The organism is Pseudomonas savastanoi (assembly GCF_020917325.1).
GTDB lineage: Bacteria > Pseudomonadota > Gammaproteobacteria > Pseudomonadales > Pseudomonadaceae > Aquipseudomonas > Aquipseudomonas amygdali.
The window spans coordinates 1,958,004-2,073,346 of record NZ_CP076652.1 but is presented as its reverse complement, the minus strand read 5'-3'; the positions used below and the strand labels follow the sequence as shown (position 1 = coordinate 2,073,346).

The 115,343-nt window shown below is 59.1% G+C and carries 79 protein-coding genes, 1 tRNA gene and 2 pseudogenes (1 of these 82 only partly in view); 39 read left to right on the top strand and 43 right to left on the bottom strand.

Features of this window, described 5'->3' with window-relative positions:
• From KP808_RS09050 to KP808_RS09030, 5 genes are all read right to left on the bottom strand, one after another.
• Positions 1-7,095: the 5' portion of an amino acid adenylation domain-containing protein gene (locus KP808_RS09050; RefSeq protein WP_230018179.1), read on the bottom strand. Its footprint begins 1,530 nt before the window's first position; 7,095 of the gene's 8,625 nt are visible here — the first part of the coding sequence; the start codon lies at positions 7,093-7,095; its stop codon lies beyond the left edge, outside the window.
• 1 nt (position 7,096) lies between these two features.
• A complete protein-coding gene (locus KP808_RS09045; protein WP_230018177.1) occupies positions 7,097-13,552 on the bottom strand; it encodes a non-ribosomal peptide synthetase in 6,456 nt (2,151 codons plus the stop codon).
• A gap of 14 nt (positions 13,553-13,566) precedes the next feature.
• On the bottom strand, positions 13,567-21,507 hold the full coding sequence (locus KP808_RS09040; protein WP_230018175.1) for a non-ribosomal peptide synthetase: 7,941 nt from the start codon (positions 21,505-21,507) through the stop codon (positions 13,567-13,569).
• Positions 21,504-24,914 (bottom strand): non-ribosomal peptide synthetase, encoded by a 3,411-nt coding sequence (locus KP808_RS09035; protein ID WP_230018173.1) that lies wholly within the window; start codon positions 24,912-24,914, stop codon positions 21,504-21,506. The genes KP808_RS09040 and KP808_RS09035 overlap by 4 nt, the downstream gene beginning before the upstream one ends.
• A 311-nt stretch (positions 24,915-25,225) precedes the next feature.
• Positions 25,226-26,203: a TauD/TfdA family dioxygenase gene (locus KP808_RS09030; protein WP_230018171.1), complete on the bottom strand. Its 978-nt coding sequence runs from the start codon at positions 26,201-26,203 to the stop codon at positions 25,226-25,228.
• A 296-nt stretch (positions 26,204-26,499) separates the two neighbouring features.
• Here KP808_RS09030 and KP808_RS09025 point away from each other — a divergent pair, with 296 nt between their 5' ends.
• The 8 genes from KP808_RS09025 to KP808_RS08990 are packed head-to-tail and all read left to right on the top strand — an operon-like array spanning position 26,500 to position 32,703.
• Complete coding sequence (locus KP808_RS09025) at positions 26,500-27,726, top strand: PepSY-associated TM helix domain-containing protein (RefSeq protein ID WP_230018169.1); 1,227 nt, start codon at positions 26,500-26,502, stop codon at positions 27,724-27,726.
• The gene (locus KP808_RS09020) at positions 27,723-28,265 is read left to right on the top strand and encodes a thiamine pyrophosphate-binding protein (protein WP_219171223.1); all 543 of its coding nucleotides are present in this window, start codon (positions 27,723-27,725) and stop codon (positions 28,263-28,265) included. Before KP808_RS09025 ends, KP808_RS09020 begins: the two co-directional genes overlap by 4 nt.
• Positions 28,262-28,594 carry a hypothetical protein gene (locus KP808_RS09015; RefSeq protein ID WP_004664615.1) on the top strand — a complete coding sequence of 111 codons (333 nt, stop codon included), beginning with the start codon at positions 28,262-28,264 and terminating at the stop codon, positions 28,592-28,594. Before KP808_RS09020 ends, KP808_RS09015 begins: the two co-directional genes overlap by 4 nt.
• Positions 28,591-29,157 carry a DUF6162 family protein gene (locus tag KP808_RS09010; RefSeq protein WP_230018167.1) on the top strand — a complete coding sequence of 189 codons (567 nt, stop codon included), beginning with the start codon at positions 28,591-28,593 and terminating at the stop codon, positions 29,155-29,157. The genes KP808_RS09015 and KP808_RS09010 overlap by 4 nt, the downstream gene beginning before the upstream one ends.
• Positions 29,158-29,192: 35 nt before the next feature.
• The gene (locus KP808_RS09005; RefSeq protein WP_230018166.1) at positions 29,193-30,125 is read left to right on the top strand and encodes a metal ABC transporter substrate-binding protein; all 933 of its coding nucleotides are present in this window, start codon (positions 29,193-29,195) and stop codon (positions 30,123-30,125) included.
• On the top strand, positions 30,122-30,886 hold the full coding sequence (locus KP808_RS09000) for a metal ABC transporter ATP-binding protein (RefSeq protein ID WP_230018164.1): 765 nt from the start codon (positions 30,122-30,124) through the stop codon (positions 30,884-30,886). The genes KP808_RS09005 and KP808_RS09000 overlap by 4 nt, the downstream gene beginning before the upstream one ends.
• Positions 30,886-31,785, top strand: coding sequence for a metal ABC transporter permease (locus tag KP808_RS08995; RefSeq protein WP_005746818.1), 900 nt, complete (start codon positions 30,886-30,888; stop codon positions 31,783-31,785). The genes KP808_RS09000 and KP808_RS08995 overlap by 1 nt, the downstream gene beginning before the upstream one ends.
• Positions 31,786-32,703, top strand: a complete 918-nt coding sequence (locus tag KP808_RS08990; RefSeq protein ID WP_230018163.1) for a metal ABC transporter substrate-binding protein — start codon at positions 31,786-31,788, stop codon at positions 32,701-32,703. It begins immediately after the preceding gene.
• 582 nt (positions 32,704-33,285) lie between these two features.
• Here KP808_RS08990 and KP808_RS08985 read toward each other — a convergent pair.
• The 4 genes from KP808_RS08985 to KP808_RS08970 all read right to left on the bottom strand — a co-directional run bounded on the left by KP808_RS08985 (position 33,286) and on the right by KP808_RS08970 (position 49,042).
• Positions 33,286-33,504, bottom strand: coding sequence for an MbtH family protein (locus KP808_RS08985; protein ID WP_003304661.1), 219 nt, complete (start codon positions 33,502-33,504; stop codon positions 33,286-33,288).
• A gap of 81 nt (positions 33,505-33,585) precedes the next feature.
• Positions 33,586-34,998: an aspartate aminotransferase family protein gene (locus KP808_RS08980; protein ID WP_230018162.1), complete on the bottom strand. Its 1,413-nt coding sequence runs from the start codon at positions 34,996-34,998 to the stop codon at positions 33,586-33,588.
• Between the two features lie 163 nt (positions 34,999-35,161).
• Positions 35,162-48,172 (bottom strand): non-ribosomal peptide synthetase, encoded by a 13,011-nt coding sequence (locus tag KP808_RS08975; RefSeq protein WP_326839559.1) that lies wholly within the window; start codon positions 48,170-48,172, stop codon positions 35,162-35,164.
• A 111-nt stretch (positions 48,173-48,283) separates the two neighbouring features.
• On the bottom strand, positions 48,284-49,042 hold the full coding sequence (locus KP808_RS08970) for a thioesterase II family protein (protein WP_058409700.1): 759 nt from the start codon (positions 49,040-49,042) through the stop codon (positions 48,284-48,286).
• A 316-nt stretch (positions 49,043-49,358) separates the two neighbouring features.
• On the opposite strand from KP808_RS08970, the gene KP808_RS08965 reads away from it, so the two are divergent.
• Positions 49,359-49,895, top strand: coding sequence for an RNA polymerase factor sigma-70 (locus tag KP808_RS08965; protein WP_002552913.1), 537 nt, complete (start codon positions 49,359-49,361; stop codon positions 49,893-49,895).
• Positions 49,896-49,967: 72 nt separating this feature from the next.
• Here the strand turns inward: KP808_RS08965 and KP808_RS08960 are convergent, their stop codons facing one another.
• Positions 49,968-50,492 (bottom strand): SgcJ/EcaC family oxidoreductase, encoded by a 525-nt coding sequence (locus tag KP808_RS08960; protein WP_058402047.1) that lies wholly within the window; start codon positions 50,490-50,492, stop codon positions 49,968-49,970.
• A gap of 193 nt (positions 50,493-50,685) precedes the next feature.
• Here KP808_RS08960 and KP808_RS08955 point away from each other — a divergent pair, with 193 nt between their 5' ends.
• The 4 genes and pseudogenes from KP808_RS08955 (at position 50,686) to KP808_RS08940 (ending at position 55,328) form a co-directional block, all read left to right on the top strand.
• A complete protein-coding gene (locus KP808_RS08955; RefSeq protein WP_230018160.1) occupies positions 50,686-51,870 on the top strand; it encodes a sensor histidine kinase in 1,185 nt (394 codons plus the stop codon).
• Positions 51,867-52,535: a response regulator gene (locus tag KP808_RS08950; protein ID WP_002552911.1), complete on the top strand. Its 669-nt coding sequence runs from the start codon at positions 51,867-51,869 to the stop codon at positions 52,533-52,535. Before KP808_RS08955 ends, KP808_RS08950 begins: the two co-directional genes overlap by 4 nt.
• A complete protein-coding gene (locus KP808_RS08945; RefSeq protein WP_230018158.1) occupies positions 52,532-54,868 on the top strand; it encodes an ATP-binding protein in 2,337 nt (778 codons plus the stop codon). The genes KP808_RS08950 and KP808_RS08945 overlap by 4 nt, the downstream gene beginning before the upstream one ends.
• Positions 54,865-55,328, top strand: a pseudogene (locus tag KP808_RS08940) (response regulator). Before KP808_RS08945 ends, KP808_RS08940 begins: the two are co-directional and overlap by 4 nt.
• Positions 55,329-55,335: 7 nt before the next feature.
• Here KP808_RS08940 and KP808_RS08935 read toward each other — a convergent pair.
• A complete protein-coding gene (locus KP808_RS08935) occupies positions 55,336-55,767 on the bottom strand; it encodes a universal stress protein (protein ID WP_005782898.1) in 432 nt (143 codons plus the stop codon).
• Between the two features lie 206 nt (positions 55,768-55,973).
• On the opposite strand from KP808_RS08935, the gene KP808_RS08930 reads away from it, so the two are divergent.
• Positions 55,974-57,485, top strand: a complete 1,512-nt coding sequence (locus KP808_RS08930) for a hypothetical protein (protein ID WP_230018156.1) — start codon at positions 55,974-55,976, stop codon at positions 57,483-57,485.
• A 25-nt stretch (positions 57,486-57,510) separates the two neighbouring features.
• Complete coding sequence (locus tag KP808_RS08925) at positions 57,511-59,013, top strand: glucosyltransferase domain-containing protein (RefSeq protein WP_326839558.1); 1,503 nt, start codon at positions 57,511-57,513, stop codon at positions 59,011-59,013.
• 19 nt (positions 59,014-59,032) lie between these two features.
• On the opposite strand, the gene KP808_RS08920 is transcribed toward KP808_RS08925, so the two are convergent.
• The gene (locus KP808_RS08920) at positions 59,033-60,520 is read right to left on the bottom strand and encodes a glucan biosynthesis protein (protein ID WP_230018831.1); all 1,488 of its coding nucleotides are present in this window, start codon (positions 60,518-60,520) and stop codon (positions 59,033-59,035) included.
• 194 nt (positions 60,521-60,714) lie between these two features.
• Positions 60,715-61,734 (bottom strand): tRNA dihydrouridine(20/20a) synthase DusA, encoded by a 1,020-nt coding sequence (gene dusA / locus KP808_RS08915; RefSeq protein ID WP_230018154.1) that lies wholly within the window; start codon positions 61,732-61,734, stop codon positions 60,715-60,717.
• Between the two features lie 688 nt (positions 61,735-62,422).
• Between dusA and KP808_RS08910 the strand changes: the two genes are divergently transcribed.
• The gene (locus KP808_RS08910) at positions 62,423-62,962 is read left to right on the top strand and encodes a hypothetical protein (protein ID WP_230018152.1); all 540 of its coding nucleotides are present in this window, start codon (positions 62,423-62,425) and stop codon (positions 62,960-62,962) included.
• A 641-nt stretch (positions 62,963-63,603) separates the two neighbouring features.
• Here KP808_RS08910 and KP808_RS08905 read toward each other — a convergent pair.
• The 4 genes from KP808_RS08905 to KP808_RS08890 all read right to left on the bottom strand — a co-directional run bounded on the left by KP808_RS08905 (position 63,604) and on the right by KP808_RS08890 (position 67,006).
• Positions 63,604-64,731: a sensor histidine kinase gene (locus tag KP808_RS08905; RefSeq protein WP_058402039.1), complete on the bottom strand. Its 1,128-nt coding sequence runs from the start codon at positions 64,729-64,731 to the stop codon at positions 63,604-63,606.
• Positions 64,732-64,865: 134 nt separating this feature from the next.
• A complete protein-coding gene (locus KP808_RS08900) occupies positions 64,866-65,105 on the bottom strand; it encodes a hypothetical protein (RefSeq protein ID WP_002552903.1) in 240 nt (79 codons plus the stop codon).
• A gap of 78 nt (positions 65,106-65,183) precedes the next feature.
• Positions 65,184-65,627, bottom strand: coding sequence for a LexA family protein (locus tag KP808_RS08895; protein ID WP_054097963.1), 444 nt, complete (start codon positions 65,625-65,627; stop codon positions 65,184-65,186).
• 134 nt (positions 65,628-65,761) lie between these two features.
• On the bottom strand, positions 65,762-67,006 hold the full coding sequence (locus KP808_RS08890; RefSeq protein WP_230018150.1) for a M20/M25/M40 family metallo-hydrolase: 1,245 nt from the start codon (positions 67,004-67,006) through the stop codon (positions 65,762-65,764).
• Between the two features lie 240 nt (positions 67,007-67,246).
• On the opposite strand from KP808_RS08890, the gene KP808_RS08885 reads away from it, so the two are divergent.
• Positions 67,247-69,616 carry a TonB-dependent siderophore receptor gene (locus tag KP808_RS08885; protein ID WP_230018149.1) on the top strand — a complete coding sequence of 790 codons (2,370 nt, stop codon included), beginning with the start codon at positions 67,247-67,249 and terminating at the stop codon, positions 69,614-69,616.
• Positions 69,617-69,824: 208 nt separating this feature from the next.
• A complete protein-coding gene (gene tal, locus KP808_RS08880; protein ID WP_004659848.1) occupies positions 69,825-70,751 on the top strand; it encodes a transaldolase in 927 nt (308 codons plus the stop codon).
• Between the two features lie 85 nt (positions 70,752-70,836).
• Here tal and rssC read toward each other — a convergent pair whose 3' ends face one another.
• Positions 70,837-71,322 carry an anti-sigma factor antagonist RssC gene (gene rssC / locus KP808_RS08875; protein WP_003315067.1) on the bottom strand — a complete coding sequence of 162 codons (486 nt, stop codon included), beginning with the start codon at positions 71,320-71,322 and terminating at the stop codon, positions 70,837-70,839.
• Complete coding sequence (gene rssB / locus KP808_RS08870; protein ID WP_002552897.1) at positions 71,319-72,503, bottom strand: two-component system response regulator RssB; 1,185 nt, start codon at positions 72,501-72,503, stop codon at positions 71,319-71,321. Before rssB ends, rssC begins: the two co-directional genes overlap by 4 nt.
• Positions 72,504-72,770: 267 nt before the next feature.
• Between rssB and KP808_RS08865 the strand changes: the two genes are divergently transcribed.
• On the top strand, positions 72,771-73,070 hold the full coding sequence (locus KP808_RS08865; RefSeq protein ID WP_002552896.1) for a PilZ domain-containing protein: 300 nt from the start codon (positions 72,771-72,773) through the stop codon (positions 73,068-73,070).
• Positions 73,071-73,158: 88 nt separating this feature from the next.
• Here the strand turns inward: KP808_RS08865 and KP808_RS08860 are convergent, their stop codons facing one another.
• Entirely contained in the window at positions 73,159-73,860 is a 702-nt protein-coding gene (locus KP808_RS08860; RefSeq protein ID WP_004659844.1) for an MlaA family lipoprotein, read from the bottom strand.
• A 198-nt stretch (positions 73,861-74,058) separates the two neighbouring features.
• Between KP808_RS08860 and KP808_RS08855 the strand changes: the two genes are divergently transcribed.
• Both KP808_RS08855 and KP808_RS08850 read left to right on the top strand, forming a co-directional pair.
• Entirely contained in the window at positions 74,059-74,667 is a 609-nt protein-coding gene (locus KP808_RS08855; protein ID WP_230018147.1) for an HAD family phosphatase, read from the top strand.
• Between the two features lie 103 nt (positions 74,668-74,770).
• On the top strand, positions 74,771-75,037 hold the full coding sequence (locus KP808_RS08850) for a DUF4404 family protein (RefSeq protein ID WP_230018145.1): 267 nt from the start codon (positions 74,771-74,773) through the stop codon (positions 75,035-75,037).
• 254 nt (positions 75,038-75,291) lie between these two features.
• On the opposite strand, the gene queF is transcribed toward KP808_RS08850, so the two are convergent.
• The 4 genes from queF to KP808_RS08830 all read right to left on the bottom strand — a co-directional run bounded on the left by queF (position 75,292) and on the right by KP808_RS08830 (position 79,515).
• A complete protein-coding gene (gene queF / locus KP808_RS08845) occupies positions 75,292-76,122 on the bottom strand; it encodes an NADPH-dependent 7-cyano-7-deazaguanine reductase QueF (protein WP_057401587.1) in 831 nt (276 codons plus the stop codon).
• Positions 76,123-76,252: 130 nt separating this feature from the next.
• Positions 76,253-77,497, bottom strand: coding sequence for a lipoprotein-releasing ABC transporter permease subunit (locus tag KP808_RS08840; protein WP_005744382.1), 1,245 nt, complete (start codon positions 77,495-77,497; stop codon positions 76,253-76,255).
• Between the two features lie 76 nt (positions 77,498-77,573).
• Entirely contained in the window at positions 77,574-78,257 is a 684-nt protein-coding gene (lolD, locus tag KP808_RS08835) for a lipoprotein-releasing ABC transporter ATP-binding protein LolD (RefSeq protein WP_011168252.1), read from the bottom strand.
• A 7-nt stretch (positions 78,258-78,264) separates the two neighbouring features.
• The gene (locus KP808_RS08830) at positions 78,265-79,515 is read right to left on the bottom strand and encodes a lipoprotein-releasing ABC transporter permease subunit (RefSeq protein ID WP_230018137.1); all 1,251 of its coding nucleotides are present in this window, start codon (positions 79,513-79,515) and stop codon (positions 78,265-78,267) included.
• Positions 79,516-79,617: 102 nt separating this feature from the next.
• On the opposite strand from KP808_RS08830, the gene KP808_RS08825 reads away from it, so the two are divergent.
• Positions 79,618-80,205, top strand: a complete 588-nt coding sequence (locus KP808_RS08825) for a PilZ domain-containing protein (protein ID WP_002552888.1) — start codon at positions 79,618-79,620, stop codon at positions 80,203-80,205.
• 71 nt (positions 80,206-80,276) lie between these two features.
• The gene (locus KP808_RS08820) at positions 80,277-80,999 is read left to right on the top strand and encodes a glycerophosphodiester phosphodiesterase (protein ID WP_010203821.1); all 723 of its coding nucleotides are present in this window, start codon (positions 80,277-80,279) and stop codon (positions 80,997-80,999) included.
• 42 nt (positions 81,000-81,041) lie between these two features.
• Here the strand turns inward: KP808_RS08820 and sthA are convergent, their stop codons facing one another.
• Both sthA and KP808_RS08810 read right to left on the bottom strand, forming a co-directional pair.
• Complete coding sequence (sthA, locus tag KP808_RS08815; RefSeq protein ID WP_002552886.1) at positions 81,042-82,436, bottom strand: Si-specific NAD(P)(+) transhydrogenase; 1,395 nt, start codon at positions 82,434-82,436, stop codon at positions 81,042-81,044.
• Between the two features lie 166 nt (positions 82,437-82,602).
• Positions 82,603-83,625, bottom strand: a complete 1,023-nt coding sequence (locus KP808_RS08810) for an FAD:protein FMN transferase (RefSeq protein WP_230018136.1) — start codon at positions 83,623-83,625, stop codon at positions 82,603-82,605.
• A gap of 387 nt (positions 83,626-84,012) precedes the next feature.
• Here KP808_RS08810 and tcuC point away from each other — a divergent pair, with 387 nt between their 5' ends.
• Positions 84,013-85,305, top strand: a complete 1,293-nt coding sequence (gene tcuC, locus KP808_RS08805) for an MFS transporter (protein WP_230018134.1) — start codon at positions 84,013-84,015, stop codon at positions 85,303-85,305.
• A gap of 83 nt (positions 85,306-85,388) precedes the next feature.
• Here tcuC and KP808_RS08800 read toward each other — a convergent pair whose 3' ends face one another.
• Both KP808_RS08800 and KP808_RS08795 read right to left on the bottom strand, forming a co-directional pair.
• Positions 85,389-86,651, bottom strand: coding sequence for an MFS transporter (locus tag KP808_RS08800; RefSeq protein ID WP_230018132.1), 1,263 nt, complete (start codon positions 86,649-86,651; stop codon positions 85,389-85,391).
• 146 nt (positions 86,652-86,797) lie between these two features.
• Positions 86,798-88,261, bottom strand: a complete 1,464-nt coding sequence (locus tag KP808_RS08795) for a glyceraldehyde-3-phosphate dehydrogenase (protein WP_219171208.1) — start codon at positions 88,259-88,261, stop codon at positions 86,798-86,800.
• Positions 88,262-88,451: 190 nt separating this feature from the next.
• Here KP808_RS08795 and mfd point away from each other — a divergent pair, with 190 nt between their 5' ends.
• The 3 genes from mfd (at position 88,452) to KP808_RS08780 (ending at position 95,259) form a co-directional block, all read left to right on the top strand.
• Positions 88,452-91,904 (top strand): transcription-repair coupling factor, encoded by a 3,453-nt coding sequence (gene mfd, locus KP808_RS08790; RefSeq protein WP_230018130.1) that lies wholly within the window; start codon positions 88,452-88,454, stop codon positions 91,902-91,904.
• Positions 91,905-91,915: 11 nt separating this feature from the next.
• Positions 91,916-92,440, top strand: a complete 525-nt coding sequence (locus KP808_RS08785) for a CsiV family protein (protein WP_002552880.1) — start codon at positions 91,916-91,918, stop codon at positions 92,438-92,440.
• A gap of 74 nt (positions 92,441-92,514) precedes the next feature.
• Positions 92,515-95,259, top strand: coding sequence for a DEAD/DEAH box helicase (locus tag KP808_RS08780; protein WP_057401581.1), 2,745 nt, complete (start codon positions 92,515-92,517; stop codon positions 95,257-95,259).
• A gap of 12 nt (positions 95,260-95,271) precedes the next feature.
• Here KP808_RS08780 and KP808_RS08775 read toward each other — a convergent pair whose 3' ends face one another.
• Positions 95,272-95,838 carry a cysteine hydrolase family protein gene (locus KP808_RS08775; protein ID WP_219171205.1) on the bottom strand — a complete coding sequence of 189 codons (567 nt, stop codon included), beginning with the start codon at positions 95,836-95,838 and terminating at the stop codon, positions 95,272-95,274.
• A gap of 113 nt (positions 95,839-95,951) precedes the next feature.
• Between KP808_RS08775 and KP808_RS08770 the strand changes: the two genes are divergently transcribed.
• The 3 genes from KP808_RS08770 (at position 95,952) to KP808_RS08760 (ending at position 97,571) form a co-directional block, all read left to right on the top strand.
• Positions 95,952-96,701 carry a 3-oxoacyl-ACP reductase family protein gene (locus tag KP808_RS08770; RefSeq protein ID WP_230018129.1) on the top strand — a complete coding sequence of 250 codons (750 nt, stop codon included), beginning with the start codon at positions 95,952-95,954 and terminating at the stop codon, positions 96,699-96,701.
• Between the two features lie 178 nt (positions 96,702-96,879).
• Positions 96,880-96,969, top strand: a tRNA-Ser gene (locus tag KP808_RS08765).
• Between the two features lie 230 nt (positions 96,970-97,199).
• A complete protein-coding gene (locus tag KP808_RS08760) occupies positions 97,200-97,571 on the top strand; it encodes a hypothetical protein (protein ID WP_122280304.1) in 372 nt (123 codons plus the stop codon).
• 144 nt (positions 97,572-97,715) lie between these two features.
• Here KP808_RS08760 and KP808_RS08755 read toward each other — a convergent pair whose 3' ends face one another.
• From KP808_RS08755 to KP808_RS08735, 5 genes and pseudogenes are all read right to left on the bottom strand, one after another.
• Complete coding sequence (locus tag KP808_RS08755; protein ID WP_004667489.1) at positions 97,716-98,168, bottom strand: hypothetical protein; 453 nt, start codon at positions 98,166-98,168, stop codon at positions 97,716-97,718.
• Entirely contained in the window at positions 98,146-98,541 is a 396-nt protein-coding gene (locus tag KP808_RS08750) for a polymorphic toxin type 44 domain-containing protein (RefSeq protein ID WP_004659794.1), read from the bottom strand. Before KP808_RS08750 ends, KP808_RS08755 begins: the two co-directional genes overlap by 23 nt.
• A 29-nt stretch (positions 98,542-98,570) precedes the next feature.
• Positions 98,571-99,071 (bottom strand): Hcp family type VI secretion system effector, encoded by a 501-nt coding sequence (locus KP808_RS08745; protein WP_230018127.1) that lies wholly within the window; start codon positions 99,069-99,071, stop codon positions 98,571-98,573.
• Between the two features lie 641 nt (positions 99,072-99,712).
• Positions 99,713-99,935: pseudogene (locus KP808_RS08740) on the bottom strand (IS3 family transposase); the annotation flags it as partial.
• A gap of 101 nt (positions 99,936-100,036) precedes the next feature.
• A complete protein-coding gene (locus KP808_RS08735) occupies positions 100,037-100,222 on the bottom strand; it encodes a hypothetical protein (protein ID WP_004664555.1) in 186 nt (61 codons plus the stop codon).
• A gap of 999 nt (positions 100,223-101,221) precedes the next feature.
• Between KP808_RS08735 and rbsK the strand changes: the two genes are divergently transcribed.
• The 3 genes from rbsK to KP808_RS08720 are packed head-to-tail and all read left to right on the top strand — an operon-like array spanning position 101,222 to position 104,573.
• Positions 101,222-102,148 (top strand): ribokinase, encoded by a 927-nt coding sequence (rbsK, locus tag KP808_RS08730; RefSeq protein WP_230018125.1) that lies wholly within the window; start codon positions 101,222-101,224, stop codon positions 102,146-102,148.
• A 29-nt stretch (positions 102,149-102,177) separates the two neighbouring features.
• Positions 102,178-103,509 carry an L-fucose:H+ symporter permease gene (gene fucP, locus KP808_RS08725; RefSeq protein ID WP_230018123.1) on the top strand — a complete coding sequence of 444 codons (1,332 nt, stop codon included), beginning with the start codon at positions 102,178-102,180 and terminating at the stop codon, positions 103,507-103,509.
• Positions 103,506-104,573: an aldose 1-epimerase family protein gene (locus KP808_RS08720; RefSeq protein WP_230018121.1), complete on the top strand. Its 1,068-nt coding sequence runs from the start codon at positions 103,506-103,508 to the stop codon at positions 104,571-104,573. The genes fucP and KP808_RS08720 overlap by 4 nt, the downstream gene beginning before the upstream one ends.
• A 5-nt stretch (positions 104,574-104,578) precedes the next feature.
• Here KP808_RS08720 and deoR read toward each other — a convergent pair whose 3' ends face one another.
• Positions 104,579-105,349 (bottom strand): DNA-binding transcriptional repressor DeoR, encoded by a 771-nt coding sequence (deoR, locus tag KP808_RS08715; RefSeq protein ID WP_230018120.1) that lies wholly within the window; start codon positions 105,347-105,349, stop codon positions 104,579-104,581.
• A gap of 102 nt (positions 105,350-105,451) precedes the next feature.
• Between deoR and deoC the strand changes: the two genes are divergently transcribed.
• Positions 105,452-106,132 carry a deoxyribose-phosphate aldolase gene (gene deoC / locus KP808_RS08710; RefSeq protein WP_230018118.1) on the top strand — a complete coding sequence of 227 codons (681 nt, stop codon included), beginning with the start codon at positions 105,452-105,454 and terminating at the stop codon, positions 106,130-106,132.
• 34 nt (positions 106,133-106,166) lie between these two features.
• Here deoC and KP808_RS08705 read toward each other — a convergent pair whose 3' ends face one another.
• Positions 106,167-106,415 (bottom strand): hypothetical protein, encoded by a 249-nt coding sequence (locus tag KP808_RS08705; RefSeq protein ID WP_230018116.1) that lies wholly within the window; start codon positions 106,413-106,415, stop codon positions 106,167-106,169.
• Between the two features lie 323 nt (positions 106,416-106,738).
• Here KP808_RS08705 and KP808_RS25945 point away from each other — a divergent pair, with 323 nt between their 5' ends.
• Positions 106,739-106,999: a nucleotidyltransferase family protein gene (locus KP808_RS25945; protein WP_326839557.1), complete on the top strand. Its 261-nt coding sequence runs from the start codon at positions 106,739-106,741 to the stop codon at positions 106,997-106,999.
• A 91-nt stretch (positions 107,000-107,090) separates the two neighbouring features.
• Here the strand turns inward: KP808_RS25945 and KP808_RS08700 are convergent, their stop codons facing one another.
• Together KP808_RS08700 and KP808_RS08695 are read right to left on the bottom strand one after the other, a co-directional pair.
• Entirely contained in the window at positions 107,091-107,885 is a 795-nt protein-coding gene (locus KP808_RS08700; RefSeq protein ID WP_016981388.1) for a DUF2971 domain-containing protein, read from the bottom strand.
• Positions 107,886-108,071: 186 nt separating this feature from the next.
• Complete coding sequence (locus KP808_RS08695) at positions 108,072-109,187, bottom strand: hypothetical protein (RefSeq protein WP_230018114.1); 1,116 nt, start codon at positions 109,185-109,187, stop codon at positions 108,072-108,074.
• Between the two features lie 391 nt (positions 109,188-109,578).
• Between KP808_RS08695 and KP808_RS08690 the strand changes: the two genes are divergently transcribed.
• Positions 109,579-109,977 (top strand): hypothetical protein, encoded by a 399-nt coding sequence (locus tag KP808_RS08690; RefSeq protein WP_230018113.1) that lies wholly within the window; start codon positions 109,579-109,581, stop codon positions 109,975-109,977.
• A gap of 217 nt (positions 109,978-110,194) precedes the next feature.
• Positions 110,195-110,608, top strand: coding sequence for a hypothetical protein (locus tag KP808_RS08685; RefSeq protein WP_230018111.1), 414 nt, complete (start codon positions 110,195-110,197; stop codon positions 110,606-110,608).
• 738 nt (positions 110,609-111,346) lie between these two features.
• On the opposite strand, the gene KP808_RS08680 is transcribed toward KP808_RS08685, so the two are convergent.
• The 3 genes from KP808_RS08680 to KP808_RS08670 form a co-directional block, all read right to left on the bottom strand.
• Complete coding sequence (locus KP808_RS08680; RefSeq protein WP_147462589.1) at positions 111,347-111,676, bottom strand: hypothetical protein; 330 nt, start codon at positions 111,674-111,676, stop codon at positions 111,347-111,349.
• A 38-nt stretch (positions 111,677-111,714) separates the two neighbouring features.
• On the bottom strand, positions 111,715-112,152 hold the full coding sequence (locus KP808_RS08675) for a hypothetical protein (RefSeq protein ID WP_016981393.1): 438 nt from the start codon (positions 112,150-112,152) through the stop codon (positions 111,715-111,717).
• A 324-nt stretch (positions 112,153-112,476) separates the two neighbouring features.
• Positions 112,477-112,617: a hypothetical protein gene (locus tag KP808_RS08670; RefSeq protein ID WP_016981394.1), complete on the bottom strand. Its 141-nt coding sequence runs from the start codon at positions 112,615-112,617 to the stop codon at positions 112,477-112,479.
• Between the two features lie 289 nt (positions 112,618-112,906).
• Between KP808_RS08670 and KP808_RS08665 the strand changes: the two genes are divergently transcribed.
• Entirely contained in the window at positions 112,907-113,428 is a 522-nt protein-coding gene (locus KP808_RS08665) for a hypothetical protein (protein WP_230018109.1), read from the top strand.
• 160 nt (positions 113,429-113,588) lie between these two features.
• Positions 113,589-113,999 (top strand): hypothetical protein, encoded by a 411-nt coding sequence (locus KP808_RS08660; protein WP_096101216.1) that lies wholly within the window; start codon positions 113,589-113,591, stop codon positions 113,997-113,999.
• Between the two features lie 156 nt (positions 114,000-114,155).
• Here the strand turns inward: KP808_RS08660 and KP808_RS08655 are convergent, their stop codons facing one another.
• Both KP808_RS08655 and KP808_RS08650 read right to left on the bottom strand, forming a co-directional pair.
• Entirely contained in the window at positions 114,156-114,584 is a 429-nt protein-coding gene (locus KP808_RS08655) for a hypothetical protein (protein ID WP_230018107.1), read from the bottom strand.
• 324 nt (positions 114,585-114,908) lie between these two features.
• Positions 114,909-115,205, bottom strand: coding sequence for a DUF7660 family protein (locus KP808_RS08650; protein ID WP_230018105.1), 297 nt, complete (start codon positions 115,203-115,205; stop codon positions 114,909-114,911).
• Positions 115,206-115,343: the final 138 nt, after the last annotated feature.

Genomic DNA, 115,343 nt, shown 5'->3' with positions numbered 1-115,343 from the left:
CTGCTCGTCGAACGGGTCCGGCACAAAGCGCTCAGCCGTCAGCGCCGCGCGGTTGTGATAACCCCGCGCCAGACCGATACCGCCGAGGTACAGCTCTGCCGCAATGCCCTGCGCGGCAGGCAGCAATCCGTCGTCGAGGATATGGGTTTTCAGATTATCGATAGGTCGACCAATCGGCACGCTGAGCACGTCGTCCGGGGTGCAGGTCCAGTGCGTCACGTCGATAGCCGCTTCGGTCGGGCCGTACAGGTTGAACAAACCCGCCTGCGGCAGACGCGTGAGCACCTGACCGGCCAGTTCGGCAGGCAGTGCTTCGCCACTGCACACCACACGACGCAAGCTGTTACAGCTTTCCACCTGCGGATGGGTGAGAAACGCCTGGAGCATCGACGGGACAAAGTGCAGCGTCGTGACCTGATGTTCGCGGATGGTCTGCACCAGCCGCTCCGGGTCGCGATGATCGCCCGGCAGCGCTACTGCCAGACGTGCGCCGGTCAGCAGCGGCCAGAAGAATTCCCACACCGACACGTCGAAGCTGAACGGGGTTTTCTGCAATACCGTATCGCTGCCATCCAGCGTGTAGGCCTTCTGCATCCAGTGCAAACGGTTGGCCAAGGCGCGATGGCTGTTACCTGCGCCCTTGGGCTTGCCGGTCGAACCCGAGGTGTAAATCACATACGCCAGATTCAGCGGATGGCTGAGGTTTTCCGGGTTGGCGGTGCTGTAACCGGCCAGCCAGTCGCCATCCTGATCCAGGCACAGAAGTTGTAACTGCGCAGGAACCGGCAGGCGTTCCAGCAACAAAGTCTGGGTCAACAACAAACCAATGCCGCTGTCCTGCATCATGTACGCCAGCCGATCCTCGGGGTAATCCGGGTCCAGCGGCACATAAGCGCCACCGGCCTTGATGATTGCCAGCAGGCCGATGACCAGTTCCAGACTGCGCTCGACACAAATCCCCACCAGCACATCCGGGCCAACACCTGCTTCACGCAAGCGATGCGCAAGCTGATTGGCGCGAGCGTTGAGTTGCCCATAGCTGAGTTGTTCGGCGGCGAAAATCAGTGCCGGAGCGTCCGGCGTGGCCTGTACCTGGGCTTCGATCAGGCTGTGCAGGCAATGCTCGCTCGGGAAATCGGCGGCGGTAGCGTTCCAGTCCCCCAACACCTGCTGCTCGGGACCACTCAACAAAGACAGCTCACCAATCGCCGCCTGCGGATCGCGCACCAATGCCTGCAAAACCTGGCGCAGATGCGCCGACAACTGCGCCATGTGCTGCTCGCTGAAATGCTGGCGGGCATAGCTGAAACGCATCGACAGGGTTTCGCCCAGATTGACCACCAGAGTCAGCGGGTAATGAGTCTGCTCCTGGGTGTGCAGGCCGCCGAACACCAGCCCCGGCGGTGCGGACTGTTGCAGCGCTTCGGACACCGGATAGTTTTCGAACACCAGAATGTTGTCGAACAGCGCCTCGCCAGCGCTGCGTGCCCAGCGTTGAATCTCGTACAACGGTGTGTGTTCATGCTCACGCAAGGCGATGTTCTTCGCCTGCACCTGCTGTACCCAGTCCGCCACCCGCTGTTCCGGGCGCGGACTGGCGATCACCGGCAAGGTGTTGATGAACAGCCCCAGTTGCTCCTCAACACCCGGCAGGTCAGCCGGACGCCCGGCCACGGTTGCGCCAAAGGTCACGCTCGACTGCCCGGTGTAGCGTTGCAGCACCAGTAGCCACGCCGATTGCACCAGCGTGTTGAGGGTGACGCGCTGCTCGCGGGCAAACTCGCTCAACTGGCGGGTGCCATCGGCATCGATCAGTTGCAGGTAATCACCATGCCCCTGCTCGCTCCCGGACGCTTTGAAGGCCTGAACCAGCCGGGTCGGCTCGTCCAGTTCGGCAAGCTGGCCGGTCCAGAAACGTTTACTGAGCGCAGCATCCTGGCGTTGCAGCCATTCGATGTAGTCACGATAACGGCTGACTTGCCGTGGCAGCGTCTGGCCGCTGTAGCGTTGCAGCACCTCGCCCAGCAGGCGCGAGCTGCTCCAGCCGTCCATGAGAATGTGATGGCTGGTGTAGATCAGTTGATGCATCTGCTCGCCAGTACGCAATACGGCCAGGCGCAGAAGCGGCCCCCGAGCCAGGTCGAAGCCCTGCTGGCGATCGGCATTCGCCCAAGCGTCGATCCATTCGCCTGATTGCGCACGGGCATCCAGTTCGACGAACGGCATGCTGACATCGCGCAACACCACTTGCAGCGACTGCTCAAGATGGCTGACAAAGCCGCTGCGCAGTACTTCATGGGCATCCAGCGTGGCCTGCCAGGCGGCACGGAAACGCGGCACGTCCAGGCCACTGACCTCGACGCGCATCTGGTTGATGTAATTGCCCGCTTCCTGCTCGAACAGGGTGTGGAACAACATGCCCTGCTGCATCGGTGCCAGCGGGTAGATATCTTCGATCTGCGCCGCAGGGATTGGCAAACTGCTCAACTGCGACTGGCTCAGGCGTGCCAGCGGGAAGTCCGACGGAGTTACCCCAGCCACGCCATCAGTGGTGCAATGCGCAATCAATTGTTGCAGTTCAACGGCATATTCGTCGGCCAGCCGCTGCACGGTGTCACGTTCAAATACCGCACCGCTGAAGGTCCAGCTCAGGCGCAATTCGCCGCCATACACTTGGCCATTGATGCTGAGCGGCGCAGCCAACGGTGCATCGGCGCTCTGCGACGCGCCGCTGCTCTCGGCCGAGGGCGTGAACAACGCGCCTTGTGCGTCGAAGCTGCCGTCGAACTGCCCGAGGTAATTGAACACGATACTGCCCAGCGGCAACGCTTGCAGGGTCTGCCGCGCCGATTCACTGCCCAGATAACGCAGGGCGCCGTAACCAATGCCCTTGTCGGGCACTGCGCGCAGCTGTTCCTTGATGGTCATGAGCGAATCGGCCAACGTGGCCTGCGGCGTGAGCCGGACCGGGTACAGATTGCTGAACCAGCCGACCGTACGGGTGATGTCCAGCGTGTCGAAGAGGTCTTCGCGGCCATGCCCTTCCAGACGAATCAGGGAATGCGGCTGCGCGGTCCAGCGACTGACCACCCGCGCCAGCGCGGTCAGCAGCAGGTCGTTGATCTGCGTGCGATAAGCCGCCGGAGCGTCTTGCAGCAGTTGCCGGGTCTGCTCGCCATTCAGTTGCGTGACCACCGACAGCGCGTGCTTCTGTTGCTGACCGCCGTGCGGGTGATCGCAGGGCAAGGCGTCGCTGACGTCCTGCAACTGCGTCTGCCAATAATCCAGTTCCTGCGTCAACGCAGGGCTTTGCGCGTAGGCCTGCAAGTGCTCGGCCCAGCTTTGCAGCGAGCTGGTTTTCGTCGCCAGCGCCAATGGCCGGCCTGCTGCGATGGCGACATACGCCTGTTGCAGGTCTTCCAGCAGCACCCGCCACGACACGCCATCCACCACCAGGTGATGGATCACCAGCAACAAACGCTGCTCGCCCTGCGGCAAGTCGATCAGCACCGCACGCAGCAACGGGCCGTTTTTCAGGTCCAGACTGCGTTGTGCTTCATCGGCCAGTTCAGGCAAGCGCTCGGCACTGTCCAGTTCGTGGGTCCAGAGCAGGTCGCGAGTGTTCAGCGCACCGAACGTGGCTCGCCATTGGCCGTCTTGCTGAGCAAAACCCAGGCGCAGCGCGTCGTGCTGTTCGATCAGCGCGGTCATTGCAGCTTGAAGGTGGATTGCATCCAGCGTTTGCAGGGGCTTGAGCATCAGCGCCTGATTCCAGTGCTGACGCTCTGGGATATCCTGTTCAAAAAAACGTGCCTGAATCGGCAGCAACGGCAACGAGCCACTAACCTGTTCGACCGCGGCAGTTGGTTTTTTCTGGATCAGTTTTGCCACCGAGGCCAACTGGCTGATGGTCTGTTTTTCGAACAACTGCTTGGGGCTGAGCTTGATGCCCTGGCGCTTGGCGCGAGCGATGATCTGCAGGCTGAGAATCGAGTCGCCGCCCAGTTCGAAGAAGTTGTCAGTGCTGCCGACCTGTTCCAGTTTCAGTACGTCAGCCCACACGGCGGCGAGCTTTTCCTCGATCTCGCCGACTGGCGCGGTGTAGCGCTGTTTGACCACGCCGGGTTTAGGCAAGGCGCGCTTGTCGAGCTTGCCGTTGGCGGTCACGGGCAGCCTGTCCAGCAGCATGATCTGCGCGGGCACCAGGTATTCGGGCAAGCGCGCAGCCAGTTGCTCGCGCAGGCTGTCGACACTGAGGCTCGCACCGGCCGCCGCAACGCAGTACGCCACCAGTTGCAGGCGTGTTTCGTCGCTTTCCAGCGGCTGCGCCAGCACCACGGCTTCGGCGACGTTTTCCAGGGTTTGCAGCAACTGGCCGACTTCCCCCGGCTCGACCCGGTAACCGCGGATTTTCACCTGATCATCCGCGCGCCCCAAGTACTCCAGCACGCCGTCCACCCAGCGCGCGCGGTCACCCGCACGGTACAGGCGCTGACCATCGGCATGCGGGTCCGGCACGAAGCGTTCGGCGGTCATCGCCGCACGGCCCAGATAGCCCTGCGCCAGACCGCGACCGCCCAGATACAGCTCGCCTGCCACACGTTCGGCAACCGGGTTGAGATAGGCGTCCAGCACCCGCGCTTTGCCATTGGCCAGTGGTTGACCGACCGGCACACTGCGGCAAGCGTCAACGCGCTCGGCCAACTCATGGGTGAGGATGCCGACCGTGGTTTCCGTCGGGCCGTAGTGGTTGACGATCCGGCAGCCCGGTTTGAGCGCGCGGATTTGCTCGATCAACGCCCAGGAACTGGCCTCACCGCCCAGAATCAGCAATTGGCCCGGCAGCACGTCGGCCGGGTTGGCGGCTTGCAGCAGCCCCTGCAAATGGCTGGGTACGATTTTCAGCACTTCAACCTGATGCTCAGCCATGTAACGCGCGAAGCCATCAGGGTCGAACGCCTGCTCATGAGACAGCAGATGCAGCGGCCGACCGGACGCCAGCGCACCGAACAGCAGTGTATGGCCCAGATCTGCCGCGACAGTCGACACCATCGCCATGCTCGCCCCGTCATCCAGCGACAGGCGCTCAAGCACGCCCTGCACGTAGTTGGCCAGCGCGCCGTGGCTGATCACCACGCCCTTCGGCTGCCCGGTGGAGCCGGAGGTGTAGATGATGTACGCCGGTTGCCCGGCGATGACACGCACATTCAGCGCACTGCCATCCACTTCGGACCACAGCGCAGCATCGAAGGCCAGTACCGGGCACACACCCAGTTGCGCGGCCTTGTCATCGCCGGACGCGTGAATCAACAACGCCGCGCCGCTGTCACGAACCAGTTGCTGCAAACGCTCGGCAGGTTGTGCGCTGTCCAGCGGCAGGTAAACGGCACCGAGTTTGAGCACTGCCAGCAAGCTGACCACCCATTCCACAGAGCGGTCCAGGCACAGCGCAACGGTCATGCCCGGCTTGATGTCCTGCGCATGCAGGTAGCGGGCGAACTGGTTACTGCGTTGTTCAAGTTCATCAAAGCTCAACACCTGCTGGCCAACGCGCAACGCGGTCTTGCCACGTCCGCTGCGCAGGCCCTGTTGCCACAGGCTGAGGAAGTCATCGCAGGCAAAATCGGCGCTCTGCTCAGCGACCGGCAACGATACTGCTTGCGGCTGATCAGCCAGACGCTGGTCAGTGTCCACGACCAGTGCTTGCATCACAGCACGCAGCGCGTCGGCCATGCGCTCGATGGTCGATGGCTCAAACAGGTCGGTGGCGTAAGTGAAATAACCGCGTATGCCGCGCGGCGTGTCGGTGAAGTCGAAGGCCAGATCAAAGCGTGCATCGCTGCTGCCAATCGGAAACTCATCGATGGTCAGGCCCGACACACGTTGCCCGCTGTCTTCGGCCGCCAGCACGTGCTGATTGATCTTGAACTGGAACAACGGGTTGTGGCCCAGATTACGCTCGGGTGCCAGCGCATCCACCAGATGTTCAAAGGGCAGTTCCTGATGCGACTGGGCACCGGTCACGACCTGTTTCACCTGATCCAGCAACTGCGCAAAGCTCTGCTGCTCATCCACCTGCACACGTAGAACCTGAGTGTTGATGAAGAAGCCGATCAGGCCTTCCAGCTCGCTGCGGGTGCGCCCGGCGTTGGGCGCACCAATGCGAATGTCGGCCTGACCACTGAAACGCGACAGCACCACCGACAGTGCCGCCAGAGTCAGCATGAACAAGGTCTGGCCACTGTTACGCGCCAGGCTTTTCAGTTGCGCGGACAATTGTTCCGGCACATCGACGCGCACCGTCGCGCCACGCTGGCTCGGTTGCAGCGGACGCTGATGATCCAGCGGCAGGCTCAACAGCGGATGCTCAGAGCCCAACTGCTGCTTCCAGTAGTTCAACTGCCGCTCGCCCTCCCCGGCTTCCAGCCATGCGCGCTGCCAGATCGCGTAGTCGGCATATTGAATGGCCAGCGCAGGCAATTGCGCTGGCTGCCCGGAGACCTGAGCCTGATACAACTGCACAAACTCACGAATCAGCACTTCGCCGGACCAGCCATCGGAGACGATGTGATGCATGCACACGGTCAGAACGTGCTCGGCTTCGCCCAATTGAAACAGCCTGACCCGCAGTAATGTACCGCTGAGCAAATCGAAGGGCTTTTGCAGCTCGGCGCGCACCTGGTTTTCGATGTCGGCTGGCGCAACCGAGGCAAACTCAAGGGCAACGGTCGCCTGCTGAAGAATCTCCTGATAGAACGCGCCGTCCTCGGAAACAAACCGGGTGCGCAGGGTTTCGTGACGCTGCACCAGATTGTCCAGCGCTGCGCTCAATGCCTGCCGGTCCAGCGGGCCATTCAGACGCACTGCCATAGGCACGTTGTACGCGGCGTTGCCCGGTTCCATCTGCCAGAGAAACAGCATGCGCTGCTGAGCGTAGGACAGCGGGATACGCGCTACATCATGCCGGGTTACAGCAATGGGCAGCAGTTTGAAGCTCTGCCCGGTCTCGTGCATCTTGTTCAGAATCTGGCGGCGCTGTTCGACGGGCAAACCAACGAAACGCTGGGCGATACGCTCTGCTGCAGACTTGTCCATGTCAGATACCCGCCATTTCATTCATCATTTTTTCAATATCGGACAAGCCGTCGTCGGTCAGCGACAAGCCGCTGCTGGCGAAAGCCTGAATAAATTCGTTCAATTGCGGTTTCTCGAAAATCAGGCGCAGCGGGATGTCGATCCCCAGGCCCGTGTGAATTCTGGAAATCAGTTGCGTGGCCAGCAGCGAATGGCCGCCCAGTTCGAAGAAATCGTCGCTCAGCCCGACGCGCTCGACTTTCAGCACGTCAGCCCAGATCGCAGCCATTTGCTGCTCCTGCTCAGTCGACGGCGCAACGTACTGGCGCTGCAACTGGCTGGCGTCTGGTGCTGGCAGGGCTTTGCGATCCAGCTTGCCGTTGGCGCTCAGCGGCATGCTTGCCAGCCAGACGAAGTGGGTCGGCACCATGTAATCGGGCAGTGTTTCCTTGAGATACGCCTTGAGTGCGTCCCGCAGGTGATCGCCACTGTGCTCAGCCACCAGATAGGCTGCCAGCTGCTTGCCGGACGGGCCGTCAACGTCGACAACTACAGCTTCCTGAACGTTTTCGTGTTCCAGCAGGCTGGCTTCGATCTCGCCCAGTTCAATACGCAGGCCGCGAATCTTCACTTGATGGTCGATACGCCCGGCGTATTCGATAACGCCTTCATCGCGATAACGCGCCAGATCCCCGGTTCGGTAAAGACGCCCGCCCTGCTCGTCGAACGGGTCCGGCACAAAGCGCTCAGCCGTCAGCGCCGCGCGATTGTGATAACCCCGCGCCAGCCCCACACCGCCCAGATACAGTTCTGCCGCAACGCCTTGCGCGGCAGGCAGCAAACCGTCATCCAGAATGTGGGTTTTCAGATTATCAATGGGTCGACCAATCGGCACGCTGAGCACGTCGTCCGTAGTGCAGGTCCAATGCGTCACGTCGATAGCCGCTTCGGTCGGACCGTACAGGTTGTACAAGCCCGCCTGCGGCAGACGCTTGAGCACCTGACCGGCGAGTTCGGCAGGCAGTGCTTCGCCGCTACACACAACACGCCGCAGGCTGTTACAGCTTTCTACCTGCGAATGGGTGAGAAACGCCTGAAGCATCGATGGCACAAAGTGCAGCGTCGTGACCTGATGTTCGCGGATGGTCTGCACCAGCCGCTCCGGGTCGCGATGATCGCCCGGCAACGCCACGGCTAAACGTGCGCCGGTCAGCAGCGGCCAGAAGAATTCCCAGACCGACACGTCGAAGCTGAACGGGGTTTTCTGCAATACCGTATCGCTGCCACTCAGCGTGTAGGCCTTCTGCATCCAGTGCAAACGGTTGACCAGAGCGCGATGGCTGTTACCTGCGCCCTTGGGCTTGCCGGTCGAACCCGAGGTGTAAATCACATACGCCAGATTCAGCGGATGGCTGAGGTTGACCGGGTTGGCAGTGCTGTAACCGTCAAGCCAATCGCCGTCCTGATCCAGACAAAGGCTCTGTACTTGAACCGGCAGGCGCTGTAGCAGTGCACTCTGGGTCAACAGTAAACCAATACCGCTGTCCTGCATCATGTAGGCCAGACGGTCTTCGGGGTAATCCGGGTCCAGCGGCACGTAAGCGCCACCGGCCTTGATGATCGCCAACAGGCCGATGACCAGCTCGACGCTGCGCTCGACACAGATACCCACCAGCACATCGGGGCCGACGCCCGACTCGCGCAAGCGATGAGCAAGCTGGTTGGCGCGGGCATTGAGCTGCGCGTAGCTGAGTTGTTCAGCGGCGAAGACCAGCGCCGGGGCGTCCGGCGTGGCCAGCACCTGCGCCTCGATCAGGCTGTGCAGACTGTGCTCGCCAGGGAAATCGGCAGCCGTGGCGTTCCAGTCGCGAATAATCTGCTGCTGTTCGGCAGCGTCAAGTATTGGCACCTCAGCGATACGCTGACCCGCATTGGCGCAAATGGCTTGCAACAGCGCGAGCCAGTGCCCGGCCATGCGCTCGATGGTGCTGCGTTCGAACAGCGCGGTGGCATAGGTCAGGCCTGCGCTCAAAGCGCCATCGTGTTCGGCGGTATTGAGGGTCAGGTCGAACTGTGCCGGATAGCTCTCGGACGTCAGCGCTTCGACCTGCAAACCGGGCAGTGCGCGCACCTCGGCACTGGCCTGGCTTTGGTGGTTGAACATCACCTGGAACAGCGGGCTGTGACTGAGGCTGCGTTGAGGTTGCAGTGCCTCGACCAGCTGTTCGAACGGCAGTTCCTGATGCGCCTGGGCTTGCAGGGCCGCATGTTTGACCTGTTGCAGCAGCTCGCTGAACGTGGTGTGCAGGTCGAATTCGGCGCGCAGCACCTGGGTGTTGACGAAGAAACCGATCAGGCCTTCGGTTTCCGCGCGGGTGCGATTGGCAATCGGCACGCCGACGCGAATGTCCGGCTGGCCGCTGTGGCGATGCAACAAGGTCTGGAACGACGCCAGCAGCAGCATGAACAGTGTCACGCCCTGTTGCCGCGCGACCTGTTTCAAGTCGTCGATCAACGCTGGCGCCAGCTCGACCGCCAGCCGCGCACCGGCGTGGCTTTGCACGACCGGGCGCGGATGATCGGCGGGCAGTTCCAGAATCGGCGGCTGGTCGCCCAGTTGCTGCTTCCAGTAATCCAGCTGTCGCGCCTGTTCTCCGGCGTCCATCCAGTTGCGTTGCCACAGCGCATAGTCGGCGTATTGCATGTCCAGCGCGGTCAACATCACCTCGCGGCCCTGGCTGTAGCCTTCGTACAGGCGCACCAGTTCATCGACCATGATCGGCATCGACCAGCCATCGGAAACGATGTGGTGCTGGGTCAGGATAAGCACGTGTTCGTCAGCAGCAAGATTCAGCAAGCGGACGCGCAACAGCGGGCCCTGTTCCAGATCGAACGGGCGCTGCATTTCCTGCTCCACGCAGGCTTCAAGGGTTTGGCCGGCAGGCACGGACTCGACCATCAGGGTCAAGGCACGCGGCGCATGGATGATCTGCACAGCCTGTTCGCCCTGCTGGCGGAAGGTGGTGCGCAGGGTTTCGTGGCGGGCAATCAATGCGCTGAAACTGTGCTCCAGCGCGGCAATGTCCAGCGAGCCGCTCAGACGCAGGGCCGCAGGAATAGTGTAAGCAGTGCTTTCTGGATCAAGCTGCCAGAGAAACCACTGGCGCTGCTGTGCGTAAGACAAGCCCAGCGGCTGGCTGCGGTCGGCCTTGATAAAGCGTGGCGCAGCATTGCCCTGCCCGTTGCCCGCCGCCAGCGCAAAGGCTGCCAGATCACGCGTTTCAAACAGGTCGCGCAACGACAGTTCGACGTCCAGTTGCTGACGGATGCGCGAGATCACCTGAGTGGCCAGCAACGAATGCCCGCCCAGCTCAAAAAAGTTGTCGCTACGCCCGACCTGCTCGACTTTCAGCACATCGGCCCAGATCGCCGCCAGTTGCTGCTCAAGCTCGCCTTGCGGAGCAATATAGGCCGCCTGCAACTGGCTGGCATCCGGCGCAGGCAGCGCCTTGCGGTCCAGCTTGCCGTTGGCGGTCAGCGGCATCTTGTCGAGGACGATGAAATGCGTCGGCACCATGTAATCCGGCAGGTGCGCGCGGAGTTCGGTCTTCAGGGTTTCGCGCAGGCTTTGCTGATCGTGATCAGGTTGGGCTGGGACTAGATACGCGGCCAATTGCCCGTCCACGGCCAGCACCATCACTTCGCGCACGGTCGGGTGCGCTTGCAGGCGCGCTTCGATTTCGCCCAGTTCGATGCGGAAGCCGCGAATCTTCACCTGATGGTCGATACGCCCGGCGTATTCGATCACTCCAGCAGCGCGATAACGGGCCAGGTCGCCGGTGCGGTACAGGCGACCGCCGTCGCTGGAAAACGGGTCCGGCACGAAGCGTTCGGCGGTCAGCGCCGCGCGGTTGTGATAACCCCGCGCCAGACCCGCATGGCCGATGTGCAGTTCGCCGCAGCAGCCTTGGGCGACCGGGTTGAAATCAGCGTCCAGCACGTACCACGACAAATCCGGGATCGCCTCGCCAATCGGGCTGGCCGGGTTTTGCGTGTCGGCCTCGGTTATCGGTCGGTAAGTGACATGCACGGTGGTTTCAGTGATGCCGTACATGTTGATCAGTTGCGGTGCATGATCGCCAAAACGGTCGAACCACGGCTTCAGGCTGGCGACGTCCAGCGCTTCGCCGCCGAAGATGACCTTTTCCAGCGACATCGGCACAGGCGAATCACACGCCACACGCATCAACTGCTTGAACGCCGACGGCGTCTGGTTGAGCACTGTGACGCGCTGTTCAACCAGCAGCGCATGGAAGTCTTCCGGCGAACGGGTCACTTCGCGCGGCACGATCACCAGTCGGCCGCCATGCAGCAGCGCGCCGAAAATCTCCCACACCGAGAAGTCGAAGGCGAAGGAATGGAACAGCGTCCACACGTCTTTTTCGCTGAATTTGAACCAGTCATCCGTGGCAGCAAACAGGCGCATCAGGTTGTGATGGGCGAGCAAGGTGCCTTTCGGTTTTCCGGTCGAGCCGGAGGTGTAGATCACGTAGGCCAGGTTGTCTGGCGAGGTCTGGTTGACCGGGTTTTCCGTGCTGTAACCGTCCAGCGAATCAGTCAGATCCAGTGTCTGAACATGTGCAGGAATAGGCAGTTGCCCAAGCAAATGCGCCTGGGTCAGCAACAGTTCGATACCGCTGTCGTACATCAGAAAGCTCAGGCGATCCTGCGGGTAATCCGGGTCCAGCGGCACGTATGCACCACCGGCCTTGAGGATCGCCAGCATTCCCACGATCATCTGCAGACTGCGTTCAGCGGCCAGCCCCACGCGAACATCCGGGCCGACGCCCTGCTTGCGCAGTTTATGAGCCAGCTGGTTGGCGCGGCTGTTGAGCTGTTGATAGCTCAATTGCTCGGCACCGAAGCTCAGAGCGATGGCCAGCGGCGAGCGCTCGGCCTGAGTTTCAATGCGTTGATGGGCGCAATATTCACTTGGATAAACCGCAAGGTCGCGGTTCCAGTCGCGCAGGGTGTCTTGCCACTCATCGACGCTCAACAGCGGCAGCTCGGCGATGCGCTGGTTGACGTCGCGGCACATGCCGCTCAGCAGGTTGCACCAGTGCTCGGCCATGCGTTCGATGGTTGCGGCGTCAAACAGGTCGGTGGCGTAGGTCAACGAAGCGGCCAGGCCGTTCGGGCGTTCGCAGGTGTCCAGGGTCAGGTCGAACTGCGCGGTGTGTTTGTCGGACAGCTGATATTCCAGGCGCAGACCGGCCAGTTCGCGGGCCTCGTTGTGGCCTTCGCTCTGGTGGTTGTAGGCCACCTGAAACAGTGGGCTGCGGCTCAGATCGCGCTGCGGTTGCAGGGCTTCGACCAGTTGTTCGAACGGTAGGTCTTGATGAGCCTGGGCCTGCACAGCCGTGTGTTTGATCTGCTGCAGCAACCCGGCCACGGTGGTTTGCGTATCGAAGTCGGCCTTGAGCACCTGAGTGTTGACGAAGAAGCCGATCAGCCCTTGGGTTTCGCTGCGGGTGCGGTTAGCGACGGGCACACCGACGCGTATATCGGCCTGACCGCTGTAGCGGTGCAACAAGGTCTGCAACGACGCCAGCAACAGCATGAACAGGGTGATGCCCTGCTGCCGCGCCAGAGTCTTGAGGTCGTTCAGCAGCGCGGCATCCAGCTCGACATTCAGTCGCGCTCCGTCGTAGCTGCGCAGCGCCGGGCGCGGTCGATCGGTGGGCAGCTCCAGAATCGGCTGTTGCTCTCCCAGCTGTTGCTTCCAGTACGCAAGCTGGCGTTCCTGCTCGCCCATTTCCAGCCAGTTGCGCTGCCAGAGGGCGTAGTCGGCGTACTGGATCGGCAAGGGTGGCAATTCGGCTTCGCGGCCCAGCGTGGCGGCCTGATAGCACTGCATCAGCTCGTCAACCATGATCGGCATCGACCAGCCATCGGAGACGATGTGGTGCTGGGTCAACACCAGCACGTGCTCCTGCTCGCTCAGTTTGAGCAGCCTGACCCGCAACAGCGGCCCATGTTGCAGATCGAAGGGCTGCTGCACTTCCTGATCGACGTAACGCTCGACCGTTTCGCCAGCCGCCAGTTGGTCGACATGCAATGCAAACGGCGACGCCGGATGCACCACCTGCAACGCGTCGTCGCCCTGCTGTTCAAACGTGGTGCGCAGGGTTTCGTGACGCTCGATCAGGTGTTCGACGCTACGCCGTAATGCCTCGACATCCAGCGCGCCATGCAGGCGCAGCGCCAGCGGAATGTTGTAGGCCGCGCTGTGCGGTTCCAGTTGCCAGATGATCCATTGCCGCTGCTGCGCATAGGAGAGCGCAGACGGGGCCTGCGTCTCCCTTACAGCGATCGGCGTGACCCCGTAGAGATTCACCCCCTGGCGCTTGAGCAGGACCGCCAGCGCCTTGCGTTCACGGGCGGACAGCGATTTAACGGAGTCAAGCAACTGTTGCACTGGGGTCTCTCCTGCTAAGCAATCAAATTATCAATTTCCTCCGCTGATAAACGTTTGAGTGCCTCCAGTGATTTAGTCAATTCGTCCAGCGCATGGTCACTTTCACCATTTTTTTCGTGCAGCGTGGCGCAGAAGTCCGCCAGCACCGGCTGTTCGAACAGGTCCTTGAGGCCGACCTCGCGCTGCAACTGCTCACGTACTCGCACCAGCATCTGTACCGCCAGCAGCGAGTGGCCGCCGAGTTCGAAGAAGTTGTCGCTGCGCCCGACCTGCCCGACCTTGAGCACGTCACTCCAGACCGCCGCCAATTGTTCTTCCAGCTCGCCTTGCGGCGCGACATAGGCCACCTGCAACTGACCGGCATCCGGCGCAGGCAGCGCCTTGCGGTCCAGCTTGCCGTTGGCGGTCAGCGGCATCTTGTCGAGGACGATGAAATGCGTCGGCACCATGTAATCCGGCAGATGTGCACGGAGTTCGGTTTTCAGGGCTTCGCGCAGGCTTTGCTGGTCCTGATCAGGCTCGGCTGACACCAGATACGCGGCCAATTGCCCATCCACGGCCAGCACGATCACTTCGCGCACGGCCGGGTGCGCTTGCAGCCGCGCTTCGATTTCGCCCAGTTCGATGCGGAAGCCGCGAATCTTCACCTGATGGTCGATACGCCCGGCGTACTCGATCACTCCAGCAGCGCGATAACGGGCCAGGTCGCCGGTGCGGTACAGGCGACCGCCGTCGCTGGAGAACGGGTCCGGCACAAAGCGTTCAGCAGTCAGCGCCGCGCGGTTGTGATAACCCCGCGCCAGACCCGCATGGCCGATGTGCAGTTCGCCGCAGCAGCCTTGGGCGACCGGGTTGAAATCAGCGTCCAGCACGTACCACGACAAATCCGGGATCGCCTCGCCAATCGGGCTGGCCGGGTTTTGCGTGTCGGCCTCGGTTATCGGTCGGTAAGTGACATGCACGGTGGTTTCAGTGATGCCGTACATGTTGATCAGTTGCGGTGCATGATCGCCAAAACGGTCGAACCAGAGCTTCAGGCTGGCGACGTCCAGCGCTTCGCCACCAAAGATGACTTTCTCCAGCGACATCGACACAGGCGAATCACACGCCACACGCATCAACTGCTTGAACGCCGACGGCGTCTGGTTGAGCACTGTGACGCGCTGTTCAACCAGCAGCGCATGGAACTCTTCCGGCGAACGGGTCACTTCGCGCGGCACGATCACCAGTCGGCCGCCATGCAGCAGCGCGCCAAAAATCTCCCACACCGAGAAGTCGAAGGCGAAGGAATGGAACAGCGTCCACACGTCCTTTTCGCTGAATTTAAACCAGTCATCTGTAGCGGCAAACAGGCGCATCAGGTTGTGATGGGCGAGCAAGGTGCCTTTAGGTTTTCCGGTCGAGCCGGAGGTGTAGATGACGTAGGCCAGATTGTCTGGCGAGGTCTGGTTGACCGGGTTTTCCGTGCTGTAACCGTCCAGCGAATCAGCCAGATCCAGTGTCTGAACATATGCAGGAATAGGCAGTTGCCCAAGCAAATGCGCCTGGGTCAGCAACAGTTCGATACCGCTGTCGTGCATCAGAAAGCTCAGGCGATCCTGCGGGTAGTCCGGATCCAGCGGCACGTACGCGCCACCGGCCTTGAGGATCGCCAGCATTCCGACGATCATTTCCAGACTGCGTTCAGCGGCCAGCCCCACGCGAACATCCGGGCCGACGCCCTGCTTGCGCAGTTTATGGGCCAACTGGTTGGCGCGGCAGTTGAGCTGTTGATAGCTCAGTTGCTCGCCAGCAAAAGTCAGGGCAATGGCCTGCGGCGTGCGCTCGGCCTGGGTTTCAATGCGTTGATGGGCGCACTGCCCGGTCGGGTAATACTGCACGCTTTGCGTCCAGGCAGTCGGCAGGGTCAGCTCGCCGAGACGCGCCGTTGCGGACGCACTGAGGCTTTGCAGCAAGTGATCGAAATGCGCTGCCAGTTGCAGAATGCCTTCTGCACTGAAGTGTTGCCGGTCGTAACTGAAACGTACCGACAGCACGTCGTTGGCCTCGACCACCAGGGTCAGCGGGTAATGCGCTTGTTCCTGATTGCGCAGGTCGCTGAACGTCAGACCGTCCGGCGCTCGCTGCAAGGCTTCGGACACCGGGTAGTTTTCGAATACCAGTATGTTGTCGAACAGCGGCTCGCCACTTTTACGTGCCCAGCGCTGGATGTCATACAGCGGCGTGTGCTCATGCTCGCGCAGGGCAATGTTCTTCGCCTGCACCTGCTGCACCCAGTCGCCGACGGTCTGTTCCGAACGCGGGCTGGCGATCACCGGCAAGGTGTTGATGAACAGGCCCAGTTGCTCCTCGACGCCCGGCAATTCAGCCGGACGCCCGGCCACCGTCGCACCAAAGGTCACGCTGGACTGGCCGGTATAGCGTTGCAGCAGCAACAGCCAGGCCGATTGCACCAGCGTGTTGAGGGTGACGTGCTGTTCGCGGGCAAACTCGCTCAAGCGGCGGGTGCCGTCGGCATCGATCAGCTGAATGTAATCGCCATAGCCCTGCTCATCGGTTGATGTTTTGAAGGCTTGCAGCAAGCGGGTCGGCTCGTCCAGTTCGGCCAGTTCTGCGGTCCAGAAGCGCTCGCTGACATCAGCGTCCTGATCCTGTAGCCACTGGATGTAATCGCGATAACGTCCCGCCTGTTTCGGCGGCGTCTGACCGCTGTAGCGTTGCAGCACTTCGCCCAGCAGCCGCGAGCTGCTCCAGCCGTCCATCAAAATGTGGTGGCTGGTGTAGACCAGTTGCCACGCGTCGTCGGCAGTGCGCACTACCGCCAGGCGCAACAGCGGACCGTGCGCCAGATCAAAACCCTGCTGACGGTCGGCCTGCGCCCAGTCGTCGAGCCAGTTTTGCGGCTTGCCACGCGCATCCAGCTCGACAAAGGGCAGTGTGACCTGACGTTGCACGACTTGCAGCGACTGTTCGCTCTGGCTGATAAAACAACTGCGCAGCACTTCGTGGTTGTTCACCGCTGATTGCCATGCGTTATGGAAACGCGGCACATCCAGGCCGCTGATGCTCACGCGCATCTGGTTGATGTAGTTGCCCGCGCCCTCATCGAACAACGAGTGGAACAGCATGCCCTGCTGCATCGGCGACAGCGGGTAGATGTCTTCGATCTCGCCCGCAGCAATCGGCAAGCCGTCGAGTTGCGTTTGAGTGAGGCGCGCCAGCGTAAAGTCCGACGGCGTGACGCCCTGATGCCCGGCGGTGCAGTGGTCGATCAGCGTGGTCAGCGCCTGCTCGTAGCGACGCGCCAGGGTGTCGATGGTCGAAGCTTGATACACCTCGCGGCTGAAGCTCCAGTCCAGTTGCAGCTGGCCGTCGAACACCTGACCATTGAGGCTCAGCCAGTTGCCCAGCGGGCCGTCTTCGCACAGCGCAGTGCCAGTTTTGTCGGCACTCGGCATGAACAACGCGCCTTGTTGTTCGTTGAAGCTGCCGTCGAACTGGCCCAGGTAATTGAACGTGACTCGTGCCTGCGGCAAGGCGGCCAATTGTTGCTTAAACGACGGCTCGCCGAGATGACGTAATACGCCGTAACCAATACCTTTGTTCGGCACGGCACGCAGTTGTTCCTTGATCCCGCACAGGCTCGCACCCGGCGCGATTTGCGGCGTGAGGCGAACCGGAAACAGGCTGCTGAACCAGCCGACGGTACGGCTGAGATCGGTGTCGTCAAACAAGTCTTCGCGGCCATGCCCTTCCAGCTGGATCAGCACCGACGGCTGCTGACTCCACTCGCACAACACTTGCGCCAGCGCGGTCAACAGCAGGTCGTTGACTTGCGTGCGGTACGCGGCAGGTGCAACTTTCAGCAGCTTGTGGGTCAGGTCCTTGCTCAACCAGGATGAGGCATGGGCCGCATCGCGATTGCGCATCGAACCTTCGGGCTTGTCGCGTGGCAACGGTTGATCTGTGCCCTGTAAAGCGTGCAGCCAGTAATCGCGCTCGGCGGTCAGCGTTTCGCCGGTCGCATACTGTTGCAATTGCTCGGCCCAATGCTTGAGAGACGTGGTTTTCGCTGCCAACGCCACAGGCTGGCCCTTAGTCAGGGCGACGTAAGCCTGTTGCAAGTCTTCCAGCAGCACCCGCCACGACACGCCGTCGACGGCCAAATGATGAATCACCAGCAACAAACGCTGCTCGCCCTGCGGCAGGTTGACCAACAGCGCCCGCAGCAGCGGACCGTTTTTCAGGTCAAGACTGCGCTGCGCCTCGTCGGCCAGTTCAGGCAAGCGCTCAATGCTGTCCAGCTCATGAACCCACAGCAGGTCGCGAGTGTTCAGTGCGCCGAACGTGGCTTGCCACTGGCCGTCTTGCAGAGCAAAACCCAGACGCAACGCGTCGTGCTGTTCGATCAGTGCAGTGAGCGCAGCCTGGAGATGACTGGCATCCAGCGTTTGCAGGGGCTTGAGCATCAGCGCCTGATTCCAGTGCTGACGCTCGGGGATGTCCAGTTCGAAGAAGCGCGCCTGAATCGGCAGCAACGGCAGCGAGCCACTGACCTGTTCGACCAGCGCAGCAGGCTTTTTCTGGATCAGTTTTGCCACCGAGGCCAACTGGCTGATGGTCTGCTTTTCAAACAACTGCTTGGGGCTGAGCTTGATGCCCTGGCGCTTGGCGCGGGCGATGATCTGCAGGCTGAGGATCGAGTCGCCGCCCAGTTCGAAGAAGTTGTCGGTGCTGCCGACTTGTTCCAGTTTCAGCACGTCCGCCCATACGGCGGCGAGCTTCTCCTCGATCTCGCCGACCGGCGCGGTATAGCGCTGTTTGACCACGCCCGGCTTGGGCAAGGCGCGTTTGTCGAGCTTGCCGTTGGCGGTCAGCGGCAGGCTGTCCAGCAGCATGATCTGAGCGGGCACCATGTAGTCGGGCAAGCGTGCAGCCAACTGCTCGCGCAGGCTGTCGACGGTCAGATCCGCACCGGCTGCCGCGACGCAATAGGCCACCAGTTGCAGACGGGATTCATCTTCATCGACAGGCAATGCCAGCACGCTGGTTTGCGCAACCGAAGGCAGGTTCAGCAGCACCCGCGCCACTTCGGCAGGCTCGACGCGATAACCACGCACTTTGACTTGATCGTCGGCACGGCCGATGAATTCCAGCAGGCCCTGATGATTGCGCCGCATGCGGTCGCCGCTGCGATAGGCGCGTGCGCCATTCTCTGCAAACGGGTCCGGCACGAAACGCTCGGCGGTCAGCGCAGGCTGACCGATGTAGCCCAGCGCGACACTGTCGCCACCGATGTACAGCTCGCCCGCGACCTGAGTGCCAACGGGGTTCAGAACATCATCCAGCACGTAAGCGCTGGCCCCCGGCAACGGCGCACCGACCGGCACCTTAGTGGATAGATATAAACCTTGTGGGAGCGAGCCGGGCGACGCTTCGCTTGCTCGCGAAGAGGCCTTTACAGTCTTGCAAAATGGGGAAGCTGGACTATTGCTTTCGCGAGCAAGCTCGCTCCCACATTGTGATAGTGAAGCAGGCACCTCATGGGTCAGTACGCCGACCGTGGTTTCGCTCGGGCCGTAGTGGTTGATCACCCGGCAATCCGGTTTGAGCTGACGCACCTGCTCGACCAGCGCAGGCGAACAGGCTTCGCCGCCGACGATCAGTGCATGCTGCGGAAACACATCGGCAGGATGGCTGGCCTGTAACAGCGCGGCCAGATGACCGGGCACGATCTTCAGCACGCCAACCTGATGCTCGGCCATGTAAGCCGCGAAGGCATCCGGGTCGAAACCCAGCGCCTCGGTCAGCACATGCAGCGTGCGTCCCGAACACAGCGCGCCGAACAGCACGGTATGACCAAGGTCGGCGGCGATGGTCGAGACCAGCGCCATGCTCGCCTCGGGAGCCAGTTGCAACTGCTCCAGCAGACCACGCACGTAAGAGGCCAGCGCGCCCTGGCTGACCAATACGCCCTTGGGCTGACCGGTGGAACCGGAGGTATGAATAACGTAAGCCGCTGAATCGGCTGACAGCGTGATATCAGGACGACTGACCGGCAAGTCCTGCCACAGCGCAGGCGTCCAGGCCAGGCCCTCACAGCCGGCAACATCCAGTGACGTCTGGCGCACATCGCCTTCGGCACACAGCAGCACTTTGGCCTGGGCGTTGCTCAGCATCTGTTGCAGGCGCGCATCCGGGGCTTTGACGTCCAGCGGCATGTACACACCACCGGCCTTGAAGATCGCCAGCACCGCCGTTAGCCAGTCCAGCGAACGCTCCATCAACACCGCAACCGGCTGGCCTTCGCCAATACCCATCCGGATCAGATGATGGGCCAGTTGATTGGCGGCCTGATCCAGTTCCAGCGTCGTCAGGCTGCGATCCAGACACCGGGCGGCCAGTGCATGCGGCTGGTGTTCAACCTGTTGGCCCCAGAGCTGAAGCATGTGCGGCGCGGGTTCGCGCACTTCGCGTGGTGGCTCGATTGCCAGTGCACCGAGGCTGAACAACGGCGCCTGCGGCGCATCGAGCAGGGTTTTGAACAGCGCAAGCATTTCGGGAATGAACCCTTCGACGGTGGCGCGTCGATAAAGGTCGCTGGCGTAGGCCATCTCGCCATGAATCAGCGTGCCGTCGTCGGTGATATCCAGCGCCAGATCGAAATGCGCGCCCTGCTTGTCGAAGGCGTATTCGCTGACTTCCAGCCCGGCCAGCTTGAGCGCGGTTTTCTGTTTGAGGATTACGTTCTGGTTGAACTTGGCCTGAAACAAAGGGTTGTGGCCCAGGCTGCGCTCTGGCGCCAGTTGATCGACAAGTTGCTCGAACGGTACGTCCTGATGGGCCTGCGCGCCGAACGAGGTGTCACGGATCTGCGCCAGCAGGTCAAGGTAGCTGAGGCGCTCGTCCACCTGGCAGCGCAAAACCTGAGTATTGATGAAGAAACCGATCAGCCCTTCGGTTTCAGCGCGACCGCGGTTGGCGTTAGGCACACCGATGCGGATATCGCGTTGCCCGGCCTTGCGCGACAGAAACAGCGAAAAACCGGCCAGCACCAGCATGAACAGGGTCATGCCCTGCGTGCGCGCAAAGGCGTTGAGCTGGCGCGACAGATCAGCACCGAAATCAAAGCGCAGGTGCTCGCCCTGATAGCTTTGTGTCACCGGGCGTGGGAAATCCTGCGCGGCGTCCAGCAAAGGTTGTTCGTCACCCAACTGGCTGCGCCAGTAATCCAGTTGCCGCGCGCCCTCGCCCGCCTCCAGCCAGCTGCGTTGCCAGATAGCGTAGTCGGCGTATTGCAGCGGCAGCTCCGGCAGCGCAGGTTCGCGACCTTCGCAATACGCCTGATAGCAGTGCACGAACTCCTGAATCATGACGTCCATCGACCAACCGTCGGAGACGATGTGGTGCATGCTCACCACCAGCACATGCTCGTCACTGGCAAGACGGAACAGGTGCGCACGCAGCAACGGGCCTGTGCGCAAATCAAACGGCTGGCTGGTGACGGTGGCAACTCGCAACGCCAGTTCGGCATCGCGCAGTTCGACATCAGCCAGACCGGACAAATCAATGCTGTCCAGCGCCACGGTCTGATCATGCAGCAGCACTTGCTGCGCCTGATCACCGTCGGTATGGAACACAGTACGCAGCACTTCGTGGCGCTCGATCAGATGATCAAAGGCGCGGCGCAATGTCGACTCGTTCAGCGGGCCTTGCAGACGCAGGCCGGTGGTCATCTTGTAGGCGTCGCTCTGCGGGTCGAGCTGCCAGAGGAACAGCAGGCGTTGCTGGGCAAACGACAGCGGAATCGCGCTGAAATCATGACGGCTGACCGGTACCGGCAACAGACTGAAATCCTTGCCTTCCTGGCGCAAGCGGGCGAGGAACTGCTGGCGTTGTTCCAGTGGCAGGCCGACAAAACGTTTCGCGATGCGTGCAGCGGTGGTCCCGGTCATGCGCCAAATTCCTCCAGTGAGTCCATGAACTGGTCCATGTCGCTCCAGTCGTTATCCATTGTGTTGTCGGTCAGCGCGGCCACTTCGAAGGCGAGATCGCTGAGCAGCGGTTTTTCAAACAGGGTGCGCAACGGCAGGCTGATGCCCAGTCGCGTCTTGATCCGGGCGATGACTTGCGCGGCAAGCAACGAATGGCCGCCCAGCTCGAAAAAGTGATCATCCAGACCGACCTGCTGTGCGTGCAGGACTTCTTGCCAAATAGCAGCGAGGCAGATTTCCACATCGTTGTGCGGCGCGCGATAACGCGCCTGCAACTGGCTTGAATCGGGCGCTGGCAGTGCCTTGCGGTCCAGTTTGCCGCTGGGCGTGAGTGGCAACTCCGGGAGCAGCAATAAATGCGTCGGCACCATGTAATCCGGCAGGCTGGATTGCAACTGGCTCTTGATGCCCTGGCGCAGCGCCAGTTGCTCGGCATCGCCGTTCGCCATGACCTGCGGCACCACGTAAGCGACCAGTTGCGTGCTGCCCGCCAGCTCGACAGCCAGTACCACCGCTTCGCGCACGCCTGTGCATTGCTGCAGGCGCGATTCGATTTCGCCCAGTTCAATACGGAAACCGCGGATTTTCACTTGATGGTCGACCCGTCCGATGTACTCGACAGCGCCGTCAGCGCGCAGCCTGGCGCGGTCGCCGGTGCGGTACAGGCGCTCACCGGGCACGAACGGATCAGCCACGAAACGCTCGGCGCTCAGGCCGGGCTGGGCGTGATAACCCCGCGCCAGACCGGGGCCACCGATGTACAGCTCACCCACCGCGCCTTGTGGCAGCAGGTTCAGTTGGTCGTCGAGCACGTACAAACGACGCCCCGCCAGGCCTTTGCCGATCGGCACGCCGCGCCACGACACCTGCTCCGGGGTCAGCGCGCTGCAATCGTGAATGCTCGAGACCACTGTGGCTTCAGTCGGTCCGTAGGTGTTGAGCAGGCGCACCTGCCCGAGCCCGGCCTGCTGCCACAAGCGCAGGCCTTCGACGGCCATCGCTTCGCCGCCGACGTGAATCTGCCGCAGCGCGCCGTAATGCGCAGGCGGGCTTGCGGCGAAATCCTGAACCAGCGTCAGCCAGTAGGCCGCAGGCAGGTCAGCCAGGGTTACGCCATGTTCGACGACAGCCTGATGGAAGGTGGCGCTGTCCCACAAACGCTCGTCACGCAAGACCACGGCCGCGCCGCGACACAGCGGTGGGTAGAACTGCTCGACGAAACCGTCGAAGCTGTGAGTCGCAAATTGCAGGACCCGATCACCCTCGCGCAGATCGCTGTAGTCCGCACCCAGCGTTAAAAATTCGGCCAGCGCGCCATGACTGATCGCCACGCCTTTTGGCCGGCCGGTCGAGCCCGAGGTGTAGATCACGTAGGCCAGATTGGCCGGATCAACGGCAACGTCCGGGTTTTGCGGGCTGGCTGCAGCACTGCTCATCTGATCGATGCACAGGCACTGAATACCTGCCAGATCAGGCAGCATCGTCCTTTGCGGGCTGTGGGTCAGCAGCAGTTTCAGGCCGCTGTCCTGCAGCACATGACGTAGACGCTCGCTCGGCGCGCTCAGGTCCAGCGGCACATAGGCACCGCCTGCCTTGAGCACGGCCAGCAGCGCGACGGGCATGTCCAGCGAACGGCCCAGTGCCACGCCGACCAGAACGTCCGGGCCGACGCCTTGCTCACGCAGTTGCCAGGCCAGACGGTTGCTGCGCTCATTCAGTTCGGTGTATCTCAGGCTGGGTGCCTGGCCTTCACCGGCGAGGATCAATGCCGGGGCGTCCGGTGTGCGCTGCACTTGCGCTTCGAATTGGCGATGCGCGGGGGTTGTGGTGTCGGCCTTGATGGCGCTGTCGACATCCAGCAGGTGCGCACGCTCATCGGTCGAGAGCATCGACAGTTCGCCGATGGTTTGCAGCGGATCGACGCAGACCGAGGCCAAGAGGTTACGCCAGTGATCAGCCAGACGAGTGATGGTCGCCTGATCGAAAATATCGGTGGCGTAGGTGAAAGCGGCGTTCAGTTGCTCGCCCTCGCCGCTGGTGGCAAGCATCAGATCACTGGCTGCGGCGTGCGAACGCTGCGCAAGTGCCTGTTGCTCGGCAGGCAGATTGGCCACACGCAGGCCACCGCTCAATTGTTTGTCCAGCAGGTCGGCAACCACAGGTTGGTGATTGAACATCACTTGAAACAGCGGGTTGTGGCTCTGGCTGCGCTCGGGTTGCAAGGCGTCGATGATCGCGTCGAACGGCAACTCCTGATGCGCCTGAGCACCGGTCGAAGCATTGCGCACGGTCTGCAATAAATCGACAAAGCGTGTTCGCGCCGTTACTTCACTGCGCAGCACTTGGGTGTTGATGAAGCAGCCGATCAGCCCTTCGGTTTCGCTGCGGGTGCGGTTGGCGATCAGGCCGCCGACACGAATGTCGGTCTGCCCGCTGTAGCGATGCAGCAGGCTTTTGAAGGTTGCCAGCAGCACCACGAAAAGGGTCACGCCCTGACGTTGCGCGAGGGTTTTAAGGTTGCGCAGCAGTTCGGGCTCCAGCGCCAGTTCCAGACGCGCGCCCTCGTGGCTGGGCAGCGCCGGGTACGGGCGGTCTGTGGGCAGTTCCAGTACCGGGTGTTCTTCGCCCAGATGACTGCGCCAGTAATCCAGCTGACGCTCTTGTTCGCCCGCCTCCAGCCAGCTGCGTTGCCACAGCGCATAGTCGCGGTACTGCACGAGCAGCGGCTGAAAAGGCAGCGGTTTGCCGCCCAGCAGCGCGTCATAGCCGCGCAGCCATTCGTCGATCAGCACGTTCATCGACCAGCCGTCGGTGATCATGTGGTGCAGGTTGAGCAGCAGTAGGTGTTCCTGTTCGGCGAGGCGCAATACCTGCACGGTAAACAGCGGCCCGCGCTGCAGGTCGAAGGTCTGCGCCGACTGTTCGGCCATCGCCTGCCGCGCACTCGCCCAGCGCTGTTCGTGAGGCTGCTGGCTCAGGTCGATCAGGCGGATGCTGACGGGTGTCGGCGGCGCAACACGCTGAAACGCCCGGTCGCCGTCCTGACCGAAGGTGGTGCGCAGACTTTCATGCCGCTCGACCAGCGCACTGAAGGCTCGCTCCAGCAACGGCAGCTCCAGCGGGCCATTCAGGCACACCGACATCGGCAGGTTGTAGGCTGCGCTGTGCGGGTCCAGTTGCCAGAGAAACCACATGCGTTGCTGGGCATAAGACAGCCCGTCACGCTCGGCCAGCCCTGCGCAGGAAGGGATCGGGAACAGCGAGAAATCCATGTTCTCCTTGCGCATGCCATCGAGAAACAGACGACGTTTTTCAAGGGGCAACTCGACAAAACGACGAGCGAGTTTCTGGGCGTGTTCGGGGTTCATGGGTCGATCCTTGCTGAATGGGGCTGACCGTCGGGCGGGGTCGTATCAACAAGAACGAATTGGCGGGGAAATATTTAGAAAGGTTTCTCGAGGCTGGCGCTCTGCATTGCACCGCACGCTCAAGCGAGGACGCAGAGCGTCCAGAACTGCATGCCTACGCGGAGCGCAGGCACGATAATCAACAGCCGGACAGCTATCGTTCCGCACGCTCAAATTCGACTGCCTGGCGGGAGCGAGCTTGCTCGCGAAGAGGCCAGTGCGCCCGGAACTGCATGCCTACGCGGAGCGCAGGCACGATAACCTACAGGCGGTTACTTATCCGAATGCCCCTGCGCCATCGCCACCACGACTTTGCGTTTGCCGGTGAACGGTGCGCGGGAGTGGGCGGCGAGCATGTTGTCGAGCATCAGTACGTCGTTTTCCAGCCATGGGAAGCTGACGGTGCAGTCGTCGAGCACGCCACGAATCTCGTCCAGCAGGCTTTCTTCGAGGGGTGAACCATCGCCGTAGTAGACATTGCGCGGCAGGTCTTCTTCATCGACGACATCCAGCAGGGTTTCGCGTACTTCCGGTTGCAGGTTGGAGATGTGAAACAGGTGCGCCTGATTGAACCAGACGGTATCGCCGGTCACTGGATGGCGGGACACGGCCTGGCAGATCTGCCGGGTGCGCAGTTCGCCGTCGTCTTTCCATTCGCACTCGATGTTGTGCGCGCGGCAGTAGGCCTCGACCACGCTTTCATTTTCGGTGTTGAACACCTGGCTCCATTCCACATCGAGCCCGTTGCCGTAGTTACGCACGTACATCAGCTTCTTTTCGATGAAGCGGTCACGGATGCGCGCCGGAATGCGCCGGTAGATCTCGCGGCTGTCAGCAATCGGCGTTTCGCCGCCGGTCTGCGCCGCGATCATGCTGTAGAACCAGATCTTCATCGGCCAGTCCAGCGTGTAGGCCTGCTCGTTGTGCAACGGGATGCTCTGATGCGCCGGGTATTCGGTAGAGGTGTACACACCCTTGGTTACATTGCTGCGCGGCGTGGAGCCGAACTCGTAGTTGAGTAGCGGATCGCCGAAACCGGCGGCGAACTCACGAAACGCTTCCGCACCGCCGACCTCGAAGCCGCGAAACAGAATCCCGCCAGCACTGTACAAGTGCCCGGCCACCAATGGCTTGAGTTCACCCAGCGCTTCCATCAAGTCCAGACCGGGCTCGGGCGCCTGTACCAGCATGGGCAAGCTGCCCGCCCCTGCAAGCAGCGGCCGGATATCCAAACTCAACGCGTGACTCATGATGTCTCTCCCTTGATGGCAAAAGCGCCCGAGCCCCTGCGGCCTGGCGCAACACCAATGTCCAGATTGAACGTACTTCGCCACGAGAAAATTAGCCGCCCAGGCTCTTTTCCTGCGCCACGCGGGGGTTTCCGGTAGCTCTGAAACAATTTTTTTCATTTAAACGCAAAATATTCCTACAGGAATCTCGTTCTCATTCGTCTTTAACTGAATGCGAGGCTTTATATCGCCCGCGCGTACAGACAGAAGGGGCCGCCTTGCGGCTGCTTTACATCGTGAATCGAGATTGTTTATCCATGTCGAAGAAGTCCCGTTCAAAAATCTGGTTTCTCGTCCACAGCTGGCTTGCCCTGCCCATCTGGTTCTTTGTGCTGATCGTCTGTGTGACCGGCACGCTGGCGGTCATCAGCAAGGAAATCATGTGGCTGGCCAACCCGGAGATGCGTGACAACCGCCCCTCCGACGACGCCCAACGCATGAGCTTCGAGCAGATTCGCGCAACCATCGAGCGCAACGAGCCGGACCTGATCGTCGGGACGATCATGCAGCCTGACGGCGATTACTTCGCCCTGAGCGTGTTCGTCACCTACCCGGACGGCCGCTCGGTGCCGGCTTACGTCAACCCTTACACCGGTGTGATTCAGGGCCTCACGCCGTCGTTCGACTTCCGCCGCTTCACCCGCGCACTGCACGGCTGGTGGCTGGTGCCGTTCACCAATGGCTATTCGTGGGGCTGGTACCTGGTGTCGATTCTCGGCCTGCCCCTGCTCGCATCGCTGGTGACCGGGCTGGTGGTCTACAAGAAATTCTGGCGTGGTTTTTTCAAGCCGGTACGCTTCAGCCAGGGCTCGCGGATTTTCTGGGGCGACCTGCATCGACTCAGCGGCGTGTGGTCGATCTGGTTCATTGCGGTGATTTCCATCACCGGCACATGGTTTCTGATTCAGGCAATTCTTGGCGATAACCAGATCAGTATCTCGAGCAAATCCCAGGTCGCCTCGATCATTCCACACAGCGCCGTGCCGCTGACCGCCGACGGCCGCCCGGCACCGACCATCAGCCTGGAAAAGGCCGTGGAAATCGCCAAGGAGCGGATTCCAGGTCTTGAAGCCAGCTTCATCACTCCGCCCTTCAATGCCTACAGCAACATGCAGGTTGGCGGGCGCAGCTGGTATCCGCTGATGTTCCAGACCGCCGAAATCAACCCGTACAGTGGCGAAATCGCAGCGTCACACCTGTTGTCGGACCGCAACAAGCTGGAGTTCGTCACCGAATCCATGCGCCCGCTGCACACCGGCGACTTCGGCGGTATCTGGATCAAGCTGATCTGGGCGTTCTTCGGCCTGCTGTTGAGCATGATGGTGCTCAGCGGGCTGCTGATCTGGAGCAAGCGCACCGCGCTGGCGACGCTCAATGCCCTCAAGCGTGAGTCCAGAACCAACCCGGCCACCTTCACCCCGGCCTCGACTCCGGACACCACCCGCTCGCCACTGGCGACCCGCACCCCGGAGAACAGCCTGTGAGCAAGGCCGCTGTCGCACAACCTGCATCGTCGCTGAGCCGCTTCTGGCATAAGTGGCGCTTCCACATCAACGTGCTGCTGGTGCTGATTCCGCTGGGTTTCATGCCCAAGTACTTCTCCGACAACGCGCTGGATCGCGGCGATCAGGGCCTTGGTCAACGCGACGTCGGCGAGATTCAGGTCGGCCCGTGGAGCCTGCGTCTGGCCGAAGACCGTAACGAAGCCCCGCGCCTGTCCGGTCCGTCGGGCTACATGAAAAGCTTCAACGCCGCGTTGTGCAACGCCTGCATCGACCGGGTCAAGGCCACTTACCTGCGCATCGGCAAACCACGCAGCCTGCGCACCGCCGGGGTTATTTTCTTCGGCGGTGGCTACCGCATGAGTGCGTTCATGCAGATTCCCGAAAACACCAGCCCCGACTCAGACCTGTGGATCACCATGGAAGGCTGGGACGGCGCAGTGCATCAGACTTCCATCCCGCTGCAACAGGCTTCGCCCACCACCGTGGCGTGGCTGAAAAAACAAGGAGCCAAACCATGAGTGCCCGCCCTTCCCTGCGCTGGCTGACGGCCAGCGCACTGTGCCTGCTTGGCTTGAGTGGCAACGCACTGGCGCACAACCCGATGTGCGAATGCAAACAGATCGACAACGAGCAGATTCGCTGCACCGGCGGTTTTTCCGACGGCAGTGGTGCGCCGGGCGTGACCCTGGATGTAATCGGCTACGACGAAACCATTCTGGTGCCCGGCAAGCTGGGTGAGGATTCGACCGTGACCTTCAAGCGCCCGGCGTCCGAGTTCTACGTGCTGTTCGATGCCGGCCCCGGCCATGTGGTGGAAATCGACCAGGCGGACATCCCCAGCCCATGAGTGCGCCAACCCGACAAATCGTCCGCCCGGCCGGTGCCGGGCATGAAACCCTGTACGTCCTGCTGCTGTGCCTGCTGATCCTCGGCGTCGCGGCCGGGGTCGTCAGCCTGCACCGTGATACTCAGGAAACACACAGCCTTGCCAGCCATCAACTTGATGCGCGACGTGATCTGACCGCTGCCGAACAAGGCATCTACGCCGACCTGCGCGTGACCCTCGACGAAATTCACCTGCTGGCAACTGAACAGCAAACGCCCGTTACCCCGCAGCAACTGGGTGACGAGGGCTTTGCGCCGTTCGCCCAGGACGCCAGTTCGGTGAGCCGTGGCGGTCATGTCTGGCAGATGGTCGAGCAGTCCTATCTGGGCCTGAGCCAGACGCCGAACGTGGCCGGCTCGTTTCTGATGCGCATCGATTCGGACAACCAGCCTGACATCTGGATCAACCGCAGCGCCTCGATCGCACCTGTCAGCGACCTCGGCGACAAAGCCCTGGTCGACGCGGGCTGGAAACAGGTCGTCGCGCAATTCGATGCTGGCGTAACCCGTCAGCACCCGCACTGAAACTTCGCATTCCTTTGAAAGAAGACCGCTTGCCCATGCCTATTTCATTCAAACGCCGTCCCTTGCTACGCGTCCTGCTGGTAGGGTTGTTTGCCGCCCTGCTGGCACCGTCCAGCTTCGCCGCCGACCCGGCCAAGCGCCTGCGCATCGGCATCACCCTGCACCCGTATTACAGCTACGTGAGCAATATTGTCGGCGACAAGGCCGACGTCGTGCCGCTGATCCCGGCCGGCTTCAACCCGCATGCCTACGAGCCACGCGCCGAGGACATCAAGCGCATCGGTTCGCTGGACGTGATTGTGCTCAATGGCGTCGGCCACGACGATTTCGCCGACCGCATGATTGCCGCCAGTGAAACGCCAAACATCAAGACCATCGAAGCCAACGCTGACGTGCCGTTGCTGGCCGCCACCGGGGTTGCCGCGCGTGGCGCAGGCAAGGTGGTCAACCCGCACACCTTTCTATCGATCAGCGCGTCCATCGCCCAGGTCAACAACATCGCCCGCGAGCTGGGCAAGCTGGACCCGGACAACGCCAAAACCTACACCGCCAACGCCCGCGCCTATGGCAAGCGCCTGCGGCAGATGCGCGCCGACGCCCTCGCCAAACTGACCAAGGCCCCCAACGCCGACCTGCGCGTGGCCACGGTACATGCCGCCTACGACTACCTGCTGCGTGAATTCGGCCTGGAAGTGACAGCAGTGGTGGAACCGGCACATGGCATCGAGCCCAGCCCGAGCCAGTTGAAAAAGACCATCGACCAACTGCGCGAACTGGACGTGAAGGTGATCTTCTCGGAGATGGACTTCCCGTCCACCTACGTCGACACCATCCAGCGTGAATCCGGGGTCAAGCTGTACCCGCTGTCGCACATTTCCTATGGCGAATACACCGCAGACAAGTACGAGAAGGAAATGGCCGGCAACCTCGACACCGTGGTGCGGGCCATTCAGGAGTCCGGCACATGACTGTCGCGCAGAACCTCGACATCGTCAGCCAGGGGCCAGGCATCGAGTTCAACCAGGTGAGCCTGACGTTGGGCCGCACAATGATTCTCGACCGCGTGCATTTCAACGTGCGCGCTGGCAGCGTACACGCGCTGGTCGGGCCGAACGGCGGCGGCAAAAGCTCGCTGATCAAGACCCTGCTCGGGCAGACACCGCATCAAGGCCAATTGAGCCTGCAATGGCCTGCCACGCCGGGTCTGATTGGCTATGTGCCGCAGGCGCTGGAGTTCGACCGTGGCCTGCCGATGACCGTCGACGATTTTATGGCTGCCATGTGCCAGCGACGCCCGGCGTTTCTGGGCTTGTCGAAACACTACGCGGCCGCGATTGGCGATGCGCTGGAGCGGGTCGGCATGCAGGACAAGCGCAAGCGGCGCATGGGCGCGCTGTCCGGTGGCGAACGGCAGCGCGTGCTGCTGGCGCAGGGGCTGATTCCTGCGCCGCAATTGCTGGTGCTGGATGAGCCGATGTCAGCTCTGGATGAAGCTGGCATTCAAGTCTTCGAGCGCCTGCTTGGTGACTGGCGCCGAAGCGGTATCACCGTGCTGTGGATCGAGCACGATCTGGATGCGGTGCGGCGGCTGGCGGATCAGGTGACCGGGCTCAATCGCCGCGTATTGTTCGACGAGCCTGCCGCCACGGCACTGACGCCGGAACGCCTGCTGACGTTGTTTTCTGCTCATCCGCGCACTGCCGATGCCGTTAACGGGAGCGCCGCGTGATGGATTACGAAACGTTTCGTCTGTTCATTCAGGGCCTCGCCTCATCCGGCTATCTGCCCGAAGCGCTGGCCTATGGCTTTGTGGTCAACGCCCTGCTTGCGGGCCTGTTGATCGGCCCAGTGCTGGGCGGTCTGGGCACGCTGGTGGTGGTCAAGCGCTTTGCGTTCTTCTCCGAAGCGGTGGGCCATGCGGCACTGACCGGCGTGGCCATCGGTATTCTGCTCGGTGAGCCGTACACCGGGCCTTATGGCGCGCTGTTCGGCTATTGCCTGCTGTTCGGTATCGTCCTCAACTACCTGCGCAACCGCACCGGACTGGCACCGGACACGCTGATTGGCGTGTTCCTCTCGGTGTCCCTGGCGCTCGGCGCAAGCCTGCTGCTGGTGCTGGCCGGCAAAATCAACGTGCACATTCTGGAAAACGTGCTGTTCGGCTCGGTACTGACTGTCAACGGCAATGACCTGCTGGTGTTGCTGATCGTTGGTTCGCTGGTCATGGGCCTGAGCCTGCCGTTGTACAACCGCATCATGCTGGCCAGCTTCAATCCGCAACTGGCTGCGGTGCGCGGCGTGGCAGTGAAGGCGCTGGATTACCTGTTCGTGATTCTGGTCACACTGATCACCGTTGCCGCCGTGAAAGTCATCGGCGCGATTCTGGTCGGTGCGTTGCTGGTGATTCCAGCGGCGGCGGCACGCCTGTTGAGCCAGTCGCTGAAAGGCTTTTTCTGGATTTCAGTGGCCATCGCAACCGTCAGCACCCTGTGCGGCATTCTGCTGCCTATCGTCTTCGACCTGCCTGTGCCGTCCGGCGCGGCGATCATTCTAGTGGCTGGCATTGCCTTTGCCCTGGCCGCCATCGCCCGCGGCACGCTGCCCGCCCTGAAAGGGAATATTGGATAAATGCCTACTTTACGCACATTGACCCTGGCGCTGGCCATGACCGGCCTGTTCAGCAACAGCCTGTATGCCGCCGACGCCAAAGCCGACAGCGCTCAACCGGTACGGGTGCTGGCCAGCCTGCCGATTACCTACGGGCTGGGGGAAATTCTGCTCAAGGACAGCGGTGTCATGCTGGAACGCGCTGCCGCGGCCAACCTGCCCGGCTCGCGCCAGACTGCTTACTTCACAGGGCGCGGTGCCGATGCATTGCGCGGCTTGGCGAACAACGCCGACGCGGTAATCGGCTTGCGGTCGATCTGGGCCGATGACCCGCTTTACCCGAACGCACGCCGCAGTAATATTCGCATCGTCGAAATTGATGCAGCCCGCCCGGTGGACGGTGGTTTACCGGGGATTGCCGTGCAGCCGGGCCAGGGCACTGACGGGCTGAACAGTCAGCCGTGGCTGGCGAGCAACAACATGGGGCGCATGGCCGATGTGCTGGCGGCGGACCTGGTGCGCCTGGCACCGAGTGCGAAGCCGAAGATCGAGGCCAATCTGGCGGCGTTCAAGCAGCAACTGCTCAAGCTGAGTGCCAGCAGCGAAGCGGCACTGGCCGGTGCCGACAATTTAAGTGTGGTGAGTTTGTCAGACCGCTTCGGCTACCTGATCAGCGGGCTGAATCTGGAGCTGATCGACAGTCAGGTGCTGACCGACGAACAGTGGACGCCCGAGGCATTGAGCAAACTGAGCGCGACTCTGAAAGACAACGATGTGGCACTGGTGCTTGATCATCGTCAGCCGCCCGAGCCGGTGAAGGCTGCAATTGAAGCGGCAGGCAGCACGTTGCTGGTATTGGGGATTGATGGTGCTGATCCGCTGGCGGAGTTGCAGGGGGATATTCAGGGGATTGTTGGTGTGTTGGCTGGCAAGGGGTGAGGTTATCGTTGCGCACGTTCCGGCGTGGGGAGTGCAAGTCGCGACGCTCTGGGTCGCACGATAGCCGCGCGGAGCATCGGCACGATAGTTGAGATTATCGTTCCGCACGCTCCAGCGTGGGAATGCAGGTCTCGACGCTCTGCGTCGCGAGAGGACGCGGAGCGTCCAGAACGGCATGACGACGCGGAGCGTCGCACGATAGTCTGGTTATCGTTCCGCACGCTCCAGCGTGAGAATGCAGGTCTCGACGCTCTGGGTCGCGAGAGGACGCGGAGCGTCCAGAACGGCATGACGACGCGGAGCGTCGCACGATAGTCTGGTTATCGTTCCGCACGCTCCAGCGTGAGAATGCAGGTCTCGACGCTCTGCGTCGCAAGAGGACGCGGAGCGTCCAGAACGGCATGACGACGCGGAGCGTCGCACGATAGTCAGTTATCGTTGCGCACGCTCCAGCGTGGGAATGCAGGTCGCGACGCTCTGCGTCGCACGATAGTCAGTTGCGCAGCGTCGCACGGTGATCAAGGCTGTACCGGCCTCTTCGCGAGCAAGCTCGCTCCCACAGGACTTGTGTATAACGCTCAATCAGGCCGTCTGGGCTTCCATTTTCTGGCGCAGGCTCAGGGGGCGCATGTCGGTCCAGACCTCTTCGATGTAGGCCAGGCACTCTTTCTTGAAGCCGCTTTTGCCAACGGTGCGCCAGCCGTTGGGGATGGCTTTGTAGTCGGGCCAGATCGAATACTGTTCTTCGTGGTTGACCACAACTTGAAAGACGATGTCTTCCCGATCGAATACTGAAGTCATTGCTGCTCTCCGTGTTGGTTCAGTGCTGCTGTGCCAATTCATAGCAGCTATAGGGATTGAACGTATCGCTACGTCGAAAAATTAAAGCTGTGCGACAGCGGCGTTGAGTGCGCGACCAAAGATTTCGGCCACTTCGTCGACCTGCTCGGCGGTGATCACCAGCGGTGGCAGGAAGCGCACCACGCTGCCGTGTCGACCACCCAGTTCCAGAATCAGCCCGCGCTTGAGGCATTCGCGCTGGACCAGCGGGGCCAGACGGGCAAATACCGGCGGATGACCCTGCGCATCGCGCACACCGGCCGGATCAACCAGCTCAACACCCAGCATCAGCCCGCGCCCGCGAATATCGCCCAGTTGCGGGAAGTCACGCTGCAAGGCACGCAAGTGCCCGGACAGACGCGCGCCCATCGCCGTCGCGTGCTCGCAAATGTTGTGTTCCTGAAGATAGCGCATTACCGCCGAACCGGTAGCCATGGCCATCTGGTTGCCACGGAAAGTTCCTGCGTGGGCGCCCGGCAGCCAGGTGTCGAGCCATGAACGGTAGACCACCACCGCCAGCGGCAGGCTGCCACCAATGGCTTTGGACATGACCACGACGTCCGGGATGATCCCGGCGTGTTCGAAGGCGAACATCTTGCCGGTGCGGGCAAAACCGCTCTGGATTTCATCGACGATCAGCGCCACACCAGCCTTTTCAGTAATACGCCGCACGCCGCGCAACCAGTCCAGGTCAGCAGGAATGACCCCGCCCTCGCCCTGCACCACTTCAAGAATGACCGCTGCAGGCAACTGCACACCGGCTTCCGGGTCGTTGAGCAGGTTCTCCAGATAATGCAGGTTGGCGCGCACGCCCTGTTCGCCGCCGAGCCCGAACGGGCAGCGGTAATCATAGGGGTACGGCAGAAACTGCACGCCTGTGCCGAGCAACGCGCCGAGCGGCTTTTTCGGCCCCAGGCTGCCCATCAGGCTCAACGCGCCCTGGCTCATGCCGTGATAACCGCCCTGAAACGACAGCACCGTGCTGCGTCCAGTGGCAGTGCGTACCAGTTTCAGCGCGGCTTCCACCGCATCGGTGCCGGTCGGGCCACAGAACTGGATCTTCGCGTCGTTGGCCAGTTGTTGCGGCAGCAGGCCGAACAGGTCCTGAACGAACTGGTCTTTGACCGGCGTGGTCAGGTCCAGGGTGTGCAGCGGCAATTCATCGCTGATCACCTGCTGAATCGCTTCGATGATCACCGGATGGTTATGCCCCAACGCCAGTGTGCCCGCGCCTGCCAGGCAATCGATGAAGCGCCGCCCTTCGACGTCCTCGACGTGAATGCCCTTGGCCCGCTTGAGCGCCAGCGGGATGCGCCGCGGGTAACTGCGCGCATTGGATTCCTGGCGATTTTGCCGGGCCAGCAATGGCGACTCTTCGAATTGGTAGAGCGTTTCAGCCGCTGCCGGGGCAACCCGTGTCAACTGATCATCGATAAGCCTGGTAGCGACTGACATCTGTGCAACCCTCAATACGCTGGTTGAATGACCTGATGCATGACGCTTGGTCATGCGGGTTCAGGCGTTTATTCCTTCCCTTGAAAACGCGCCAGCGAGCTGCGGATTTACACCCGGTAACGAGTTTTTTATCCGCAACGCCAGCGCGCCGACGAGAGGCCGATCAGAGCCCTTCCAGCTCCGCCATCAAGTCCGCCAGACGGTCGAATTTCTGCTCGTCAACCTGCGCTCCGCCAAGGCTTTGCAGATGCTCGGCCAACGCCTGAACGGTGTTGAATTCGAACATCGCTCGTAATGGCACGTTGCGCTGCAGCAGCTTCTGCGCACGGGTGACGACCTGGGTAGCGAGCAGCGAATGCCCTCCCAACTCGAAGAAGTTGTCGGTAATGCCTACCCGCTCGACCTTGAGCACATCGGCCCAGATGGTCGCCAGTTGCTGCTCCATCTCGGTCTGCGGCGCGAGGTATTCCTGCTGTGCCTGACTGACGTCCGGCGCAGGCAGGGCCTTGCGGTCGAGCTTGCCGTTCGGCGTCAGTGGCATGGCTTCCAGCAGCACCAGATGCGCAGGCACCATGTAGTCCGGCAGGCTGGCCTTGAGGTGGTTTTTCACCTCGTCTCGCAGCGCATCGTGATCCGGCGTGGCAGCGCTTGGCACCAGATAGGCCGCCAGCACTTTGCCCAACGGACCGTCGACGTCCAGCACCACCGTCTCGCGGATCGCCGAATGCTCCAGCAAGCGGGTTTCGATTTCGCCCAGCTCGATGCGATAACCGCGAATCTTCACCTGATGGTCGACCCGGCCGACGTATTCCAGCACGCCGTCCTTGCGCCGCCGCGCCAAGTCACCGGTGCGGTATAGACGCTCGCCCGGTGCACCGAACGGATGCGGCACGAACACCGGCACGCTGCGCGAGGGATCAGCGACGTAACCACGGCCGACTCCGGCCCCGGCCACGCACAGCTCACCCACTGCGCCCAGCGGCACGAGGTCCAGCGCTTCGTCGAGCAGGTACAGGCGGTTGTTGTCGGTCGGCGAACCGATCGGCAGATAAGCGCTGCGTGTGGACGCTGCATCAACGCGGAAGAACGCCACGTCGTCGGAACACTCAGCCGGGCCATAGGCATTTACCAGCCCAATCTGCGGGTAGCGTTGCAGCCACTGGCTGGCCAGCTCGGGCGGCATGGCTTCGCCGGTAGGCAGCATCCAGCGCAGGCTGTCGAGCGTTGCCTGCTGCTCGGCGAGAAGGCCGGTTATCAGCGACGGCACGCTTTCCAGCACGCTGATGCGCTGGGCCTGCACATGCGCCAACAGGGCTTGCGGATCGCGGGCGATGTCGTTCGGCACAATGTCCACCCGCGCGCCAAACAGCGGCGCAGCGAGGAACTGCCAGACCGAGATGTCGAAACTTTGCGAAGCGGTCTGGGCGATCACATCGCTGTCGCTCAGGTTCAGGTATGGCACCTTGCTCAACTGGTTGTTGAGCATGCCGCGCTGCTCGACCATCACGCCCTTCGGCAGCCCGGTGGAGCCGGAGGTGAAAATCACGTAAGCGAGGTTTTCCGGTGCGCTGTAGCGGCCGGGGTTGTGCTGCGCTGATTCGCTCTGCTGCACAGTTTCCCAGACCAGCAACTGCGGACGAGCGGACTCGGGCAGCGCTTCAAGTAGCGCCCTGCCCTGTTCCAGATATTGCGCGCTGCACACCAGCAGCGGCGTGCCGCTCTGGCCAATGATGCCGCTCAGTCGCGAATCGGGCAGCGCCGGGTCCAGCGGCAGGTAACCGCCACCGGCCTTGAAGCTGCCGATTATCATGCCCAGCAGTTCAACGCCACGCTCGGCGAGCAAGGCAACCGGCTGATCGAAACTGACACCGGCCTCGATCAGGGCATGGCCCAGACGGTTGCTGGCAATATTCAACTCGGCATAGCTAAGCTGGCGCTCCAGGCAACTGACCGCAATACGCTGCGGATGCGCCGCGACCTGTGCTTCGAACAGTTCGACGTAGCTTTTATCCAGCGGGTACGCGTGCTCGCTCTGGTTGCAGCCCTCAATCAGGAACGAGCGTTCCTGCTCGCTGAGCAGTGCCAGTTCGCTCATGTCGCCGTGGAAGCCTTCGATCAGCGCCAGCAGCAGGCGCTTGAACTCGCCGAGCATGTTCTGCACGGTGGATTCGTCGAAATAACGCTGGTCGTAAGACAGGTGCAGGCCCAGGTCATCACCCGGATAGCAGACGGCCGTCAGCGGATAGTTGGTGTGGGTGCGGCCGGAATCCGACGTGGCGTTGAGGCTTTGCGCACGGTCGAGCACCGAAACTTCCACCGGTGCGTTCTCGAACACGAACAGGCTGTCGAACAGCGGCTGGCCTTTGGGCAGTTCGCTGTTTTCCTGGATGGTCACCAGCGGCAGGTATTCGTACTCGCGCAGTTGCATGTTGCTGTCCAGCAACTGACTCAGCCACTGGCGCACGCTGCAACGCTGATCGTCGCCGGGCATGCCGACGCGCAGCGCGATGGTGTTGATGAACAGCCCGACGGTGCGCTGCATTTGTGGCAGCTCCACCGGACGACCGGCCACCGTGACGCCGAACACCACGTCGCGATCACCGCTCATGCGCCGCAGGGTCAAGGCCCACGCTGCCTGGGCGAAGGTGTTGACGGTCAGTTGATGCTGCTGCGCCAGCTCGCGCAGTTGTGCGCCGTCGCGTTCATCAAGGCGGGTATAGCAATCGCCCACGACCATGCCGCCGCTGTCGCCCGCATGTTCACGCAGGAACGGCCGGTCGCTGGGGATCGGCGTCGGTCGTTCGAAGCCGCGCAGGTTGTCTTGCCACCAATCCCGCGCCTGCGCCAGGCCACGACGTTGCAGCCAGCCGATGTAGTCGCGATAACGCGGTGCAGGGGTCAGTTGCGCATCGCGGCCTTCGCCCAGCGCAGTGTAGATATCGAAGAAGTCGTTCATCAGCAGCGAACGGCACCAGGCATCGATGAGGATGTGGTGGTTGCTCATCATGAACCAGTAGCGTGCCTCGTCGACGCGAATCAGGCGCAGGTGGAACGGCGGCTGATCGAGCAGATTGAAACCTGCCTCGCGCTCGGACTTGAGCAAGGTCTGCAAACGCGGCTCCTGCTGGTCCTCCGGTACATCACGCCAGTCCAGATAATCAATCGGCGTGCTGCCCGGCTTGTGGATGACCTGCAGCATGGTTTCGCCGATGTCCCAGCAGAACGAGGCGCGCAGCGCTTCATGACGGGCGATCACCGCCTGCCAGGCCTGGGCAAAACGCTCCGGGTCGAGCGCGCTGTTGATGCGGTAGCGGTCCTGCATGTAATACAGGCCGGTGCCCGGTTCCAGCAGGGTGTGCAGCAACATGCCCTCCTGCATTGGTGTCAGCGGGTAGACGTCCTCGATGTGCGTCGCAGCGACCGGCAGTGCGTCGAGTTGCGCCTGATCCAGATCGGCCAGCGGGAAGTCCGAAGGCGTCAGGCCGCCGCTTCCATCGCTCAGGCAATGGGCGATCAGCGCCTGCAAACGGGTCAGGTAGTCCTGCGCCAGCGCTTCGATAGCCGCAGGTTGATAACGCTCGGCACTGAAGGTCCAGCGCAGCAGCAGTTCGCCGCCATACACCTGGCTGTCGATGCTCAGCTCGTTGGGCAGCGGCGCATGCGGATCGTGGGCCGCGCCCGCTGACTCTTCCAGCGGACGGAACAACGCATCGCTGGCGAAGCTCTGGTCGAACTGACCGAGGTAGTTGAAGGTGATCGGTGCCACCGGCAGCGCCTGCATGGCGGCTTTGCTGGCACTGTCGGCCAGATAACGCAGCACGCCATAGCCCAGGCCTTTGTGCGGCACCTGACGCAGTTGCTCCTTGATCGCCTTGATCGACTCGCCCGGCGCTGCATCGCCAGCCACCGCTGGCGTGAGGCGCAGCGGATAAGCGCTGGTGAACCAGCCGACCGTGCGGGTCAGGTCGATGTCGTCAAACAGGGTTTCGCGGCCGTGTCCTTCCAGTTGGACCAGCGTCGATGGTTGCCCGCTCCAGCGGCAGACCACTTGCGCCAGCGCCGTCAGCAGCAGGTCGTTGACCTGAGTGCGGTAAGCGCTGGGTGCCTGTTGCAGCAGTTGTCGGGTACGTTCGGCATCCAGCCGCACGCTGACGGTTTGCGCATGACGATTCTGCTGGCCGCCCTGCGGGTTGTGGCACGGCAACTGCGCCGCTGGACCGCCAAGCTGACGCTGCCACACGTGCAGCTCTTCACGTAACGATTCGTTACCCGCGTAGGCCTGCAAACGTGCGGCCCAGTCACGGAACGCACTGGTCTTGGCGGCAAAGCGCACTGGCGTTGCTTCGCTCAACTGTCGATAGGCCGTTTGCAAATCGTCGAGCAGCACCCGCCACGAAACGCCATCGACCACCAAGTGGTGAATGACCAGCAGCAGACGTTGCTGACCCTGCGGACCATCGACCAGCAAGGCGCGCAACAGCGGGCCGTTTTGCAGATCGAGACTGCGCTGGGTGTCGGCGTACAGCGCCGCACACTCGGCCATGTCCGCAACCCGTGCCTGAATCAGCAAGGTTTCTGCCGTCACTGCACGGTGTTCAGCCTGCCATTTGCCGTTTTGCCCGGTGAAGCTCAGGCGCAATGCGTCATGCTGTTCGAGCAGTGCACGCAACGCCTGCTCCAGCAGACGCGGGTCGAGTGCATTGAGCGGCTCCAGCACCAGCGACTGGTTCCAGTGCTGACGCTCGGGGATCGGCGTGTCGAAGAACCAGTGCTGAATCGGCGTCAGGGCCGACGCGCCTTGCAGCAGGCCCTGTTCAGCCTGAATCAGTTCGCTGGCGGTCGCCACGGCAGCCAGGGTCTGCACGGTCTGGTGCTGGAACAGATCACGCGGGCTGAAATGAATACCCACCTGACGCGCCCGGCTGACCACCTGAATCGACAGGATCGAATCGCCGCCCAGTTCGAAGAAGTTGTCGTTGAGGCCGACTTTCTCCACATTCAGCACCGCACACCAGATCGCCGCCAGCTGTTGCTCCAGTTCACTGGCCGGGGCTACGTAGTGCTGACGATTGAGTTCCGGGTCCGGTGCAGGCAATGCCCGTCGATCAAGTTTGCCGTTGGCGGTCAGCGGCATGCTGTCGAGCAGAATCAGGTGGGTTGGCACCATGTAATCCGGCAACTGCGCCTTGAGGTGCGACTTGAGCGATTCACGCAATTGCGCCTGCTGCTCGTCGCCCTGCCCGGCCACATCACTGACCAGATAACCCGCCAGTTGCTTGCCCGACGGCGTGTCCAGCGCCAGCACTACGGCTTCGCGGATGGCCTCGTGTTCCAGCAAACGGGTTTCGATTTCCCCCAGTTCGATACGGAAGCCGCGGATCTTCACCTGATGGTCGATACGCCCCACGTACTCCACCAGCCCGTCGGCGCGCTGGCGCACCAGGTCACCGGTGCGATACAGACGCCCGCCGTTGCTGGCAAACGGGTCGGCCACGAAGCGCTCGGCGCTCATGCCGGGGCGCTGATGGTAGCCCTGCGCCAGACCGGCACCGCCGATGTAAAGTTCGCCGCTCGCGCCCTGCGGCACCAGGGCCAGATCGGCGTCGAGAATATAGGCAACCCGCGCGCCGACCACACGACCGATCGGTACGCTGGCTTCGCCCTCTTCCAGTTGCTGCGGGGCCAGGCTGGCCAACGGCATGACCACGGTTTCGGTCGGGCCATAGGCGTTGAACAACAGTTCCGGCTGGAACACTGCGCGAATGCGCTGCAAGTGTTCACCGGTCAGCGCTTCACCGCCAGTGATGCACATACGCACCGGCAAGGTCTGGCCTTGAGTGGCCAGCCACTGCGCCAACTGGCTGCCATAGCTGGGGGTGAAGCCGAGAATATTGACCTGCTGCTGGCGAATCAGCGTGCAGATTTCTTCGGCGTCCCACTGACCTTGAGCGCGCAATACCACGCGCGCGCCGCTGAGCAACGGCACCAACAGACGCTCGGTGGCGGCATCGAAGTTGATCGAATAGAAATGCAGTTCGCAGTCATCGGGCTGCATGTCGAAGCGACGAATCACCGCCTGACAATGCATGGCGATTTCACCGTGGGACACCACCACACCCTTGGGCTTGCCGGTCGAGCCGGAGGTGTAAATCAGGTACGCCTGATGCTGCGGCAGGCTGATAAACGGCAGTTCATCGGACGAAAAAGACTCCAGCAGCAGCTGATCGTCTTCCAGGCACCAGCGGGCAACACCGGCAGGCAACTCGCCCAGCGCGGCAAGCAATGCACGGTCGCTCAACAGCAGGCCGACGCCGCTGTCTTCGATCATGTAGTGCAGGCGTTCCAGCGGATATTCCGGATCCAGTGGCACATACGCACCACCGGCCTTGAGGATCGCCAGCAGGCCGACGACCATGTCCAGCGAGCGCGGCAGCGCCAGACCGACGCGAACCTGCGGGCCGACGCCGCGCTCGCGCAGCATCCACGCCAGTTGGTTGGCGCGGGCGTCCAGCTCGGTGTAGCTCAGGGTTTCACCGGCAAAGGTCAGCGCCGGCGCCTCTGCGCGCAGCAGCGCCTGTTCGGCGAACAGGCTGTGAATGCACTGATCAAGCCGTTGTTCGCCGGCTTCGACGCCGAGGCTGTCGAGCAACTGCTGACGCTCGGCGTCCAGCAACAGCGGCAGTTCACTCAGGCGCTGTTGCGGGTCGGCGAGCAGTGCTTGCAGCAGGTTCAGCCAGTGCTCGGCCATCTGCGCGATGCGCGGCTCGTCAAACAGATCGGTGCTGTAGGTCAGGCAGCAACCCAGGCGGTGATCCAGTTCGGTGACCTCCAGGTTGAGGTCGAATTTGGTGGCACGCGCATCGTTGACCAGATAGTCGACGGTCATGCCCGCCAGCTCGCGACTTTGCTGGAATTCCCAGCGCTGCACGTTGCACATCACCTGAAACAGCGGGTTGTAGGCCGCGCTGCGTGGCGGTTGCAGGGCTTCGACCAGATGATCGAACGGCAGGTCCTGATGCGACTGGCCTTCAATGACGGTGTGACGAACCTGTTCAAACAGCTGCGCAACGCTCATTTGCCCGTCAAGCTGCACGCGCAGCACCTGGGTGTTGAGAAACGCGCCGATCAGCCCTTCGCTTTCCGGACGGATGCGGTTGGCCACCGGCGCACCGATGCGCAGGTCATTCTGGCCGCTGTAACGGTAGAGCAGCACTGCCAGTGTGGCGGTCATGGTCATGAACAGGGTCAAGCCATTGCGCGCGTTGAACGCGCGGACTTTAGCGGCCAGTTCGGGATTCAGGTCGAAACGGTACAGTTCGCCCTGATGACTTTGTACCGGCGGGCGCGGCCGGTCGCTGGGCAATTCCAGCAACGGATGTTCGTTGCCCAGTTGCGCGGTCCAGTAATCCAGCTGGCGCTGGCGCTCACCCGCCTCCATCCACTGACGCTGCCAGACACTGTAATCAAGGTATTGCACCGCCAGCGGCTCCAGCGGCGACGGCTTGCCGTCAAGAAACGCCTCGTAGAGCAGGCCCAGTTCGCGAGCGAAAATATCCATCGCCCAGCCTTCGGTGACGATGTGGTGCAGGGTCAGAACGAAGTAATGCTCAAGATCAGCCGCCTTGACCAGACAGGCACGCAGCAGCGGACCGGTCTCCAGATCAAAAGGCTGATGCGCCTCGCTGTCGGCCAGTGCCTGAAGGCGCTGCTGACGAAGCTCGGCAGGCAGCGCCGAGTAATCCTGCCACTGCACGCGCAGGCCGGTCTGTTCGCTGACCTTCTGGCAGGCTACGCCGTTGACGCTCGGGAAGGTGGTGCGCAGGGTTTCGTGGCGCAGGATCAAGGCTTGCAGCGCGGCTTCGAAACGTTCGATATCGAGCACGCCGTTCAGTCGAGCCATGCCGCCGACGTTGTACGCCGGGCTGTCCGGTTCCATCTGCCAGAGGAACCACATGCGCTGTTGCGAATAGGACAGCGGCACCGCTTGACTGCGGTCAACGCGGGCAATCGGCTGCAGGCTGCTGCGTTCGCCGGACAGTTGAATGGTTTGAACCTGTTCGACAAACGCGCCCAGCTCGCTGGCTTCGAACAGCGCACGCAACGGCAAATCGATATCGCAGGCCTGACGCACGCGGGAAATAATCTGCGTGGCCAGCAACGAGTGCCCGCCCAGCTCGAAAAAGTCGTCGCGCAGGCCGACGCGCGGCACGCCCAGCACTTGGCGCCAGACGGCGGCGACCTGCTTTTGCAGGTCGGTTTGCGGCTCGACATGCTCGCGAGTCTGCCATTGCGGCTCGGGCAAGGCGCGTCGGTCCAGCTTGCCACTCGGGCTCAGCGGCATACTGTCGAGGCGCACCAGTTGCGCCGGGACCATGTAATCCGGCAGTTCCAGCGCCAGCGCCGACTTGATGCGCTCGGCCTGAACGTCCTGCCCGATTTCGGCCGTGTAATAACCGATCAGTTGCCGGCCAGCGGCGGTTTCGCGCACCAGCACGGCAGCATGACCGACGCCCGGCTGGGCCAGCAGCCGGGCTTCGATCTCCTGCGGTTCGACGCGGAAGCCACGCAGTTTGACCTGCTGATCCAGACGCCCAAGGTATTCCAGCGCACCGTCAGCGGCCCAGCGCACCAGGTCGCCGGTGCGGTACAAGCGCTCACCTGGCTGGCCCAGCGGATCGGCGATAAAGCGTTCGGCGGTGAGCCCTGGACGGTTCAGATAACCGCGTGCCAGGCCAATGCCACCGATGCACAGTTCCCCGGCAACCCCGCGCGGCAGCGGGTTGAGCTCGCTGTCCAGCACCCGGCACAGCACGTTACCCAGCGGACGGCCAATCGGCGAACGCAAGCCGTCGCTAACCTGGCATTGCCAATGGGTGACGTTGATCGCGGTTTCGGTCGGGCCATAACGGTTGTGCAGTTGTACGCCCGGAAGTTGCTCCAGCACCCGGTTGCGCAGTTCGCTCGGCAACGCTTCGCCGCCAGAGAACAGGCGACGCAGGCTGGTGCATTGCTGCGCCAGCGGCTCGTCGACAAACAGCTGCAACAGGGGCGGCACAAAGTGCAGCGTGGTCACACCGTGCTCGTTGACCAGTTGCGCGATGCGGTGCGGGTCGCGGTGTTCGCCGGGGCCTGCCAGCAGCAGGCGGCAACCGGTAATCAGCGGCCAGAAACATTCCCAGACCGACACGTCAAAGCTGATCGGCGCCTTCTGCATCAGCACGTCGCTTTCACTCAACCCATAAGTGTCCTGCATCCATTGCAGGCGCTCGGCCAGTGCACCGTGGGTGTTGCCGACGCCTTTGGGCTGACCAGTGGAGCCGGAGGTGTAAATCACGTACGCGAGATTGTCGCCGCTCAAATGCAGGCCCGGCGCGCTGACCGGCCAGCTGTCCAGGTGCAGCATGTCCATCGCAACCGTGCAGACCCCGTCTGCGCCCGGCAGGTCGCCGAGCAGATGGCTCTGGGTCAACAGCAGCTCGACGCCGCTGTCTTGCAGCATGTAGGCCAGTCGTTCAATCGGGTAATCCGGGTCCAGCGGCACGTAGGCGCCCCCGGCCTTGAGGATTGCCAGCAGACCGATCAACAGTTGCGGCGAACGCTCGGCGGCAATTGCCACTTTGATATCCGGGCCGACGCCCTTGTCGCGCAGGTAATGTGCCAGACGGTTGGCCTGGGCATGCAGGCTGGCGAAATCGAGGCTGCCGCCCTCCCAGACCAGCGCAATGCGCTCGGGAGTCTGTAGTGCCTGACGCTCCAGCATTTCAGGCAGCCAGACGTGTGCAGGCGTGCAGGCGGCAGCGCTCCACTGCGTCTGCTCGGCCAGCTCGTCAGCGCCGAGCAATTGCACGTCGCCCAACGCAACCTGCGCCTGCTGGCTGACCTGGGTCAGCAACTGAACGTAGTGCCGCGCCAGACGCACAATGGTGTCGCGTTCGAACAGCTCGTCGGCGTAATCGAAGGACAGGTTGAGACGACCGTTACGGTCTTCCTCGCTGTGCAATTGCAGGTCGAACTTGGCCTCGCGGCTGTGCCACGGCAGTTCTTCGGCGAGCAACCCCGGCAGGCGACGCAGTGCGCCGAGGTCGCGTTGCTGGTGGTTGAACATGACTTGAAACAGCCCGTGTTCGCGGGCCTGCGGAAACGCTTCGACCAGTTGTTCGAACGGCACGTCCTGATGCGCCTGAGCTTCCAGCGCGGCCTGGCGGGTCTGGGCCAGCAGTGTGGAAAACGGCAGGCGCGGGTCAAGTTGCGCACGCAGCACCAGGGTGTTGATGAAGAAGCCGATCAGGCCCTGGGTTTCATGGCGCGGACGGTTGGCACCGGGCACGCCGATGCGAATGTCGGTCTGCCCGCTGTAGCGATGCAACAAGGCCTGGAAGCCCGCCAGCAAGAGCATGAACGACGTTGATTGCCAGGCTTGCGCGGTGTTGCGTACGGCGGCGCTCAGCTCGGCACTCAGGCGCACGCTATAACGCGAAGCGCTGTGCTGCTGACGTGCCGAGCGCGGACGATCAGTGCTCAATTCCAGGGTCGGCTGCTCATCGCCCAGTTGCTGCTTCCAGTAGTCGAGCTGGCGCTCGGCCTCGCCGTTTGCCAGCCATTCGCGCTGCCATTGGCCATAGTCGGCGTAACGCAGTGGCAGAGGTGCCAGTTCCAGTGGCTGCCCCTGAACTGCCGACGCGTAGAGGCGCGAGAATTCGTCGATCAGCACATTCAGCGACCAGCCATCGGCAATGATGTGGTGCAGCGTGACCAGCAACTGATGCTCTTCTTCGTCGAGTTGCAGCAGCGTAACGCGCAGCAGCGGACCGTTTTGCAGATCGAACGGCAGACGCGCCTGCTCTTCACGGATCGCCAGCGCACGGGTCTGGCGTTCTTCGCTCGGCAGATCGCTGATATCCACGGTATCGAAATGGAACTCACCGGGCGCGTCGATGCGCTGTAGGGCGACACCGTCATGCTCATAGAAGCGCGTACGCAGCGATTCATGGCGCTCGATCAGGCGCTGGAAGCTGGTACGCAACGCCGTAGTGTCCAGTTCGCCACGCAGGTACAGGCCACCGGGAATGTTGTAGGCGCTGCTTTGCGGGTCGAGTTGCCAAAGGAACCACAGGCGATTCTGTGCCAGCGATTGCGGCAGCTGTTCGTTGCCGGGCAGCCGGGCGATAGCGTTCTGCGTCTGGCTGTCGCCTTGCGATGCGGCGATTTGAAGCGCTTCGATCTGCGCCGCAAAGGCGGCCAACGTCGGCGCTTCGAACAGCAGGCGCAGGTTCAGGTCGATGCCCAGTGTTTCACGTAACCGGGCCACTACCTGGGTGGCGACGATGGAGTTGCCGCCCAGCAGGAAGAAATGATCGTCGGCGCTGACCTGCTCACACTGCAAATGCTCGCACCAGACACTGGCGATCTGCGCTTGCAGGTCCGATCCTGTGCTCAGGGTCCGGTTTTGATGCGTTGCATCGTTCGCGGGAAACACCGCGTAGCTGTCCAGGCTGCCGTCGGCCAGACGCGTGCGGCAGGCCGAACGTTGCAACTTGCCGCTGGAAGTTTTGGGCAGAGCACCCGGATTGAGCAGCACCACAACGCTCGGCGCTTCTTGAAACGCCTCGGCAACGGCCTGGCGAATGATCTTGATCAGCGCCTCGGCGGACAGCATTTTCTGCACGCTGCGGCTCACTTCGGCAGCGATCCCAATGCCTTCGCTACCGTCCTGATTGACCGCAAATGCCGCAATACGGCCTTTGCGCACCACATCGACCTCGCGCTCGACGACTTTCTCGATGTCCTGTGGGTACAGGTTGTGGCCACGGACGATCAGCATGTCTTTCAAACGGCCGGTGATGTACAACTCGCCGTGCCGCTGAAAGCCCAGATCGCCGGTGCGCAGCCAGGTCTGGCCGTCATGCTGGACGAACGCCTTGGCGGTGGCTTCAGGGTTGCGCCAGTAACCGTGGGCGATGCTCGGCCCGCTGGCCCACACTTCGCCGATACGGTTTTCGTCCAGCACTTGCAGGGTGGCGGGGTCGGCGATCAATACGCCATGCCCCGGCTGGCCGGTGCCGCAGCTCATGACTGGCTGACCGTCGCCCAACTCTGCCACATTGCGCGCCAGCGCCTGAGTATTCAAACGCAGTGAAGGAATGCCTTTGCCGCGCTTGCCACCTGCCACGTAAAGCGTGGCTTCGGCCAGCCCGTAGGAGGCCATGAAGCTGTCCGGCGTGAAGCCGCAACTGGCGAACTTCTCGGCAAACGCATTCAGGCTGTCTTCGCGGATAGGCTCGGAGCCGGAATACGCCACGCGCCAGCGACTCAGGTCGAGCCGCTCCAGCGCAGAATCACTGACCCGCGCGCTGCACAACTGGTAGGCAAAGTCGGGCCCGCCGCTGATGGTGCCGCCGTATTCGCTGATAGCTTCCAGCCAGCGCAATGGCCGCGTGAGGAAGTAAGCGGGGGCCATCAGGATGCACGGAACGCCACTGAAAATCGGCTGCAACAAGCCGCCGATCAGGCCCATGTCGTGATACAGCGGCAGCCAGCTGACGATCACGTCGTCCGGATTGACGTCGATGCCGAAGCCATGACGAATCAACAGTTCGTTGGCAACCAGGTTGCCATGGCTGACCTGCACGCCCTTGGGCAAGGCGGTTGAGCCCGAGGTGTATTGCAGGAACGCGATGTCGTCGGCCTGCAATTGTGGCCCCTGCCAATTGTCGGCAGACGCACTGTCCAGCGTATCGACGCAGAGCAGTTGTGGGGCATCGGCAGCAGCCAGCTCATCCATCTGCAGCAAGGCGGGCTGCAGGTCGGAACCGGTCAGTACCAGCCGTGGCTCGGCATCGGCGATGATCGACAGCAGCCGCTCCTGATGATGACGACGGTTGGATTCCGGCGGGTAAGCCGGCACCGCAATGACCCCGGCGTACAGGCAGCCGAAAAACGCAGCGACATAGTCTGGCCCACTGTGAAACAGCAGAATCGCCCGATCCCCCGGCACGGCCTGACGTTGCAGCGCAGCGGCGATGGTCCGCGCGCGCAGGTCCAGGTCACGGTAGGTCAACACCAGTCCCTGGTCTTTCTCGTCGGTGAGGAACCGCAGCGCCAGCCGATCCGGCGTGTGCAAGGCGCGACGCTGAAGAGCCTGGGCCAGAGTGTCGGGGAGTTCAAACGCATCCATGATGGAGTTCCTGCTAGATTCGGCGTGCCAGATAAGATCTGAATTTCAAAAAGGCGCGCGCCCTGAGTTGGGCCGTGCGTGAGACAAAAAAGCCAAAAGAGGCAAAAGCGGTCAGCCGGCTGCCCGGTTCAATTGCCGTGACGCACTGTTGCGCCAACGCGCCAGATGCAGTTCGCAATAGCGCCGCAGGTGCCGGAGCAGTTGCACTTGCTCATCGACCAGATAGAAGTGATGCCCCTCGAACATGTCCAGCGAGAAACCGGTACAGGTCTCCTCCTGCCAGTCGAGCAGCTGCTCGACGCTGACACTGTCCTGCTTGCCACCAAAAACATGGATCGGCAGGTTCAGCGGCTCGCGCTTGCCATACACGAAACTGCCGCAGAGCAGGAAATCGGCGCGCAGGATCGGCAGCATCAATTGCATCAGCTCGTCATTGGCGATGACGTTTTCGCTGGTGCCCTTGAGCGTGCGCAGTCGGTCGATCAGTTGCTCATCGGTCTTGGCCAGAGCGTATTCGCTGACATCGCGGCGCACTGGACCGGCGGTAGCCGATGCAAAAAGCGCCAGCGGCTCAGGCAGACCCCGTTCACGCAACGCATGCGCCAGTTCGAAGGCCAGCAGACCACCAAGGCTGTGGCCGAACAGCGCATAGGGCGTATTCAGGTCAGCACTGATTTCGTCGGCCAGACGGTTGGCCAACTGCACGATATCGGTCTGCAACGCCTCATCCATGCGCATGCCGCGACCGGGAAGCTCCAAAGGCCGTACGTTCAGCCACTCCGGCAATTTGCGCCGCCAGGGGCTGTAGAACATCGCGCTGGCACCGGAAAAAGGCAGGCAGAACAGCGTCAGGCTCACGGGTGTGCTCATATCTGAACCGTCCCTCTGTTGGCGCGGATGTAAAAGCGGCGTTGCGCGTGATCGAAGCGCATGGGGTTCTCCTGAGGTATTCCCTGGCCGCAACCGTGGTCGGGCCTGTCACCAATGAGAACGGATGGCGTCTGCAAATAATTAGTGGAGATGCGCGTCGCGAGAGCGCGCCTGACAAGGCCGCACTTTTAAAGTGCGCTGATTGGCTTTCGCATTTGACAATAATTATCATTAAGGCTAATTTATCGCCCCATGTGACGGCGCCGCTCCTCCTGTGGCCCTCCCCCTCCATTGTTCAGGCAGCAAGGTGAATTCCATGACGGAACACGTAATCACAAGTAAGTGCGACTCACCATTACTCCAGGCATTCGTCGACAACTACTTGCTGCTGGTCAAAATCGCGGCGCGCATCGTGGGTTGCCGGTCCCGGGCCGAGGACGTAGTGCAGGACGCCTTCTTCAGACTGCGCTCGGCACCTCAAGCCACGCTGACTTTCAAGGCCCAGCTCAGTTACCTGTTTCAGATCGTGCGCAATCTGGCCATCGATCATTACCGCAAACAGGCGCTGGAACAGAAATACACCGGCCCCGAGGCCGAGGGTCTGAATGTGGTCATTCAGGGGGCATCGCCGGAAACCTCGCATATCAACTTCTCCAGCCTGGAGAAAATTGCCGACGCCCTGACCGAGCTGCCACCCCGCACCCGCTACGCGTTCGAGATGTATCGTCTGCACGGCGTGCCACAAAAGGACATCGCCAAGGAACTGGGCGTATCACCGACGCTGGTCAACTTCATGATCCGCGATGCGCTTGTTCATTGCCGCAAGGTCAACGGTGCCAACGCTGAAGCGTGATAATTCAGAAAGGCAAAAAAATCCGGAGCACTGGCTCCGGATTTTTTGTTTCAGCCTTGAGTAGACGGTCGATCAGCGGCTGACCTGGTACTCAGGCTGTACTTCCGGCATGGCCGAAGAGTGGTGGTTGAGAATCTTCCACTCGTTGCCGATGCGGTGGTAAAGGAACGAATAACGCGCCTGTACCTTGGTTTTCTTGCCGTCTGCAGCCGTCAGAGTGAAGGTGTAGACACCGTTGTCCGCGGCGGCATCAGGCCCCAGACGACGAATCTCACGGTAGTTGATCTCGCCAACCGGCTTAAGCGCCAGGAAGTGATCGAAGTAGTCTGTGATCTCTGCCGGAGTAGCACGTACCTTGTTGGAGACCGTAGGCTGCAAGACTGCGTCCGGCGCATACAACGAGGCGACTGTCTTCGAATTACCGGTCTGCAGAGCCTTGTTCCAGCGGTCAAACAGACCGGCGATTTCCTTGTCATTCACATTGCTTGGCGTCTCGGCCACCATGCGGTAAGTGTAGCCGGACGGCTCGGCAGCAGCCTGAACCATCGGTGCACTCACAGCCAGCAACAGGGCCAGGGCGGTCAATTTAGTTTTCATCGCTACTCTCCTACGGGGGATCTGTTCAGGGATTCAGTGAGTGCCACTTTGCCCTCCCCGCCACCGCGCGCCATCGGCCAACCGGGGTTAACTGTGTATGCCAATCGGCAGATAGGCTTTACCTCCTGATAAAGTTCTAATAGCGTCACTTTCGTTATGCCCGCGCGGGCATCCACCCTCGCTGGAGCTCCCCATGCAAAGCCCCCCCCATGACCCGGCAAGCGCGCTGGCCATCCGCAACCAGTATCGCCAGTCGCAAAGCCGCGCAGCTCGCCTGCGCCTGTTAGTGGATACCGGTCAGGAGCTGACCCAATTACCTCCCGAGGCCATGCGCCAGCGAGTGCTGCAGCGCGCCTGCGCATTCGTCGCCATGGACCATGGCCTGCTGCTGGAATGGGGCACCGACAACAACGTGCACACCACCGCCAGTCATGGCAATGCCGACCGCCTGAGTACCCTTGAAACAGTCGCCGACCCGCTGGCCATCGGCCCGCAATGGCTGGAGCGCAGCGGTCCCGACTTGCCTTGTGTGCTGTTATTGCCGTTGCGTGGTGCCGACGAAGGCTGTTTCGGTACCTTGCTGCTGGCCAACAGCGTAGGCATCAATGCCCCGGACAATGAGGACATCGAGTCCCTGCAACTGCTGGCAACGTTGCTGGCCGCACATCTGGAAAACAATCGGCTGCTTGAAGCACTGGTCGTCAGAGAACGCACCATGTCCGAACTGGTCCGCCAGTTGTTCACCGCTCAAGAAGACGAACGCAAACGCATGGCCTACGACCTGCACGACGGGCTGGCCCAGACACTCGCCGGTCTGCACCAGCGGCTGCAGGGTTTTGCCGGTCGCTGTCCGCAACTGCCTGAACCGCTGGACGCCGACCTGCAAGCCATTCTCAAGCTGGCGCAGCACTGCGTCGGTGAAGGACGGCAGTTGATCAGCGGTCTGCGACCCAGCGTGCTGGATGATTTCGGGCTGTTGCAGGCAGTCGACAAGGAAGCCGACCGCCTGCGTGAAGCGGGCATCGCCGTGCAGTGGACGTCGCGTTCCCAGGCACGCTTGCCCAGCCACCTGGAAATTGCGTTATTCCGCATCGCTCAGGAAGGCATCAACAATGTCTTCAAACACGCAGGTGCCAGCCGCGTAGAATTGGCGCTGGAACTGAGTAACGACAATGTTTCACTAGGCCTGGAAGACAACGGCCGTGGTTTCATCACCGAAAAGCCGCGTAACGGCAGTAGCGTTCAGAAACTGGGCCTGGTGGCCATGCAGGAACGCGCCAGCCTTCTGGGCGGCCGCCTGACCTGCGTCAGCCGCCTTGAGCGCGGCACCCGGCTGCGCGCCATCGTCCCTTTTACCGCAGACAAGGCAATAACATGACTGACACTGTGCGACTGGTTTTGGCGGACGATCATGAAGTGACCCGCACCGGGTTCGTCTCGCTGCTGGCGGGACATCCGGAATTCGAAGTGGTCGGCCAGGCCGCAGACGGCCAGCAAGCCATCGACCTGTGCCAGGAACTGCAGCCGGACATCGCGATTCTCGACATTCGCATGCCAGTGCTCAATGGGCTGGGCGCTGCGCGAATTCTCCAGCAGCGCATGCCGGACCTTAAAGTGGTGATTTTCACCATGGACGACAGCACTGATCATCTGGAAGCCGCGATCAGCGCGGGGGCGGTGGGCTATCTGCTCAAGGACGCCAGCCGCGACGAAGTAATAGCCGGCTTGCAACGTGTGGCCCGTGGCGAAGAAGCCTTGAACAGCACCGTCAGTGCGCGCCTGCTACGGCGCATGACCGAGCGCAACACCAGTGGCGCAGCCCTGCCGGAATCCCTCACACCTCGCGAACGTCAGGTACTGGGACTGGTGGCGGGCGGCTTCAGCAATCGTGAAATCGGCGAAAAACTCGGCATTACTACCGGCACCGCCAAGGCACACGTGGAAAAGGTCATCGGCAAACTGGGTGCCTCGGACCGTACTCAGGCCGCCGTGCGTGGCGTGGCGCTGGGCCTGGTGAGCCAGTCGACGAGCGAGTGGCGATGACGACAGCCGGAAGCAGTCGCTGGGAAGACCTTCCGTTACGCGGCAAGGCGCTGGTGGCCATTTCTTTGCCGCTGGCGATTCTCATGTTCTCGCTGGTGCTCATCTATATCGCTGAACGCCAGACCGCTCAGGCAGAGGAAGATGTACGTCGGGTGCTGCTGGTGCAAGGCGACATCCAGACACTGCATACCCAGATCGCAGAAGGTGCGGCCAGTGTGCGTGGCTACCTGCTGACTCATCAGGAAGACTTCCTGCCCGGCTACATCAATGCACAGCCGCTGATCGGGGCGGCGTTGGCGCGACTCAACGACAATGTGCGCGATGGGCAGATGCGCGAACACCTCAAAGCCATTGAGCCGCTGATCAACACCAAGGTCGACGGCCTGGAAAAGCTGCGCTCGATGAGCATGGAAGATCAACAAACCGTTGCCCGCATTCTGGTCGAAAACAAATACGTGCTCGACCAGTTGCGCGAGCGGATCGGCATCATGCGCGAGCGCGAAGACGCCTTGCTCGCCGAACGTACCGAAGCGGCGGCCGCTACCCGCGAACGCCTGCTGCTCTCGACCCTGCTGGCAGCCGCCTGCGGAATATTCGGAGCCATTCTTGCCGTGCTGATGCTGTCCAAAGGCATCGTGGCCAGGGTGCATCAGGTGCAACGCAATGCTCAGCGGCTGGCGCTCGGGCACCCGTTGCTGCCCCAACCCCCGGAAAAGGACGAAATCGGCCAGCTCGGCACCCGACTGGTCGAAGCCGGTCAATTGCTGGCTGAACGCGAACGCGCGCTGCGCGACAATGAAGAACGTTTGCGGCTGATCATCGAAGGCGTGAAGGACTACGGCATCTTTGCGCTGGACCGCAACGGCTATGTCACCACCTGGAACGCAGGTGCCGAGCGCATCAAGGGCTACACAGAACAAGAGATCATCGGTAAGCACTTCTCTGTTTTTTACCTGCCGGAGGAGTGTCCGCAACACCCTGATATGGCCCTGCGTGAAGCCACGGTCAACGGCCGCTATACCGAAGAAAGCTGGCGCAGACGCAAGGACGGCAGCCGTTTCTGGGCCAGCGTGGTGATTACCGCCCAATACGATGGCAATGACGAACTGCGTGGCTTTTCCAAGATCACCCGTGACATCAGTGATCGTCGTGTCGCCGAAATTGCCTTGGGCACTGCCCGCGAGGAAGCCGAGCGGGCCAGCCGGGCGAAAAGTGAGTTTCTCTCACGCATGAGCCACGAGTTGCGCACGCCCCTGAACTCGATTCTGGGCTTTGCCCAGTTGCTGGACATGGACTCGCCTGCAAGCCAGCGACCGCAAATCGGCCATATTCTGCGAGCCGGTCAGCACCTGCTGAAACTGATCAATGAAGTGCTCGACATCGCCAGAATCGAAGCCGGGCATGTGTCCCTGAGCCTGGAACCGGTATCACTGTCGAGCGTGCTTGAAGAAGCGCTGGTGCTGGTCTCGCCGATGGCGGCTGATGCCAACATCGAATTGAAGGCGTTGCCTCAATTGTCTGACAAGCTTGGCGTGGTCGCGGATCGCCAGCGCTTGATTCAGGTGTTGCTCAACCTGCTGTCCAACGCCATCAAATACAACCGTCCCGAGGGTCAGGTGCGGATTGAAGTCGAGCAGTCAGACGAGCGAGTTACCGTGAGCGTAATCGATACCGGCTACGGAATTGCGCCAGAGCGTATCGGGCAGTTGTTCAAACCGTTCGAACGACTGGATGCCAACCCGAGCGTCGAGGGCACCGGGCTGGGGCTGGCGCTGAGCAAAAGTATGCTGGAAATGATGCACGGCACCCTGTCAGTGCAGAACACACCGGCTGAAGGCTGCCGCTTCATACTGGAGCTGCCGCTTGTTCTGGTGCACGCCCCCACGGCTCCGCAGCCACAGACTGGCATGCCCGCTGACGCCGCCCTTGCCGCCCGCCTGCCTGCTCGCCCCGCTTATCATGGCAAGCTGCTGTGCATCGAAGACAACCTGTCGAGCATGGCCTTGATCGAGACACTGATGCAGCGCAGGCCCGGTATCCAGTTGCTGTCGAGCATGCAGGGTCAGCTGGGGCTGGATCTGGCCCGCCAGCATGCGCCGCAACTGATTCTGCTGGACCTGAACCTGCCGGACATCAAAGGCCTTGAGGTGCTGCAACGCCTGCGGCGCATGCCGGCTACGGCCAATACCCCCGTCCTGATGATTACAGCCGACACCAGTGATAAAGCCAGTTGCGAACTGAAACAGGCCGGTGCAACGGCCATTCTGACCAAACCTATTCAGGTGCCGGTGTTTCTCGCCCTCCTGGACCAGTATTTACCGGAGCCAACATGACCGGAGATTTCCGCATTCTGATCATTGACGACCAGCGGCCCAACCTTGATCTGATGGAGCAACTGCTTGCCCGCGAGGGCCTGACCAATGTGCTGAGCAGCACTGAGCCGCTGCGCACGCTGGACCTGTTCAACAGCTTTGAGCCGGACCTGGTGGTGCTTGATCTGCACATGCCCGAATTCGATGGTTTTGCGGTTCTGGAACAGCTCAACCGGCGCATCCCGGCCAATGACTATCTACCAATCATGGTCCTGACCGCCGACGCGACACGCGATACCCGCCTACGCGCTCTGGCGCTGGGCGACGGGATTTCATCAGCAAACCGCTGGATGCGCTGGAGACCATGCTGCGTATCTGGAACCTGCTGGAAACTCGCGCCCTGTATAAATCGCTGCGCAAGCTGGTGCCGCCGGAAAACATCGAGCTGTTGCGCCAGCCACGGACACTGGCGCAGCAGTGAGGCGTCTTTATTTGATGAGCGTCACCGGCACCGACACTTCATGGATCACCCGCGTGGCTACCGAGCCCAGCAGCAGGCCGCCAAAGTTGCCAAGCCCGCGGGTGCCCATGACCACAGCATCACAACCCAATCGCTGAACCTCGGCTTCTACCTGTTCGGCGACGTTGCCCAGCTCGACATGGGCCTGGAACGGCACGCCCGCGGCGGTCAGCAGTGCAATCGCGTCATCAAGCACGCGCTTGCCTTCATTGGTCAGCCCGGCCTTTACGCCCTCAATCATGTCGGGGGCCAGATAAAGGCTGTAATCAATGGGGCTGGCCTGCACATTGAGGATATGCACCTCAAGCGATTTGGTGAGGTCGCCAGACAATTCGATGACATAGCCCAAGGCACGCATGGCGTGCTCGGAGCCGTCGAAGGGAACCAAAACTTTGTGCATGTGCGCTTTCCTTGAGGGGGTATGCGATCAATATAATCCGTTGGCTGGTGGGCAACCACTGCTGAACGGCAGCTTGTTGATTCAGGACAATGTGTGCTGGCCTACACCTCTGCGACCGCAACACACGATGGGCTGGAAGATGATTTGATTTGACGAAGGCATTTATTCTTCTAGAGTGAGTGCAGTAGTGCCAGCAACGACCGGCAGTGGCGGTATCGGTCTCATGGAACGATCAGTCAATGACTGCCCATTGGAACAAACGCCTCTCGAAACAGGCCACGCTGCTATTCATCCTGGCTGCCAACGTTTTCTATATTGTGCCGTTACTGCTCGCCAATGCGCCCTCTGCCGAAGATGACCGGATCTCAAGCAATGCTCAGGGGCAATGGGCAGAGCAAGGATATCCACTTGCCACCCTCGCCTATCGCGCGCTGACCTTTACAACCGGCGCACCCGAACTCTTCCCACTGCCACTGTTAATCGCTACAGCGCTGATTTCGTGGGCCATGTTCAAGTGGGTGCGTGACTGCTTTGCGACGCCCACAGTGATTGACTGTCTGGTGGTACTGCCGCTTTGGTACAACCCGTTCCTCCTGCAGAGCCTTTCTAGCCACTACGATGGCCCGATCATTGCGCTGGGCATCGCTTTGATCGTTTTCGCAATTGTTTATGACTCCCCCGCAATGATCAGAAAACTGGCCATTCCAGGCCTGATGATCGCCTGCGCACTGGCGTCCAGTACAACAAGCCTCAATGTTTTCCTCGGCCTCTGTTGCGTTGAATGCATGAGAGCGCTGATACAGCAGCGCATTCCGGGTTTCATTGGCAGGCTGCTGATGATCAGGCTGACGCAGTTGTTGTGCGGATTGTGCCTTTACGTGACGGTCGGCGCATACGACTTGCTGACAATGGACAGTCACTGGCTTGCGGAAATAATCAGGCGGCTGGCCCTGCTCCACCAGAACGTGGGATTTTTGTTCAACACAGGCACCACCTGGCTGGCTATCGCGCTTTTACTGGTTGCGCTACCTGGTTACGTCAGCCAAGTACTCAGCGCACTCAGGCGACCGAACGGCGTTGCCCGCAAGGCAGTCGCTGTCCTCTTTTACCTGAGCCTGCCTGTTGCACTCTTGCTGCTGATTCCCGGAACAGCCTTGTTAGCGAATGATTTCGCCGGCCGGGCCGGAACATTGACGGGATTCTCGACACTGCTGATCGCGCTTTTTTTCCTGATCAACACGCATGCCTGGAAACAGCATGATGCAGTGCGTCTGGTGCTGATCCTGCCGGTCGTTTGCATGCTGTCCTTTTCCTATGCCTACGCCAGAGTGCTGATCCTGCAGAAAGAGCTCGGCACTTATGTACTTTTCAGCCTTGCCTACGACATCGACACCCTGCCTGATCTGCAAAATATAGACACTTTTCACTTCGACAGTCAGCCACTTCAAAACTGGCTGCCAGCGGCCAGCGGAACCTTCGAAAAACTTCCTGCGATCAAATACATCATGAATGTCGACGAGCGCGCGACACCTGCAAGACTGCAACGCGTTGGTATCACTCGCGGTGAATGGCTGACATCGCCATGCACCGCGCAGGACCTGACGTCCAGTGCACCGATAGTTGATCGCACGTTCTACAGCATTAAGGTTCATCAGCAGACCGGCTGCATCGTCATGAAAAAAATTACAACCCCCGATACTTATATCTGGGAACCGTAACCCACTTTCCGCAGCGACACTTCCCATGCCCCCTATCAGATGGCTGAGTCAAGCACTTTCCTGGCAACACTCATATTGGCTACTGCTCGGGGCAAGCCTGCTGTACATAGTTCCGTTTCTCATGGCAGACCAGACTTACGCCGATGACTACTGGAGGTCGCAACTTGCACAGGGTCGCTGGACAGAACAAGGCCGCCCCGGCGTAGACCTGCTTTATATGGTGCTCGGTTTTTCGTCAGGCGCGATCAATCTGTTCCCGCTGCCGTTATTGCTGACCACTGGCCTGCTGGCGGTATCCCTGACCCGCTTGGCGCATCATTACTTTAGCCGCCCTACCGCGCTGAACTGCCTGATTGTGTTGCCTGTTCTGTACAACCCCTTCTTCCTGCAGAACCTGTCTTACCAATACGACGGTCCAGGGATGGTACTGAGCCTGTGCCTGGCGGTGGAGGCACTGCTGCATTCGACCTGCAAGCCGTTGAAAAGCAGCTGGAAAGCGGCCTTATGGGTGGCTGCAGCGCTTGCACTCTATCAGCCAGCACTCAATGTTTTAGTGGGCCTGTACTGTATTGAGTTTATTCGCAGCGTCGAGGTGAGAAAGACGTTCAACGCCTTGTTCTCTTCACTACTGAGCCAACTGATCATCCTGGCAATGGGGCTTCTGATTTATGCGTGCCTGGCGATACCGTTCATCAAAGGCAGCCGCACGCATCTGCTGAATATAAATCAGGGCGCGTTACAGGAGTTAGATGACCGTATACAGTTTCTGGCTCAGCAAATAGCACTGCTCGTTCACAGTGAGTTACTTGAAATGACCGCCACGATTATCACCCTTGTTGCCACTGTGAAACTCATTTCCATCGCGACAGCCCTGCTGCAATATTCCGAGCCCCTCTGGCGCAGAGTGGGCGTGTTTTTCATATTTCTGGTCACCGCCCCACTGCTGATATTTCTTGTATCGGGTACAACCCTGATGCTCAAAGACTTCATCCCGGAGGCCCGAACCCTGACCGGTTTTTCGATACTGATTGTCGCAGCGCTCTATCTTTACGAACGTTCCTGCCCGCCGGAAACGCTGTTACCCAGACTGTTTATCGTCCTGCCACTGGCGGGCATGCTCTCGCTTTCGTTTGTCTACGGGAATGTTCTGAGCGCGCAAAAAGAGCTGGGCCAGCATGTTGCACGAAGCATTGCCTACGACATCGACGCGCTATCACAGTCGAGAACGCTGGAGCGTATACATTTGCGAGGGTTCTATTTGCAAAACTGGTTGCCCGCGGCGCAGTCGGCCTCAAACGTCTTACCGGTACTGGGTTACCTACTGAATACTCATTACCTGACGCTGCCGGAAGCACTGCCGAGAACCGGCATCATCAATGTCCATAAATATACCGAACCGCCAGTCGGTGAACATCTTCAGCCCCCGGTGCTGATCAGGCCGCTTTATCGCGTTCACCTGTCTGAAAATACGGGTTATCTGGTGCTCAAAAAAATCACCGAGCCGCAGGACTATCATCCAGAGCACTGACCGCATCGGGCCTCATCCGTCAGAATGGATGGTATTGGTACAGCCAGCTCTCGGTTAACGTCAGCTCACCCAGTCGCAGATACAGACGCATGTCTACCGGTTCTGCACCTTCTACCGTCAGGTCGAATTGCGCCCGCCAATGCCCCGCCATACCGTCAGGCACCGCTTCAGTGAAAATATTGGAGAAAGTCCCTCTTGAGCTGGACAACACCGCTTCCGGAAACGTATTGAACGGCACGTTTTCCAGAGTGCGGCCCTGAAATTCGACGACAAATTTTCGCACGCCTTGCGGTCGCGTCTGTCCGGGCCGGCCACCATTACCGAAGCGCGTCGCCACGCAATGAGCCAACTCACCGGGGTACGGCTCATCCGCCAGCCAGTGCAGACGATAACGCAGCCGGTAATCTGTTCCGGGGCCTGCCGGTTTTTCAGGCACCCACATGGCGACGATATTGTCGTGGATCTCATCGTCAGTGGGAATTTCAACCAACTGTACGGCGCCTTTCCCCCAATCGCCCAAGGGCTCGATCCACAGGCTCGGCCGCCGTTCATAATGCACGCCATCCAGGTAATGGCTGAATTCGCGATCCCGCTGCAGCAGACCGAAACCTCGCGGGTTATTGTCACTGAACGCAGATGCCATGGTTCTCGGCGGGTTGTTCAACGGTCGCCATATTCGCTCGCCTGCACCGGTCCAGATCGCCAGTCCGTCGGAGTCATGCACCTCGGGCCGCCAGTCAGCAGCTGTTTTCTTGGCCTGTTCGCTGAACCAGTACATCGAACTGATCGGCGCGATGCCAAACCTTTGCACTTCGCCGCGCATGAACAGTGCGGCCTCGACCTCCATCACCACCCCTTTGCCCCGCTGTATGGCAAAGCGATACGCCCCACAGATACTCGGCCCGTAAAGCAGTGCATAGACAACGACCGAGTCGGATGTATTGCTGTCCGGCGATTCAAACCAGAAGTGAGTGAAGTCGGGAAATTCTTCCGCACGCTCGGGCTGGGCGACATCCAGCGCAATACCCCGTGCGGAAAGTCCATATTGATACAGCTCGCCAATGGCACGAAAGTACGCAGCGCCGAGAAAAGCCGTCCAATCGTTATTACGCCAATCCAGTTTTTTCTGATCGCCTGTTCGACTTTCCTGAAAGCGAAACCCGGCAAAGCCAACACCCTGAGTCAACTGACGCGCAGGGCTGTCTTCGGGCATGTCGAAATACGCCTGATCGTAGAGAATTTCCCTGGCAGCACCCTTATCGACAACATAGAGCCGCACCGGCTTGGGGAAAAACTTCCCCGGGTGGAAAAAAGTGATCGGAAACTGGCCCGGTCCCTCCGCGAACAATGCGTACTCCGGCTTGAAACGAATCTTGCCGTGAGCGTCGTAGTCCAGTTTCGCCAGTACCTCCGCCGAAAGAGTTGACGGCACAATATACGGCTGTGAGGCGGCCTCTTTTGCGCGCTGCACTAAAAGATCAAACGAAAAGGGCTCGCTATCGCCCATTTTCAGCGGCTCGTCAGCCTGTGAGGAAGAAGGGATACCTGATACGAACAACAGAGCAGATATCGAAGAAAACTCGAGAAAGTTTCGTCGATTCAACATGGTGGGAAGTGACCTGGTGGGGGTAGATCTGGTGGGCGGTAGACCTGAGCATAGATCAGTCCGCCAAATCCACCCGTTCAGCTCGTCCGATTAACTCAATGCCCCTCAAGGAACGCCGCTGCCTGATCCAGCAACAGCATGGGATTTTCGGCCTTGTGTATATCAACCGACAGCAACTGACGGAAACGCCGTGCGCCGGGGAAACCCAAACCAAGCCCGAGCATGTGCCGAGTGACATGGTGCATGTTGCCACCGCTGGCAATATGCGCCGCAATGTACGGCCGCATCGACTCCAACGCATCGTAACGACTGATAACCGGCGCAGAGCTGTCGAACAACTGCTGATCAACATGCGCCAACAGATACGGATTGTGATAAGCCTCACGGCCCAGCATGACGCCGTCGAAGGTCTGCAAATGTTCGCTGCACTGCTCCAGCGTCTTGATGCCGCCGTTGAGTACAATTTCCAGATCGGGGAAATCAGACTTCAACTGCGCGACCACGTCATAACGCAGCGGCGGAATATCGCGGTTTTCCTTGGGAGACAGTCCTTCGAGAATCGCGATGCGCGCGTGAACCGTAAAACTCTCGCAACCGGCCTCATGAACCTTGCCGACGAAATCAGACAACTCGGCGTAGCTGTCACGGCCGTTGATGCCGATCCGGTGCTTGACCGTGACCGGGATGCCGACCGCATCGCGCATGGCCTTCACACAATCAGCCACCAACTGCGGATGCGCCATCAAGCATGCGCCGATCATGTTGTTCTGCACCCGGTCGCTTGGGCAACCGACGTTCAGATTGACCTCGTCGTAGCCCGCCTCCTCAGCCAACCGGGAACAGGCAGCCAAGTCCGCCGCCGTGCTGCCGCCCAGCTGCAACGCCAACGGGTGCTCGGTCTCGTCATGACGCAAGAACCGCTCACGGTCGCCGTGCAGCAAGGCACCGGTGGTGACCATTTCGGTGTAGAGCAAGGCATGCTTTGAAAGCTTGCGCATGAAGTATCGGCAATGGTGGTCGGTCCAATCCATCATGGGGGCGACGGAGAAGCGACGGGACAGCGTGGTGGCTGATTGGCCAATGATTGCAGGGGTTTCGTGGTTTTCAGTTGTCATGTGAATTGATCTTTTATGCAGCCGCTCCTACCCGGGTTGCTACATTTTCAGCAAGCGGTTGCCACAATGTAGCAACCGACGCTGGAAATGTAGCAATGTGAGATGGGTACGATCACAGCACGTAAACGCGAAGGTAAAACCACTGGTCTCACGGCGCAGATACGGATTGTCAGGAATGCGCGGCAGTTTAACAGGAAGGCAGGCTGTGGAGTGCAGTAGGTGGCTCAGGTCAAGGCCCAGTGGGGATAGAAGTCAAACTCTGCTCGATATCTCAAACGGTAACCGCTGGCCTTCGTGCTGATGCAGATCGGCGACCGGGCTACATTTTGACAGGCCGACACGCGCTACAGGTGTAGCCTATGACAGCTGTAAGCCTATCGGTAGTTCAAATGGTGCCGCGTCAGATCAGTGGCAGGAAATGCACGAAACCAACGTATTGACCTGATTGGATCTGACGCCGGAGGTGTATGAGCGGCGTTACGTATTTTTTAGCCAAAGGGCCAAAGCAAGCCCTCACAGGATACGAACGAGGCGCTGAGCTCCACTTAGAGCACAGAGCAGAGGCGATGGTTGGACTTGCAAGAGTAAGCTGAGAGGACAGTGGATTGGTCAAACGCTGCGGCAGCCGTCTCAGCACCTTTTCAGCCATTACAAACATTTGAGGCTGACAAGCCCATTCAGGAGAGTCATGAAAAAAAAAACCAACAATTTAAAAACCGAAAGTATTGCCTACGCAAAAAAGCTCCCAACAGAGCTCATCGTGGGTTTTCTGCTTGGAACCATTCCCTTTCTGGAGTATTCAAGCACGGAAAAAGAAATTGAAGATGCCTTCTCTATGCTCTTGGCGCCCGAAGTATTGATAAAGCATTATTTCATACTTTTAATCCCCTACTTTTTGGTGTGCGCTTTAAAATTCGTGCTGCGTTTTAGGTCAGACGCCGCGGTGGAAAGATTCCGATTCATCTACAAGGTTTTTGCAGAGGTTGGCGCAAGCTTTTTGACAATGCTAAGGACAGGACTGGGCGCACTCATGGGCTTTTACGCAGTCGTTTTGTTTAAAAACACCGTTCAACTTTTGCCTAACCAGCACGTCGAGGTTATTGGTTATATCATCATGACGTTAATGTTTAGCGGTGCGCTTTCCATAGTTCATGATTTTTTGGCAGCTGCGGGAAAAAATATCGACAATAAAAACCCGATCACATTGGGCAGTCGTTTGAAATACTGAGTCATGCTTGCCACGAAAGCTTCAGTGGCGAGACGAATAGGCATCTGAAAGACGCTCATTGAAAGACGACGAATAAAAAATGGCGCGTTTGCATCACCGTAGCGTGGGTCCATACGAGGGCCTTCACGCACAGACGCGCCGCTGGAGTAGTAAGCAATTGGAAGGCAGCTACCATTAAGGCAGTGGCACAGGAAGCAAAAAAAAGTCGGCAGAAATCATTCTTCTCATCAGCCGACGCACGTACGACAAAGTGAATAAAAGCATTTCATATGCGCTACCTTTTGCCTGCTCAACCTTTGTAATTCCCTTAAACTTTTTAATCCTGCCCATTGTGAAATGGTACTCACATTGCGCTCTCAGGGAGTCGCCATGAACACTACTCAAGCATTCAGAAAACCATATGAACGCGATGAGTTATTCGTCATGCCCAATGCGTGGTGTGAGGGAAGCGTGCTGCCAGTTAGGCAGTCCATGCGCCTAATGCCTATTTTATCGTCACAGCCAGGACAGACTATCTGCTTGAAGCGCATGAGTATTCGTTGAGTGAGGTTGTTACACTTATTTGGCTTGGAGAACACTTGGATTGGCAAAACTGCACAGTTGGTAACTAACACGGTAAACGCACTCCATCTGTCGGGGGCTCACTCCGCATGCAACGGAATAAACACCGCAAACGTAGTCCCAAGGTCCGCTTTTGACGTCACTTCAATACGCCCGCCGTGGGCATCGACGATCTTGGCGACGATGAACAAGCCAAGCCCAAGGCTTGAGTAGGGACCGTTGTCAGTCATTTTCTCGGGCGAGTAGCGATCCATCGGGTTGAAGATGAAAGGAAGCACGTCTTCGGGAATTGGACTGCCTGTGTTATGCACGGTGAACTGAAGCGTGCCGTCAGAAGCTGCCAGCGTTACCTCGACAGGATCGCGGCTGTTGCCGTGCTGTATCGCATTGCCAATGAGGTTCGAGAAGACCTGTTCCAGGCGATCACCATCAAAATTGCCAATGACCGGATCGTTGGAAGTCAGGTGAATATCCGCCTCTGGATTGACCGTACGCGATTCGTCAACGATGCGAGCACAGATGGGCTGAATGTCTGTATGGGTCTTTTTCAACGGAATGCCGGGACCGATCTGTGACCGTGTGAAGTCGAGCAGATCGCCAACGATCTGATTGGCTCGTTTCACGCTTGAGTAGATCCTTGATGCCACCTTGGTCGGCCGCGCGCCCAGGTCATTGGTACGCAACAGCACGTCTGCACCCAGCAATATGGCACTTAACGGTGTGCGCAAGTCGTGCCCGAGGATACCCAGAAAGATATTGCGCGAGGCCTGAACCGCACCGGTATAGCTGGAGATGGATTCCGCGAGAGCCTGATCTATTGCTTCGTTGAAGCGGATCATGTCATCCATCTGCTGCTGGGTGTCCGAGGTCGGGCGCATCATCCACTGTTTTATCACGCTCGCGCGTAACGCTCGAAACTCCGAGACCACCTGATCGATGGTGAAGCCTGACATCAAACGAGTGATCGCATGGCTTTTCGCAGCGGTGTCTTCTTGCGATACGACCTGACCCTGAGATTTTTCGACCTGTTGCTGCGACGACTGATCCGTCCTCAGATCAGTGGCAATGGCTCGAAGCATCTGCTCGGCGTGATCCCTGAGCTCCTTGGTATCCAGAGGCTCACCGAGCGTGGAAATGGTACGCGCAAAGTCGGTCCAGTCCCGCACAATAGGCTCGATGTTCTCAAGGATGAAGCCCGATAACCGCATAGCAATAAAAACCTGAAAGTGAACCCCGCGAATTGCAGATTCGTGGGGCGAGTTAAACACCAATCCCGATCAACGAGACGGATACATTTGTTAAATGAATTTCACGCAGGCCGCGAAAATATCGAGGCCCGGATCTAATCGGAAAGCGCTTGCAGACGAGCCTGAACAGCGTCGTCAAAAATGATGTAAAGCGCCTCGGCATCGGCGGGACGCAGCTTTCTGCTTGTCTCAAGACCGTGAATGTATTCGATCTGCAACGCCCCTTCGGCCTCCACGTCAGCGCGGGTGCTGGTTGCCTCGAGCGCTCTTACCAGATCACTGATAGCCCCCTGGACAGCCTTGGGGAGCCGTAACTGGTCAAGTTGTTCCTGCATTCGCTCAATTTCCGGGTTAAAACCATAGGGTCGGCAGCAGATCACGGTGAAGCGTGCAATGCAAGGCCATGAGCCCGATCATCGATGAGCTGAAGAGGCGGTGCGCCCTTCAAGAAGGTTTTTCAGGCTGTAGGTCACCACACCCAGAATGATCAGGTCGTCGTGGTCAGTGACATGCAGTGGTGGATAGTCCGGGTGTTCGGACTTGAGGATCACGACGTCGCCACGCATGTGCAAACGCCGACACATCTGCCTTGCGTTGAGTGAGGCGACGACGATGTCACCATGCTCGGCGTACTGACTGCGGTCGACAACCAGCATGTCACCGGTGCGCATGCCGCCTCCCTGCATGCCTTCATCCTCGACCCTGGCCAGATAAACGTGCGGCTCACGGACCTCACAAAGCTCTGCGATAGAGACATGCTTCTCGACCACTGGCGACCTGGGGCCGACGGATGACAAGGATAGCAAAGGTAGCTTGATGCCCCCTGCCGACAGGGGGCCAAGGAATGTGACACTCATGGGACGAGCCTTTTATGATTAACTGTATACATATACAGTTAATCGTTTATCAGGCGTCAGGTCAATCTCCACTAGCTGACCCATCGACAAATGGCGTGGCCTCAACCCGACGCGAGGTTAACGTTCACGGACTGTCAGGGCGCCTCACCTTGCGACAAACGGGTAATCAGCGCCACCGTCAGGTAAAGCCTGGGCGCGATGCTCGACAGTTCGATGTACTCATCGTCCGCATGCAAGCCGGCCCCGACAACACCCATGGTTTCCAGCACGGCAGGCTTTGCGCTGCCCGGTACGTAGGCGTAGCCAGCATCGGTACCGAAGCGCATGGCGATCGGCTCGACACTGCGACCGATTTTTTCATAGAGCGTCTGCGCGGTTTTCGCCAGTTGCTCGGAACCCGGATTCCAGGCCAGTGGCGGACGGCCTTTTTCCATGCGCAAGGTCACTTCGGTGCCTTCAACGAGGGTTTTCTTCACAATCCGCTGACCGTCAGCGAGCACCCTGTCGCTCTCGCTTGGATCGGAGTAGCGCATGTCCGCCTCGGCCGAAGCGCTGGACGGGATGATGTTGCGCTTCTCACCGCCTTTGACAAGCGTCCAGTTGACGGTCGTACCCTTGCCAGGATCGCCAAGGTCCTTGAGTTGCAGCAGTTGGTGCGCCAGCTCGATCGCCGCATTGCGCCCGGCTTCAGGGGCCGAACCTGCGTGTGACGACTTGCCTTTGACGTCGAGGAGCAAGCCATTGATGCCATTGGTAGCGACAGTCACGGCGTCTTTGTCAGGCGGCTCATACGAAAACACGTAGTCATGCTGACGAGCGAGCTCGGCTATGACTTTTTTCGACCCGCTGGAGCCGGTCTCCTCGTCCGGGTTGAAAAGCACGGTGAGCGTGCCGAAATCCTTGAAATTCTGGTCCTGCAGCAGTTGCAGCGAATGCAGAATCATCGCAACACCGCCCTTCGCATCTGCCACACCGGGGCCATAGGCGCGTTCGCCGTCGAGCCTGAACGGGCGTTTCGCGGCAGTGCCCGGCCCGAAGACTGTGTCGTAGTGGACCATCAACAGAAAGGACCGGCTGCCATTACCTTTGAACCTGCCGACGATGTTGTCACCCGCAGAAGGGTCTGCCGGCGTGGTGGAAACTTCGGCACCCAATGCCTTGAGACGCTCCACCAGCATCGCGCTGACGGTTTTCAGTCCGGGTGCCTGGCCGGTACCCGTATCGATATCCACGAGTTGCCGGACGGTTTCGAGGTAGGACTGTTGTTCAGCCTGAGCTTTTTTCAGTAACAGATCAGATGGCTGCTCAGCGGCGATGACGCCCATGGAAAACAATGAAAAGCCGATTGCGGCCGTGATGGGGAAACGTCGTGAATGCATGCTGGTTCCTTCAGATCATCGCGAGTTGAACAGCATCTTTACCCCAATGCACTGCTGGACGCTACAAGCGAGTCTCATCAGACAAATATGTATGAGAATGTAACTGATAGTGATTAGCATTTAATAACATGTGAAAAATTTGTTAGTCTCGCCCTCCGCTGCCGTCTGTCACGACCTGCCAGCCAGCACGCCGTCACCCAGGTTTCCCGCCACGTCCCAGTCCCTGCAGGAATTACCCCAATGCTTCGTCCGTTTCTACCTTCGTTGGCCAGCCTCGTGGCTCTCGGTCTGTCGGCCGCCGCTCTGGCCAGTCCCGTTCAACTCGATCTGCCTGCACAGGCGCTTTCCAGGTCGCTCGCACAACTGAGTCAGGCGAGCGGCATGCAGATATCGGTGGATGACCAATTGCTTGCAAGCAAGCAGGCTCCAGCCATCAGAGGCAGCCTGGAACCGGCTCAGGCATTGAATCAGCTACTGCTGGGCAGCGGCCTTGATGCGCAGGTGCAGGGCAATGCTGCGAGGGTATTCCAGCCATCGAGCGGTGGCTCGCTGACGCTGGGCAATGTGGACATCAGCGCTCAGGCGGGCATTGCAGGAATGGCCACCACAGAAGGCAGCGGTTCTTACACCACGGGCTCGATGAGCAGCGCGACCGGGCTGCCCCTTTCGATTCGCGAGACGCCGCAGTCGGTAAGCGTGATCACCCGCCAGCGAATTGAAGATCAGGGCATGAACGATCTCAATGATGTCGTCAAATATGCACCCGGCGTGACGCTGCGCAAATTCGGCTCGGACCGTCAGCAGTTTCTGGCGCGCGGCTTTACCATCGATAACCTGATGTATGACGGTCTGCCGACCATCGTCAGCACCTTTACACTGGACACCATCTCCGGCGCTGACCTGGCCTTGTACGACCGCGTTGAAGTGGTACGCGGCGCTACGGGGCTGATGACCGGTGCAGGCAGTCCGTCGGCGACACTGAATCTGATCCGCAAGCGCCCTACTGCTACCCCGCAAGTCAGCGTGACCACCAGCGCCGGGAGCTGGGACCGCTACCGTACCGAGGTGGACGCGTCGAACAGGCTCAACGATTCCGGTACGTTACGTGGCCGGGTGGTGGCAGCCTATGAAACGGGCAACAGTTTTGTCGATGAACGCGATAAGGAGCGCCAGACGTTCTATGGCGTTCTGGAAGCCGACCTCAACGAATCGACCACCTGGACCATCGGAGCCTCGAAACAGCGCGATGACGCAACTTCGGACTGGGGCAGCCTGCCATCAGGCCCTAATGGTGAAAACCTTCACCTGCCGCGCTCTACCTTCCTCAGTAACGACTGGGCGTATTGGGACAGGGAGAACATCAGCGTTTTCACTGACCTGACCCATCGCTTCGACAACGGCTGGAGCAGCAAACTGGCGGCGACCAGAATCTGGGCCGAATCCGACATGTACTCCAACTACCTGACCGCCAGTGGCACGGGTTACGGCCAGGCGGCCGGCGAATACGACACCACAGACGTGCAGACCAGTCTGGATGGTTCGCTGTCCGGGCCATTCCAGCTGTTTGGCCGACAGCACGAGCTGATGCTCGGCGTCAGTCGGCGCGAAGAAAAGTTTGACCAGAAAGGCGGCTTTTACGGCTCAACACCGGTCGATATCTACACCTTCAACCCCAATCTCATTGCAAAACCGGACCCTGCCACGCGTACCGCCTATGTCAATCAGAACACCGCCACCGAGGAAGGCGTCTACGCCGCCGCACGTTTCAACCCGATTGATCCGTTGCACGTTATCGTCGGCAGCCGGGTGAGCTGGTACGACTATCAGAATCGGTCGGCCAGCAATGGTGACTACAAAGTCATCCGAGAGGTCACGCCTTATGCCGGCATCGTCTATGACCTGAACGATACCTACTCGGCCTACGCAAGCTATACCGAGATCTTCAAGCCGCAGAACCAGCTGGATGTGGGAGGCGGCGTATTGGACCCGATGACGGGCGAAAGTTACGAAATCGGCCTGAAAGGCGAATACTTCGACGGTGGTCTGAACGCATCGCTGGCAGTCTTCGACATGACCCAGGAAAACCGCGCGTACGCCATCGTCAATCCGCCAGTCACTTGCCAGCAGCAGAATCGCGTCTGCTACGAAGCAGCCGGTGAAGTGCGCAGCCGAGGGATCGACGCAGAAATCAGCGGCCAGCTGACACCTGACTGGCAAGCCTCCGCGTCCTACACACTGGTGTTGAGCCAGTACGTCAAGGACCGCACCAATGACAAGGGCGACCTGTTTGCGCCCAATCAGCCGAAGCACCTGTTCAAGGCAGCAACGTCCTATCACCTGCCCGGCAACCTGAACAAATGGCGCGTGGGTGCCGACGTTCTGGCGCAAAGCGAGACGTACAACCGGGTCGGCACCGGTCACTCCGAGCAGGAGGCCTATGCGATTGTTGGACTGATGGCAGGCTACCGCTTCGACGAGCATTGGGACGCGCGGGTCAACCTCAACAACGTATTCGACGAAAAATACTGGCAGGGCATTCCCCTGGCGACCGGCAGCGGCGTTTACGGCGACCCGCGCAACCTGATGGTCTCGTTGAAATGGTCACTCTGAATCTCTCAGACTGCTGGCTGCTTGATAGCCGTTAAATTCACATCAAGGGAACAAGCAGTGCGTGCGAGGCTCAAAAACAGTCTCGACAAAGGTATTCACGACAATGCCGTCCCTCAGGGCCTATCATCGGCAGCAGGAAACGCTGCGGCCTTGAGTGGTCGGCAGCGCTCGGGTAATGTCATCCAACCGCACAGGACAGAGCACGCTCATGACTTCCAAGCTGGATCAACTCAAGAAATTCACTACCGTTGTTGCTGACACAGGCGACTTCGGCGCAATCAAAAGCCTCGAACCAGAGGACGCCACCACCAACCCTTCGCTGTTGCTCAAGGCCGCATCCGACGTCAACAACGCTCAGATGCTCGCCGACGCATTCAGCGGTGCCAAGGGTGACATCGGCCTGGCCTGCGACCGCTTTGCAGTCGCCATCGGTCAGGAAATTCTCAAGGTGGTTCCGGGCCGCGTATCCACTGAAGTGGACGCACGCCTATCGTTCGACACCAATGCCCTGATCGAGCGCAGCGAGCGCTTGATCGGCCTTTACGATGCCGCCGGCATCAAACGTGATCGGGTGCTGATCAAGCTGGCAGCCACGTGGGAAGGTATCCGTGCCGCTGAGAAGCTAGAGAAGGACGGTATTCAGACCAACCTGACGTTGCTGTTCTCATTCGCCCAGGCAATCGCCTGTGCCGAGGCAGGCGTGTTCCTGATTTCGCCGTTCGTGGGCCGTATCTACGACTGGTACAAGAAATCTTCAGGCACCGACTATGTAGGCGCAGAGGATCCGGGTGTGCAGTCCGTGACGCGCATCTACAACTACTACAAGGCCAACGACTTCAAAACCGTGGTCATGGGGGCAAGCTTCCGCAATCTGAACCAGATCGAACAGCTGGCGGGCTGTGATCGCCTGACCATCAGCACCGACCTGCTCAAGAAACTGGCTGAAGATACCGGTACGCTGGAACGCAAGCTTGCACCGGGCAATGCCGGTGAGGCTCGCCAGAGCCTGACCGAGAGCCAGTTCCGCTGGGCCTCCAATGAAGATGCCATGGCCACTGAAAAACTGGCTGAAGGCATTCGTCAGTTCGCTCGCGATCAGGAAAAGCTGGAAGCGTTGCTCTCCGCAAAAGCCTGATAACGAAAAAGGGCGACACCTTCACGGGTGTCGCCCTTTTTGCTGCCTGTCGTTCGGTGATCAGAAGGACAGACGCCAATGGTGCCTAGCGCTGACCTTCCAGTGCATTGACCAGATCGTGGAAGGCTTCACGATTCGAGTCGTTAAGGCCCATGAGGATCTTGTGCGCCTCAAGTACCTTGGCCTTGACCACTTCCTCACACTGATCCTGCGACGGCAGGTCAGTCAGGCACTCAGGCCGCGGCAGAGGCCGGTCAACAATGTTGAACACCTGATCGAAGCCCATCGACTGCAACAGCCGCGTGATGTCCTCGTGAGTGGTCACGAGAGTCGGCAACAGCCCGACCTTCTGACGCGACAGGATCGAAAGTTTGGCCAGCAAGCCAAGCGTGGTGCTGTCAATGCTGCGCGTCTCGGTAAGGTCGATGACCACCGCCGAAAAATTCAACGCAGTGAAGATACGCTCGATAGTCGCATCCAGGGCCGAACACAGCGTCAACCGCACTTCACCCACGAACTTGAGAACGAAGGTGCCTTCCTGCTCGGCGAACTGGATTCTACCGGTACTCATTCAAGATTCCTGCTTAACACTAACAAGGCGATATCATCCGGCATCTCCCCTAGCGTTGCCAATTCAAAAACCCGCTGCAAGCCATCCAGGCTGCCGCCCGCCGTCTTGACCAACTCGGGAAGGACGGCTTCTTTCTCTTTGAGTGTATCACCGGGCAACAGATCCAGTATGCCATCAGACAGCATGGTCAGACTGAAGGATGCTGGCAGGTCGATTTCGTGATCCTGATAGGTCGCTTCGTTGAACAAACCGACCGGAAGCCCACGGCCTTCCAGATAACGCGCCTGCCCTTCGGAATACAACACCGGCAGCGGCAGATGACCACCCACGGCGTATGTCAGTTTACCTGACTCTTCATCAATGACACCGCCGACCATCGTAACGTGCTTGCCCAGTTTGCAACTGATAAGCCCGCGGTTGATATGCCCCAGCACATCCGACGGCTTGAATTCCGGCAGCGTTCCGCCGCGCCTGGACTCAAACAGCAGCCGCGTGGTCATGAACTTCAGCAGCACCGTGATGAATGCCGATGAAGCACCGTGGCCTGAAACATCTGCCAGGTAGAAGGCAACACGCCGTTCGTCGACCCTGAAGTAATCGACAAAATCGCCGGACAGATACAACGACGGAATGATCTGATGGGCAAACTTGAATTCGTCAATCGACCACGGGGTGATCGGCAACATGTTCATCTGCACCTGCCGGCCGGCATCCTGGTCTTCCTGCAACAGGTGAAGACTGGCTTCGAGTTCGCGATTGGCCTTTTCCAGCTTTTCGCGGTAGACCTGGTTTTCAGTGAGCAGACGAGCCCTGTCCAGCGCCCGACGCACTGAATGCTCCAGCACGGCAAGATCTTCAAGGGGCTTGATCAGATAATCGGCAGCGCCGAGGCGCAAGGCCTCTACCGCATCGCTCATCACGCCCGCACCGGATACAACGATGACAGGCGTCTGCGGAGCAATGGCGGTGACCTGACGGATCAGCTCAAGCCCGCCCATCTGAGGCATGCGCAGATCGCAGACCACCAGATCGGGGTTCTCTTGCTCGAACATCTGAATTCCCTGCAAGCCATTACTCGCTTGCAGAACGCTGAAGCCACTGTCTTCAAGGTAGGCGGCAAGGCTCGCGCGCACTACGTCGTCGTCATCGATAATCAGCAGCTTGGCACTGGTTTTTGGCATGGGGGCAAACGGCGCCAGATCAGGTTGGCGTAGGCGGCCCGGTGTTTCCGGAACCAGCTTACTGGATTCGCTTCTAGCCTCTCCGTAATAACACGCGACAACTGGATGTGCATGGCGTGTTTCAGAGGTGCCCTTCAAGGCGCAGACGGTACTCCCATCCGACGGGTGTTTCAAGCATGCTCCTATCCTCACTTTGCGCTCTTTACATCGCAAATCACCCGGAGTTATAAGAACTCACAAATCAGCAACTAAAACGAAGGACTGTACATGAGTGGAAATGATCGCAACTACGAGGAAAAGCGGGATTACATCCGCATGCGCGTCGAAGCAGACGTCAACCTGATCCACGCGGGCCAGGTGATTCCCGCCGTATGCATTGACCTTTCCAGCTCAGGCATGCAGGTCCAGGCACCACGCTCATTCCAGGTCGGGGACAAGCTTAGCGTGAGCATCGACTCTGATCATCCTGCGCTCAAGGGACTTGAGGCCGAAACCGAGGTGGTGTGGGTGAATGACGAAGAAGGCGGCGGACAGAAACTGGGGCTTTCCATCGTCTCGATGCGCTGACTGCAGGCGGAATTACTTCACACTTTCAAAAAATAATAAAGGCGACCCAGGGTCGCCTTTATTGATTCATGCAGATGCAAAGTGTCGATTAAAAATCGTCTTCGACCTTTCCGTCCTTGACCTTGAACTCGCGGTTCTGCAGGTAAGCGTTACGGATGAACGTGTAGCGATCACCGCTGACCATACGCTCGGCAGACAGCAGGCTGGCACGCGTATCGATCAGGTTGACGCCCAGCGCCGTGTTACGGGTCGGCACATGATCGATGTAGCGGTACGGAGACGTGTAGGTGTCCGGGTATTTGGCGAAGGCATCACGCACGGTGCTTGGACCCAGCAGCGGAATCACCACGAACGGGCCGCTCGGCACACCCCAGTAGCCCAGTGTCTGGCCAAAATCTTCATCGTTGCGTTGCAGGCCCATGCGGGTACCCACGTCAATGAAACCCAGCAGCCCGAACGTGGTGTTGACGATCAGACGCGCAGTGTCGACACCGGCCGCTTCAGGCTTGGCTTGCAGCACGTTGTTCGCCAGGTTGCCGACATCGCCGATGTTGTTGAAGAAGTTATGGATACCGTCTTCGACAAATTGCGGCGCGATGTACTGATACCCCTTGGCCAGCGGCTTGAGCGTGTAAGCGTCGAGGGTATCGTTGAAGCTGAAAATGGAGCGGTTGATGCCTTCCCATGGGTCATCTTCGGCGGCCTGAACAGCTACCGGAACCAGCGCAATGCCGGCACAGAGGGACAATTGCAGCAAACGCTTGATAAAGCCTGCACCGGTCACGGGCATAGCTGACACTCCTGATCGAGATATCGAAATAATGACGCGGGTGCTACGCCCCACACGCTAGGACAGGGAGTATAAAGCCTTCTGTCATGAATAAGGCAGGTCTGTCAGCAAAGGGTTCCGGATAAACCCCGTCATCGCACATTCATCGAAGTGTCACAAAATACCGGTAGCGTTCTTGGATATTTCAGAGAGTTCCTCATGCTTGCGCCGGTCCTCACGCCCCTGCCAACCTTCCCCGCCTTGCTGTTCGGCCTTAGCGGCTGCCTGGTGGACTTCGGTGCACAGGCCGCGACCTCGCCTGCACCAGGCCATGAGCACACGCAGCTCACACCTGGCGCAAAGGATATTCTGCGCACTCTGCGTGATCAGGGAATGCCTTGCGCCTGGCTTGACGAGCTGCCTGAAACCGTCAGCGCTACGCTGGCTGAGCCAGTGAGTGACTGGATGATTCCCGCCCCTCGCCCAACCGCCAAATGGCCCGCCCCGGATGCTTGCTGGATGGCGCTGATGGCCCTGAAGGTCAGCCAGCTGGATGGCTGCGTGCTGATCAGCGGCGACCCACGCTTGCTACAGTCCGGGCTCAATGCCGGGCTGTGGACCATTGGCCTGGCGTCTTGCGGGCCACTGTGCGGACTTTCGCCTTCGCAGTGGCAAACACTGAGTGACGCCGAACGCGAGCAGCGACGCGCGCAAGCCACGCTCAAACTCTATTCGCTGGGGGTGCACTCGGTTATTGATCACCTTGGCGACCTGGAGTCCTGCCTGGCCGATATCGCACTGCGCCGCAGCAAAGGCGAAAAACCCTGATACACATGCAGCCAGGCACTGACTGGATTAGTCTTGAGTGATCATGGACCTTTAGCTCTTCGGCGAAGTCCATGAGACAGACTTATCAATCAAGGAGCACGTCATGCCCGCCCGCGAACTGCAAGAACAACTCAACACCCTGCGCGAGCAACTGGAGCATAACCCCCCGCTTTCGGAGTCTGAGCGGGAAAACCTTCACGAACTCATGCAACAAATCGAAACTGAAATTCAGCTGGAAAACGCCACCCATGAAGACAGCAGTTTGGCTGACGGCGTGAACCTGGCCGTCGAGCGTTTCGAGCTGGAGCATCCGACCATCGCTGGCACCTTGCGCAACATCGTGCAGACGCTGGGCAATATCGGAGTCTGATGGGGAATGCCGCTCTGCTGGCTCTGCGTAAGGCCGCTGATGCATGGTGAGGCGTAGAGTTGTGACGCAGAGCGTCACCCAACGCATGCCGACGCGGAGCGTCGGCACGATAATCCTGAACCTGGAAATATCAGCCAGTGGGTAACGACGCGCTGCATCGTCACTGATGGACACAGACAATTTTCGTTCCACACGCTCCGCGTGGGAATGCCGTTGCGGACGCTCTGCGTCCACGCCCTGAGCCCCAGACGATACTACTGCCGCGCCAGCCTGCGATTATTCACGTCCAGCGTTTCTGTGCTGCGATACGGGTTGATATCCAGACCACCGCGGCGTACGTAGCGTGCATAAACCGTCAGTTTTTCCGGTTTGAGCAAACGCTGCAGGTCGAGGAAGATTCTTTCCACACACTGCTCGTGAAAGTCCGAATGCTGGCGGAAGCTGACGATATACGCCAACAGGCTGCTGTGATCCAGCGCCGCACCGCGATACTCGACCACTACACTGCCCCAGTCGGGCTGACTGGTGACCGGGCAGTTGGATTTGAGCAAATGACTGTGCACGCTCTCTTCGATAATTCGCGACTCATCGCAGCGCAGCAGCTCAGGCTGAGGGCGATCGTAGCTACTGACCGTGATATCCAGATCGTCGATGCAGACGCCCGGCAAAGTCGCCACACCCTCCCCCTCAATGTCGCTCAGGCTGCGAATGCGCACGCCAACCGGCTTGCCGGCCGCAGCTGACAGATCCTGCTCAAGGGTTGCCTGCACCTGCTCAACGGCAGCGAAGGCGGTCTGATTCAACGAGTTGAGGTACAGCTTGAAGGACTTCGATTCGATGATGTTCGGCGAATCGGCCGGAATGCTGAACTCGGCAATGGCCACCACTGGTTTGCCGGACGGCAGCAGCCAGGACAACTCGTAACAATTCCAGAAATCGACACCCTGATAAGGCAGCGTCTGAGCCGTCAGCCCAAGCTCCGCCCACTTTGCAGCACGGGGGATCGGGAACAGCAAAGATGGCGTATAGGTGGCGATGTACTCACTGGACTTGCCCAGCGGCGAGTGTTCGGCTGCGGGATGCATGGCGATACCTGGATCATGAATTAACGCGGCGAGTTTATAGCGTTTGCGCAGGGCTTTCAGCGAAAATCCGCTTCAGCCCGCAGCCGTCGCGGGCCGCAATGCGGCCTCGACGAGGGCAACCCGGCTCTGATCACTCATAACGCAATGCATGCGCAGGCTGGATCTGCGCGGCGCGCCAGGCAGGATAGATCGTGGCCAGAAAGCTCAGGATAAAACCGGCACTGCAGATCAGCAGCACATCGCCGCCCTGCAATTGGGAAGGCAGGTTGCTGATGAAGTACACGTCGGAACTGAAGATGTGCTGGCCACTGACCCGCTCGACCCAACCCACCAGACTGCTGACGTTCAGCGCGGCAATAATGCCCAGCACGCCGCCGATCAGGGTGCCGACAATACCGATCACCGTGCCCTGGACCATGAAGATCGCCATGATTTGCCGCGGCGTGGCGCCGATGGTACGCAGAATGGCGATGTCCGCGCCCTTGTCATTGACCACCATGATCAGCGTGGCAATGATGTTGAACGCCGCAACCGCAACGATCATCAGCAGCAAAAGGCCGATCATGGTCTTTTCCATTTTCATGGCGCTGAACAGGCTGCCCTGAGTGTGGGTCCAGTCATCGGCGTGATACCCGGCACCCAGACCGGCAGCAATGGCTGTGGACACCTGAGGCGCCTTGTACAGGTCCTTGAGCGCCAGTCGCACGCCTTGAACCTGATTGGGTTGCCAGCGTTGCATCTGCGCGGCGTCGGCAATGTTGATCAAGCCCATCGAGCCGTCCAGCTCGGCACCGACCTTGAAAATACCCACGACGGTCAGACGTTGCAGGCGCGGCGTGATGCCGCCCGGCGCACTGCTGACTTCCGGTACGATCAGGGTCAGTTTGTCGCCGATGCTCAAGCGAAAGCGGCGCGCGGTTATATCGCCAAGTACCACACCAAATTCGCCCGGCTTGAGGTCTTCAAGACTTCCACGCGTAATGTGCTGAGTGACAATCGACACTTCATGCTCCAGCGCCGGGTCAACGCCGCTGATCTGGATAGGCTGCATCGAGCCCTTGTAGGACAGCATGCCTTCCATGTCGGTAAACGGTACAGCAGCGGTGACTTCAGGATTTTTCAACGCAGCGTCGGCCAGCGGTTTCCAGTCATCCACCGGTGTGGCACCTGCGATAACCGCATGCGGCACCATGCCCAGGATCCGCGAACTCATTTCCCGCTGGAAACCGTTCATGACCGACAGCACCACGATCATCGCTAGCACACCGAGTGCCAGCCCGATCATCGAAGTCATCGAAATGAACGAGATGAAGCTTTTGCGGCGTTTGGCGCGGGTATAGCGCATGCCGATGAAGATGGGTAACGGTCTGAACATTCGCGAAGCACCGTGGGAAAAAACACCGTGTAAAAACGTAGAGCCCGGCGCGATGAGTTGCGCCGGGCCGGGTCAATCAGGCCTCGACGAGGCGGCCGTCTTCCAGACGCAGAACGCGGTCCATTTGTCTGGCGAGGCTCATGTCGTGGGTCACGATCAGAAACGCCGTGCGCGATGACGTGCTCAACTCACGCATCAGGTCCTGAATGCCCTGCGCGGTGTGGTGATCGAGGTTGCCGGTCGGCTCGTCAAGCATCACCAGACCTGGCTGATTGATCAAGGCACGAGCAATGGCCACACGCTGCCGCTCGCCACCGGAAAGCTCCGAAGGCTTGTGCGCCAGACGATGGCCGAGGCCGACACGTTCGAGCAACGCGGTGGAGCGTTTACGGGCCTCGGGTATCGCCGTACGGCCGATCAGCAAGGGCATGCAGACGTTTTCCAGCGCCGTGAATTCGGGCAGCAAATGGTGGAACTGGTAGACAAAACCCAACGCGCGGTTACGCAGCAGGCCACGCGCCTTTTCGCCCAGTGCCGACAATTCTTCGCCCGCCAGCCAGACACTGCCTTCGGACGGTGTGTCCAGACCGCCAAGAAGATTGAGCAAAGTACTTTTGCCCGACCCCGAACTGCCGACAATCGCGACCCGCTCACCGGGATGCAGCTCCAGTTGCAGACCGGACAACACCACGACCGACTCCGGGCCTTCCTCGTAGGATTTACCCAGGTTGCGGCAACTCAATACTGCTTTATCAGACATGCCCGACTCACTCATAACGTAACGCCTCCGCCGGCTGGGTGCGCGCAGCACGCCAGGCGGGATACAGGGTGGCGAGGAAACTCAGGACCAACGCCGCACCGCAGACCTGGAACACGTCCTGGGCCATCAGTTGCGAAGGCAGGTAATCGATGAAATAGACGTCGGCGTTGAGAAACTTGTGGCCGATCAGCCCTTCCAGCGCAGCGATGGCAGCACTGACGTTAAGCGCTGCAAGGATGCCCAGCGCCGCGCCGATCAGCGTGCCGACCACCCCGATCACCGTGCCCTGCACCATGAAGATCGCCATGATCTGCCGTGGTGTCGCGCCCAGTGTGCGCAAAATGGCGATATCGCCCTTCTTGTCATTGACCACCATCACCAGCGTGGAAATGATGTTGAATGCCGCAACGGCCACAATCAGCAGCAGCAACAGGCCAATCATGGCTTTTTCCATGCGGATGGCCTGATAGAGGTTGCCGTGAGTGCGTGTCCAGTCACGGGAATAGAAATTGTTTTCGCCCAGCTTCTGGGCGATTTCCCACGAGGTGCGCGGCGCTGCAAACAGATCATCGAACTTGAGCCGCAGGCCCTGCACCTGATTGGGCTTCCAGCGGTGCAGACGGGCCAGGTCATCGAGGTTGGTCAACCCCAGAAAGCCGTCGATTTCGCCAGCGCCGACATGAAAGATACCGGTCACTTCGAAACGCTTCATGCGCGGGAACATGCCGGCAGGCGTGACAGTTACCTCAGGCGCGACAAAGGTCAGCTTGTCGCCGACCACGACGCCCAGTTTGGCAGCCGCCTTGTCGCCGATCATGATGCCGAAACTGCCGGGAGACAGGCTGTCGAGCTGGCCCTGCTGGATGAAGTGGTCAATGATCGAGACCTTGCGCTCCTCGGCCGGGTCGATGCCATTGAGCAGCACCTTCTGAACCTTGCCGTCGTGGGTCAGCAAACCCTGCATCTGAGTGAATGGCGCAACGGCCAGCACCTGCGGGTTTTCCTGAACCTTCGCGGCCAGGCCACGCCAGTCGGTGATCGGGTCAGCCGACTCGATGGTCGCGTGTGGCACCATGCCGAGCACGCGGGTACGCATTTCGTGATCGAAGCCATTCATCACCGATAACACGACTATCATCACTACCACGCCGAGGGCGAGGCCGATCATGGACGTCAGGGAGATGAACGAAACAAAATGGTTGCGTCGCTTGGCACGTGTGTAGCGCGTGCCGATAAATACAAAAAGAGGTCTGAACATGTAGGAATTTGTTCGCAGGAATGAGGACGTCCATGTGGCGGGCCTTGACGTGCAGCTTTACACTCGAAACTCTCAGACCACCGCCGCTAGCTTGGGTTCGCCATGTCGACATTAGATGAAGCAGGACGCCGCGAATACTACCGTATCGACGACAGCGTCGCACTGGAAATTAACCCCCTGTCTGGTGCCGACCAGGCAAGTCAGGACGCCATGCAGGACACCTCGACACTGTTCGACCTGCTCAGCGAGCTACACGTCAGCGAGTTCGAATCACAGCATTTGATGCGCCAACTCGACGAGCGCGACCGGGTGCTGAACAGTTTTCTCAAGTCGTTGAGCAAGCGCATCGACCTGCTGGGCGAAGTGGTTGCACATACGGCACTGGGCAAACTGGGCGCTCCGCAACCGGTAAAGCTGTCCGAGGGCGGCATTCAATTCAATTCGCAACAAGGCTTTGCCGTGGGCGAACAGTTGTCGATCAAGATGGTGCTGATGCCCCAGGCTGCAGGTCTGATGCTGCGCGCCAGGGTCAGCCAGTGCGATGCACGGGCAGATGGCGGTTTTGACATCAGCACCGACTTCGTCAACCTGCCGGACGCTCAACGCCAATTGCTTGCACGGCACGTGTTGCAGCGCCAGGCTCAGCATCGACGTCAGGCCCTTGAACAGGGTCAGCCATCCGGCAATTGAGTTTCCGGGATGCTTGGTTTCACCTCATCATTTCATATCAGCAGTGGGTGCCTTAACGGCCAGGAGTAAACGTGACCCTTATCTACGGCCACCGCGGCGCCAAGGGCGAAGCACCGGAAAACACCCTGGTCAGCTTCCAGGAATGCATCAAGCACGGCGTGCGCCGCTGTGAACTGGACCTGCATCTGTCACTGGACGGAGAGTTGATGGTCATTCACGACCCGACCCTCAAGCGCACCACCGACCGACGCGGCAAGGTCAATGAGCATCTGGCCGCCGACCTGGTGACCTATGACGCACGCAAAGGTGGCCCCGGCTGGGTCTCGCCCTGCCCGATTCCGCGCCTAGAAGAGCTGTTCGAGCAATGCGATTTCGAGCACTGGCAACTGGAAGTCAAAAGCGCCTCACGCACCCGCGCCGCCAACACCGTGTTGGCCATTCGTGAAATGGCTCAGCGTCATGGCTTGCTCGACAAGGTCACCATCACCTCCAGCTCTCGTGAAGTGCTGCGCGCCGCCCTCGACCTGACGCCGGACATTTCGCGCGGGCTGGTGGCCGAGTACGCCTGGCTCGACCCGTTGAAGGTCGCACAAAGCTACGGCTGTGAGATTCTGGCATTGAACTGGACACTGTGTACCCCGGAGCGCCTGCAGAAAGCACAGCGTCAGGGCCTGCATGTGTCTGTGTGGACAGTCAACGAGCCTGCACTGATGCGCAGGCTCGCTGATTTCGGCGTCGACAGCCTGATTACAGACTTTCCCGGTTTGGCCACCGCCACGCTCGGGAGTCGCTGAAATCGGTCTCCCCGGCCGGCTCAGGCCACCGGCCGGAGTCGCTTAAAAAAGCCGGTTGAGACCGTCGTATGCCGCTACCCGATAGGCTTCGGCCATGGTCGGGTAGTTGAACGTGGTGTTGACGAAGTACTTCATGGTGTTCGCTTCGCCCGGCTGGCTCATGATCGCCTGACCGATGTGCACGATCTCGGACGCCTGGTCACCGAAGCAATGCACGCCCAGCACTTCCAGCGTTTCGCGGTGGAACAGGATCTTCAGCATCCCGACCCGCTCACCGGAAATCTGCGCACGGGCCATACCCTTGAAGAACGCCTTGCCCACTTCGTACGGCACCTTGGCCTGGGTCAGCTCGTGCTCGTTCTTGCCGATCGAACTGATCTCCGGAATGGTATAGATCCCGGTCGGTACGTCGTTGACATAGCGCCAGCTGCCGTTGTCGACCATGCTGCCAGCCGCCGAGCGGCCCTGATCGTAGGCAGCGCTTGCCAGACTTGGCCAGCCGATAACGTCGCCTGCGCCATAGACATTGGAAACGCTGGTGCGATAGTTCTCGTCCACCTCGATCTGGCCACGACCATTGGCCTTGAGACCAATGTTTTCCAGCCCCAGCTTGTCGGTGTTGCCGGTACGGCCATTGCACCACAGCAAGGCATCTGCCTTGATTTTCTTGCCGGACTTAAGGTGCAGGACAACGCCGTTATCCAGACCTTCGACCTTCTCGTATTCTTCGTTATGGCGAACCATCACGTTGTTGTTGCTGAAGTGATAACTCAATGCCTGAGAGATTTCCGAATCCAGGAAGCTCAGCAACTGGTCACGGTTATCCACCAGCTCGACCAGAACACCCAGACCACTGAAGATCGAGGCGTACTCACAGCCGATCACGCCCGCGCCATAAATGATCAGCTTACGCGGGGTGTGCCCCAGGCTGAGGATGGTGTCGCTGTCGTAGATGCGCTTGTGACTGAAATCGATGTCGGCCGGACGATAGGGGCGCGAACCGGTGGCGATGATGATCTGGTTGGCCACCAGCTTTTCCACCACACCGTTGGTGCAGACCACGTTGATGCTGGTCTCGTCGGCAAAACTGCCGGTGCCGAAGAACACATCGACACGGTTGCGGGCGTAGTAACTGGTGCGCGAGGCCACCTGTTTGGAAATGACCATTTCGGCGTTTTTCAACACATCCGGAAACGAAAACCAGCGCGGCTCGCCAATGGCCCGGAACATCGGATTGGTGTTGAACTGAATGATCTGCTTGACCGAGTGACGCAGAGCCTTGGACGGAATGGTGCCCAAATGGGTGCAGTTACCGCCCACTTGCCGACGGCTGTCGACCATGGCGACCTTGCGCCCCGCCTTGGCGGCGTTCATTGCCGCGCCTTCTCCGGCAGGGCCGGAACCCAGTACCACTACGTCGTAGTTGTAGACAGCCATGCGTACTCCTTTAAACAGACCGAGGCGCCACTCTGGCATCTCTGGCTAAATCACGCGGCGCAGTCTAGCGCTGCACCGGGGCGGCGAACATTAACCCTTGGTCGCGTCGAAGGCCAATTTTTGTCTGTGCAGGGTGGCAATTGACCGGAAGTTCCAGCCTCTTGACTTACCGCGGCTGCTCCACCGCCAGACGATCAAACGACGCGTTGCTGCGGATGATAAAGCGCTTATCGGCACGAATCACAAAAAAAGCAGGGATTTTATGTTCTTGCGCATAATTCCAGCCGCGCCGCGGGCCGAGAATCAACAGCAGTGAGGAGAGTCCGTCAGCCATCAGCGCCGAGGGATGAATGACCGTCACCGACGCCAGGCTGTGGCTGATCGGCTTACCGGTCAAGGCATCGAGCGTATCGGAAATGCGCCACCCGCCATGGTCGGCGTAACGACTATAGTCGCCCGACGTAGATACGGCGTAGCCCTTCAGCGGAAATACTTTTTGCGTGACATTGCCATCGTCGAGCGGCGCGTCCAGCGTCACCCTCCAGGGCGAACCGTCGGGCTTGAGCCCGCTGACTTTCAGTTCACCCGTGGCTTGCACCAGATAATCGTGCAACCCCAGCTTTTCCATGCGCTCGCTGATGCGATCTACCGCATAACCGGCGGCAATACTGTTGAGGTCCACTTGCACAGCGGCGCTTTTGCACAACTGCTGCCCGACGACACGCAGACCGCGATAGCCCACCGTCGCCCGAGTGCGGGCCAACTGGCGCACCAGCGGCATTTGCTCAAACAGTGCATGAGCGCCCAGCCCCCACAGGTCCATCAGCGGCTTCACCGTCAGGTCGAACGCACCATCACTGTCCCGTGACAGCTGCTCGCCAACACCGATCAGTTTCAAAACCGGTTCGGGCATGGTCTGGCAGCTATTGGCAGGCAATGCATTGAAAAGCTCGATATCCGAGTCACTGCGCCAAAGTGACATCTGTTGATCGACTTCGGCCAGAATCGATTCGATCTGCGGGCGCACGACCTCAGGTTCAGGCTGCCCGGAACCGCGCACGTATACCACTGAATAGTGACTGCCCATGGCCGGCCCGCCAAAGCTCTCCAGCTTGCGTTCCTGACCGCAACCAGCGCACGCCAGCAGCACCAGGCACCCTGCAACCCTGCAAAACCCACGCAAACTCATGCCCCGCACTAAAAAAACCATTCAGAGTGACTTGCCTTCATTGGCAAACAAGACAGAAAACCGTCCATAGCGGCCCACTCGGACCGGGACCGGGCTTCACCCATACGAGGTCGACCAAAGTATTGAGTGGTCAGTGTCGGGCTTATGGTTCCCATACAGCATGTCTGTTCATCCGGTTTCATCTGGTTGATACGCCGTGCACGCATCGACCGGTCATACCTGTCAAGCGTCTGTTAAGTGATAGCAAATCGCCGAAACGGTTGTTTTTGAGCCCTGTTACACATACTGTTACAAATGTGCATCGCCAGTCGCACACACGTAATGGCGATGTAAACGGGATAACAACGACAACGGACTCCAAGCCGACGAGCCTGAGCGAGTAACTAAATGGCCTCCACAACAAGTAAGGGCAAAGCGATCTTTCGCGTTGTCAGCGGTAACTTCCTCGAGATGTTCGATTTCATGGTCTACGGCTTTTACGCCACGGCCATTGCCAAGACATTTTTCCCCTCCGACAGCGCATTCGCTTCGTTGATGCTGTCGCTGGCGACCTTCGGCGCGGGCTTCCTGATGCGACCCTTGGGCGCGATCTTTCTCGGTGCCTATATCGACCGTCACGGACGTCGCAAGGGCCTGATTATCACCCTCGCGATGATGGCAATGGGCACTTTGCTGATTGCCTGTGTGCCGGGCTACGCCACTCTGGGCGTTGTTGCGCCGCTGCTGGTGCTGCTCGGTCGCCTGCTGCAAGGCTTCTCGGCTGGCGTCGAGCTGGGTGGTGTTTCGGTGTACCTCGCTGAAATCTCGACACCGGGTCGCAAAGGTTTCTTCGTCAGCTGGCAGTCCGCCAGTCAACAGGCTGCCGTGGTATTCGCCGGCTTGCTGGGCGTGGGTCTGAACCACTGGCTGAGCCCAGAGCAAATGGGCGAATGGGGCTGGCGCGTGCCGTTCCTGATCGGCTGCCTGATTGTGCCGGCGATCTTCATCATCCGCCGTTCGCTGGAAGAGTCACCGGAGTTCGAAGCCCGCACGCACCGCCCGACGCTGCGTGAAGTGGTGCGCTCCATCAGCCAGAACTTTGGCCTGGTGCTGGGCGGCATGGCTCTGGTAGTGATGACCACGGTGTCGTTCTACCTGATTACCGCCTATACCCCGACCTTCGGCAAGAACGAACTGAACCTGACCGACCTGGAAAGCTTGCTGGTGACCGTCTGCGTCGGCGTGTCCAACTTCATCTGGCTGCCGATCATGGGTTCTTTCTCGGATCGCATCGGCCGCAAGCCGCTGTTGATTGCAGCGACCGTGCTGGCCATCGCCACCGCCTACCCTGCCCTGTCGTGGCTGGTCGCACACCCAAGCTTCGGCAATCTGCTGATGGTCGAGTTGTGGTTCTCGTTCCTGTACGGCTCCTACAACGGCGCGATGGTCGTTGCGCTGACCGAGATCATGCCGGTCGAAGTCCGCACCACGGGTTTCTCGCTGGCCTACAGCCTGGCGACCGCGACCTTCGGCGGCTTCACCCCGGCGGCCTGTACTTACCTGATTCACGAATTGGGCAACAAGGCAGCGCCAGGCATCTGGCTGACCGGCGCAGCAGTGCTGGGCTTGATAGCCACGCTGGTGCTGTTCCGCAAAGGCGGACAGAAGCTTGAAGCGCCTGGAGCACCTGCAACCGCTTGATTCATCGCTTGATCAATCAGATGGCTGTAACGGCTAAAAGCAAAACCCCGGTACGAGTTGATCTCGGCCGGGGTTTTGCTTTTTCAGACAGCGCGCCTCCAGGGCCGAAAGCCGAGCCAGAGCAGCACCCCAGGCAATTGCAACGCAATCATTAAACCCAGCGACCACTGATAGGCCTCAAGCGGATGACCGGCACCCTGCACAACCGGCCACAGGTTGAGTACCACACCCATCAGCCACTGGAGGAAAAACGCGAGCACAAACACCACCAGATTGAAGGAAGAGCTGACCCTGCCCGCCAGCTCCGGTGCAACCGATTGCGCCACAATGGCGTAATTCATGGTGATCGACGTGCCGAAGAAGCTGAAGCCCATCGCAACAATATAAGGTGACACCGGTAGACCACTGGCCATCAGCATCTGGAAGCCGATGAAGATCACCATGCCAGCGCCACAGACCATGATCGGCTGTACGCCGAACCTGCGCAGATAATCGGTGATCGTGCCGAACGTCAGGGACCCTGCAACCATCGCGATGGCGCCGAACAACAGTACATTGGCCATGCCTGAATCGCTCAGCCCGGCCATGTCACGCAACCACGGCCCCATCCATAGCGACAGTACCGACATGTAGATGGCGTGCGAAAACACTGAATACAACGCCAGACGCCAGAACGTCCAGGAAGAGTAAAGTTTGCCGACTGCGGCAAACATATCGCTGTAGCGGGTGTTTCTGGTCTCGTAGGCTTTGGGAACACTGAGGTGTATGACCACGGCCACACAAAAGGTCAGCAGCGCCAGCACCAGAAACGCTTCTCGCCAGGTCAGCCAGCTCAGCAACGCATGCAAAGGCGTGGTCGACGCCATCGCGCCCAGCCCGCCAATTGACAGCAAGCAGGCGGTACTCAGCGGCAAACGTTCGACCGGCAACCAGATGGCACACGCCTTGATGGCACTCATCAGCGAACCCGCTACCCCCAGACCGATCAGCCCTCGCCCGATCAACAACCCTGTTTCGCTGCTGGAAATACTGAAGATGACCGAACCGGCGACCGCAAACAACAGCATCGGCGCCTGCACGCTGCGCGGGCCGTAACGATCAAGCATGACGCCGAGGGGAATCTGTGCGGCAGCGAAGGTCAGAAAATACACGCCGGTCAACAACCCCAGGCTGCTCGCGGGCAAACTCAGGTCGGCCTGCAGATCGACATAGATCACCGCATTGACGGTACGAAACAGGTACGAAACGAAATGCCCAAGACCAAAGGGGACGAAAATCGTCAGAAACAGAAAAAAGAAGCTGCTTTTGAGGTGTTGCTGCGATCCGTCCATGGCCGAACTGCTCATCCTTGGCTACTCCTTCATCCACAAGGGCTGTGCCTGACAGGTTCTCATGACACGCAACAAAACAAAACGGGCCGAAGCCTGCATGCGCAGGGTTCGGCCCGTTTATTTGCTGCCCGGTCAGACCGGGCAGTTCAAGCGTTCAACATTTACTGCGGAAAGGCAGGCGGATTGACGTCTGCCATGTCTTCCATCACGCGAACAACCTGGTGGCTGTAGCCAAACTCGTTGTCGTACCAGACGTACAGCACAACGCGGTTATCGTTGACGATGGTGGCTTCGGCATCCACAACACCGGCGTGACGCGAGCCGACGAAGTCGGTGGACACCACTTCCTGTGAGTTCACAAAGTCGATCTGCTTGTGCAGGTCCGAGTGCAGCGCCATGTAGCGCAGGTACTCGTTCATTTCTTCGCGAGTGGTCGGCTTCTCGAGGTTGAGGTTGAGAATGGCCATGGACACGTTCGGCGTTGGAACGCGGATCGCGTTACCGGTCAGCTTTCCGGCCAGCTCAGGCAGCGCCTTCGCCGCAGCGGTGGCTGCGCCGGTTTCGGTGATGACCATGTTCAACGCGGCGCTGCGGCCACGGCGATCGCCCTTGTGGAAGTTGTCGATCAGGTTCTGGTCGTTGGTGTACGAGTGAACGGTTTCAACGTGACCATTGGTGATGCCGAACTTGTCGTTGACAGCCTTGAGCACCGGCACGATGGCGTTGGTGGTGCAGGATGCCGCCGAGACGATTTTGTCATCCGCGGTGATTTCACCGTGGTTGATACCGTGCACGATGTTCTTCAGCTTGCCTTTGCCCGGCGCGGTCAATACCACGCGGTCGATGCCAGGGCAGGCCAGGTGCTGACCCAGACCGTCGGCATCACGCCATACACCAGTGTTGTCCACCAGCAGAGCGTCCTTGATACCGTATTGGGTGTAATCCACCTCGGACGGGTTCTTGGCGTAGATCACCTGAATCAGGTTGCCGTTGGCGGTGATGGTGCTGTTGGCTTCATCAATGGTGATGGTGCCATCGAACGGACCATGTACCGAGTCACGACGCAGCAGGCTGGCACGCTTGACCAGATCGTTTTCCGCGCCTTTGCGGACCACGATGGCACGCAGACGCAGACCGTCGCCACCACCGGTCTTCTCGATCAGGATCCGCGCCAGCAGGCGACCGATACGACCGAAACCGTAAAGCACGACATCAGTGCCCTTGCGCGGGCTGGTGCCCTGCTGACCCACTACACCGGCCAGTTCTTCACGTACGAACTGCTCGGGCGTGCGGCCGTTGCCTTCAGTCTTGAACTTCACGGCCAGCTTGCCCAGGTCCACCGAAGCGGCACCCAGTTTGAGCTCGCTCATCGCTTTTACAAGCGGGAACGTCTCGTGTACGGACAACTCAACCGCATCGGACTGACGATGACGCGCAAAGCGGTGAGCTTTGAGAATCGCGATGACTGAACGGTTGATCAGGCTGCGGCCATAGATCGAACTCACCACATTATTATTGCGGTAGAGCTGACCGATGAGCGGGATCATCGCTTCGGCGAGAGCTTCACGATCGATCCATTCACCAAGACACTGGTCGGGCTTCTGAGTCACGGGAACCTTCCACATGTAGGGGCTGAAAAAAGGGGCTACATTATGACCGCGCCTTTGTTTATGAGCAATGCGCGACTGTCATATCAGTGGGCACTACATAATTTTCGCCCGTAAATACGCGGTAACACTCCGGAAAACTGACAGCCACCACCTTCCCCCGTTACAATCGCCGCCCCTGTTGCAACGCCTGGAGCCCGACCTTCCCGTGCCAGTTCTGCGTCTACCGCATCTTTCTGCCGCTGCAGGCAAACAACACTGGGGCAATCTTCCCGGTGCCGCACTGAGCCTGGCCATTGCCGAGGCCGCCAGCGCAGCCAAGCGCTTTACCCTGCTACTGACCGCCGACAGCCAGAGCGCCGAGCGGCTGGAGCAAGAGCTGAAGTTTTTCGCGCCCACGCTGCCGGTTCTGCACTTCCCGGACTGGGAAACCCTGCCCTACGACCTGTTTTCGCCGCACCAGGACATCATTTCCCAGCGCATCGCCAGCCTTTATCGCCTGCCGGAGCTGGAGCATGGCGTTTTGGTAGTACCGATCACGACCGCCCTACACAGACTCGCGCCGACCAAATTCCTGCTCGGCAGCAGCCTGGTGCTGGATGTCGGCCAGAAGCTTGATGTGGAAGCCATGCGCACGCGCCTGGAAGCCAGCGGCTATCGCTACGTGGACACGGTTTACGAGCACGGCGAGTTCACCGTGCGCGGCGCACTGATCGACCTGTTCCCGATGGGCAGCAAGCTGCCGTTCCGTATCGACCTGTTCGACGATGAAATCGAAACCCTGCGCACCTTCGATCCGGACACGCAACGCTCCATCGACAAGGTCGAGTCGGTGCGCTTGTTGCCTGCCCGCGAATTCCCGCTACAGAAAGAAGAAGTCACGCGCTTCAAGGCGCGTTTTCGCGAGCGCTTCGACGTGGACTTCCGGCGCAGCCCGATTTTCCAGGACTTGAGCAGCGGCATCACGCCCGCCGGTATCGAGTACTACATTCCGTTGTTCTTCGAGGAAACCTCGACGCTGTTCGATTATCTGCCGCAGGACACTCAGGTGTTTTCCCTGCCGGGTATCGAGCAGGCCGCAGAGAACTTCTGGAACGACGTGCGCAACCGCTATGAAGAACGTCGCGTCGACCCTGCACGGCCACTGCTGCCACCGGCCGAGCTGTTCCTGCCGGTGGAAGATTGCTTTGCACGCTTGAAAAACTGGCCGCGCGTGGTGGCCAGCCAGCAGGATGTCGATGCCGGAGCCGGGCGCGAACGCTTCCCGGCCCAGACCCTGCCGGACCTGTCCATTGAAGCCAAGGCCAGCCAGCCATTGGCGGCATTGTCGACATTTCTTGATGACTTCCCCGGTCGCGTGCTGTTTACCGCCGAGTCCGCCGGTCGCCGTGAAGTGCTGCTGGAACTGCTTGAACGCCTGAAGCTGCGGCCAAAAACGGTCGACAGCTGGCAGGACTTCGTCGAGGGCAAGGACAGGCTGGCAATCACCATCGCCCCGCTGGACGACGGCCTGCTGCTGGAGCAACCGGCACTGGCGCTGGTCGCTGAAAGCCCGCTGTTCGGCCAGCGGGTCATGCAGCGCCGCCGCCGCGAAAAGCGCGCCGATGGCGGCAATAACGACGCCGTCATCAAGAACCTGACCGAACTGCGCGAAGGCGCGCCGGTGGTGCACATCGACCATGGCGTTGGCCGCTATCTGGGGCTGGCGACGCTGGAAGTCGAAAACCAGGTCGCCGAATTCCTGATGCTGGCCTACGCCGAGGACGCCAAGCTGTACGTCCCGGTCGCCAACCTGCACCTGATTGCCCGCTACACCGGCAGCGACGACGAGAGCGCGCCACTGCACCGACTGGGCTCGGAAACCTGGCAGAAAGCCAAGCGCAAGGCGGCCGAGCAGGTTCGCGACGTGGCTGCCGAGCTGCTGGATATCTACGCACGCCGGGCTGCTCGCGAGGGTTATGCCTTCGCCGACCCGAAAGCCGACTACGCCACCTTCAGTGCGGGCTTCCCGTTCGAAGAAACGCCGGATCAGCAGACCACCATCGAGGCCGTGCGCGCCGACATGCTGGCCCCCAAACCCATGGATCGCCTGGTGTGTGGCGACGTGGGCTTCGGCAAGACCGAAGTGGCCATGCGCGCCGCCTTCATTGCCGTGCACGGCGGGCGTCAGGTGGCCATTCTGGTGCCGACCACCCTGCTCGCCCAGCAGCACTACAACAGTTTCCGCGACCGTTTCGCAGACTGGCCGGTGACGGTCGAAGTGATGAGCCGCTTCAAGTCGGCCAAGGAAGTCAGCGCCGCCGTTGCCGATCTGGCCGAGGGCAAGATTGACATCGTCATCGGTACGCACAAGCTGTTGCAGGATGACGTCAAGATCAAGAATCTCGGTCTGGTGATCATCGACGAAGAACACCGCTTCGGTGTCCGCCAGAAAGAACAGCTAAAGGCACTGCGCAGCGAGGTAGACATTCTGACCCTCACCGCAACGCCGATTCCGCGCACCCTGAACATGGCCGTGTCGGGCATGCGTGATCTGTCGATCATCGCCACGCCACCGGCGCGCAGGCTGTCGGTACGCACCTTCGTCATGGAGCAGAACAAGCCGACCATCAAGGAAGCCCTGCTGCGCGAGTTGCTGCGCGGCGGCCAGGTCTACTACCTGCACAACGACGTCAAGACCATCGAGAAATGCGCGGCGGACCTGGCCGAACTGGTGCCGGAAGCCCGTATCGGCATCGGCCACGGCCAGATGCGCGAGCGCGAACTCGAACAGGTGATGAGCGATTTCTACCACAAGCGCTTCAATGTGCTGATCGCCTCGACCATCATCGAGACCGGCATCGACGTACCAAGCGCCAACACCATCATCATCGAGCGTGCCGACAAGTTCGGCCTGGCCCAGTTGCACCAGCTGCGCGGCCGCGTCGGACGCAGTCACCACCAGGCCTATGCCTACCTGCTGACCCCGCCGCGCAAGCAAATCACCCCCGACGCCGAAAAGCGTCTGGAAGCGATTGCCAATACCCAGGACCTTGGCGCGGGCTTCGTGCTCGCGACCAATGACCTGGAGATCCGAGGCGCAGGCGAACTGCTCGGCGACGGCCAGAGCGGTCAGATCCAGGCCGTGGGTTTTACCCTGTACATGGAAATGCTCGAGCGCGCGGTCAAGTCGATTCGCAAGGGCGAACAGCCCAATCTCGATCAGCCGCTGGGCGGCGGACCGGAAATCAACCTGCGCGTACCGGCACTCATTCCGGAAGCCTACCTGCCGGATGTGCACACCCGCCTGATTCTCTACAAGCGCATCGCCAACGCAGCAGACGAAGAGGCGTTGAAAGACTTGCAGGTAGAAATGATCGACCGCTTCGGCCTGTTGCCGGAGCCGACCAAGAACCTGGTGCGCATCACGCTGCTCAAACTGCACGCCGAACAGCTGGGTATCAAGAAAATCGACGGCGGCCCGCAAGGTGGCCGCATCGAATTCGCGACCGAGACTCCGGTTGAGCCGCTGACCCTGATCAAGCTGATCCAGAGCCAGCCCAACCGTTACAAGTTCGAAGGTGCCACGCTGTTCAAATTCCTGGTCCCCATGGAGCGCCCGGAAGAGCGTTTCAACACCATCGAAGCGCTGCTTGAGCGCCTGACCCCGAAAACTGCTTGAAGGATTCACGCATGCGTCTGTTTCGTTCATTGATCCTGCTGCTGACGCTGATCGCGCCGACCGCGTTCGCCGACGGCTTGTATCAGGTCGAGATTTTACTGTTCCGGCAGAACGGCGAACCCGCCTCGACCCGTCAGCTTGTCCCGGAAAACTGGGACAAGGACGCGCAGAAGATCGCCGCGAACGATGAACGAAGCCCAGCCCTCAATGATCTGGCCAGCAAACTGCAGGGCAGCGGCAACTACCAGGTGCTGATGCAGCGCGCCTGGCAGCAGAGCATCGGCACCGAGCCGGGCAAGGTTGCCGTCACCAGTGGTGACGAGCGGCTTGGGCACTTCCCGATCGAGGGCACCGTGAGTCTGGCGATGGCACGCTTTACCGATATTGATGCACAATTCTGGGTCAACCAGCTGGACCCGCATGGCGTGGTCATCAGCAGTGAACGATTGAAGCAGACCGCCAGGGTAAAAAACGGTGAGCTGACCTATCTGGACAATGGCAACCTCGCGTTGCTGATCAAAGTTTCTCCTCTTTGATCTTTACGTACGCAAGGGACGCCAAGGCGCCCCCTTTCTTTTGAGCATCGCTGCGGCGTAGGGCCTTTTAAAACTTGTCGTCCATTCTCGAAAAAGTCCTGGCTTCGGCCTGGACAGACTTATTCAACGATCGAACGCTTGAGCGAGGGCTTGACTACGCCCGGCAAAAACGCATCGTGCTGGAAGACTCCAGCCCGCAGATCATCCGTACCGCATGCCGCGGCTCGGGTCTGGAAATCTACACCCAGACCCTGCTGTTCAAGGACCCGGATCGCTACAAGAACTACCTGACCTGCAAATGTACCTGCCCGGTCCGCAACGATTGCAAGCACTGTGTGGCCGCGCTGCATTTTCTCCAGGACCCGCAGAACCGGCCGCTGCTGCAAGCCGCGCTGGCTTCGCACCAGCAGGAAATGGAAAAGCATGTCGAGCAAAAGCCGAAGCTGCCGGAACGCCTGATCGATAACCTGCAACCGCGGCCAAGACTGATTCTGGCAAGCATCGAGTTCAGCGCCTACGAGCCACGCAACGGACGCATGCAGCGGCATATTCAGCACCGTGCTGCATTGGCCTTTGCCTACGGTAAGCATTACGCGGTCGGCACCACCAACGTCAGTATTCTGGTCAGTTCGCTGGGCAGCGACCTGGTGAATCAGAAAAGCGACATCATCGAGCACACCGACACCGAAACCCTGCGCATCCGTCGTCAGGGCGAACGGGAGCGGCAGTTGCGTCAGGAACTGGCCGACCTGGGCTTCAAGGTCGCCACCCGGCAGAGCAAGGCCCTGCCCGACAGTGCTGGCGACATGTACGAACTGCCCAACGACAAGGCCTGGCTGCATTTCGTCCTCGACGACCTGCCACGGCTGCGCGAGCAAGGCTGGGAAATCGACATTCAGGACGAGTTCGGCTTCGACGTTACCCCCGTGGAAGACTGGTATGCCGTCATTGATGAAGAGAACGAGCGCGACTGGTTCGACCTGGAACTGGGCATCATCGTCAACGGCGAACGCCTGAGCCTGCTGCCGATCCTGATCAACCTGATCCGCAGCCATCCCGAACTGATGAGCCCCTCGGCCGTGGCCAAGCGGGGCGACGAAGAACAACTGCTGGTGCAGCTCAACCACTTCACCCAGAGCGGCGGCAGCCCGGTGCAGATCGCCCTGCCCTACGGCAGGCTCAAGCCGGTACTGGCGACGCTGGGCGATTTCTACTGGCGGCAGGAGGGCAACAACGCGCTGCGCATGAGCAAGGCCGATGCAGCACGCCTGACCCAGCTTGAAGACCTGCCGCTGACCTGGCAGGGTGGCGACCGTCTGCGCCACTTCGCCGAACGCCTGATCAACATCAAGGACGCGCCGGTCAGCCTGCCCGATGGCCTTAATGCCACACTGCGCCCTTATCAGCTGGAAGGCCTGAGCTGGATGCAGTCGTTGCGCGAGCTGGAAGTCGGCGGCGTGCTGGCCGACGACATGGGACTGGGCAAAACGCTGCAGACCCTGGCTCACCTGTTGATGGAAAAACAGGCCGGACGCCTCGACCGCCCCGCACTGGCCGTCATGCCCACCAGCCTGATTCCCAACTGGCTGGACGAGTCCGAGCACTTCACTCCGGACCTAAAGGTACTGGCACTGTATGGCGCCAATCGTCATCAGGACGCTGGCAACCTGCAGGATTACGACCTGATCCTGACCACTTACGCATTGCTGCCACGGGACCTGGAACTGCTCGAAAAACAGCCCTTCCACGTGCTGATTCTCGATGAAGCGCAGTACATCAAGAACCCCAACAGCAAGGCCGCCCAGGCCGCACGCAACCTCAACGCACGTCAGCGCCTGTGCTTAAGCGGTACGCCACTGGAAAACCACCTGGGCGAGCTGTGGTCACTGTTCCACTTCCTGATGCCCGGCTGGCTGGGCAACAGCAAGGAATTCAACAGCAATTACCGCACCGCCATCGAAAAGCATGGCAACCAGGATCGCCTGCACCACCTCAATGCGCGTATCAAGCCGTTTCTGCTGCGCCGCACCAAGGAGCAAGTGGCCACCGAGCTGCCACCCAAGACCGAGATCATCCACTGGGTCGACCTTAACGATGCCCAGCGCGACGTGTACGAAACCGTACGCCTGGCGATGGACAAGAAGGTCAGGGACGAAATCACCCGCAAGGGCGTGGCGCGTAGCCAGATCATCATTCTTGAAGCGCTGCTCAAGCTGCGTCAGGTGTGCTGCGACCTGCGGCTGGTCAATCAGGACATGCCGGTCAACAGCAAACAAGGCACTTCAGGCAAGCTCAACAGCCTGATGGAGATGTTCGAAGAACTGCTGGCTGAAGGCCGCAAGATTCTGTTGTTCTCGCAGTTCACGTCGATGCTGAGCCTGATCGAAGAAGAGCTCAAGCAACGCGGCATCGCTTACGCGCTGCTGACCGGATCGACCCGCGATCGACGCACGCCGATTCATGACTTCCAGAGCGGCAAGCTACCGATCTTCCTGATCAGCCTGAAAGCTGGCGGCACCGGCCTCAACCTGACTGCCGCCGATACCGTGATCCACTATGACCCGTGGTGGAACCCGGCAGCCGAAAACCAGGCGACCGACCGTGCTTATCGTATCGGTCAGGACAAGCCGGTATTCGTCTACAAGATGATCGCGCGCGGCACTGTGGAAGAGAAAATCCAGCGCCTGCAACGGGAAAAGTCAGCGCTGGCAGCCGGTGTGCTTGATGGCCGTACAACCGGCGACTGGAAACTGCGCGACGAAGACCTGCAGGCCCTGTTCGCCCCGCTTCCCGCAGCCCCGAAGAAAACCCGCAAGTAAACCCGTCCGGCGCTATTCGACAGCAACATGCTGAAGGATCTGCGCCGTGGACAGGACCGTCGCGTATTCACCGTGCAGGTTGGCCAGCGACATCGCGTGCACGTCTTCGGCACTGCGCGGCGTGCCGAAGAAGTCTGCTTGATCAAAGGTAAAGCAGGCGTCATGCGCCACCAGCACGTCAAAGCCAAGATTGCCGCCACTGCGCGCGGTGGACTCGACGGAATTGTTGGTGATCACGCCGACAATCACCACCTGCCCGATCCCGTCCGAGCGTAACCACATCTCCAGAAACGACCCGCAAAACGCGTCAGGCACCTGCTTGCTCAACTCCCGCTCATCGGCGTGCGGCAAGAACGCTGGCTGGTACTCGACCCCCGACTGCTCCGGCCAGAACACTGATTGCGGCGACGTCGAGAAATGCCGGACGTGGATCACCGGACGCCCGGATTGTCGCCAGACACCCAGCAGCGCGCCGATATTCGCCTCGGCTTGCGGATTGTTACGCCGCCCCAGCTTGGGGTGATTGATGCCCTGCTGCATGTCGATCAGGATCAGCGCGCTGTTGCCTTGAATATCCATGATGAATCAGTCCGAACTTTTGGTTCAGCAAGACTATCGCAATCAAGGTCTATTCTGGTCGCAATCGTCAACAGGCTCAGGCCTGTCCGAGACCTGCCCCCAAGGAGAACATCATGATCGAACACCTTAAACTCGCCGGCAAAGTAGCGCTCGTGCAGGGCGGCTCACGTGGTATCGGCGCAGCCATTGTCCAGCGACTGGCCAAAGAAGGCGCCGCCGTGGCGTTTACCTATGTCAGCTCCGAGGTCAACGCTCTGGAGATTCAAGACAGCATCGTCGCCAATGGCGGTCGGGCACTGGCCATTCGCGCAGACAGCGCCGATGAGAAAGCCATTCGCCAGGCCGTGCAGACCACCGCCGAAACCCTTGGCAGGCTGGACATTCTGGTCAACAACGCCGGCATTCTGGCGATTGCACCACTTAACGACTTAAAAATGCAGGACTTCGACAAAACTCTGGCGATTAACGTGCGTAGCGTGTTCATCGCCAGCCAGGAAGCCGCCCGGTATATGGAAGAAGGCAGTCGCATCATCAACATTGGCAGCACCAACGCCGACCGCATGCCATTTGCTGGCGGAGCAACCTACGCCATGAGCAAATCGGCGCTGATCGGCCTCACCAAAGGCATGGCCCGCGACCTCGGCCCGCAGGGCATCACCGTCAACAACGTCCAGCCCGGCCCGGTGGATACCGACATGAACCCGGCACACGGTGAATTCGCCGAAACCCTGAAAGCACTCATGGCCTTGCCCCGCTACGGCACAAGCGAAGAAATTGCCAGCTTCGTTGCCTACCTGGCAGGCCCGGAAGCAGGCTACATAACCGGCGCCAGCCTGACCATCGACGGCGGCTTCAGCGCCTGAACTTCACGAGACGAGCGGCGCTGCGCCTCAGCGCCGCACCGCCTTCTCGGGCTTTTCAGTGGCGCATAAGCGTTTATTTGCTTAACCGCATGAAAAATCTGAAAAAAAGTTTTGCGTTAGGAAAAGGTTTCGACTACATTAGCGCGCCTCGACAGACACAACGTTGTCGTCGAGATACGGTGAGGTGTCCGAGTGGCTTAAGGAGCACGCCTGGAAAGTGTGTATACAAGAAATTGTATCGAGGGTTCGAATCCCTCCTTCACCGCCATATTAAGAAAACCCTGTGAATTCAGTTACTTAGAGTTCACGGGGTTTTTTGTTTGTACTACTCACAGTGCTGCAAGTTCTCGCCGATCAGCGCTTCCCCTCCCCCGATGGCTGGGGATGTGCATACATTCTCGACGCCCGCACACCCTTCTCCAAGCCCGCCAGCTTCTCAGCCTGACTACTCGCCAGCCCGTCGCACTTTCTGCACAGGACAAGATTCTGTGGGTGCTCATGAAAGATCGGCACGACTACTTCACCGGCGAAGGCAAGCTGTGGTTCGACAATCAGAACCACATCGCCAGCGCGTGTGCTTGCAGCCTTACTGTTGCAAAGGCGTTCATCAAGAAATTGCGTGAGCATGGATACCTGACCATCGAGAAGTGCCGTATTCATGGCTGCGCATATTCCAACTCGATGACAATCACTCGCGACCTTATTCTGGCGTCCATGTCGCCGCTGGAGGCCATCCCTAAGCCTGTAGCGGTCACGCCAAACCCAAGAGGCGAACGTGTGCCTGAGTACACCCCTGCTCCCTTGCCAAAAGCGGCGCAGATTGCACCGGCGCCCAGCGTTATCGCGTACGACGAACACTTCGAAGATTAGCCGGAATGGATGAGAGACGTAGCCTAAATTCGATCTCGCCATGGTCGGAAATCGTCTATCCGGCGTAGACGGAATTCGACCGGTAGTAAGACCGATATTCAATAAGGCAGATGTAGAAAGACAAAAGCATTAGAGGGTTTGCACTCAGCGTCGCTCATCTTGCTGATTCAAGCTGACGCGGTAACTTTTAAACTTTTCGCCGTCGGTGTACTGCTTGCTGTAATAATTGTAAACAGCGCCTTTTACATCAATACCCACTCCATTCTGAGTATCGCGAATTACGACATCTTGCACACTACTGTCCGTAATCATAAAAGAAGACTGCTTGTTTAGCTGCTTTAAAATCTCCTGATCTGTTCCTTGGATCTGATTGTCGATATAGAATCTCAGAGTATCCAAATCAGTAGCAGGTGCACCGTAGCGAGTTACGTATACCCACGCCCCGCCCTTAACCTCCTGCTTAATAACAAGCTCATCAGCATCTGCAATGCCACCGACCACCGAATCAAGAATGTAATCAATAACTAAAAGACCTAACAGGCACCAGAACAGAATCTTGTACACATTACGCGACTTAGTATCCTTTTGACTTTGCATATTCAATACCTTGTTCTATCCAATATTGGTCAGTTGGATCATCGCCATACGGCGCACGCCAGTACCACTTCCCCCAATCCACCTTGGTGCTCTGTGTGCCTGAACGCTTCTGAGCAAACCCCGCAGCCCTCAGCAGAATCTGATCAGGCAACTGACCAGCTCTGCCCACGGCGCCGTAGTGAAAATTGCCGAAATCTTCCCACGCATGATTCTGCTGCTTATAGTCCCATGGACCATGATTACGTACTTTGTAATAAAACCAACTCATGAATGCACCGACAGCGGGGTCCTTCTTCCACTGATCGTTCGCAAGCTTCATGTGCACATCGACACTAACGCCGGGAGGTATCGCTTCTGGCATTTCATAGTTCATGGCTTGCTCTCTTCCAAACGCGCACAGGATCAGGCGTAAATTTTATTGCTGATGGCATCCCAGCCACCCGCAATTTGCCCTGCGCTTTGCCCAGTCCTCCGACTTTGTTTGGAGTAGATTAATTTGATGCGGCCATAATTTAACGCAATCAGCTCACTCGGAAACGCATTAGACTGATCGCCATTGCCCGTTAAAGCGAAAGAGCTAATTATAACTTCCTCAAGCACTATCTCAAGGTATTTAACTTTCGGATCGCCAGCCCTAAATATATGAACCGACACCTGCTTAAAATGTTTTCCACTACAGCAAGCCTCATGAAGTTTGGGGGTAGCGTTATCTACAGGTTTGCGGACAAGCAAATCACTTAAGTAAGCGCGACCAGAAGTTGCACCGCCAGCGGACGTAGCTGTAGCGGACGCTGTCTGACTGGCCGAGAGGTCGAAATCCTGTAGCTCAATCCAGTTTTCGTAACCTTCGGAGAGCGTTTCTCCGGGAATACCTTCGATTTGTAGGTAGGCTTCAAATGACATACTTAATTCCTTTTAAGGTTTTCGCAAGGGCTAGCATGATACTAAGATTCCCGCGCTGACGGAACAGGGAGGTCGTTTTCCCTGTTTTCCAATTCCCATGCTGCATGCTCGCGCTACATTCGACGGCGATTGACTGTGCTGACTGGAAATATCGTTGGGGTCGGGTCAGCTTCAGCGCTGCTAAACAGAGCGCACGGGGGGGGCAGTCGAGCACAGCTTAATGATAGTGCGGTGCTTCCGATCCCGATTCAGATTCAGATTGTTCAGCGTACGAACTGGCAGTCTTCAGAAATAGGCGTCTTGGCAATGTCGCCCCTGCCGGTGCAGGCCAGAGTAATGCGACTACCCTTTTGCAACTGAGCTATAGTAGGGTCTGTTGCATCTTCAAATGAAAACTGGGGTTCCATGAATTGATTGACTCCACCTTGCAGCGTTACGTAAGGACGACCCCGGAAATCTGTTGGGACAGAGCAGAAATTAAGGGTGGCAATGCCAAGGACGTAGGCTACGGCTCTCCAGCCGGTGGCATTTAGCCTCCCAAGGAGAGTTCGATGGGCGTTTTTTAATCGGTTATGACTTGATATCTCCAGAAAATGACTACTCGGCAATTATTTCTAATATTAAGAGATCCACAACGACAGCCATTTCCCTTGAGCCCAGATGTAGGTGATGTCACCAGACCCGATTCGGCACCGGCACATCAAACTCTCGACTCAAGATGTTCGGAATATAAGACCGCTCAACCGTCGCTGGTTTGTAGGCGTGTGATTCAGGCTGTTCGCTGACCAACTCCAGTTCCCGCATCAGGCCTCGCACCTTGAACCGTCCAATTTGCTCGCCGTCTTCCAGCATCATCGACACGATGATGCGGCGTGAAGATGCGGTCGTGTGACCGCATCTTCACCGGCATGTAAGGCTTGAAGCACATGTTATTTTTACCGCATATAGCGTGTATCGTAAAAAACTCAACCTTCGCCGCCACCGCCGCACGAAATCAGTTCAATAAGTCCCATTTGATACCATTTATTCTGGCAACTCCACCCGTGTTCAAATGTAAACGCACTTGCAGTGCCGCTGAATGCAACGCCCAATGCGAGCGCCAAGGCGATTCCAATATTTCGCGAACGCACTTTCTTCATGTTGTCTTTCATAAATGCTCCATAGTTTTAGCAGGTAATGCGAGCCTGTAAAGGCCGCATGAACGTCACAATACCCCACCGACTTTAGCGCTTTATTGTCGGCACTCAAGGTACACTGCCGCGGCCCTAAACCGTGACCAGGCAAACAGCGACCCTAAGTCAGCTGCATGATTTTTGATTTAGAGATGCGCTTCTCTATGGCACATTTGAGTACTGAAACCTAATACGATCAATAGCACAAATGGGCTAATAGCCTCATGCCACAAGGTCAGGCAGCACACGCGTCCACAAGCTTTTCTAATTGTCAGATCCTGTTCCTGCCGTCCTGGCTGCACCGCTTGCGGATCTGGAAGATGACGTACTACGGCCCCGATGGATCGTTTATTTGCAGGGAGTATGCCCAATTTCGTAGCCCCTTGTTCTGGCTCACTTTGCACTTCGGTGAATCAGACCAAGGATCAATGCTGACAGCTGCTTGGGCAGCCGATAACGGATCGGACAGAACGTGCGTGGTCGCTGGCTGGTGGGATCAATAATCGGTTCGCCGGCAGGATGTTTCTCCGCGCTGTATTTGCGCGAAAAGCAGTGATATGAAAACGTGACGTGCACCGCCAAAGTTTCCTGGCCAGCCTACTGACGATTTCGAAGAAAAACGACATGTTCAGAAGAGTCGACCAAAAGCTGTCGGTCAGATGTATCCAAGAAATTGTTGACGACTTAAAAAGCGCTCAGGTGCATCCGACTAAAACGTCCAAGATTGCACTAATTTAGACAACCTTTTCCTTCCGAGTCCTATATCGGACAGGTTCGAACCCCTGCTTCACCGCCATACTTGAAACACACCCCCCCCTTTCTCCGATCCGGAACGACCACCGAAACGCCCTGCAGGCGTTTTGATAGCGCACGCTCACATCAAAAAATAAAGATTGAATACTCACAGAAAATGTTATTTAAATAACATAAATAGAAGCCGCCGAAGCTTCCGTCGGCGCTGGTGAGGTCAAAATAACAATGAGCAAGATTGCAGTCATCGGCAGCAACATGGTCGACCTGATTACTTACATCGAACGCATGCCCGCCCAGGGCGAAACGCTCGAAGCACCGCGTTTTGCCATGGGCTGCGGCGGCAAGGGTGCCAATCAGGCCGCTGCTGCGGCGCTGCTGGGCGCCGACGTGCTGATGCTCAGCAAGGTCGGCGACGATGCTTTTGCCGATACCACCCTGGCCAATTTTCAACGGCTGGGCATTGATACACGCTTCGTCGAACGGGTGCCGGGCGTCTCGAGCGGCGTCGCGCCGATCTTCGTCCAGGAGAACTCCCACAACAGCATCCTCATCGTCAAAGGTGCCAATGCCCACCTGAGCCCGGCCGATATCGACCGCGCCGAGGCGCAACTGCGCGATTGCGCTTTGATTGTGCTGCAACTGGAAGTCGAGCTGGCGACCGTTTACCACGCCATCGCCTTCGCTCACCGGCATGCCATCCCGGTGCTGCTCAACCCCGCCCCGGCCTTGGCCGGCCTGAGCCGCGAGCACTTGGCGCAGCTGGATTTCCTGATCCCCAACGAGAGCGAACTGGCACTGATCAGCGGCCAGCCGGTCACGTGCGCCGAGGAAGCGGCTCAGGCTGCACGCCAATTGGTCGCGCAGGGCGTACGCCACGTCATCGTCACCCTGGGCGAACAAGGGGCGCTGTACGTCGGTGCCGAAGGCGAATGGCAGGTGCCAGGGGTCAAGGTTCAGGCGCGTGACACCACCGGTGCCGGTGACGCCTTCATTGGCTGCTTCGCCCGACACTGGAGCCAGAGCGGTGATATTCGCCAGGCCATGCAGCAGGCGGTGGCCTACTCCGCCTGCTCGGTCACCGGCCTCGGCACGCAATCTTCGTATCCCGATGCGTCCACGTTTGCGCGATTCCTCGATGCATCGGCCAACTGACACTCACCAGCATCTCGCGGAGAACAATAATGAATAAGCCTGCGCTGCAACAAACCCCGGACGGGTTCTACCTGAACCGCACGCCGTGGTTCGCCTTCCTCCTGCTCTGCAGCATCTTCGCCCTTTGGGCGGCGGCCGCGAGCATGAACGACGTGCTGATCGCGCACTTCAAGAAAGCCTTCATGCTCAGCGATTTCCAGACCGCTTTCGTCCAGTCGGCGTTCTACCTGGGCTACTTTTTCGTCGCCATTCCGGCGGCACTGGTGGTGCGCCGCTTCAGCTACAAGACCACCATCCTCATCGGCCTGATGCTGTACCTGTTCGGCTGCGCCCTGTTCTTTCCGGCGGCGTCGAGCGCCAAGTACGGCATGTTCCTGATGGCGCTGTTCGTCATCGCCGCCGGTCTGTCGTTTCTCGAGACCGCGTGCAACACCTATTCGACGCTAATGGGGCCGCGGGAAACCGGCACACGGCGCCTGAACATCTCGCAGACCTTCCACCCGTTCGGTGCCATGACCGGGGTGTACGTCGGCAGCTTCGTGATGTTCAAGGACACCGACGCCACCAGCGAACAGCTGGCCCAGATGAGCGCCAGTGAGGCTGCGGCGCAGCAATTGCAAATGATCCAGTCGACCCTGCTGCCGTACAAATGGATGATCGCGGTACTCATATTGATGTTCATTCTGATCGCCATCACCCGCTTCCCCGCGTGCAAGGGCAACGGCACCGTCAGCGAACCGCGTACGAGCATCGGTCAGAGCCTCGGCCGCCTGCGGCGCAATCCGCGCTTCTGCTTCGGTGTACTGGCGCAGTTCCTCTACGTCGGCGCGCAGGTCGGGGTGTGGAGCTTCACTATTCGCCTGGCCATGCAAATGGGCGGCATGAACGAGCGCAGTGCCTCGTGGTTCCTGCTGACCACCTTTGCCGCCTATTTTATCGGCAAGATGATTGCCAACCTGCTGATGCGCAAAATGCACCCGGCCAAAGTCCTCGCGGTGTATGGCGTGCTGTGCATCGTGCTGCTGGCCTACACCATTCTGGTGCCGAACATCACCGCGGTGTATGCCGCCGTGGGGGTCAGCGTGTTTCTCGGGCCTTGCTGGCCGACCATCTATGGTCTGACCATTGATGGGCTTGGCGAGGACACCGGTGTCGGCGGCTCGTTGCTGGTGATGAGCATCGTCGGCGGTGGCGTGATGCCGATCTTCCAGGGTCTGCTCAGCGATGCCAATGGCGGCAACATGCAGATTGCCTATAGCGTGCCGCTGCTGTGCTTCGTGGTCATCGTGATGTACGCGGTGCACTGCATGCGTCAGCCGCAACCGGTGCTGGGTGGCTCGGCCACGGCGGTGGTGCAATGAGTAGCGAAACGTTGCGCCTGCCGCTCTACCCACAGCTCTGGGACCAGACCAGCAGGCTGCTGCTCGAATCAGCGAATTTCAGCGTGCGTGCCTGGACCTACCCCAGCGGCGTCAAGGCGCTGTCACTGGAAAACAGCCGCGGCAAACTGGTGATCCTGCCCTGGCAAGGGCAAATGATCTGGTCGGCCGAATTCGACGGCGTTGATTTGACCATGCTCAATATGTTCACCCAGCCGCGGCCCAGTGCCAGCGTGATCGGCACCTACGGCTGCTTCATGTTTCACAGCGGCCTGTTGCGCAACGGTTGCCCGGGGCCCGAGGATGATCACGCGCTGCACGGCGAAATGCCCTGCGCACCGATGGACGATGCCTGGCTGCAAACAGGCGAAGACGAGCACGGCGCTTATCTGCGCCTCGGCGGCACCTGTGAATACGTCCAGGGCTTCGGCGACCATTACCGGGCCAGCCCGAGCGTGACCCTGCGCCCGGCCAGCGGGCTGTTCGAGATCGGCATGCAGGTGGTCAATCTGGCCGGCAAGGCCATGGACCTGATGTACATGGCGCACATGAACTACGCCTACGTCGACGACGCCCTCCTCACCCAGCCGCTGGGCTGCGAGCGCACAAGGGTGCGCGCCAGCGTGCCGGCCCATGTGCGGCCGACGCCGGCCTGGAGCGCCTACATCGCCGAACTCAGCCAGGACCCGACTCGCCTTAAGGTGCTCGACTCGCCTGCGCTGTATGACCCGGAGATCGTCTGCTTCTTCGACGATGTGCGCAGCGACGCCCAGGGACAGGCGCACTTCTTCCTTGATCATCCCGACGGCGCGGCGTTCTACACCCGCTACAGCCCCCGGCAATTTGAACATGCCGCGCGCTGGATCCTGCATAACACCGATCAGCAGGTGGCGGCCTTCGTCTTGCCCGCCACTTGCGAACCGGAGGGCTACCGCGCTGAACTCGCCAAAGGCAACGTGCGCAGCCTCGCGCCCGGTGCCAGCGCCGAGTTCAGCGTGACCACCGGTTACCTGAACACAGCCGAACGCCGGGCGCTGCAACCGTGATGCCTCTAGATTACAAGCTGCGCCCCGCCAGCCTCGATGGCCTCGCGGTAGCTACGCGGGATTTTCTTGTCGCTGACCACGCAATGGAAGTCGCTCAAGGCACCGAAGTGCGCGGTGCGTACGGCGTCGAATTTGGAATGATCAGCCAGCAGCAGACTTTGCCGGGCCTGGCGCATGACCTTCTGCTTGACCTCCACCTCGTGAAAATTGAAGCAGGTGACGCCGCAGTCCAGGCTGACCCCGGCCGCCGAGACAAAGGCCCAGGTCAGGCGCACGCCATCAAGGATGCTGGTTTCGGCATGGCTCTCGAACACCTGATTCTTGCGGTGGAATACACCGCCGCACAGGACGATGCTGCAGTTGGGTTTCTGCTGCAGCTTGAGCAGCACGTTGAGCGAGTTGCACACCGCGGTGAACTCCAGCTCGTCTGGGATGAAGTCGACCACGAAAGGGATCGTCGTGCCACAGTCGAAAAAAACCGTGTCGCCAGGACTGATGAAAGCAGCGGCCAGCTTGCCGATGCGGCGCTTCTCCTCGACATGGCGGGTGTCCTGCTCGCTGACCCGGTAATCCCCCGGCTCAGGATCATCGTGGGCGCGGGTGATGTAGCCGCCCAGCAGCCTTAACTGCCTAGGATGCCGGCTGAGGTCGCGACGCAAGGTCATTTCGGACACCTCGAGCAGCGCCGCCATCTCCCGCAGATGGATGGCTTTCTGATCCTGGAGGGCCTGTTGGATCTGTTTGATGCGGTCGGTTTTCTTGACGTCCACGGGCATCCCGGCAATCCGTTGTTGGTGTCGCTAGAGTAACACCAAGTGTTAATTTTATAACTTACGGGTATCCACCCAAGTGTTTTTAATGATGACAGGAATCCTTTGATGAATTCACTCGAACCCGCTGCACTGGCCCAGGCCATCGATCACACCTTGCTGGCCGCGGATGCCAGCCGAGAGCAGATTGCCACACTTTGCGCCGAAGCCCGGGAACACGGCTTCTACTCGGTGTGCGTGAACTCCAGCCAGGTGCCTTTTGCCGCTCGACAACTGGCCGGGTCTGCCGTGAAGGTCTGCGCGGTGGTGGGCTTTCCGCTGGGCGCCGGGTTGAGTGCCAGCAAGGCGTCGGAAGCAGCCCTGACGATCGCCGCCGGAGCGCAGGAAATCGACATGGTACTGAACATCGGCTGGCTCAAGGACGGCCTGTTCGATGAGGTCCGCGACGATATCGCCGCGGTGTTGCAGGCCTGTGGCAAGGTGCCGCTCAAAGTGATCCTGGAAACCTGCCTGCTCGATGAGGCGCAGAAGATCCGCGCCTGCGAGATCTGCCGCGAGCTGGGCGTGGCATTCGTTAAAACCTCCACAGGCTTCAGCCGCAGTGGCGCAACGCTTGAGGATGTGGCACTGATGCGCCGCGTAGTAGGCCCCGACATCGGCGTCAAGGCGTCTGGCGGCGTGCGCGACGTGGCCACGGCCAGAGCGATGATCGAAGCCGGCGCAACACGCCTGGGCACCAGTTCCGGGATTGCGATCGTGACAGGCGCAGGTACGGGGGCAGGCTATTGAGTCTGCGGGCTTTGAACATCAAAGCCCGCTGCACTTAGCTCAGATCGATCACGCCGGTCATAGCCGTGAAATGGCTTTGCTTGTGCTTAACCTTGTCGAGAACCTGCGCAGGGGTCGACTCACGGAATACCACCATGTGCCCGACGTCCTCACCGCCCTCGGTCACTCGCTCGATATCGTTGATCATCCAAGTGGTCAGCTCTTCGGCAGTAATGCCCAGTTCGGACGCCACTCGCTGGTGAAGGCGCTCGGCGTCGTGTTGATTGAGTTGATCGCTGTTCATGGGGCTGGCTCCTTAAAGGGGTGTTAAGTTCAGTCCCCGTGAGGGCTTCACAGTTCAATCAACAGCACGGACTCGCGGGCAAATGGATAAGCTTCATCAACTGCGGACCACCTTGGGTACAGACCCGGCCCGTGTCCGCATGCTCCGGCTGATCAGGGATCTGTGCCTGCCAGATTGCTGGGTTGGTGCAGGTTTTATCCGTAGCGCATATGGGTTCTGCAGCACAGTCGACCTTATTCGCCACTTCCAGCTGACATTGACTTCATATGGTTTGATGAAGCGCTCCTGGATCCTGCTATCGACAATCTCATAGGGGTCAATATATGCCGATTACCCCCATTGAATTGGTCCGTGAAAACCAAGCGCGCATACATGTACGCAATGACGACCAGCCTTATAGCTCGGCTACAAACGCCATGGAGGCATGGCCTGAGACAGCCGAGGTATTCGGCGCGCTTTCACACGGCCCGGGTCGACTCCGGCCTGCCGTCACTGGCAGAAATCGACCCGAAGCTGCCCATCGCGAAAGGCAGCAATCGGCCAGAAGCAGTCGCGTTCATCAATGTTCGTTAACATACCTATGATTTTCCTGTATCCTAAAATGAAGTTTTTATATGTTTTTTGAGTTAATATATTGATTTTTAAAAATCGTTGGGAAAGACGAGCCAGCCAAATTTAAGTGGTGCCTTCTATTCCTGAATAAAGTGGCATTAGATCAGAAAGTAATGTTGACTGCCTAACCCTATCTCCAACGCCAAATTGTGTAGCAATCGCTTTAGTCGCCTTGACATACGACCCACCACAGAATGGTGAGACAACAATTTCATCGATCAAAGAAGAGCAATCTATTGGGGCTAAATACGATTTATAGGTCTCGGGCTTGTTTATTTTAGCATCTTTGATTTGCAAATAAGCTCTGACTTCTTTTTCATGTGCGTAGGAATGCCTCTTGTAAATGGGGTCAAGTAAACCATTTTGAGCATGGGCGCCCATTACGGCTTTGTAGTCCTCATGTGTAAATTTAGTATAATTTACGTATAGCACTTTTGCTATTTTTCCATCGAACTCGTTACCAAGTGCGTTTGCGAGTTTGCCGACAGTTGTGCGGATTGCTATCGCTTTTCCGGCATCACCATATATCTTCCACATTGCTTCTGATTCTTCATCACCTTGAAACCAGCACGACACTACTCGCGAGTGAAAAAGTCTTTCAGCAAACAATTTGAAGTTATTTAGATCTTGCGATTTGCTGGTATCATGGGAAAAATACATGGAGGGTGGGCAATGATCCTTGACTTGCTTGAGTACGACGGGCGGGGGATACCCCTCATATGGATCACTTTTACTGTAAGCACCCAAGCCAGTCATAAATAGCGCGTTATCATCCAATATATTAATAAGCCTATCCAAAGTCATGTAGCGCCAGATGGTCTCTTCATCCGACAAATCGCCCACTATAGTCGCTGGCATTTTACCTCCTAAAAGTGCAGTTGATTTATCTAATAGATCAAGCTAAGGGGGTTTATGCAAGCCCCCTTCCTACAGTTGCCTGCCACTGATTTCTTATACGAACTCAAGTGGCAGCGATTGACCGATAGCTGCCCGTCAAGAAAGGTAGAAATCGGCCAGAAGCGGACATTTGTCGACGGCCTGTCATCAGGGCAGTCCTATGAACTGATACGTCGCATCCTTCTTCTGATAAGTGACGATTTTGACGCCCACCGATCTAGATACTGCCCTGCTATGGCTAGCCTTTGGCTTCTCTGGCAGTACGAGGTAGCGTTTCACCGGGAGCCCCAGTACGTCGTAGAGACACTCACCGTGAATAACCAACTGGCCAACCCCCGTGTACACGTCCGTCGTTCGGGCAGTTGTTTTAACTTCAAAAAGGTCTACGTTAGAAGCCGTGACAACAGCAAGGTCGATTGCCTGCGCCTTCTGGCTGCTTCCTTGCTTTTGCAGCGCAAGCTCCAATGCCCGAACGACTGCACCGTGCTCAACTGTGCGTTTGCCACCCCCATGCCCTTTTACTCGCCCCTCTCCAGAATACTCGTCAAAATAATCACGAAGTTTCAACAATGCCTCAGCCGGTACAAAAGCCCGATGGGCACCTTCATCAACCTCTATTTCCCCGCCAAATTCCTCGGAATCACGACTGCCCGCCCTATCTGAAAGGGACGTCCTGGTGCGCTCGCTTTTTCCATCTCCATGTAGTTCTTCACCCAGCCGAGTCGCGACCTCCCGAGCTTCCTCAGCGAATGCCCACAAACGGTTGGCAATTTCAGGATCCGTTAATCCGCCAATCAGGATCACTCTTGAAGTCTTTTCGTTATCACTAGCTTCGACAGTGCGGGCTGCGAACTCACGGAATACCTTATCTTTCGGAAGCCCCGCATTGCCCTTCGTCAGCTTGCCTCGATGGGCCACAAAGACGTCCCCGCTGCCGTCTTTGACAAAAGCGCCGGCCATACGTCGATTGTAGGTTCCCGCGGGAAAATTCAATTGGACGACTATCTCGATCCACTTCGTACTTCTGGGATCCGCTGATAGCACATAGTTTAGAAGCCTATCTGGCGCAATGTGCGGTGACCAGGCTCGAACGCCGACCCCTGACCGAGCTTCGAAGTAGACCGTCCCGGTATGATGCCCGGCGGGGTAGGTAATCTCGCGGCTTTCTTTGTGTGGGAGCGTCGAGCGCAGTTGCTTTGCAAGTTGCTTGTTCAATCGCAAGATTTCAGCGACGTCCGTGACCACCTCAAAATCCTCAAGCACTCGTGTTTCCCCAATGTTTTCGCTGAGTAAACAGCCATATTGCCCTAGGCGAGTTTTTGATCCTACAAGAGATCGAGACTGTGGGGGGGCGCTATCGGCCGATTCTGTTGAAAACAGTCCGGCTTTGGTCCCATGGCAAAAAGTACGCGTCTGAGATTGGAATCCTTAACTTTAGCAGAGGCTTCCGGACTCGGATTTACGTAGCAACCCGCAAAGAAGGTGTTTTCCCCCATCACTATCCGAGCAGTTTGGAAAACCGACTTTTTCAACACAATCGGCCAGAAGCTGACGTCACCCAAGCAGCTTCCCCCAACTCGGATGGTCAGCCCGGGTGGCCGCGCTAAAAAATGGATATATTATCTGCCTACTAAATGGAAGCCGGTTCACGCCTATGCTTCTTCAGCAACCACCTGTATGCAAAGAGTACGGCACGATGATAAATGATTCAGATTTGGCCGAAATGATTCCTTCCGTGCTAACAGGTGTAACTGTCGGGATCGGTTCGCAGATTCTGCTTTTTGGCGATATGGCTAGCGTGTTAATTCAGTGCCCATTCGCTTGTGATATCAATAGGGTATGCAAGTGGGGGCATGGTGAAGATGCTGCCACAAGCCCTTTACTTTTCGACTTTCTAAACCTCGATGTAGAAGCTTTTTCAATCGATAGTTTTGGGGTTTTCACCATCACCTTCAGCACGCAAATGATCTTGAAAATCCATCCTGAGAAAAATGGATTGGAGTCTTATGTCGTGAGTACGCGGCGCGATATATTTCCCATCTTGGTGTGGTAGCCAAGAACGCGATGGCTACAAGACGTGAGCCCCGGCCTCCGCTCTGACTCTGGTTGCTGACACCTGTGGATCGACAGTCGTCTTACGCTCACTCCATGGAGACCTCGCTACGCCCTGCTCAGTTTGAGCAGTAGCGTGCAGGTGGGAAACGTCTGAGTTGTTGCGCGTTTGATAGGTCATCGCCGTCCTGGGATCGACGATTTCAGAGGAGATTGAAGTGGACATTGACCGCCTGACAACAAAGCGGCAACTGAACGTGCAAGAGCAAAATGCTCTTGTGGCCCACAGACTCATGATAACCGCCCAAGCTTGGCTGGCCACAGGGTTCCCCCCCCCCGCTTTAAAAAACTATGGCGAGTCAAAAGGCATTAGATGGCCAGAAACCGTCGTGCTCGACCTTGAAGTCGACTTTCCCGGAATGCCACGCCTGTATGGTCTACTGCTCAATCAGGAAGAACAGTTCATTGCGTTCGAAATTGATACTGATAGCACTCATAGCTACGTGGAATCGGTGAGTCAATGGGCGGATGTTTTTACTCCTCAGGACTACACACTCCGCAAGCTTGGCAGTGGCAAGGGCTTCGCAGCGATTGCTCTTCAGGCGAGACGCGAACTTCTTCGCGACTTGTAGGTGCGGATGTCATAGAAGCAGACAGGTGGATACGAAACCGCTTTTGGCCGGCGGCTTCCAGTTACGGCTGTCCGCTTTGGGTTGTGGCGGTCTGATGTGGTGGGGAACACTCGGCCATTTGCGGCCTGTTGCAAAGGTGGGCTACCGATCTATAGCTGCATACTTTCGTTATCAGAATCAGGTCGAAGGCTCACACCGACAAGCTAAAGCTTTTCGTACACCACCTCGAATTCTTCACCCAATTCCTGTTGGATGAATTTCAGTAACTTAACGGCGGCCTCGTCAAATCTTGCGTAATCGTCTGCACTCCAAGGGCGGGATCAGGTGGATAATCCCAGTTCAGCGAGGTGTCATGCCACTGTGAAAGCTCGTTAAGCATTGCCTGGACTTCGTTACTGAGTGGTAGCCTCTCTTCAATAGGCCCTACAGAAAATTTATCCCGGGCGATATTGTTTCCACACCAAAGGCAACCGCCGCCCCATTCGAACATTAAGCGAACTCGATAGCGTTCTGCCCTCATCATTGGGCTCCATTTTTTTTGGGTACATGTTGCGCACAATAGGCTGGCAAAGATATCCACGCTAGGCCAGCAACTGTTACGACAGGCAGCAATGGGTCGATTCTGTTGAAAAAGTCCGTTTGCCCAAAGCACAGACTTCAATCTCAGGCACGAACTTGCCGTGAAAACTGAAGCCGACTTTTTCAACAGACTCGGTCGATAACAGCCAGACATAGAATTCAGCCCCATAATTTTTTTCGACCGACAAGCCTGCGTGCTCTATGACGGCAAGACTGAGACAACGTTTTGTCCTCGGCGCAATGAGCCAAGAGCGCGGTCAGCGGAATGTCTACAGGAAAGCCATCCTCCAGCCATTTAAGCGCCAGTCCTGACCAATATTCGGAATGCGACATCAAAGCTGTGATCACAAGCCGCCGCAACGCTATGTCGGCAGGTAGAGTATATTTTTTGCTAAGGGCTCTTACCGCATCAGGCAAATCGAGTGCAGCTGTTTCGAAAGTTTTCTCAAGCAGCGGCAATAGCCAGACATAGCTGAATTCTTCGTTCATCTTCTCCCCCTAGGCTGCTATCGACGCCAAGGCGTTCATCAAATTGAGGTAACGAAGCGGGTTTCGAGGCCAACGCTGACTGGCGGTAGCGCATTAATCAATACGACGGCATCGTCGCCCAGGTTAAGGTAGATTAATGAGTCACCGGTCTCGAACGTAACCCTGAATCCAGCCAGCCAAGATTCTTGCCCGTTGAAAGAGTCAAGAACTCCCTCAACTGCACAAATTTTTGTGTTCTCGAGGTGGGCTGCTGATAAACCTACAAGTAGGTTTTCCCTCTTCCAGGAGCAGGTTACGTTCGGCTCTATCTTGAAGGACACCGGCGTATCAGAGGGCAACAAGTCTGCGCCTACTCTTTCGCCATCACTCAAGAGATACATCGATAGAGTTTCTCGCTCGCCAAACCGCCATTCTAGAGAACCTATGTCTCCCAGATATTTCTCGTCGTTGAAATAGTATTGGTCGTGCAGCAGCACGCTCAATCGCTTTCCCAAAAGCGAACGGGCGTTTTGCAGGTCTTGGCCAGATCTTGCTGGGGACGAGGAGTGGCGACCAGACATCGAGTACCTCGTATACTTGGGAATAGAGGCAGATACTACACAATCGCCATTACGTCCGCTCTTGGCTGAGAGCTGGCTCTCTGTTGGGAATCATCGCTTGGGATGCCTCTGCCGCCATACGGCATAGGATGCACTCAGGTCAGACTGGAGATCGCGTGCCAATGCATTGCCCTTACTGCAATTCGAATCTTGTCGATGCCGACGATGGTGAGATGCTGTGCTCTTCGTCAGGAGCCTTGCTCAGCGAATCTGTGAGCAAAGTTTTTCGCCTTCGTTACAGCCACTGCCAGACCATTGCCGGGGGCCATGCGGTGCGGCAACCTGCTGATCTTTTTTGCCCTGGCTGTGGCATCCCAATGACGGCAACAGGATGTCGATCATGCGGGCAATCCTTTGAACCGGCGCTTCTGCGACGCCTCATAGAACTCAATCCACATCCCGGATAACCGTCAGTATATCAACCGCGGTTTTCGGCCCATGCTGTCCAGTCAAGCCTTTATCCCGAAACCGTTGCCGTACGGCAGGGGCTGCGGCGGTTAGCTTAGCGGGGTCGCAGAAACTCAGCTCCTGGCCGATTGCTGCTTTTCGCGACAGGCGGCTATCGGCCAAAAGCAGACGTGATGGCGTTTGTATAGTATCTGCCACTCTTCCCACCTGTATAAGATACACGATGTCTAGCCGCTACTCTCCGTCCCCATCAAGGGCTGTACAAGACCTTCAAAACGCACGCTCGCTTTTGGGAAAGCGCCTGAGCGAGCTGCTGCACGACCAGTATTATTTCAACGACGAGAAAGAACTGGGAGACATAGGTTCTCTAGAGTGGCATTTTGGCGAGCGAGAAGTTTTATCAATGTATCTCTTGAATGACGGCGAGAGAGTAGGCGCGGACTGGTTGCCGTCCGATACGCCAACGGCTTTCGAGATAGAGCCGAACGCGACCTGCTCTTGGAAAAGGGAGAACCTGCTCGCAGGTTTATCAGCAACGCACCTTGGGAACACAAAAATTTGCGCAGTCGAGGGAATTCTTGACTCTTTCAGCGGACACGAGCCTTGGTTGGCCGGATTCAGAGTCACGTTCGAGACTGGTGACTTCTTGATTTACCTTAACCAAGGCGACGATGCCGTCGTGTTGATTAATGCCCTACCGCCAGTAAACGTGGGCCTCGAAACGCGCTTCGTTACCTCAATTTGATGAAAGCTTTGGGTCGAAAGGCGTCTTTCGGTAACGACATTGGGACCTCGCTACGCCGCGCGCGGACTGGGTAGCAGCGTGGGGATGGGATTCGCCTGAGTCGTTGCGCGTTTGGCAGGTCATCGCCATTCTGGAAGCGACCATTTTAGGGTAGATTGAAGTGGACATTGACCGTCTGTTAAAAAAGCGCCAACTGAACGTGCAAGAGCAAAATGCTCTTGTGGCCCACAGGCTCATGCTAACCGCCAAAGTTTGGTTGGCCAGAGGTATTCCCCTCGCCTTAAAAAACTATGGCGAGTCAAAAGGCATTATATGGTCAGAGACCGTCGTACTCGACCTTGAAGTCGACTTTCCCGGAATGCCAAGCCTTTATGGTCTTTTGCTCACTCACACAGAGCGGTTCATAGAGTTTGAAATTGAAACCGATAGCTCTCATAGGTACGTGGAATCGGTGATTCAGTGGGAGGATGTTTCTGCTAATCAAGACTACGCGCCCCGCAAGCGTGGCACTGGAAAGGGCTTCGCAGCAATTGCTCTCCAGATGAGACGCGAAATTCTATGCGGCTTGTAGGTGTGAATCGCAGAAGCTGAAATCCCATTGTTGATCTGAAGCCGCTTTGGGCCGACTGCTTCCAGCAACTGGTGTCCGCTTTGGGTCATTAGCAGCCGGTCGCGGCCGACCGCTATCGACCCATAGCGGACCCAGCGGTGATTCTTTCTTCTTTCGTCATGTTTGACTGTGTTTGCTCGCCTTTCGTGACGTGATGAGCGTCTGGCACATAGCGGCCACTTCTGGGATAGCCGCAGCCAGCGTGGACAACACCTGATACATCTCCTGGGCATCTGGAAATGGATATACATCCAGGCTAATGGCAATCCTAAGCTTGCGCGGATCGTGCTGTTCTCTGAGCCACGTCTCGACCTCACGCGTCATTGCCGCGCCGTTATCGTTTGTTTGCCAAGCCAATAAATTGAACAGTTCGACAACCAGCTCTTCGGGCACCGTTCGAGGTATCTCCGCGAACAGGCGATTGGCTAGGTCAAGCTCGCCAAATACGCTTACCACTTCGTTCACCGCGTCAAACGCCTGGGTGTATTCGGCGGCGTTGCGCTCGATATTAATGATGTCGAGTGCTTGTTTTAACGATGGGTGCATTTGGTCATTCCATGGTGTTGCAGGGGGGTATGCAAATCAGCATTGAACCCAACGCATCGTCGGCGCGTTGAGCCACGGTGCGGCAACATCTCACAGCTTAGAAGCGAGCGTTCACAACGAAAAGAAATATCTTTTCACCTATTGCAAACGTCCGCTTTTGGCCGATTGCAGCCCTTCGCGAGAGGCAGCAATCGTCCCAGGCTGTGTGAAAACACCGCCGAGCAGTTCAAGACCTGCGGTTTAAAACAGTATGAGTCGATAATGGACTTTTCACTACCGCCAGCCTTCGTTCGGTCGTGGTCCTTCGAACAGCAATAGCTGGGCTCATTCATAAAATTTACCAGCCAGCAAAATTGCCGCACAGCGTTGCCATACATTTGATCTACTGGGACTCAGAGGAGAACTGCGTGAGCTGGCAGTCCCCCACGCTGCGGCAGCATCAAGAAAGGTATCAATAGAGCCGTTTTCCCACCCCAGCGCCCCCGGTCCATAGGGAGACGGCGGAGAGATCTCCCGCAGCAAACGCTCCTCGGCAAAATCCATACCTAGAGCTTCAATGAAGCCGATGAATGATTGTTCGTCGTCTACGGTTTTCAGTAGCTCATCAAGATTTATGGACATGGTTGCCTTGGAGGCGCGTGATAGATGATAGCGAATGAGTAAATTCTCACTATGCTGCTATGCCACGCGATGAGGGGCAAGCTTACGCCCTCTTTGGGGCTAGGCTGTGAGAAAGGGCCAGTAATCGTCTAACCTTTT

What these genes read in the sequence shown, in the direction of transcription:
- KP808_RS09040 (WP_230018175.1), bottom strand. Translation starts at nt 21,507, where the DNA reads ATGACCGGGACCACCGCTGCACGCATCGCGAAACGTTTTGTCGGCCTG.
- KP808_RS09035 (WP_230018173.1), bottom strand. Translation starts at nt 24,914, where the DNA reads ATGAACCCCGAACACGCCCAGAAACTCGCTCGTCGTTTTGTCGAGTTG.
- KP808_RS09030 (WP_230018171.1), bottom strand. Translation starts at nt 26,203, where the DNA reads ATGAGTCACGCGTTGAGTTTGGATATCCGGCCGCTGCTTGCAGGGGCG.
- KP808_RS09025 (WP_230018169.1), top strand. Translation starts at nt 26,500, where the DNA reads ATGTCGAAGAAGTCCCGTTCAAAAATCTGGTTTCTCGTCCACAGCTGG.
- KP808_RS09015 (WP_004664615.1), top strand. Translation starts at nt 28,262, where the DNA reads ATGAGTGCCCGCCCTTCCCTGCGCTGGCTGACGGCCAGCGCACTGTGC.
- KP808_RS09010 (WP_230018167.1), top strand. Translation starts at nt 28,591, where the DNA reads ATGAGTGCGCCAACCCGACAAATCGTCCGCCCGGCCGGTGCCGGGCAT.
- KP808_RS09005 (WP_230018166.1), top strand. Translation starts at nt 29,193, where the DNA reads ATGCCTATTTCATTCAAACGCCGTCCCTTGCTACGCGTCCTGCTGGTA.
- KP808_RS09000 (WP_230018164.1), top strand. Translation starts at nt 30,122, where the DNA reads ATGACTGTCGCGCAGAACCTCGACATCGTCAGCCAGGGGCCAGGCATC.
- KP808_RS08995 (WP_005746818.1), top strand. Translation starts at nt 30,886, where the DNA reads ATGGATTACGAAACGTTTCGTCTGTTCATTCAGGGCCTCGCCTCATCC.
- KP808_RS08990 (WP_230018163.1), top strand. Translation starts at nt 31,786, where the DNA reads ATGCCTACTTTACGCACATTGACCCTGGCGCTGGCCATGACCGGCCTG.
- KP808_RS08985 (WP_003304661.1), bottom strand. Translation starts at nt 33,504, where the DNA reads ATGACTTCAGTATTCGATCGGGAAGACATCGTCTTTCAAGTTGTGGTC.
- KP808_RS08980 (WP_230018162.1), bottom strand. Translation starts at nt 34,998, where the DNA reads ATGTCAGTCGCTACCAGGCTTATCGATGATCAGTTGACACGGGTTGCC.
- KP808_RS08975 (WP_326839559.1), bottom strand. Translation starts at nt 48,172, where the DNA reads ATGGATGCGTTTGAACTCCCCGACACTCTGGCCCAGGCTCTTCAGCGT.
- KP808_RS08970 (WP_058409700.1), bottom strand. Translation starts at nt 49,042, where the DNA reads ATGAGCACACCCGTGAGCCTGACGCTGTTCTGCCTGCCTTTTTCCGGT.
- KP808_RS08965 (WP_002552913.1), top strand. Translation starts at nt 49,359, where the DNA reads ATGACGGAACACGTAATCACAAGTAAGTGCGACTCACCATTACTCCAG.
- KP808_RS08960 (WP_058402047.1), bottom strand. Translation starts at nt 50,492, where the DNA reads ATGAAAACTAAATTGACCGCCCTGGCCCTGTTGCTGGCTGTGAGTGCA.
- KP808_RS08955 (WP_230018160.1), top strand. Translation starts at nt 50,686, where the DNA reads ATGCAAAGCCCCCCCCATGACCCGGCAAGCGCGCTGGCCATCCGCAAC.
- KP808_RS08950 (WP_002552911.1), top strand. Translation starts at nt 51,867, where the DNA reads ATGACTGACACTGTGCGACTGGTTTTGGCGGACGATCATGAAGTGACC.
- KP808_RS08945 (WP_230018158.1), top strand. Translation starts at nt 52,532, where the DNA reads ATGACGACAGCCGGAAGCAGTCGCTGGGAAGACCTTCCGTTACGCGGC.
- KP808_RS08935 (WP_005782898.1), bottom strand. Translation starts at nt 55,767, where the DNA reads ATGCACAAAGTTTTGGTTCCCTTCGACGGCTCCGAGCACGCCATGCGT.
- KP808_RS08925 (WP_326839558.1), top strand. Translation starts at nt 57,511, where the DNA reads ATGCCCCCTATCAGATGGCTGAGTCAAGCACTTTCCTGGCAACACTCA.
- KP808_RS08920 (WP_230018831.1), bottom strand. Translation starts at nt 60,520, where the DNA reads ATGGGCGATAGCGAGCCCTTTTCGTTTGATCTTTTAGTGCAGCGCGCA.
- dusA (WP_230018154.1), bottom strand. Translation starts at nt 61,734, where the DNA reads ATGACAACTGAAAACCACGAAACCCCTGCAATCATTGGCCAATCAGCC.
- KP808_RS08910 (WP_230018152.1), top strand. Translation starts at nt 62,423, where the DNA reads ATGAAAAAAAAAACCAACAATTTAAAAACCGAAAGTATTGCCTACGCA.
- KP808_RS08905 (WP_058402039.1), bottom strand. Translation starts at nt 64,731, where the DNA reads ATGCGGTTATCGGGCTTCATCCTTGAGAACATCGAGCCTATTGTGCGG.
- KP808_RS08900 (WP_002552903.1), bottom strand. Translation starts at nt 65,105, where the DNA reads ATGCAGGAACAACTTGACCAGTTACGGCTCCCCAAGGCTGTCCAGGGG.
- KP808_RS08895 (WP_054097963.1), bottom strand. Translation starts at nt 65,627, where the DNA reads ATGAGTGTCACATTCCTTGGCCCCCTGTCGGCAGGGGGCATCAAGCTA.
- KP808_RS08890 (WP_230018150.1), bottom strand. Translation starts at nt 67,006, where the DNA reads ATGCATTCACGACGTTTCCCCATCACGGCCGCAATCGGCTTTTCATTG.
- KP808_RS08885 (WP_230018149.1), top strand. Translation starts at nt 67,247, where the DNA reads ATGCTTCGTCCGTTTCTACCTTCGTTGGCCAGCCTCGTGGCTCTCGGT.
- tal (WP_004659848.1), top strand. Translation starts at nt 69,825, where the DNA reads ATGACTTCCAAGCTGGATCAACTCAAGAAATTCACTACCGTTGTTGCT.
- rssC (WP_003315067.1), bottom strand. Translation starts at nt 71,322, where the DNA reads ATGAGTACCGGTAGAATCCAGTTCGCCGAGCAGGAAGGCACCTTCGTT.
- rssB (WP_002552897.1), bottom strand. Translation starts at nt 72,503, where the DNA reads ATGCCAAAAACCAGTGCCAAGCTGCTGATTATCGATGACGACGACGTA.
- KP808_RS08865 (WP_002552896.1), top strand. Translation starts at nt 72,771, where the DNA reads ATGAGTGGAAATGATCGCAACTACGAGGAAAAGCGGGATTACATCCGC.
- KP808_RS08860 (WP_004659844.1), bottom strand. Translation starts at nt 73,860, where the DNA reads ATGCCCGTGACCGGTGCAGGCTTTATCAAGCGTTTGCTGCAATTGTCC.
- KP808_RS08855 (WP_230018147.1), top strand. Translation starts at nt 74,059, where the DNA reads ATGCTTGCGCCGGTCCTCACGCCCCTGCCAACCTTCCCCGCCTTGCTG.
- KP808_RS08850 (WP_230018145.1), top strand. Translation starts at nt 74,771, where the DNA reads ATGCCCGCCCGCGAACTGCAAGAACAACTCAACACCCTGCGCGAGCAA.
- queF (WP_057401587.1), bottom strand. Translation starts at nt 76,122, where the DNA reads ATGCATCCCGCAGCCGAACACTCGCCGCTGGGCAAGTCCAGTGAGTAC.
- KP808_RS08840 (WP_005744382.1), bottom strand. Translation starts at nt 77,497, where the DNA reads ATGTTCAGACCGTTACCCATCTTCATCGGCATGCGCTATACCCGCGCC.
- lolD (WP_011168252.1), bottom strand. Translation starts at nt 78,257, where the DNA reads ATGTCTGATAAAGCAGTATTGAGTTGCCGCAACCTGGGTAAATCCTAC.
- KP808_RS08830 (WP_230018137.1), bottom strand. Translation starts at nt 79,515, where the DNA reads ATGTTCAGACCTCTTTTTGTATTTATCGGCACGCGCTACACACGTGCC.
- KP808_RS08825 (WP_002552888.1), top strand. Translation starts at nt 79,618, where the DNA reads ATGTCGACATTAGATGAAGCAGGACGCCGCGAATACTACCGTATCGAC.
- sthA (WP_002552886.1), bottom strand. Translation starts at nt 82,436, where the DNA reads ATGGCTGTCTACAACTACGACGTAGTGGTACTGGGTTCCGGCCCTGCC.
- KP808_RS08810 (WP_230018136.1), bottom strand. Translation starts at nt 83,625, where the DNA reads ATGAGTTTGCGTGGGTTTTGCAGGGTTGCAGGGTGCCTGGTGCTGCTG.
- tcuC (WP_230018134.1), top strand. Translation starts at nt 84,013, where the DNA reads ATGGCCTCCACAACAAGTAAGGGCAAAGCGATCTTTCGCGTTGTCAGC.
- KP808_RS08800 (WP_230018132.1), bottom strand. Translation starts at nt 86,651, where the DNA reads ATGAGCAGTTCGGCCATGGACGGATCGCAGCAACACCTCAAAAGCAGC.
- KP808_RS08795 (WP_219171208.1), bottom strand. Translation starts at nt 88,261, where the DNA reads ATGTGGAAGGTTCCCGTGACTCAGAAGCCCGACCAGTGTCTTGGTGAA.
- KP808_RS08785 (WP_002552880.1), top strand. Translation starts at nt 91,916, where the DNA reads ATGCGTCTGTTTCGTTCATTGATCCTGCTGCTGACGCTGATCGCGCCG.
- KP808_RS08775 (WP_219171205.1), bottom strand. Translation starts at nt 95,838, where the DNA reads ATGGATATTCAAGGCAACAGCGCGCTGATCCTGATCGACATGCAGCAG.
- KP808_RS08770 (WP_230018129.1), top strand. Translation starts at nt 95,952, where the DNA reads ATGATCGAACACCTTAAACTCGCCGGCAAAGTAGCGCTCGTGCAGGGC.
- KP808_RS08760 (WP_122280304.1), top strand. Translation starts at nt 97,200, where the DNA reads ATGAAAGATCGGCACGACTACTTCACCGGCGAAGGCAAGCTGTGGTTC.
- KP808_RS08755 (WP_004667489.1), bottom strand. Translation starts at nt 98,168, where the DNA reads ATGCAAAGTCAAAAGGATACTAAGTCGCGTAATGTGTACAAGATTCTG.
- KP808_RS08750 (WP_004659794.1), bottom strand. Translation starts at nt 98,541, where the DNA reads ATGAACTATGAAATGCCAGAAGCGATACCTCCCGGCGTTAGTGTCGAT.
- KP808_RS08745 (WP_230018127.1), bottom strand. Translation starts at nt 99,071, where the DNA reads ATGTCATTTGAAGCCTACCTACAAATCGAAGGTATTCCCGGAGAAACG.
- KP808_RS08735 (WP_004664555.1), bottom strand. Translation starts at nt 100,222, where the DNA reads ATGAAAGACAACATGAAGAAAGTGCGTTCGCGAAATATTGGAATCGCC.
- rbsK (WP_230018125.1), top strand. Translation starts at nt 101,222, where the DNA reads ATGAGCAAGATTGCAGTCATCGGCAGCAACATGGTCGACCTGATTACT.
- fucP (WP_230018123.1), top strand. Translation starts at nt 102,178, where the DNA reads ATGAATAAGCCTGCGCTGCAACAAACCCCGGACGGGTTCTACCTGAAC.
- KP808_RS08720 (WP_230018121.1), top strand. Translation starts at nt 103,506, where the DNA reads ATGAGTAGCGAAACGTTGCGCCTGCCGCTCTACCCACAGCTCTGGGAC.
- deoR (WP_230018120.1), bottom strand. Translation starts at nt 105,349, where the DNA reads ATGCCCGTGGACGTCAAGAAAACCGACCGCATCAAACAGATCCAACAG.
- deoC (WP_230018118.1), top strand. Translation starts at nt 105,452, where the DNA reads ATGAATTCACTCGAACCCGCTGCACTGGCCCAGGCCATCGATCACACC.
- KP808_RS08705 (WP_230018116.1), bottom strand. Translation starts at nt 106,415, where the DNA reads ATGAACAGCGATCAACTCAATCAACACGACGCCGAGCGCCTTCACCAG.
- KP808_RS25945 (WP_326839557.1), top strand. Translation starts at nt 106,739, where the DNA reads ATGCCGATTACCCCCATTGAATTGGTCCGTGAAAACCAAGCGCGCATA.
- KP808_RS08700 (WP_016981388.1), bottom strand. Translation starts at nt 107,885, where the DNA reads ATGCCAGCGACTATAGTGGGCGATTTGTCGGATGAAGAGACCATCTGG.
- KP808_RS08690 (WP_230018113.1), top strand. Translation starts at nt 109,579, where the DNA reads ATGCTTCTTCAGCAACCACCTGTATGCAAAGAGTACGGCACGATGATA.
- KP808_RS08680 (WP_147462589.1), bottom strand. Translation starts at nt 111,676, where the DNA reads ATGAACGAAGAATTCAGCTATGTCTGGCTATTGCCGCTGCTTGAGAAA.
- KP808_RS08670 (WP_016981394.1), bottom strand. Translation starts at nt 112,617, where the DNA reads ATGATCGACATCCTGTTGCCGTCATTGGGATGCCACAGCCAGGGCAAA.
- KP808_RS08665 (WP_230018109.1), top strand. Translation starts at nt 112,907, where the DNA reads ATGTCTAGCCGCTACTCTCCGTCCCCATCAAGGGCTGTACAAGACCTT.
- KP808_RS08655 (WP_230018107.1), bottom strand. Translation starts at nt 114,584, where the DNA reads ATGCACCCATCGTTAAAACAAGCACTCGACATCATTAATATCGAGCGC.
- KP808_RS08650 (WP_230018105.1), bottom strand. Translation starts at nt 115,205, where the DNA reads ATGTCCATAAATCTTGATGAGCTACTGAAAACCGTAGACGACGAACAA.